This window comes from Pseudovibrio sp. Ad13 (genome assembly GCF_001623225.1).
In the GTDB taxonomy this organism is placed as follows: domain Bacteria; phylum Pseudomonadota; class Alphaproteobacteria; order Rhizobiales; family Stappiaceae; genus Pseudovibrio.
The window spans coordinates 575,182-687,723 of sequence record NZ_LMCC01000002.1; the positions used below are offsets into that span (position 1 = coordinate 575,182).

The following is a 112,542-nucleotide window of genomic DNA, read 5'->3' on the forward strand; positions in this document are numbered from 1 at the left end:
GGAACCCCACATGCCAAAGCGCGGACCGAGAAAGGAGCAGGCTGGAAGGTCAGGGGCTGTGGCTGCCATCATCTGAGGGCGAGCACCAAATGAGACTGGTCGTGCCATCACACGGGACAACCATCCGCCAATGCCAATAGATTGTTGCCGTTCTGTCGCCGCAAGACCGGGATGAGCAGACATAGACTTAGCGGATGAGCCAGCCGCATCAAATCGGCGTTGCAAAGCAGACATGAACAGGAGATTGGCAAGCTTACTCTCTGCGTAGCTGCCAATCCGTGCATATGGGCGGTTTTCCCAATGCAGGTCATCAAAGTTCATTTTTGCAGCTTTGTATGCACCACTGGAAACGGTCACCACGCGTGCATCAGGTGTTGCAACGAGCGTTTCAAACAACAAACCAGTCAAAAGAAAGTGCCCTAGATGGTTGGTTGCGATGTGCATTTCCCAACCTTCTTTGGTGCGTGCCAGCTCTTTCAGGTTCACGACACCTGCATTGCTGAGCAGAATATCCAGTCGGTCATGCTTGCTGCTGAAAACCTGAGCAAACTGGTGAATGCTGTCCCGGTCGGTCAGATCAAGCGGTATCACCTCCAGCGAAGCAGAGCTCACCTTTAGGCGAATCCTTGCCATTGCTGTCTCGCCTTTTTCAACGGACCGGCAAGCAATCACCACATGTGCCCCGCTCTCAGCTAATTCCAATGCAGATTGAAAACTGAGGCCCACATTACCGCCCGTAACCACAGCCGTTTTGCCTGTAAGGTCTTGACTGTTTTTATTATTTGGCTGTTGTTGCAAAGTATCTCTCCTGAGATTGTTAAAATAACAGAACGCCGGTAGTTTATTTGGAGAGCTTACGAGAGTCAATAACCGACCATTGGTCGTTTATGTGGCGTGCCGAAGAGTGATTGAGAATATGAGCGAAAAATCAAAAGCTTATCAGCGTGCGCGGACAGCGGAACATTTTGCTGAACGAGAGAAGATGATCCTCACATCAACGCGCAATTTGATGGATAGAGAAGGTATTGAAAACACGAGCCTTTCCGCAGTTGCACGGGAGGTTGGCCTCGCAAAATCCAGTCTCTATCGATATTATGAAAGCCGGGAGCAAATTCTTGTCGCGCTGCTTCAGGAAGAGGCGGATCTCATGATTGCTGACTTCGAAAAGTCCCTGGCTGAGCCTAAAAGCCAACGAGATCTCAAAGGTATTGCAAAGCTTTGGGCCAAGGTGTGCTTCGCGCATCCGCGCTTGTGTTTGTTGGTCAGCCAGCTTTCGCCAATTCTGGAGCACAATCTCTCAACACAGCGCATTGTAGAAGCGAAGCTGCAGTTCCTGCATCGCCACCGACAGATGGCAGAGATACTGACCGCTGCCCTTCCACACATGAGTGAGGCAGGAGCTCTTGCGGCGGTCCAGTACGTTTTCACAATTGTTGCAGGGCTTTGGCCGATGAAAGCAGACCGCAAAAATTCACTGGCAGTGCTGGAGCATCCTGAACTGGCTCATTTGAAGATGAACTTTGAGGATACGCTGGCCAGCGCTATCGAGCTGTGCCTGCTCGGTATTCTGGCGAAAGAGCAGAACTGGGAGCCGGTGTTAGAATAACAGCGGCTACTGCCGCTGCCTCAACCGTTTCTTTATCTGACGCTTTTCCCAATCACCACCAAATGGATTGATGACCTCGAACACACTCAAACCATGAGCAACAAGGCCGATGCCAAACCCAAAAGCAACCCACAGGAACCAGAGGTAATCCGGTGATGTGAGCAGGTTCAGCACCGCCAGAGCTGTAATCACAACGGCATACTGGATCAGGTTCATGTAAAAGCTTCGTATGTCCCGCACATACTCCATAGCTTCTTGTTCCCTGCCGGAAAGCTCGGGCAAAATTCCATTGGATGCTGAGGGCATGTCCTGTTCCTTCCTGAGATCACCAAAATCCGTGTCCAGAGCAGAAGCAATGCATTTCAGGGTTTCAGGGCTCGCATTCGCGCCGCGCTCGATACGCTGCAGTGTCCGCGTGCTGATACCTGCCATGTGTGCGAGCTGTTCCTGAGAGAGCCCTTTTTCAATGCGTAATTTTCTGACAATCACGGAAAAATTCCTGTTCTTCAACTAGGAGCAATCTGGAAGCTTCTTAATTAAAACACCATGACAAACAGCCGACATGACCACGACACGAGCAGGACATTTAAATCTAACGCCCCGTAAAATAACAAAATATATTCAGAGCATCGTCCGAAGCACTTTCACCAGTGTGGTACATTCTTCAGAGGTTCCGATAGAAATACGCAGCCAGTCGTTGAGCCGCTCTTTCTTGAAGTACCGAACCAGAATGCCGTGATCTCTCAAATCGGCATGTAACCGCTCCGCCGGAACATGCGCGTGAGAGGTGAAAATGAAGTTTGTCGAAGATGGCAGCACCGTAAAGTCGAGCGCCTGAAGGTTCTCGGTGAGCTTCTCTCTATCTGCAACAATCTGGTCGCGCGTCTTCTCAAACCACTCCGTGTCCTCCCAGGCAGCAAGCGCGCCTGCAAGTGAAAGCCTGTCGAGTGGATAGGAGTTGAAGCTGTCCTTGACCCTGTGCAATCCCTCAATCAAATGCGGCTGCCCCACGGCAAACCCAACACGCATTCCTGCAAGGCTGCGGGACTTAGAGAAAGTCTGCACCACAAGCAGGTTGTCATAATCTGGTACAAGCTGAGCCGCGCTTTGCCCACCAAAATCGATGTAAGCCTCATCAACAAGAACCACCACATCCGGGTTTGCCTTGAGGATTGCCTCGATATCCTCCAATGGCATGGCAAGACCGGTTGGCGCATTCGGATTTGCGATGACCACACCACCACAAGTCCCGGCAAAGTCGCTGGGGTTGATACGGAAGTCATCGCCGAGGGGCATCAGCCGATGTTCAATCGAGTAAAGCTTACAATAGGTTGGATAGAACGCGTAGGTGATTTCCGGAAAGAGAATTGGTGCTTTCCCGCTGAAGAAGGCATGAAACGCATGCGCCAACACCTCATCACTGCCATTGCCCGCAAAGATATGGTCAGAGGTCAGCTGAAGAGAGGATGCAATACTCGCTCTCAGGTCAGAAGCTGACGGGTCAGGATACAACCGTAACGCATCGCCTGTGGCCGCAGCAATTGCTTCTAATGCACGCGGAGAAGGCCCCCATGGGTTCTCATTGGTATTCAGTTTGATAAAGGTCTGTTGCTTCGGTTGTTCCCCTGGGATGTAGGGCTCCAGTTTTTGGACAATCGGGCTCCAGAACCTGCTCATATCTCAATCCAATCTCAGCAAACCGCAATCAATCGCGCATCTTTAAACTGGTAGACCCTAAGAGCGCTTGGACAATGCATCATTCAAAACGCACTGCATGCGATAATAGGTTTCCACCTCTTCCTCGGAAAATACCTTCGCGAACTCTTCTATCCGTTTCATCTCGGCCTTGCGAACTTTTTTAATCAGCGCTTTGCCTGATGGTGTCAAACAATAAAACACGGAGCGCTTGTGCCGCGGATTGCTCACCTGTGCCACTTGCTCCTTGTCCAGCAATTCTTTGAGGACCTTGGCCACAAATTGGCGCTTCAGCTGCAGAAAATCAGTGAGTTGCGGCGCTGTTGCCTGCTCCAAAGCAAGCGTAGCTTCCAGCATAGCACGCTGACCGACAGTAAGGTCGGTTCCTTCAAGATCCGCCTCAACCCGATTGCTGATGGTACGGAGCAACGGTCGGGTCATCTGAATGCCAGCATAAAGCATTTCGGGTTTGGATTCTGGTTTTTTAAGCATTTGATTTACATGTTTTAATTCGTTTTATTGTCAATAAAATTGACAAATATCGCGTTCTGACTTACGTCTACCCTACAGATTTTCAGGTAATCTCAAAGGAAAATGAGTACAGATCATGGGTTTTAAAAATCTTGCAGAGCGGCAAATCCTGAAAGCACAAGCAGAAGGGCAGCTGAATAATCTTGAAGGAGAGGGTAAGCCGCTGCCAGCGCGTGCACCTGGTTCTCTTGATACAGCTGCAGGCATGAGGATCATGGCTGATGCCGGGGCTGTACCGCGCGAGATTGAATTGAAGAAAGAGATAGATGCTCAGCGGCTTGTTGTTCAAAAAGCTGAAGGCACGCCAGACTGGAAATCCGAAATGGCAAAACTAGCAGACCTGCAACTCCGGCATGCGATCGAACAGGAAGCCCGAAAAAAGTTCTTCACGTGAGCTGCTTAGCGCATTCCAAATGTATGCGCTAAGCAAAACCTGATGGTTGCCGATATTCTACGTATTAGAAAACCACACTGGCGAGATGGTACAACATCTCCAAGCCGTATCAGCTTGTGAACTCAGAGAACGCTTCAACCACATCCAGATAGACTTGGTGCTTGAACGGGATCACAAGGCCGGCAAGGTTCTCGGCTTTTTCCCAGCGCCACTCACAAAACTCCTGCGCATGCCCGTCAGGTGGAGTCAGGATGTTGATTTCGCTGTCATCACCATCAAAGCCGAATGCAAACCAGCGTTGTGTTTGGCCGCGATACTTAGCCTTGCGCACTTGGCGTTGAATCTCCTCAGGAAAATCGTAGGAGAACCAGTCAGGCGCTTCAGCCAGCAGTGTGATGGACTTCACAGAGGTCTCTTCATAAAGCTCACGTCTCGCAGCTTCCAGCGGGTCTTCCCCTTTGTCCAGGCCACCCTGTGGCATCTGCCAGGCAAACTCTTCAGGAATAGGCTGTTTGTCACCATAGCGTTTGCCGGCCCAGACAAGCCCATCCCTATTGATAAGCATGATGCCAACACAAGGGCGAAAAGGAAGAGCGCTGTAATCGGTCATGTCTGGTCCAATAAAGAGAGTTGAGTACGTAGTCCCGAAAACCGGAGCTATCTTTCGGGACTACGCGCAGAAGAAAGATTGGAGCATGATGCGTGAGTTCATATGAACGCAACAGGCTCTAGCGTGTGGAATTGATAGCAGAGCTGATTGGAACGAGAGAAAGACCGCGCTCCTCCAGCCGCTGTGACCACGCCTCCAAAGCATTTAACGTAACAGGGAAAGCAGTCGCAGTTGCGACGGCAATGCCGCGTTGACGAGCAATTGTTTCCAATTCCAGCAACTGTGTACCAATGGCTTCGGCGCTCAGGTTCTGGTCCAGAACCAGATCAGCCTGCACAAATGGCACTTTCTGCGTCCCGGCAACCTCGCTTGCTCTTGAGCGGGGAGACGAACCGTCATCAACATACATCAGGCCACGATCACGAACCTTGCTGAGGAACTCACTCATACGGGTCTCGTTAGAGGTGAAACGGTCGCCCATGAAATTGACAAGCCCTACATAATTGCTGGTCTGCCCAAGAACCCAGGAGAGGCGCTCCTCGTTCTGCTTCCTGTCCAGATTGGTCAACAGGCTTTGCGGGCCAGCGTCGTTGTCAGGATAATCAAACGGCTCCATTGGAGCTTGAAGAAGCACTTCATGCCCGGAAAGGCGTGCGGATTTCATCCAGCTGTTGATGTCATCACCATATGGAGAAAGCCCCAAAGAGATGTCAGCCGGGAGATCCTCAATGGCCTTGAGCGTCATATCGGAGTTAAGCCCGATACCATTGATTAAAATAGCAATCCGCGCCTGTGTCAGCGCTGCAGGGTTAGGCCGCCGTGCATAGGCATCAAGCGGTCGAATACCCTCAGCAGAGATCTTGGGAAGGGAGCCGAACTTGTTGGGCTCGAGTAGCTGATCAATTGGGTCGGTAGAAAGCGACTCGCTTGAGAAGCCACCATCCAGCCCCTCATAATCAACACGCCGGGCCAAGTCGACGAGCGATGTAGGTCCACTGGCCTGATCCTGCGCGTTTGCGCCTGCCGGACGAGAGGGACGATAGCTGCCATCCTGTCCAAAACCATTGGCATTAAACTGGTCAGACCCAATCTGGGCCAGTTGAGAACCATCCGGTAGATCAACAATCTCGATATCACTGGGAGCAACACCATCAAGAGCGCTGGAAAGCTCGATAGTCGCCATCGGCTCGCCACCGTTGGGGTCATCAACAATGCCGATCCAGATAAAGCCGGTGGTGAAAATAACAGTCATGATGGCGACACCAATCAGGCCGAGCGGCAATCGCCCGATGCTCCGACGCTTGTTCATTCCAAGCGGAGCTGTCAAATCGCTCCTAACCATTGGTGCCCCCACCCTGTCATAAAATTCCGCCGCGCCAAACGAAGGTTTAGCGCGGCGTCCTTAATCACTTTATAGCATATCCCCGAAATGTGGCTACCGGTTTTCGGAGAGGTATATGCCTGAAAACAAATAGATAGAAATCGAGCGCTCCGGATGAAGCGCTCGATACTCTGAATTATTTGGATTCGTTTGCTGCACTGTCTGCACTTGGTGGGAAGGCTGCATCAGTCTTCTCGCCGCGGAGCAGGGATTTTGCCAGGTTCAGCTGCACATCTTTGTCTTTGTCCTGTGGCACATAAGCCTGACTGCCAGAACCCTCGTCGCCTTCTTCAGCCTGAAGGTGACCACGCAGACCTGCTTCGCCTTTGGTTTCAGCACGGCCTTTCAGCTCATCAGGCAGTTCCTGCAAGGAAATGATGTCAGGGCGGATACCCTTAGCCTGAATGGAGTTGCCAGACGGTGTGTAATAACGAGCAGTTGTCAGACGGATCGCACCATTCGCACCAAGTGGAATGATGGTCTGTACAGAACCTTTACCGAAGGAACGTGTGCCCAGAATAGTTGCGCGGCGATGATCCTGCAGAGCACCAGCTACAATCTCGGAAGCTGACGCAGAACCGCCATTTACCAGAACGATCACAGGCGCGCCTTCAGTCAGGTCACCATTGCGAGCGTTATAGCGCTGGGTCTCTTCAGCATTACGGCCACGGGTAGAAACAATTTCACCACGGTTCAGGAACGCATCAGAAACAGCAATCGCCTGATCCAGCAAACCGCCTGGGTTGTTGCGCAGATCCAGCACAAAGCCCTTCAGGTTATCTTCGCCGATTTCAGCAGTCAGCTCATCAACAGCGTTTTCCAGGCCATCAAAGGTCTGTTCGTTAAACTGCGTGATGCGGATGTAACCGATGTCGTCTTCTTTGTTCCAGCGAACAGAGCGAATGCGGATCACATCACGGGTGATGGTGATATCGGTTGGTTCGTTGATACCTTCACGACGCACTGTAATGACGATGTCTGTGTTCACCAGACCGCGCATTTTTTCGACAGCCTCATTCAAGGTAAGGCCCATAACCTGTTCCCCATCAAGATGGGTAATCAGGTCACCTGCCTGTACGCCTGCTTTGTAAGCCGGAGTGTCGTCGATAGGAGCAACAACCTTCACAAGGCCGTCTTCCATGGTCACTTCAATACCAAGGCCACCAAACTCGCCGCGGGTCTGCACCTGCATATCGCGGAAGCTCTTTGGAGGCAGATAGCTGGAGTGCGGATCAAGGCTGGTGAGCATGCCGTTGATAGCGGTCTCGATCAGCTTGGAGTCAGCTGGCTCCTCTACATAATCAGAGCGCACACGTTCAAACACGTCGCCAAACAGATTGAGCTGATTGTAGGTATCAGGAGACGCAGCAGAAGCTGGTTCAGCAAATCTGAATGGTGCCTGAGAATATGTTACGACCGCCGTAGCCCCCATGACTACGCCAACCAACAAAAGCGATGCTTTCCGTATCATCCGCGAACCTTTTCGTTTTCGGCGCGTGACCACCATGGGTTGGGGTCGATTGCAGTGCCGTCTTTCCTGAATTCTACATATAAAACCGGCTGGTCCAAACTAAAATTAAGGTTATTAGCGCTTGCGAGGCGCGTTTCTCCCATTTTAGCGATTGGCTCTCCAGCTAGAATAAACTGCCCTAACTCCACCATGACATCGTCCAGCCCGGACATAAGGACATGGTATCCGCCGCCTGCATTAACAATTACCATCTGCCCGTAAGAGCGGAAATCCCCTGCATACACCACCCAACCATCAGTGGGGGAGGTGACCTGGGCATTCGGGCGTGTCGCAATGGATTGGCCAGTTGTTACGTTGCCAAATCCATCTGCAACCCCAAAGTCTTGCAGGAGCGTTCCAGACACCGGATCAGGCAAAAGCCCAAGGGTATCCGAAAAAGCAACAACCGGTTTCAATCGGCTCGGATCAGCAAACGGATCACCGGAGGCGATCCGGTTTTGCCGCTCAATGTCCGCAAGTCGCGCTGCTTCCGCTGCACGACGGCTGCTTTCCACTTCTCGCTCAAGGGTAGCAAGCAACTCTTTCAAAGAGGTTGCCTTTTCGGCAAGTTCCTTGGCGCGAGCCTTCTCGGCTTCCAGCGCTGCAAGGCTTTCCTGCCGTGCTGCCTTCTTCTTTTCCAAAAGCAATTCAACACGATGACGCTCTTCCGCCATCTGTATTGCACCACTTCGAACCCGGTTACGCTCTGCTTCAATTTTTGCTCGAAGCCGAGACAATTCAGCGAGATCACTCGCCAGCGCTTCCGCTTCAATCCGCACTTCCGGCATGATTGAGTTGAGCAGGATCGCACTGCGTACCGCACCAAGAGCATCCTGAGGACGCACGACCATAGCTGGCGGCGGGCGATGACCGATCCGTTGCAAAGCACTTAAAACTTCAGCTAAAACATCTTTACGTTCATTCAATGACGCCCGGACAGATTGCTCATTTTTTCTGTGTCGGCCCAAACGTGCTTCAGTGGCTTCCAACTGGTTTTCCAGTTTCTTCATGCGCTCACCGGTACGGATCAACTCTCCACTCAGGCTCTCGCCATCACGCTCCAGCGCGCGAATGGATCGCTGAATTTCTTCACGTTTCTCTTTGGAGAGGGAGATATTCTCATTCAGGCTGCGAAGCTCTTTTTCCCGTTCCTTTTTTTGGAGCAGGGCAATTGCCGCCGGATCTTCTGGATCAATCTTGCCATCTTCAATTTTAAAGGAAACGTTCGTCAGTTTTTGCGCAGTACTTTGCAGCGGCAGAACAAGCGCTACCGCAAAAAACAAGGCAAAGCTTGTCACCAATCGGAGGATCAGGTTTCCCCTAAGACGCAACAATTGAACTCCCAAAGTGCAGCGCAGAGCAAAACGCTGACCTTAATACTAAAATATCGACGTAGACCAACCCTGCAAAACAACAGGCACGCAGCCCCAAAGTTAACGCCGAGGATAATGCTCCAGACAGCGTTAAGGAAGTGTCAACCACGTTGAAGGCTTAGCGACTTCCAGTAAAAACATCAATATCTACAGTAGCCATTCGGGCAGGTGAAACCGGAATGGGCAAATACAAAACAGTCTTAGTGGAAGGTTTTGGAATAAGAGCGGCAACCTCCGCACCATTCACGCCCGATGATACGGATGCCCTGTCAGTATGGTGATTGCGCGGTAGATTTGCTCGCCGCACAGGATCCGGACGAGTTGGTGTGGCCATGTCATGGAGCCCAGAGCGAGCTTCAGGTCTGCGCGTTGCAGCAGTGCCTGGCCGTGGCCGTCGGCTCCGCCAATGGCGAGCACCATATCCGAAATACCCTGATCGGCCCAACCGCCAACCTTTTTGGCAAAGGCTTCGCTGGAAAGTGCCTTGCCGTGCTCATCCAGTGCAATCAGGATCGCACCGGAAGGAAGCGCATTGAGCAACAGTTGCGCTTCTTCGTCTTTTCGATCACTCGTACGGGCAGCCCGGCTCTCTGAAAATTCGACCACGGACACAGAAGTAATGCCAACGGAACGGCCAGCTTTGCGGGCTCGGTCCAGATAGCGTTCAAGCATGTCCTTTTCCGCGCCAGCTTTCATTTTGCCGACGCAGGCAATCGTGACTTTCATAAAGTCTCCGGGATTAGATCGTAGTGACCCACAAAAAGATCTCATGCAGATGGAGCAGCACCTGCATCAGCGGCATTTGCCCAGACTCCCTCATTCCCCCAAAGGGGCAGAGAATTGACTGGTGTAATAGTCAGTGCTTCAAAGAAGCACTGATACTATCCGATGAACTGCGTCGGTGCAGAGCTATCCGCAGACCACATTTTTTCTACATTGTAGAAACTGCGGACTTCTGGGCGGAAAATGTGAATGATTGCATCACCGATATCGATGAGCACCCAGTCACAATGCGGCATGCCCTCAACGCGAGCGTTACCGTAGCCAGCATCTTTCAGATCACGGAGCAGGTAGTCGGCAACAGCACCCACATGGCGATGAGAGCGGCCAGAAGCCACAACCATGTGATCAGCCAGAGCAGATTTGCCTGTAAGATCTAGAGATACGATATCCTCAGCCTTGGAATTTTCCAGGCTGTTGAGGATCAGTGCAAGCACGTCCCCCTCATTGGTGGGATCATGCGGTTGAAGAGGAGCGATGGTGTCCGTCCCTTCATGTTGAGTTGTCATGGTCAGCTTAAGAGCCCTCGCCATGGTTAGAGAAAGCAGTACTCTGCCGGTCGAAAAGCCTGAAATGCACAAACTCAAGCCTTCCGTCAAGAAGAATACTCAGGTCCCTATGGCATTTTCAAGACACTACTTGCCGTAAAAAGCGTAAAGTTACCCTGGAGTGTGTCCTCTGTTCCTCAGGAGGGTGGAAGAGGTTTCATCCAGCGGACCACGTAAAATGGTCCAGCACGGGGCTTTGCACTCAGGCAGTTGGTCTGCACTTTTTTCTTTTAATTGAGCAAAGGCATACCTTTGGCAAACTTGAGCGGAAAGAGACGAAAGGGTCGCTTTAGGCCGGTCAACAATTGCCACAGGCACCCCTTCTATAATGCTCTGCCAGTTTTGCCAATGGTGAAAATTGGAGAGATTGTCTGCACCCATAACCCAGACAAAATTCAGATGCGGTCTGCGCAGCTTTAATTGCTCCACCGTACTTGCCGTGTAAGAGGTGCCAAGTACCTTCTCATAGGCCGTCACCTTCATGCGTGGGTGCCGTGCCAAAGCCTGCGCGGCGGCAACACGTTCTTCCAGGGGCGCGAGGTTTCGGTGAGATTTCAGTGGGTTTCCGGGCGTGACCAGCCACCAGATCTGATGCAGGTTCAAGCGCCGCAATGCCGTCTCCGCCACCATAAGATGGCCGGGATGTGGGGGATTAAACGACCCGCCAAACAAACCAATGCGATTGCCCGGTGCAGCATAGGGAAGGCGCATCCAGTCTGGTTGCACAATCCCAAGCTTGCCGTGGTTATCGCGCATTGTGGGGTCGGGGTTCGTCATGGACGTGTTTGGCCGTTCCCGCGAACCACGTATTTGAAGCTGGTCAGCTGTTCCACACCAACAGGTCCGCGTGCATGCATGCGGCCAGTTGCGATGCCAATTTCGGCGCCCATGCCAAACTCACCACCATCCGCAAACTGTGTGGATGCATTGTGAAGAACGATAGCCGAGTCCACTTCTGCAAGGAATTTGCGGGCCGCAATCTGGTCTTCTGTGATGATGCAGTCCGTGTGATTGGAACCGTAGATCCCAATATGCTCAATCGCATCTTCCAGACCGCCAACAATCTTCACAGAGATGATCGCATCTAGATATTCAGTCGACCAGTCGTCATCAGTCGCCTCAGAAGCGGTTGGGCAAAGCATCATAACGTCTTCATCACCGCGTATCTGGCAGCCCTTCTGTTGAAGAGCAGCAAGAATTGGCGGCAAAATGGTTGCTGCCACAGCTTCATCAACCAGTAGCGTCTCGGCAGCACCACAAATGCCCGTCCGGCGCATCTTGGAATTGACGGTGATTTCAATCGCCTTATCCAGATCGGCCTTTTTGTCGATGAAGATATGAACCAGACCTTCCAGATGTGCAAACACAGGCACACGGGCCTCATCCTGAACACGTGCAACAAGGCTCTTGCCACCACGTGGAATGATCACATCAAGATTACCATCCAGACCCTTAAGCATTTCGCCAACAGCAGCGCGGTCTTTCACCGGCACAATCTGAATGGCATCTACTGGCAATCCGGCGTCTGCAAGGCCAGCCTGCAAAGCTTTATAGATAGCAAGGTTGGAGTTGATGGTGTCTGATCCGCCGCGCAGTACAACAGCATTACCAGCCTTCAGGCACAATGCTCCGGCATCCGCAGTCACGTTCGGGCGGCTCTCGTAGATTACGCCAATTACACCAAGAGGCGTGCGGACGCGCGAGATATCCAGACCGTTCGGGCGCTTCCAGTCTGCTATCGTAGAACCGACAGGGTCGTCCAGCTTGGCAATGTCTTCCAGTGCGCAGGCAATGGCTTCAATGCGCTCTTCGTTCAATGTGCCGCGATCAATAAAGGATGCCAGCTGACCATTGGCCTGCATGCTCTCCAGATCAATCGCATTCGCTTTGAGGATCTCAGGGATTGCAGAGCGAACGGCAGCTGCCATCGCTTCCAGGCCTTTGTTCTTCTGGCTTGTGGGGGCAATGGCTAGAGTACGTGCAGCTGCGCGTGCCTTCTTGCCAAGAGTTGCCATCAGGTCGCGAACATCGGTGTTGTCCGCATTTGCCACTTCAGAAGTATTCAGCATCTGCAAAACCCTTAAGTCATCACTGGTTGAACTTGGTCAACCTAAACAGTTTCTATGAATTGTCCAAATCAGATGTAGAGAGCACAAGGTCGTCCGTATGGACCATTTCTGCCCGTCCCGGATAGCCGACAATGGCTTCAATTTCTTTGCTGTTACGCCCGATGATGAGAGAGGCCTCACCGTAATCATAGGCCACAAGACCGCGACCCACATCATGCCCGTCCGCATCTATAATACGCACAGCATCACCACGTGTGAATGTGCCATCCACTTTGGTCACCCCTGCTGGCAGCAGGCTCTTGCCCGCCTTCACAGCTTTCAGCGCACCTGCATCCAGCTGAATGGTGCCATGCGGCTTCAGGTGACCGCTGATCCACGTTTTGCGGGCGCGGGCGGGTGAGGATGGAGCAGGGAACCATGTTGCCCGTGCACCATTTTCAATTGCGTCGAGCGGGTTCATGGTCTTGCCACTGGCAATGATCATGGACGTGCCAGCGCTCTGCGCAATCTTAGCCGCATCAATCTTGGTCTTCATGCCACCAGAGGAGAAGGCCGTTCCCGGCGCACCGGCCATAGCCTCAATCTCCTGTGTCACCTGAGGAACCTCAGGCAGGAAGATGGCATCAGGATCTGTCTGCGGAGCGGCGGTGTAAAGCCCGTCCACATCAGACAGCAGCACAAGAAGATCCGCACTCGCCATAGTCGCCACACGGGCACCCAGACGGTCGTTATCGCCATAGCGGATCTCGGAGGTAGCCACACTGTCATTCTCGTTGATGATCGGCACAGCGCCCATCTTCAGCAGAGTGCCAATCGTCTCGCGCGCATTGAGGTAACGGCGACGCTCTTCCGTGTCGCCGAGCGTCAGCAGAATCTGACCAGCCGTTAAACCACGCGCACCGAGAATTTCAGAATACGCCTGAGCAAGTGCAATCTGGCCCACAGAAGCGGCGGCTTGCGCCTGCTCCAGTTTGAGCGGACCAGCTGGCAGACCAAGCACACCACGACCAAGAGCAATGGAACCGGAAGAGACCACCAGCACTTCTTTCCGAGCTTCGGAAAGAGCCTGAAGGTCATCTGCCAGCGATTCCAGCCACTCACGTTTCAATCGGCCCTTTTCTACCAGAAGGGCAGAGCCGATTTTAACGGTGATGCGCTTATAGTCGCTCAGACTTCGAGCCATTACGGGCGCCACTCCTCAATTCCATCAGAAGGAATGGCATTGGCCTCGTCTTGCTTATCCTTGTCAATTGCACGAATGATCATGCGCTGAGCAGTGTCGATGTTTTCACCACTGGCAGACGAAATGATCAAAGGCTTCTGACCGCAGGCTTCTTCAAGAGACTTAAAGCGCTCTTCGCGCAACTCGTCTGTCAGTGCATCTGCTTTGGAAAGACAAACAATCTCAGCCTTCTCATCCAAACCATGGCCATAAGCTTCCAGCTCACCGCGAATGGTGCGGTAAGAATCTGCCGGGTCTTCTTCTCCAGAGCCATCCACCAGATGCAACAGAACGCGAGTCCGCTCCACGTGGCCAAGGAAACGGTCGCCAAGACCATGACCTTCGTGTGCACCACGAATGAGTCCCGGAATGTCAGCGAGCACAAAGCCGCGATTGTCGAGTTCACACACACCCAGGTTCGGGTGCAGCGTGGTGAACGGATAATCCGCAATTTTCGGGCGTGCTGCTGATACAGCGGAGAGGAAGGTGGATTTGCCAGCGTTTGGCAGGCCCACAAGTCCAGCATCCGCAATCAGCTTCAGCCGCAGCCAGATCCACTTTTCTTCACCTTCAAGACCAGGGTTCGCATGGCGCGGTGCCTGGTTGGTTGAGGATTTGAAGTGTGCGTTACCGAAACCGCCATTACCACCTTTCAGAAGCAACAAGCGCTGACCAATCTCGGTCATGTCCGCCTGAACGGTCTCGTTGTCTTCTTCAAGAATCTGAGTGCCTACAGGAACACGAAGCACAACATCGTCGCCCTTGGCGCCGGTTCTGTTGCGGCCCATGCCATGCATGCCGATTTTTGCTTTGTAGTGCTGGGCGTAGCGATAGTCGATCAGTGTGTTGAGGCCATCAACGCACTCAACCCATACATCGCCACCACGGCCACCATCACCGCCGTCGGGTCCACCTTCGGCAACATAGCGCAATAGGGCTTTATGACGTCCTCCAAAGAACGTCACAGGTGGACGAAAGAGGATCTTTGCCTGATCGAGGAATTTCATTTTATTCTCTTTCGTCCACCTGTGACGTTCTTTGGAGGACGTCATAAAGCCCTATTGCGCTCCCGCCAAGGGCGGAACGGCAAATCTGGCTAATTTTATTGCTTAAGCGTGTTCCCGAAAAGTGTCTAGCGCTTTCCGGAAAAGAATAAGCAACCTGATTTATGGTTTACTGCCCTGAACAGCCAAAAGGCTCACGAACATCAATTCGCAAGCCTTTCAAAATTCAGATGCGCAAGAACAAATCTCTAAAGACAAGTTGCTTTAGAGACTGGGGCGTCAGGCGGCAATCGCCTGCATTGATGTCCATCTGTCCCGGGTCAGCGTAACTGTAGTGTAATCCATTTCAAGATCACCACGTGCGCGGTTCTTCTCTTTAGTCTCGCCAGTCACCTCAAACCCGTTCTTCTGAAGCACATTCAGAGACTTCGGATTAATGGTGAACAGGCCAGTGTTCATCGCAGCCGCATTCAGCCGGTTGAACACGTAGTCGCATACCAGATTGGTTGCTTCACTGGCATAACCTTTACCCCATTGGGATTTTGCCAGCCAGTAACCGAGGTGCGGTGTTGTCGAGACATTGCGGATGCCGATGACGCCGACAAGGCCTTCGCCATTGTCGATCACCCAGTTGATCTCTTCGTTGTGAGATGTCGTGCGGCAATGGTCAAACCACCAGTCACCATCATCCTTTGTATAAGGATGAGGAACGACAGTCAGCATCTTGCTCACATCGAAATCATTCAAAGACGCATTATGAATATCAAAATCACTCTCGCGAAAATCGCGTAGGATCAAGCGCTCGGATTGTAACTCCGGGAACATGACAATCTCTTCTTATTCTTCTTGGAGCGCTTGGCTTGTTGTCGCTGGCGCTCTTTCTCTTAAGTACACGAAGATAGCGTCAAACCCGTCGAGCCATGTGCTCGCAACGCGCCGGTGCTATCCAACCCTTGCTTTTGGTTCCTGAGATCTCGAGTGCCCCCCTGTCACGAGTGCTGGGTACAATCACAACGGGACGAGGGAGCGAAAGGCTGTTGCCGCAACCTTGCTCAAAGACCCTATCCTGCCATCTGCTGAAAGTCGCGGAACGCATAAACAGTCGCGCCAGCCAGATCAGAAGAGCAGGACCCATCTTCAATTGTCCGATAAACACACACAGATCGGAGAATCAAAGGTGATCGACGCCTGCATCTTTATTCACAGGGGAACAAAGTAAGCAGACAACAGCATCTTGGAGGTTTCAAAATCCGAGAGGAACTTAAAAGCTTGGGGGCGGTCACTATCTCGGACCACTCCCTATTGCAAGCGCTTAGAGCATGTTCATGGAATTTTTTTCACATAGTGAGGAATATTTGCGCGAATATCGGCAAAACCCGCAATGCAACCACAAGGTGACCTAACATCGGGTTTTCCCTCAACTTTTATGCGTTTTGTGAAAACATCAGGGAATAAGTTAGGATTTGACTCAGTAAAAACACAGAGAATTTAAAAAAATTGGTTCTACAGGCATCAAATGGAAAGCTGGATCTTTACTTATCAGTCAATATGTGGAATGCCGTCTCTACGTTAAGACTATCGACACCCTGTCTCCTTTTTAGGCGTCAGTGCACTCGATTTCGCCCTGACGCAACCAAAGCCATCTGCATGTCGCAGCGGCACACTAACTAGGAGATATCACGATGGCTAAAGGCACCGTGAAATGGTTCAACAGCACTAAAGGTTTCGGTTTTATTGCACCTGAAGATGGAAGCAAAGACGTATTTGTTCACATCTCTGCAGTAGAGCGCTCCGGTCTGTCTACTCTGGCTGATGGCCAGGACGTAACTTACGAACTGGAAGCTGGTCGTGATGGCCGTCAGAGCGCTGTAAACCTCGAAACCGTATAATTCGAGCTGTTCAGTGAAAAAGAGCGCAGCAATGCGCTCTTTTTTTTGTCTGGATTTTGGCCCAGACATCAATAAACCAACAATGAGATAGCCATCAGGCTTCCATTCAGCCAAAACGCCTCTCTTACAGAATCCCATCCTCCCAAAATCCGGCTCTCAACATCATGCTTCGCCGTGATGTCAGCTGAACGCCCCCACATTCCAGTCCCTTGCAATCTTGTTTCTCCTCACCAAACTCACTAGAGCTTAGTGTAAGATACGGTATCGTACCCACGTGAGAGACGGAAAACCTGCATGGAATCAGAGAAAAAGGTATCGCGCGGCGAAAAGCGGAAAAATGAGCTTTTAGAAATTGCAGCTGATGCGATCATCGAACTTGGCTATGCCAACACCTCGATGGATGAGATCGTCAGACGCGCCCGCGCCTCCAAAACCACAGTCTACAGACACTTCAAAAACAAAGAAGCAATGTTGGCAGAGATTGTCAGCAACTTGTCTGAAGGGCCTGTCCTCTCCATTAAACCCCTCGACTCAAACGAAGATGGCGGCTCCCGTCAGGAGCTTGAAGAGATTCTGTTTGTCTTTGGCAAGGCTGTCTTGACCCTCATCTATGATGACAGAACTCTGGGCCTTTGGCGCATGTTGATAGGTGAGGGCAGTCGCGCTCCTCATATTACCAAATCATTCTTCCAGCTTGGCCCCAAACGGGCAACCTCCAGCATTGCACAGCAGCTCCAACTGGCGAACAGTCTGGGCATCGTCGCCATCGAACACCCTGAAAACACAGCGGCCATCTTCATGGGTATGTTGCGCGAGGACACTCACCTCGCTCTTCTGCTGGGCGTTCAATCCGCACCGACTCTACAGGAAATCTCAGATCATGTTCGCCAATGTGTACATGATTTCATGAAAGCATATGGCGCCTGATCTCAGCCAGCGCCGACCAGCTGAAAACAGTCATGCTTGACGAAAGTGATTTTTATCTGCTAAGTGTACGGTACAGTATCGTACACTTACGGAGGTAGAGATGCTTGATAATAACACTGTGACACATCCCATCGTGACCCGGGCAGCGGCCATGCCAACGCCCCAGCACATCAGCTTAAACAAAATCAAGAAGTCGAAAGACGGCATGGAACTTGAGGTCGATTTCCTCGCAGAGCTCACAGGCGACGGCTTGGTCAAGACCGGCGTGGTCCAGCCCAACGTCCCTGGCTTTGGCGCGTTTGAAGTTCTCTGTGACGAAGGCTCATCCATTGGCGGCACGGATACAGCTCCCGCACCATTGTCTTACCTGGCCGCGGGTATCGGCTTCTGCCTGCTCACGCATGTGCATGGGTTGGCTCAGTCCCGGAAGCTGAACATCTCCTCCATCAAGCTGGAGCAGAAAATGAAGTTCCAGTCCAGAATCCCGGGAATGACCGCTGAAGAAGGCTCGGACATGCTTGGTGTTTCAAAAGGCGTCGAGACAGTCATCATCATCGAATCGCAAGAGGACCCATCTCTGATTGCTTCTTTGGTGGAGGCGAGTGAGAAAGCCTGCATGGCGCTTCAAACCGTCGTAAATGCAGTCCCGGCATCGACCACCATCATCAACAACGGCCAGAAACTCTGAGCCAGAATTGATGTGTAGGGCAGCCTCTCAGGCGAAATCGTTTGAGACGTTGCCCTCCTCTCCATTTCTCCTTCTCAACAATGTCTCCGAGAAGGACGGAGGAAATACAATGACATCCTCTTCCCAACACAACTACTTCCCCACCACCTTTCGCAACCAGCTCATGGCAACAATCGTCTGGGCTCAGGTCTTTGTTCTCTATTGCATTGGCCTGTTGGTTTTCACCGAACAGGACACAAGTCAGATTTTCTGGGCAGATCCGTTCATCAAGATCGTGCCGATTTACGTCTCTACCTGGCTCATCATTTTTACCTCACTGCTTTTGGGCTGGTTTTGCTTTAACAAACTCGGCTGGGCAGGCTTGATAAAGCACACACCCGGTTTGCAGATCGTGAGCGGTGTAAGCACAGCAATCATCATCACATGCATTATCTGGGCGTTTTTCGGGAGTGAACTGCCTGACTTCGTACCGGCAGAAGAAAGCTCACGACCAGGCTATCTCTTTGGCATGGTGGCTGGTTACGGCGAAGAACTCGTCTTCCGCATGTTATTGAGTGCGCTGGTCTTCTTCGGAATGTTCAAACTGCTGGCAGGCGTTGAGTACAGGTATCGCGTGTTCTGGTCTGCTGGCACTGCAATCCTCATCGCAGCACTAGCTTTTGTCTTCCTTCATGAGCTTGGAGAACTGGATAGCATCTTATTGTGGAACTTGATCGCCACACGCATTCTCGTTCCCGGCATTATAATGGGGAGCCTGTTTTTTCTGGTCGGTCCGGGCTTTCTCATCTTCATGCACAGTACCATGCACATCATGATACCGCTGCTATTCGACTGATCCCAAAACTTGTCGCGCGCACCCATCGGCACGCGACAAGCAATTCACCTTCAAACCGTCACCGCCCGCATGGCTTCCCATAAATGCCGGGTGAGCTCCACGTTGATAAGAGTGACTTCTTCTTCTCCGCGAGCGCGACTTTTTTCTGGCTCCGAGCCGATTGTCTGGAAGCCGTTCTTCGCCAGCACATTCAGAGACCCGTCATTTTCTTCAAATGCCCCGGAAGTCACTTTGGTAGAACCTAATTCCTCAAAACAGTAATTGACCACCGCCTCAGTTGCCTCGCTCATATAGCCTTTGCCCCAGAACGGTTGCCCCAGCCAATAACCAATGCGCGGGAAGCCATCTTCTGGGATGCGTATTCCAATGACGCCTGAGAACCCATGTTCGGATTCAATAACCCAGTTCGTCTCTTCGCTTAGCGGTGTCTCCTTGATGTGGTTCAACCACCATTCTCCAACCGCTTTTGTGTAAGGGTGAGGCACCACAGTCAGCATCTTGCTGACTTCGAAGTTGCTGATGTATTCGCAGATCGATTTCAGATCATCCTGCTGAAACTGGCGGAGTGTCAGGCGGTTTGTTTTGAGTTCAGGAAACATCATTAATCCAACTTGTTGCGTTTTGGAGTGCTTGGTCGCTGTGCCGCAAGCACTCGGTAATTCCATGATGGTCGTTAGGCAGGGACATGTCGTGCTGCCCACTGTTCCCGCGTTAAACTGAGAGAAATATTCGGCAGCTTCTCTTCTGGCCGGGAGCGCGGTGTTGAAAAGCCTCTTCCAACCTCCTGAAAACCCAGTTTGGTCAGAACGCGCAGGCTTCCGGGGTTCTCTTCAAGCGCAGAGGTATAAATCGTGGGCAGGCCAAGTGTCTCAAAACCATATGCAGTAACGGCCTGAGCAGCCTCACTCATATAGCCTTTGCCCCACAGATGCTCAGCAAGCCAATACCCAAGAATTGGCTTGCCGCTTTGAAGCTTCATCAGAGTGATCGCGCCGGAAAAGCCAGCTGGCCCCTCAATCACCCAGGCGATTTTCTCTGAGAGTGGAGTGGTCAGGCAGTAGTTGATCCACCATTCTCCGTCTGCCTTGGAATAAGGGTAAGGCACTTCAGAGAGTGTTTTACTAACTGCGAAATTGTCGGTGAACTTGCAAAGTGGCTCCAGATCAGAATGCCTGAACTGGCGCAGTATCAGCCTGTCTGTTTTTAGGTCAGGAAACATTTTGAATACTCACGAATTCACGTCTGAATTAGTCAGCCGAAGAAAGTCATTTCGGGTTATCTGAAGCTGGATCTCATCAAACTCCACATTGCCCCGCGCGCGGCAGGCGTGCTTAGCCTCACCAGTAATCTTGAAACTCATCTTGGTCAGCACCCGCATGGAGGCCGGGTTCTCCTTGAACACTCCGGTCCGCACCACATGCAGCGCACGCGCTTCAAACAGATAATCAAGAACAACACGCAAAGCCTCACTCATCAGCCCTTTGCCCCAATGCTCGCGCCCAAGCCAGTAGCCAACGCTCGCAGCTCCATGCAATTCTTTCGCTTTAAAACCACCACAAAACTGCCCCTCAAACTCAATAGCCCAGGTCACATTCTCAGCTGTGTTGTTGGCAAGCGCCTGCTCAATATAATTCCGCCCATCCGCTTCCAAAAACGGATGCGGTTGACTGCTCAGCGACTTGGAGACCTCAAAATCCCCCAAGTACGCACAAAGCCGCTCTAAATCCTCAGACCGCATCTCCCGCAAGACTAGACGCTCGCTGCGTAGAACGGGGAAGGTGCTTTGGGTTGTCATGTCGCTCAACCTTCCGCTTCTGCTAGGTCCACAAAATCGGCTTTGGGCAATGCAAGCCGGAGATGTGGAACCATGATATCACCGCGTCCTTTAGAGGGGATAGTTTCTTCGCCTACTTTGCTGAAGCCCATCTTCTCCAACAAGTGAGAGGAGGCGGGATTGTCGGCAAACACACCGGCCCCAAAGTTCGTAACAAAGCGCTGCTCAAATCCGAAACGCAGAACTGTACGTAGAGCTTCGCTCATGTAGCCACGCCCCCAATAAGGCTCACCCATCCAATAACCGGTCCAACCAGTACCATCCTCAAACTTTGACCAGATGCAACCGACAAGGCCAGTTCCATCATCAATGGCCCATAACACAACACTGGCAGGATCATTGGTTTTGCCGCGATGGATGTAGAACCTGCCAGTCTCTTCTGTAAACGGATGCGGCATGCCAGAGAGCATGCTCGCAATCGCGTAAGAGTTCGCCAGCTGGACAAGGCGATCCAGATCACCGTCTTCAATCATGCGCAATCGAAGACGGTCTGTTTTCAGTTCTGGAAAAGCCATCCTATCTTATCCCCGCCACGGCAAGCTGTGGTTGCTCAGCAGACTGTGTCAGCTTGAGTTCGAAATTTTGGGTCTCAATTTCGTCGGACTCTCTGGAAGCGCAGGAATGCGTGCAGACAGAGGTTGGAACGAAGCCATTCTTCATAAGAACGCGGAATGACGCAGGATTCTCCAAAAAAACGCACGCATCAACGTTCTCAACGCAACGCTCATTTTGTAGATAGTTTACAACGGCTTGCACGGCTTCACTCATATAACCCCGCCGCCAGTAGTATTTTCCAAGCGCATAGCCCAAAGAAGCAGATTTGCCGATCCGGTGTGCGCCAATGGACCCGATGAAGCCGGTACCATTATCAATCGCCCAAACCACATCCGAATTCAGATCATTAGAATGACTACGAGTGATAAACTCATGCGCCCACTCATTAGTGATCGGATGCGGAAAGCTGGCAGTCATCCGCGCCACATCAAAATCAGAAAACAGGAACCGCAGCCGAGGATAATCATCCGGCTGAAGTGCTCTTAAAATCAAACGGTTGGTTTGTAATTCCGGAAAAATCATTGCGCTGCCTCCTGCGCTCTGGACTGCTGTGCACTGATAAAATCAAGCGGGGATATGAGGAACTCTTCTGTCGGATAATTGCCCGCGAGGCGGGCACGGCTTCGTCCCTCATTCTGTCCGGTATGAACAAACCCAAGTTTTCGGATCAGTGCCTGAGATCCCGCATTGTCGCTAAAGGCATCGGCAAAGACGGAAGGCAGCTCACGTTCCAGCAGCAAGTAACGGAGAACCTCACTAACTGCCTCATACATAATGCCTTTTTTCCAATGTTCTTCTGCAAGCCAAAAGGCGAGTTCAGGTTTTCTGGAAAGGTGGCCAGCACCAACGCCACCAACCACTTCCCCCTGCAGCTCAACGGCCCAGTTCACTCCATGGCCAAGGTCTCTGGGCATAAACCTTTGCAGAAAGACCTCAGCATCCGCTTTGGTATAAGGATACGGAGCACTCGCCAGCATTCGAGTAACATTCTGATTTTGCAGCAGTTTAAGAATGCGAGGCGCATCCGTCTCTCTCCATTCCCGAAGTGTCAGACTGGCTGTTCTCAAACGAGGAAAAGTGGTCATTGTGCTGCTCCCATCATCACATGCGCATCACCATGCAGTGCCTCAAACCGATCCCGCGGCAGATGCATGATGATATTCTCAATGTCTTGTTGCAAAGATTTAGAGTACCGAAGGCAAACACCAGCAGGCTCAAAGCCTAGCTTTTTCAATACCTTCTGAGAGGAATAGTTCGTCGCAAACACACGAGCGGCGAAGGTGTCACATGCAGCGCGCGCAAAGCCCCAATGCAGCGCAGCAACACATGCTTCAGTGATATACCCTTGGCCATGTGCGGCTTCGGAAAGCCTATAGCCAATGGTTGGTAGCTCCGGGAACTCTTTGAGGTCACCGGATTTTTGGACTTCAACGCCGCCTATAAGCTGTCCGTTACAGTCGATGGCAAACGGAAATGAGTCCGTTTCAGCATTTGCAAGGCACGCCTGTTCTATAAAGGCTTCGGCTTCCATCATGATTGGAGGCCACGTTAACCCGGTGAGCCAGCGTGCTATTTCATAGTTAGAAGGTCCGATCTCCCAAAAGCGAGGGAGATCGTCAGATTGGAACGGGCGAAGCCTCAGTCTTTGGGTATCTATAGTTGTAGTCAACATTGTAAAAGGCCTTGTAAATCAAACTCATATTTCTCTAATCGTTCGTTGGAGTAGGTAAGTGAAGGTAAAACGCAGCATGGCCTTAATGACCCGGATTGCAGACAGAGCGACTGCATCAGGATCAGGTAAAAGCCTGCTGGTTTTGTGTGGTTGAGAGTAAGCCGTTACAGCCAAACAACAATCACGCTGCCGAAAGCAGGTTGCTGTCATTGCAACCTGCTGATCTGGCATCACTTAACCAGCAGAGCCCCATCGCGTATTCGCGATCCATTGGCTGCGGGTCAGTGTAAAGCGTGTGGCATCCACCACGGCCATAGCGCCGAGAGAATGCAGCTTTGTCGTTCCGTCCTGCTTAAAGCCGCACTTTGACAGCACGCGGTGCGAGGCAGGATTGCTCACGCGACAAGAAGCGGAGAGCTCCTTAACGCCATTAGAAAACGCGAATTCGATAACAGACTGAACAGCTTCTGTCGCATATCCCTGGTTCCAGAATGGCTCGCCCACCCAATAACCCAGGTGCACAGCACCAAAGTCTTCGGCAAGCGGGTTGAAACCGATAGCGCCAATAATACGGCCAGTGTTCTTCATGCGGATCGCGAACGTCGCCTGAGATGGCAACTGCACATCACACCGTTTCACGAGCGCTTTAGCGTCTTCATACGTGAATGGATGCGGCATGTTCGTCAGTTTCTCAGCGATCCGACGGTTGTTGGCCAAAAACAGGATGTCAGCCAAATCATCCTTGCGCGCTCGGTCGATGACAAGACGCGCGGTGTCCTGCGGCGACCCGGCCGCAATGCAACTGCTTTCTTCTGGGATTTCTTCGTATTCAACTACCATGGTTTTAACTCCGGTCTACTGCCCATCCCACTGGACAAAGAAAAAGGGAAGATGGCGTCCCATCTCCCCTTTTTCTGATCTTTCGATCTGAACCGGATTTTTCCAAATCCGTCGGGGTCTGATGAGACGCCGACGATTTGGATTATCACGTCAGCGTTACTCGGCGGCGAGTGCCACCGGCATCACATTAATAAATGTTCGGCCATTGCGTTTTTCTTCGAATGCAACTTTGCCTTCGACGGTCGCAAAGATGGTGTGATCTTTACCAATGCCAACACCTGCGCCTGGGTGCCACTTAGTGCCACGCTGACGTGCAATGATGTTGCCAGGAATCACGGCTTCGCCACCGAACTTCTTGATACCAAGGCGACGACCAGCTGAGTCGCGACCGTTGCGGGATGAACCGCCAGCTTTTTTATGAGCCATAACGAAGTACTCCTCGTTTAATCTCTAGGACAGAAACTTGCGCGAATTACTTCGCTGCGAGTTCCTTAGCCTGTGCAACCCAGTTATCACGTTCGAAGCGGCCTTTAGTGCCAGTTTCTTCTTCAACGCGGGCGATGTCTTCAGCAGAAAGAGCTGCGATCTGTGCGTAGGTAGAGATACCTGCAGCATTCAGCTTTTTCTCAATTGCTGGGCCAAGACCCTGCAATTTTTTCAGATCGTCGGAGCCTTCAGCAGCTGGTGCAGCGGCAGCTTTCTTAGGAGCAGCGGCTTTTTTAGCTGGCTTAGCGCCACTGGTCAGGATGTCGGTGATTTTCACAGTAGTGAAAGCCTGACGGTGACCATTACGACGACGGGAGTTCTGACGACGACGTTTTTTGAAGATGATGATCTTACGATCACGACCCTGCTCAACAACCTCAGCTACAACAGAAGCGCCTTCAACGGTTGGTGCACCAATGGTGGTTTCAGCATCTGAACCAACCATGAGAACTTCGTCAAAAGTTACTGTTTCACCAGCTTCGGCAGAAACTTTTTCGATCTTCAGAAGATCGTCAGCAGCAACAGTGTACTGTTTACCGCCTGTTTTGATGACTGCGAACATGCGCATGTCCTTCTTATCTAAGCGCACCCTTTGGCGTCGCAGCAAACTGCGAACTTTGTCGACCGTTTCCTTTATGCTCTAGGAACGTCCCGTTTCGGGGAGATCGACCGCAAACTCTGGAAAAAACCAGAAGGCGGTTTCGATGTCTTGCCTCGGACAGCGCGAAAACACGGGTTTCCCCGCAATTTATGAGCTGCTGGAATATACGCAGGCATTCTGGAATGTCAACGCAGAATCTCGCCAATTATATTAGAAATACGAGAGGTGAGATTTATGTCACGAATACTCAACTGTCAAAGAACGCTCCTGTATTGGAGTGATTCGCGCTATGGTTGCGCAGTCAGATTTATACCTACGATCTAATTGTTACGTCCAAATACCTATTACGCTGCGTTTTAAGGTTCATTCTATGATTGTTTTAAGGATCGATAAACCTTCGCCAGCCAACAATAGCGCAAAGAGATTTGTGCATGTTCCATACAAGTGCTTAGGGGAGAAATGAGCGCCGAATATGGAATGTATGTGACAATCTCGCGATCATTATCATCCAATGAATTAAACCGCATACGTGCGGGGGGCATAAAATGCGCATTCCAAAGTTCGCCTGGATATACTCCGTCGTAACTAGAGTTACAGCTCTTGGGTTGTTGCCGATACTTGTGCTGGGTGGGGCGTTGATTTCCCTCTCCCAAATGAACAGCCAGAATGCTGAGTTTCAAAAAAATACGCAGACCTATAACCAGCTGATGCAAAACGCTCAGGCGATTAGTGCAGCAGTAGATCGTATGCGCGCAATTGGTGGGGAGTTTTTGCTTCATCCAAAAGCAGAGGCATCTGACATTGCAGCAGATGCTCGTGAGCGCGTTGTTGTATTGGTAGAAGAAACACGTGAACTGAATGTTTCAGGCATTGAGGACGAACTCTACGATAACCTGGAAGGCTATGCCTACGGGTTTTCAGAGACGTTTGGCGCAGTGGTTGAAGCGACGCTCGAGCGTGGAACCAGCTCAGATGGAGGTCTCATTTCAGTCCTTCAGGGGGCAAGTTCCACAATGCAGCTCGAAATTAATAAGGCACGCCGGAAACTGAACGTCAGCAAAGACACTCATCGTGTCGCTGGTTTGCTAAAAGATCTTCAAGCCATGGAATGGACCATTGGCGTTGACGGGTATGAAATTGAAAAGAGCACCTTCAAAAGCCGCATAGAGCAGTTTGGCATGGTCATTCAAACTGCAAAAATGCCAGAAGAAACATCTCAGGTAGTGAGCGAGCTCTGGGCAACCTACACAGAGACGCTAGAGCAGATTGAAACTCTGAATGCTGACATTCAGGAGGAAATGGTCTTCGCTCTGGAACAACTGGACGAAATGATCCCGGCTGCGCAACAGCTCAACGATTTTGGTGCGGCAGGTGAAGCCGAAGCAACTGCGCTTCATAATGAGGCATCAGCGGCAAGCATGCAGCGCTTCTTGTTGCAAGCTGGCGCCATGGGCATTATCGGCCTGATGATTGCTGGCTATATTGCATGGCGCATCTCTCGGCCCCTGGCGAATCTGCATACGGCCATGGGCGTTCTGGCAAAAGGGGATGTCTCAATCAATATCGAGGGCACCAAAGGCCGGGATGAGTTCGCGAAAATGGCGAAGATCCTGGAAGTCTTCCGTGCCAACGCCATTGAGCGGAATCAGCTGAACGATGAGCGCGATGAAGATAACAAACGTCGTCAGGAACGTGAGCAGAAAGTTGCTCTCCTGGTGCGAGAGTTTGAAAAAGCAGCAACGGCCGCAGGTGATGGCTTTAACTCCGCAATCCAGTCTTTGCATGAAGCCTCCTTCGCTTTGAATGTCACTGTAGAAAGTGTCTCTGATAAAGCTGGCAAAGCAGGTGATGCGGTCAGCCACGCATCAACATCAGTGGCAACAGTGGCATCTGCCAGTGAGGAAATGTCTCTTTCCATTAAGGAAGTCGCGTCTGAAGCGGTGAACTCCAAAGACGTTGCCGATGAAGTCGGTGGGCTTGTCATTAACACGTCCAAGACAATTCAGGAGCTGGCTGAAACTGCATCCCGTATTGGAAAAGTTGTTAGCCTGATCAAGGATATCGCAGACCAGACCAACCTTCTTGCTCTCAACGCCACCATTGAGGCAGCGCGTGCTGGCGAGATGGGCAAAGGCTTTGCGGTTGTGGCTTCTGAGGTGAAACATCTGGCAAACCAGACCACCACGGCAACGGAAGAAATCTCGCAACAGATCCATGCGATCCAGCAGGTGTCTACTGATGCCGTTGGCTCCATCGAAAAAGTGACGAGCATGATGGAGAAGCTATCCACCAGCTCTTCAGCAGTGGCAGCAGCTGTAGAACAGCAGTCTGTAACTGTTGGCGAAATCGCGCGTTCTGTGACCGATGCATCTGATCAGTCCCGTATTGGCGAGTCCGAAATGGGGGAAGTTGCCAGCACTATTGAAAACTCCACCAAAACGGCAGAAGACATCAACAATCAGGCAGACAGCATCTCTGAAGAAGCTGATCAGTTTAACCGCTCGATCAAAGCCTTCCTTGAAAACGTTCAAGCCGCATAACTCTCCAGAAATGGACAGTCATTTCAACGCAGTGGGTTCGCTCACTGCGTTTTTTATTGGCAGGTGACGCGTGAGCTGTGAGTTATCTGCGGCATAGCGGTCGCAGGGCTTGCCGAAGGGAAAGCTTCTTTATATGGTCCTGCAATCCTCACCACGAGGATCAATTAGGAGAGTTGCCGGAGTGGTCGAACGGGGCGGTCTCGAAAACCGTTGAGCACGCAAGTGTTCCGAGGGTTCGAATCCCTCACTCTCCGCCATTTGTTCTTTAGCCTACTTTTTCAATGATCATCGTAAGCCACTTCTCGTGAGGGCTGTAGGGCTTGTTGCTCAGCGTAATGCGGGCGTCTTGAAGCTGTAGGTTCGGGACCTGCTGCAGGATGTTGCTGAAGTGGGCTTCGGTCATCATGGAAAAGCGACGCCCGTCATCGCGGTTTACTTCTCCTTCTCCCAATTTGAAAGAAGCAAACAAGGTGCCGCCATTCTTGAGGGCATTGCAGAGATTGGTGAGTGCGAGAGGAAGTTCAGAATAAGGAACGTGAAGCAATGAGGCATAGGCCCAGATAGCATCGTAAACCTGCTCGCTGTTAAATTCCTGAAATGTGTTTTGCTGGACATCTATACCGGTCAGTTTACTAGCCGATTTCACCATTTCAGCAGATGCATCGAAGGCGTCAACTTCAAAGCCAAGCTGCTTGAAAGCATAGGCATCACGCCCGGACCCGCATCCCGCATCGAGAACTCGCCCACCTGGCGGCACTCTCTTGAGGAACCGTTGGTAGTGCTCCTCCATGTCCAGATGCAGTGTGCGTTCGATAAAGCTCTCTGCATTCTTCTCGTAATAGGCTCGGGTGGTCTCTGATGAGTTCGGCATAAGACCTTCTGCTCTCCCTTAAGTCAGCAATAGTTCAGTCTGGATTTTGAAACAGTTTCTCCGAAATGACCAACACTTTTGCAAAAGAGCATTTGCAATTACCGATCTCAGACTTAATGATCCTACAGGTTCAGGTGGTGCTGTTGCGCTAACCGATATCTGCGCCTGAGAAATACGGAGAATGCATAATGACCGTCGAAGCTGCTGAGCCACAACAAGTGTTGGATATTCCGAAAAAATTGGGACGTAGGCTGCGTCTGGGAATGATCGGCGGCGGTCAGGGTGCATTCATCGGTGCAGTTCACCGCATCGCTTCGCGTTTGGATGATCGCTATGAACTTGTTGCTGGAGCCCTTTCTTCTGATCCAACGCGGGCAAAAGCGTCAGCTGAAGAACTCTATATCTCATCTGATCGTGCCTATACCTCCTTCGAAGAAATGGCAGAAAAAGAACCGCTTCGGGATGATCCGGTCGATGTAGTTGCCATTGTGACGCCTAACCATATGCACTATCCGGCAGCTCGCGCGATGCTCGAGGCCGGTATCCATGTCATCTGCGATAAGCCGATGACAACGACGAGTGAAGAAAGCGAAAAGCTTGTTCAACTGGTTGAGGAAACTGGCAAGCTGTTCCTGTTGACGCATAATTACACCGGCTACCCAATGGTTCGGCAGGCGAAAGCTATGATTGAGGCAGGTGAACTCGGGAAAGTTCGTCTGATTCAAGTGGAGTATCCGCAAGATTGGCTGACTGAGCCGATTGAGCAATCAGGCCAAAAGCAAGCCAGCTGGCGTACTGATCCAAAACGATCCGGAGCAGGCGGCTGTATCGGAGATATCGGCACGCACGCCTACAATCTTGCCTCCTTCGTATCCGGCATGAAAGCAACGGAAGTTTTGGCGGAGCTGACAAGTTTCGTAGAGGGCAGAGCGCTGGATGATGATGTGCAGATGCTGTTGCGCTATGAAAATGGTGCCAAAGGAATGCTGTGGGCGTCTCAGGTTGCTCCGGGTAACGAAAATGGGCTGAGACTGCGCGTTTATGGAGACAAAGGCGGTATTGAGTGGGTGCAAGCTGACCCGAACCATCTGGTTTACTCACCCTATGGGAAGTCAAGCTACCGCATTACACGTGGCGGCCCCGATGCAAGAGAAGCCGCAAATGCAGTCTCTCGCATTCCAGGTGGTCATCCGGAAGGGTATCTGGAAGCCTTCGCAACAATCTATAACGAGTTTGCTGATGTTTTGGCTGCGCGCATTTTAGGCCAGTCAGAACCCGAGTGGAGCAAACTGCTTCCGACTGTATCTGATGGGTTGGATGGGCTGAACTTCATTGAAACAGCCGTGAAAAGCTCTCAGAACGGCGGTGCATGGCAGAAACTATAAGAGAATCTCCCCTCGCCATAGCAAAACGGCGAGGGGAGTTTCTTTAGGCTTGGGAGCCTGCTGGTTTTAGTGGTGCATCCTCTTGTGAGGCCATGCCGCCTGAAACTTCTTCCGTTGCTTCGGCAGTAAGCTCTTCTGGCAATACAAGATTGAGTACAATCGCGATCAGAGCTGCAGGAAGCAAGCCACTCGTCATCAAAATGCGCAGTGTGTCAGGCAGATACTGAACAGCTTTTGGATCCAGCTGCAAGCCAAGGCCGATTGATAACGCAATCGCGAAGATCACCATGTTCCGGCGGTTCCAGTTGACGTCGGAGAGCATGGAGACGCCAGCGGCAACCACCATTCCAAACATAACGATCACACCTCCGCCGAGCACCTCGATGGGAATTGTGCGAATGATCGCTCCAACCTTGGGTATCAGTCCGCACACGATGAGGAACAAGGCACCAATGGTCACCACATGGCGGCTCATCACGCCTGTCATGGCAATCAACCCCACATTCTGGCTGAAGGATGTGTTCGGCAAACCACCAAAAACACCGGCTATGGCGGTGCCAAAACCATCAGCGTAGGTTGCCCCTTGGATCTCCTTGTCAGTCGCCTCACGACCTGCACCACCTTTGGTAATGCCAGAGACATCTCCAACAGTTTCAACTGCACTCACAAACGCCATGAGACAAAAGCCAACAACAGCAGCAAGGCTGAAATCAAAGCCATAGGCAAACGGCATTGGCAGGGCAAAAGATGCAGAGCGACCAACGCTTGCAGCAATCCCATCCACAGTCACCATGCCAACCATCATCGCGTAAAGGTATCCTGCAAGTATGCCAATCACCACGGCAGATACAGCTAGGATCCCGCGGGCATAGAACTTCAAGCCAAGCGTGACGAGAATTACAATGAGCGCAGCAGACCAGTTGAGCATACTTCCATACTCAGGCTTGTTAATGGCAGGCACACCACCCGCAGCATACTGAATGCCCACTTTCACCAGCGCCAGACCGATCATGGTTACGACAAGACCAGTCACCAGCGGTGGTAAGGCAAAGCGAATGCGGCCAATGAACATCCCTAGAATGGCATGGAACAAACCACCAATGAGCACGCCTCCAAACAGAGCAGGCAAAGCTTCAACACCTTTACCTGCAACGAGTGGAATCATGATGGGTATGAAAGCAAAGCTGGTACCCTGCACAATCGGCAAGCGGGCTCCGACTGCTCCCATTCCAATTGTTTGAAAAAGCGTCGCTATTCCGGCAAACAGCATGGACATCTGGATCATGTATGTCATGTCCGGGAAGCCCTGCGCCCCTGCATCAGAGCCAAACCCAAATCCGGCAGCTCCGGCAATAATGATCGCCGGAGTAACGTTTGAGACGAACATGGCAAGCACATGCTGAATGCCAAGTGGAACCGCCTTATGTAAGGCAGGTGTGTAGTTCGGATCACGCAGTTGTTCTGGTGTCCCGATGGAATTGCTGGTCATTTAGTCCCCTCCTACTAATGACGCACAGTGTTATTCCGTTATTAAGTAGGCCTCCTTCAGCCAGTGTTCTTCTAGGTTGTTTCCGTCCCCAATCCGGTCGACAACAGCGAACAGTCCTGACCCGTTGATGGGAGTCAGAACGCCGTGCCATGTGTTCCGTTTGATATTGATGGACTGGGTTGAACTCGCCATAAACGCACGAGGTGATGAAGGCCGTCCACCTTCATCTTCGGCGACTATGACAAGATATTCTGACTGGTTCATCGGAATGAAGCATTGCGAGCCCAATGGATGGCGCTCCAACATCGTCAGCGTGTGCGGCAGGTTGCGAAGCTCTGCCTGAAACAGGCTGACACCAGCGCGGCCACCAATAAACTCAACACCAGCCAGATCAGAAAAACGCTCACATCGGCCTTCGTTGATTAGGATAGGTGATGTCCCGCCGGTCTCAATCAGTTCACCAAACGGCATAAATACCGCAGAGGTGAGCTTCTCAATCCGTATGGTGCGCTCTGTTGTGACCTGATTACCCATATCTGATCACCTTTGAAACGAGCAGAGCTGGGCATGTCGATTGACGTCTTTGTAAAGCAAGTACCGGAAACGGCCTGGACCGCCAGCGTAGCAAGCTTGCGGACAAAAAGCGCGCAGCCACATAAAGTCACCGGCTTCCACTTCAACCCAATCGTTATTCAGCCGATAGACTGCTTTCCCTTCCAAAACATACAAGCCATGTTCCATCACGTGGGTCTCAGCAAACGGAATGCAGCCACCGGGCTCAAAGTTCACGATGTTGACGTGCATGTCGTGGCGCATATCACCGGGGTCTACAAAGCGCGTCGTCGACCAGGCTCCATTGGTATCTGGCATGGGAGCAACAACAGCATTCTTTTCATGGGTAAACAGCGCGTCGGGTCTCGCAATGCCTTCGACAGCCTCATAGCGCTTTCGAACCCAATGGAAAGTGGCAGCTAGAGAGCTATCGTTGCGCACTTCATATTGGGCTCCAGCAGGCAGATAGGCGTAGCCACCTTCGGTAAGCGTGAAAGCCTCATTGCTCATTGTGATCGTAATCTCACCTTGAACAACGAACATCACGCCCTGCGCTTCAGGGTCTGGTTCAGGTTTAAGGGAGCCACCATCTGGCTGAACTTCCATGATGTACTGCGAAAACGTCTCAGCAAACCCAGAGAGTGGTCGGGCAATAATCCAGGCACGCGTCTTTTCCCAGAAAGGCAGATTTGAGGTCACGATGTCCCTCATCACGCCTTTGGGAATAACGGCATACGCATTAGTAAACACTGCCCGGTCTGTCATGACTTGTGTTTGCGGAGGCAAGCCTCCCGAAGGTGCGTAGAAAGAAGAAGGTGATATGCCCTCAGAAGAGGCATCAAAGGTGCGGGGTGGCAGTGTTTGGGTACTCATATGTAAGTTTACTTCCTTGTACGACACTCACGCTATGGCAGTCCGCGTAAGTGCAGCAACCCGAATTAAGTTGAATTCCTTGCCGGGGAGGTGCACTCGTCGAATTAGGGATCGACGAGGCACTGTTCGAAGCACTGGGCAAATGTGCTGGTATCAACCGTGTCCATTAAGCTCGTCAGCTGGCAGGGCCACCAAACTCCTCCCATCTATCAGTTTAGCCTAATAAATGAGTTGGATTATCAAAATTATTTTGAAAGTATTTCGCGGATAGCCGGAAAAAGAAATAGATACATAAACGACTTTTCAATCAAGAATTACTTATTCAGAAGATGAGTAGAGTACTGAGAACTCTTGTCTTTTAGATACGTCTTCAATCGCTCACTGATGAAATTAAGAAAGAGCCGGATTTTAGGATCTTGATAGCGCTTGTGCGGAAATAGACATGCCAAATGCACATCAGCAGGAGGGGTAGCAGTGCAGACGGCGATAAGGTCTCCGCTGAGCAAATGATCGACAACATCAAACAAGGGGGCATTGATGAGGCCGTGATGGCCGAGTGCCCAGTTCACCAACACATCGCCGTCATCAGAGGTGAACGGGCCGCCAACTGTGAAGCTCTGTAAGCCCTCAGGAGTTTGAAGCGTCCATCGGCTTTCAGAGGAACCGGGAAACTGGAGCAGTAGGCAATCATGCTTTCCGTTTTGGAGATCTGCCCCTTGCAGTGGCTCACCACGCTGATCAAGATAGGTAGGGGAGGCGCACAGTACCCGAGGACAGTCCAACAGGTTTTTCAGCCGCATTTCAGAGTTTGGTAACTGTCCCAGAATGAATGCCAGATCCAAACCTTCTCCAGTAATGTTAAGAGGACGGTCCGAGAGCCTGAGGCGAACATGAATTTCAGGATAAGCATCGTGGAATTCAGGAATAAGCGGTGCGATCAAACGCCGCCCTATGCCGAGTGGAGCAGAAACAAAGATTGAGCCGCGTGGAGTGTGTGTCACCTCCTGAACAGCCGCTTCAGCCTCTTCCATTGCTTCCAGCATTTTACGGGCGCCAGGATAAAAAATGCTACCTTGCTCAGTGGGTTGGATGGTGCGGGTGGTGCGGTTAAACAAGCGAATGCCCAGGTGCTTCTCAAGCTCTCCAATACGGGAGGACGCAACTGCAGGAGAAACATGCATGTCCCTTGCCGCAGCAGACATGCTGCCAAGCTCAAACACGCGCACAAACATCCTGACATTGTTGATGTAAGACATTGCTTTAACTTTGAAATCCCCGCTTCTAAACGAAACATACCAGCATCAGTGTAGACTGGATAGGTGTTTTTCATTGTGCCGTGAGTTGGAAATAAAACATAGTTTTACTCCAAGTTGTATTTCAATTTTACTCGTTTAATCCTGTTCTTTCTATGAGTTGCTCTACTTTTGGGTGCTAAAGCTCCTGAGATTCTATGTGGATTGTTTTACCTGCTAGAATTCAGGAACAAATACTATGCATTCACTTGAGGGTGTTACTCGCTCCGATCAATATAGGGCATTGGGTCTCAGTACCTTTGCTTTTACTATCTGTTTTGCAGTTTGGACCATTTTTTCCATCATTGGCGTGCGCATTAAAGGCGAACTGGGGTTGTCCGATACTCAGTTCGGCTTATTGGTTGCCACACCAGTGCTCACCGGTTCTGTGAGCCGCATTTTCCTTGGAGTATGGACAGAGCAGTTCGGTGGACGGATTATGTTCCCACTGCAGATGCTCATTACAGCAGTCTGTGTCTGGTTGCTCACCTCAGTACAAACCTATGAAGTGTTTCTGTTAGCCGCCTTGGGCCTTGGATTGGCCGGCGGCTCTTTTATTATCGGGGTAGCCTATGTCTCCCAGTGGTTTGAAAAAGAGAAACAAGGCACCGCACTTGGCATTTTTGGTGCCGGGAATGTCGGTGCAGCAGTTACCAACTTCGTAGCACCATTTTTGGTCGTAGCAGTTGGCTGGGAAGGCACAGCCCGCGTTTATGCAATTGTTTTGGCAGTCACAGCCGTCCTGTTTTATCTGTTCAGTAAAGATGACCCGTCTCAGCAGGAGCGCAAGAAAGAAGGTAAGCAAGCTGTATCTACAGCAGAGCAGCTCGCTCCGTTGAAGAACCTGCAAGTTTGGCGTTTTGCGACCTACTACTTCTTCGTCTTTGGCGCCTTTGTCGCGCTCGCATCATTCCTACCGCGATACTACACCGGGGCTTACGGATTGGAGCTCACGACGGCTGGCGTTTTCGCTGGCCTTTATTCACTGCCTGGGTCTGTTTTCAGAGCGCTGGGCGGTTGGATGTCAGACAAATGGGGCGCACGCTTTGTCATGTACCTCACATTTATCGTCTCCCTCTTTTGCCTCTTCCTGCTGAGCTATCCCGAAACCTCATATGTTGTCAGCGGTATTGACGGCCCAATCGAGTTTAACTTCGGTCTTGGTGTTGGTGCCTTCGTCTCTGTGACCGTCGTTCTGGGTTTTGTCATGAGCCTTGGTAAAGCGGCGGTCTACAAGCATATCCCGGTTTACTACCCCTATCATGTTGGTGCTGCCGGAGGGCTCGTAGGCATGATCGGCGGCCTTGGTGGCTTCTTCTTGCCAATCGCCTTTGGAGTTCTGCTCGACTGGACTGGCATTTGGACGGCACCCTTCATGCTTCTCTTCATCATTGTTGCGGTCTCAACTGTGTGGATGCACGTCGCCATCCGCAGGATGGAGCGCAAGCGTTATCCAGAATTGCAAGACGAAACAGATCTGTCTGATCTCCCGGACGAGCCGGTTGAAGGTCCGGACGGACCTGCAGGCGTAGAAAAGTATCCGTAACCAGCGAAGCCCTTTCTGGACATTCGGTCTGGGGAGGGCATGTAGCCAAAAGGAATGAATGTATGTCTGATAACAACACTCAAAAAGGGCACACACTAATTGAATGGCGGCCGGATGATCAGGAATTCTGGGAAACCAAAGGAAAGGCGATCGCCTCTCGGAACCTTTGGATCTCTATTCCGGCACTTTTGCTTGCCTTCTCAGTGTGGCTCGTTTGGAGTGTTGTTGTCGCAAGGCTACCCGCCATCGGTTTTGATTATACGACAGACCAGCTCTTCCTGCTGGCTGCTCTGCCAGGCCTTTCTGGCGCGACACTCAGGATCTTTTATTCCTTTATGGTCCCTATCTTTGGTGGCCGCCTTTGGACAACGCTGACCACAGCATCGCTGCTTCTTCCGGCTCTGGGTATCGGGTACGCAGTTCAGGACCCCACCACGCCTTATAGCATCTTCCTTCTGTTAGCCCTGCTTTGCGGTTTCGGGGGCGGTAACTTCGCCTCTTCAATGGCAAATATCGCGTTCTTCTATCCAAAGAAGGAAAAAGGGAACGCGCTTGCGCTCAATGCAGGCCTCGGAAACCTTGGCGTTTCCGTCATGCAGTTTGTGGTGCCGCTTGTCATCACAGCTGGTGTCTTCGGTGCGATCGGTGGCGCTCCTCAAATCCTTGAGGATGGATCCCAACTCTGGATCCAGAATGCTGGCTTTATCTGGGTTCCATTCCTCATCATCGCGACGCTGGCTGCATGGTTTGGCATGAATGATATCGCTGATGCCAAAGCGAGCTTTAAAGAGCAATCCATCATCTTCTCAAGAGCGCACAACTGGATCATGTGCATTCTCTACACGGGAACCTTCGGCAGCTTTATCGGCTATTCCGCAGGCTTCCCGCTGCTCATGAAGACCCAGTTCCCAGAGGTGAACGCACTCACCTTCGCATTCCTTGGCCCTCTCGTTGGTGCACTCTCCCGGGCTGGTACGGGTTGGGTTTCCGACACGTACGGCGGTGGCCGTGTAACCTTCTGGACCTTCCTGTTTATGGCGGTTGCTGTTGGTGGCGTGCTGTTCTTCCTGTCCATCAAAACAGAGCCGGGGGCTTTCTGGGGCTTCTTTGCCTGCTTCATGGCACTGTTCTTCCTGACAGGCGTAGGCAACGCCTCCACATTCCAGATGATCCCGACCATCATGCGCCAACAGGTCGGCCTCTTGATGCCAGAGCTGGATGCAACAGCTCATCTGCGCCAGTCAGAACGTGAAAGCGCAGCCATCATCGCCTTTACCTCTGCAATCGCAGCCTACGGTGCCTTCTTCATCCCCAAAGCCTACGGAACATCCATCGCCTACACAGGTGGTCCGGATGCCGCGCTTTGGGCCTTTGGCATCTTCTACGTGATCTGTCTGGTGATCACGTGGTTCTTCTACACCCGCAAGGGTGCCTCCGTTCCGTGCTAAGCAAATAACGTGAAGGGCATTTCAGATGTCTCTACTACTCGATAAACTGAACTTCTTCGCAAAACAGGACACTGGTACCTTTGCAAACGGGCACGGTGTTACAACCAATGAGAACCGAAACTGGGAAGACAGCTATCGAAAGCGATGGCAATACGACAAAATCGTACGCTCGACCCATGGTGTGAACTGCACTGGTTCCTGTTCCTGGAAGATCTACGTCAAAGGCGGGATTGTCACCTGGGAAACCCAGCAGACGGATTATCCGCGTACGCGCCCGGACCTGCCAAACCATGAGCCACGGGGCTGTTCTCGTGGTGCCAGCTATAGTTGGTACATGTACTCCGCAAACCGGGTGAAGCATCCACTCATACGCTCTCGCCTCCTCAAGCTATGGCGTAACGAGCGGACAGTGAAATCGCCGGTCGCTGCGTGGGCAGCCATTCAGGATGATCCTGCAAAGCGCGCAGATTACCTGAAAGTGCGCGGACACGGCGGTTTTGTGCGAGCCACTTGGGAAGAAGTCAACGAAATCATCGCAGCAGCAAATGCTTACACCGCGAAGAAATGGGGACCTGACCGCGTCGTTGGCTTCTCTCCAATTCCGGCTATGTCCATGATTTCTTACGCAGCAGGTACCCGCTACCTGTCTTTGCTCGGTGGCACATGCATGTCGTTCTACGACTGGTACTGCGATCTGCCTCCTGCCTCACCACAAACATGGGGTGAGCAAACCGATGTGCCTGAATCCGCTGATTGGTACAATGCGGGCTTCCTGATGTTGTGGGGCTCTAACGTTCCACAAACGCGCACACCGGATGCGCACTTCTACACCGAGGTTCGCTACAAAGGCACCAAGTCAGTTGTGGTCTGCCCAGATTACTCGGAAGCGGCCAAGTTCTCAGATCTCTGGCTCCATCCAAAGCAAGGCACTGATGCAGCTCTGGCGATGGCCATGGGTCATGTCATCCTTCGTGAATATCATTTAGACAGGCAGGCAAAATACTTCGAGGACTACTGCCGTAAGTACTCCGACATGCCGCTGCTGGTTCGCCTCGTCAAAAAAGACGGCAAATACATCCCGGAACGCCTCCTGCGTGCTTCCGAATTTGCGGACAAGCTGGGGGAAGAAAACAATCCGGAATGGAAAACCGTTGCCCTGGACCGCAAATCGAAGAAGATAGTGGTTCCGCATGGCTCCATCGGCTTTCGCTGGGGGGAGAAAGGCAAATGGAATCTTGAAGAAAGAGACGGCGCTGGCAAAGACACGGACCTCGCCATGTCTTTCATTGACAAAGCTGATCATGATGAAGTCGCTGACGTGGCTTTCCCATACTTCGGCAATCGCGAGCATGACCACTTTGCGGGAACCAACCATGAAAGCGTGATGGTGCGCAAAGTCCCCGCAAAGAAAGTGAAGCTGGCGGAAGGTGAAGCGCTTGTAGCGTCCGTTTTCGACCTCTTCATTGCCAACTACGGTCTGGATCGCGGATTGGATGATCCAAACTCTGCCAAGTCCTATGATGAGGAACTGCCTTACACGCCTACATGGGCAGAGAAAATCACTGGCGTTCCCAAAGATCATATCATCACAACGGCCCGCGAGTTTGCGACAAACGCTGAGAAGACCAACGGACGTTCCATGGTCATCCTCGGTGCTGGTCTAAACCACTGGTACCACATGGATATGAACTACCGCGGTATTATCAATCTGCTGGTGATGTGCGGCTGCGTTGGTCAATCTGGTGGTGGCTGGAGCCACTATGTGGGGCAGGAAAAACTTCGCCCGCAAACCGGGTGGACAGCACTCGCCTTTGCATTGGATTGGACACGCCCACCACGGCATATGAACTCAACATCCTTCTTCTATGCGCATACAGATCAATGGCGCTATGAAACGCTCAAGGTGGATGAGATCTTATCGCCAACCGCGCCCGATGGGGACTGGGATGCGTCGCTGATCGATTACAACATCCGTGCAGAGCGTATGGGGTGGTTGCCGTCAGCTCCACAACTTGAGACCAACTCGCTTCAGGTTGCTAAGGCGATAGAAGAGAGTGGCAAAGAAGCAAAAGACTATATTGCTCAGGAGCTAAAATCAGGCAGTCTCAAACTGTCCTGTGAAGACCCCGACAACGAGGCCAACTGGCCACGGAATCTGTTTGTCTGGCGCTCCAACCTGCTGGGCTCTTCCGGTAAAGGCCATGAATACTTCCTCCGTCATCTGCTCGGCACTGAGCATGGTGTGCTGGGCAAGGATCTGGGAGAGGAAGGCCGCCAGCGTGCGAAAGAAGCTGTCTGGCATGACAATGCACCGGAAGGCAAACTGGACCTGTTGGTCACGCTGGACTTCCGCATGTCAACGACAGCGGTCTATTCAGACATCGTGCTGCCAACGGCTACATGGTACGAGAAAAACGACCTCAACACCTCGGATATGCACCCCTTCATTCATCCCCTTTCCAGTGCAGCTGATCCTGCTTGGGAAGCCCGCAGTGACTGGGAGATCTTCAAGGGTATTGCCAAGTCCTTCTCTGAGGTCTCACAAGAAGTTCTCGGCAAGGAAAAGGACGTCGTCCTTGTCCCGATCCTGCACGACACAGCTGGTGAAATCGCCCAGCCATTCGACGTAGCGGATTGGAAGAAGGGGGATATTGATCCGCAACCCGGCAAGACAATGCCAAACGTTGTGGTTGTCGAACGAGACTATCCAAACATCTACAAGCGTTTCACGGCTCTTGGCCCGCTGATGAGCAAACTCGGCAACGGTGGCAAAGGCATCAGCTGGAACACCGAGCACGAAGTAGACCTCCTCAAAGGCCTAAATGGTGAGGTATTGGAAGACGGGCCAACCAAAGGCTTGGCTAAGATCGAAACGGATATCGATGCAAGTGAAGTTGTCCTGTCTCTGGCCCCGGAAACCAATGGTGAAGTGGCTGTCAAAGCATGGGCTGCTCTCTCTGAGTTCACTGGCAGAGACCACACCCATCTGGCATTGCCGAAGGAAGAAGAGAAAATCCGCTTCCGCGATATCGTCGCTCAGCCACGTAAGATAATCTCTTCGCCGACATGGTCCGGCATTGAATCTGAGCATGTTTGCTACAACGCAGGCTACACCAACGTGCATGAGCTGATCCCGTGGCGAACGATCTCCGGTCGTCAGCAACTCTATCAGGATCACCTCTGGATGCGTGCGTTTGGCGAAGGCTTCTGCGTGTACAGGCCGCCGATAGACACCAAAGGCGTCAAACCGGTGATCGACGATAAATCTCTCGGCAGAAAGCAATTGGTCCTCAACTTCATCACCCCGCACCAGAAGTGGGGCATCCACTCCACATACACCGACAACCTGTTGATGCTCACGCTCAACCGTGGTGGTCCGGTGGTCTGGATCTCAGAGGTTGATGCGCAAAAAGCTGACATTGAAGACAATGACTGGGTCGAAGTCTTCAACATCAACGGTGCGCTTGTGGCGCGTGCGGTGGTCTCTCAGCGCATGAAGGAAGGCACGATCTACATGTATCACGCTCAGGAAAAGATCGTGAATACACCGGGATCAGAGCTCACCGGACAACGCGGCGGTATCCATAACTCGGTGACCAGAACCGTCACCAAACCAACACACATGATTGGCGGGTACGCGCAGCAATCCTACGGCTTCAACTACTATGGAACGGTTGGCTCCAACCGCGATGAGTTCGTTGTGGTTCACAAACTGGAAAAAGTGAACTGGATGGAAGAACCGCTGGATGACAGTGGTCAGGAGGCAGCAGAATGAAAGTCCGCGCACAAGTCGGAATGGTGCTGAATCTGGATAAATGCATTGGCTGCCACACCTGTTCAGTGACCTGTAAAAACGTTTGGACCAACCGAGAAGGCGTTGAATACGCCTGGTTCAACAACGTGGAAACCAAACCCGGTATTGGTTATCCCAAAGACTGGGAAAACCAAAAGAAATGGAACGGTGGCTGGGTTCGCAAACGCAATGGCAAGATCATTCCCAAGATGGGTGCCAAATGGCGCATTCTGGCGAAGATCTTTGCAAACCCTGACCTGCCAGAAATCGACGACTACTACGAGCCGTTTGATTATGATTACGAGCACCTGCAGGGCGCTCCTGAAAGTGCTCAGTTCCCGACGGCTCGCCCAAAATCAGCGATCACCGGCGAGCGGATCGAAAAAATTGAATGGGGACCAAACTGGGAAGAAATTCTCGGTGGTGAGTTCTCCAAGCGCTCAAAGGATTACAACTTTGAGGGTATTGAGAAGGAAATCTACGGCGAGTTCGAAAACACTTTCATGATGTACCTGCCACGTCTGTGTGAGCACTGCCTCAACCCAACATGTGTTGCTGCATGTCCATCAGGTGCCATCTATAAGCGTGAAGATGACGGAATCGTCCTGATCGATCAGGAAAAATGCCGTGGCTGGCGCATGTGCGTCTCTGGCTGTCCTTACAAGAAGATCTACTTCAACTGGTCCTCTGGCAAATCAGAGAAATGCATCTTCTGCTATCCACGCATCGAGTCAGGGCAGCCTACAGTCTGTTCAGAAACCTGTGTGGGCCGCATCCGTTATCTGGGTGTGATCCTGTACGATGCGGATAAGATCGAAGAAGCAGCCTCTACCAAGGATGAGAAAGACCTCTACGAAGAGCAACTGAAGGTCTTCCTTGATCCGCATGATCCAAAGGTAATCGAACAGGCCCGCAAAGATGGTGTTCCTGAGGATTGGCTCAAGGCTGCCAAGGCATCGCCGATCTATAAGATGGCAATCGACTGGAAAGTGGCTTTCCCACTTCACCCGGAATACCGCACACTGCCAATGGTTTGGTACATTCCACCTCTCTCCCCAATCCAGTCAGCCGCAGAGGCTGGTAAGATCGGTTGGGATGGTGACCTGCCGGATGTCCGGAGCATGCGCATTCCGGTCCGCTACCTCTCCAACCTCCTCACAGCAGGCAAAGACGAGCCTGTTGTCACGGCGTTGGAACGGATGCTCGCCATGCGCTCCTACATGCGCTCCAAGTCAGTTGATGGCGTAGTCAATGAAGCTATCGCTGAACGAGTGGGTCTGACTTCTGAGTTGATTGAAGACATGTACAAGATCATGGCGATAGCCAACTATGAGGATCGCTTCGTCATTCCAACCACTCACCGTGAAGTGTCCGAGGATGCCTACGATGTTCGTGGCTCCTGTGGTTTCTCCTTCGGCAATGGTTGCTCTGGCGGCAGTGATGGAACTGACCTGTTCGGTGGTTCCCGCAAGAAAACTGTCGAAACCCCAACGGATATATTTAAGGAGATGCGCGGATGATCGTCTCCTTAAAAATCCTCTCGCTCTTGCTCAACTACCCGACGCAAGAACTGCTGGATGACCTGCCAGCACTGAAAAAAGCGGTAAACTCAGATCGCTTGCTCTCTGCAAAAGGCCAGAAAATGATCTGCACTCTTTGCGATGATCTGGCTACTAAAGATCTCTATGAGGTGCAGGAAAGATACGTGTTCCTGTTTGATCGGACCCGCTCACATTCACTACACCTGTTTGAGCATGTGCATGGTGAGAGCAGAGACCGCGGTCAAGCTCTCGTCGATCTGCGTGAGATGTACCTGACAAACGGTTTCGCGGTAGAGACCACGGAACTACCTGACTACATCCCATTGTTCCTCGAATATCTGGCGCATCAACCATTTACAGAGGGGCAGGAACTGCTTGGCCAGACTGCGCATATCTTTGAGGCCCTTCGTTTGCGTCTCAAAAAGAAGGGCTCAATCTATGCCAATGTGTTTGGGGCTGTTGCTGAAATCAGCAAAGCGGCACCTTCCAAGGAGCTCCTCTCCAATATTCTTGCAGAGCCCGAAGATGACCCAAATGATCTCGAAGCCATGGATCGCATTTGGCAGGAAGAGGTCGTCAAGTTTGGTGGCAATGCAGGAGAGGGCAGTTGCGGCCCTGATCGCTTAAGAATGCAAATGAGAGCTGCGGACAGACGCCCGCCTGATACCACGACCCAGAACATTCAAGGGGAGAACTAGAAATGTCTGGCTTCTTCAACACGTTGTTCTTTGGAATATATCCATACATCGCCCTCTCGGTTTTGATTGTTGGCACAATCATCCGTTATGATCGTGAGCCTTACAGCTGGCGTGCTGGTTCAAGTCAGCTCCTTCGCCGCAAGCAGTTGGTCTGGGGTTCAGTGCTCTTTCATGTAGGCGTGCTGATCATCTTCTTTGGCCACTTAGTTGGATTGCTGACCCCAATAGTCCTGTTTGATCTGGTGGGCATCAGTCACGGTGCCAAACAGGTTCTTGCTGTCGTCGTCGGCGGTATTGCTGGCCTGATGGCGATTGTTGGTGCAGGGATGCTCATTCATCGTCGCTTGTATGATGCGCGTGTACGAGCGGTCTCCAGCACAATGGACACCTTCATTATATGTCTGCTGGGCTTCCAGTTGCTTCTGGGTCTTGGAACTATACCTGTTTCCCTCATGCATCTGGACGGTGAGGAAATGGTCAAATTCATGAGCTGGGCACAAGGCATCTTCACATTCCGTGGTGATGCAGCAAGCTATGTCGTTGATGCTTCATGGATCTTCAAGTTGCACTTGTTCGTGGGGCTGACGATCTTGCTCATCTTCCCGTTCACACGCCTGGTGCATATGCTCAGCGTTCCGGCAAGATACTTGTGGCGTCCCGGTTACCAGATCGTGCGTGAGCGCAACTCCACCAATCCACGCCATCCTGCTGAGTGAGGTGAAATGGCCAATCTCTACACCAACCCAAATTTGAATGAAGGTGCTCAGGCAGATGCGGATCTGCCGAGCACTAAGGTGCCTCCAAAAAGCAAACCGATCATCACCGATGTGTCGGTCAACGGGGTCCAAATCTCAGAACAAGACATTCTGGCAGAAGCCCAAAACCATCCAGCTGAGAACCCTGGTCAGGCGGTGCAAGCTGCCGCAAGAGCGTTAGTCGTCCGCGAACTGCTGTTGCAGCAAGCTAAGTCTTTGAACATTGAGGCTGCTCCAGAACTGATGGACGACGGAAGTGAGACACCTGAAGATGCCGCGATCAGAGAACTGATTGAGCAGGAGGTCGAGATCCCGACAGCTTCTAAGGATGAGTGCCAGCGCTACTACGAAAACAACAGGACCCGCTTCAGTTCAGAGCCAATCTATGAAGCCAGCCATATCCTGTTTGCAGCTGGGCCTGATCAACACACTGCCCGCAGTATAGCCAAAGCCCGTGCCCACGATGTCATCAAACTACTTCTGGACAAGCCAGAAACCTTTGCTGATCTGGCGCTGGAGTACTCCGCTTGCCCTTCAAAAGAAACGGGCGGAAATCTGGGCCAATTGACCAAGGGAAGCACAGTTTCGGAGTTTGAAAAAGCGCTCCAATCGATGCATGCAGGACAGATGACAGGCGAACCTGTTGAGACCAAGTTCGGCTACCACATCATTTTCCTGAACAGGAAGATTGAGGGAAATACCCTGCCATTCGAGCATGTTGAGGAAACCATCAGAGCATGGTTGGAAGCCGCAAGCTGGTCCAAAGCAGTGTCTCAATACATCACTATCCTGGCAGGGTCTGCTGAGATAAAAGGTATTGATTTACTTGGTTCTGACAGCCCGTTGGTTCAGTAAAATTGTAAGTACTTAGCGACGAGTACCTGCTCTTTTATCGATAAACTTGGATAAGCAGTAAGCTATTGATCTCTGGTATTTTCTCCTTCCTTAAATGTGATTAGGGTTATTTCCGGAGTTCTTCCCGTGATGTTCTCGGGATCCTGTGTTCTGGAGAAAAACAATGTCGAAACTGAACTGGGGCTTTCTCGGAACAAGCTTCATCTCGCTGACAATGGCAGACGCTATACAAGCGGAAGGATCGACGCGGATACATTCCGTGGCAGGTCGGTCAGAAGTGCCTCTGAAAGTCTTCGCAGAAAAGTACGATGTTGAGCATACCTTTGATGACTTCAACGAGCTGATTGAAGACGAAGCCGTTGATATCATTTACATCGCTCTCCCAAACCACATTCACCACGAGTACGTGGTCAAGGCAGCAAATGCGGGGAAAGCAATCCTCTGCGAAAAGTCGCTGTCTATCGACATGGATAAAACCGATCAGGCGCTGAAAGCGGTTGCCGAGAACGGTGTATTCTTCGTGGAAGGGTTAATGTACCTGAACCACCCGTTTGCAGCTGCTATTCGTGATGTGGTTGCTTCTGGTGAGTTGGGTGAGATCCAGTCGATTACAGCTCAGTACTGCGCGTCAATTGCCAGGTTCGTGAACCCACACAGCAAGGGGGCACTTTATAACCTTGGTTGCTATCCGACCTCGCTGATGCATCTTCTGTTACAGACTGCATTCCCGACCCATATCTTTGATAATTATAACATATCGGCTATGGGCCGGCGTGGTGCAGATGGGAACATCTGCGAGTCTGCAGCAACGTTGCGGTTGAATAACGGTGTTGTTTGCCAGCTTCACACGGCGGAAGACTACGGTCTCCATGCTGGTTTCACAATGCTTGGCTCCAAGGCAAGTCTGGTGTTGAATTCCAACCCATGGCTACCGGAAGCTGAGGGGAATATCTTCACGGTCACCCCCTACGAAAAGCCGGGCGACACGCGCACAGTTACGGCAGACGGCAACGCCTTTATTTATCAGGTCAGAGCGATCCGCGAAGCGATCGAAGCTGGCAACAAGGCGCTGGAAAGCCCGGCTCCGAGTGTTGAGGACAGCCGTCAGATCATGCAGATCCTGACCGACTGGGAAGCAGCAACCGTGACTGCCTGAGCGACATGATATTGCAATGTGAGGGGTGCGATTGCACTCCTCTGTGCAGCCTGCGAGGGTTGCCAAAATACTCGCAACTACAACAATTCCCAAATTTTTCTCAGCGATCCGTTGATGCTCGTATTGCCTGCTCCATGAGCAGAAAGCGTCAATTCCTGCATAAAATCAGCTTGCTACGTGGATGCAATTTAGGCAATCAGAGCAATCATTAGGCGCTGTGTGCTATTTTTCAATCCATGGAAAATATTTCAAAATAATATTGATTGAAATTATTTGACCGAAAAGTAAAATTTCATAATGTTGCTTCGATTCGAGTGTTTTATCGTCACTTAGCTCAATCCACAGCTATATAGTGGTCCAATAATATTTATACAGTCGATAAATAGCTGAATACCATAAGAAAAGTACTGTGTGATCTGCATTAATTTACGTGCCGTCACGCAAAAAATACTTCTGAGGCATCTAGTCATTAGCCGTTTTGTCTCGTATACAGCCATTTTTAATGCCTTCGTCCTGCTCAGGACCTTTTCACTTAAAATGCGAGATAGGGCAGATTGCGGCTGCAGTCTGATCTGCAGCCCTGCACAATTATTGATTTCAGGGGGTGTGCATGTTTGCGACACGTTTGAACGGTTTGGTGAGACGTCATGTTCTCGCAGCCGTAGCTGTTTTTGCGGCCATAATCGCGGTTTATTCACCAGCAAAAGTTTTAGCTGCCGAACCTCTCAAGGTCGCAGCGATTTACACCGTTCCTGTTGAGCAGCAATGGGTTGGACGTATCCACCAAGCGCTCAACGCAGCGGCAGAACGCGGTGACATCACCTACGTCTATTCCGAGAACACAGCCAACACCGACTATGAGCGCGTTATGCGTGAGTACGCCGAAGCTGGTCATCAGCTCATTGTTGGCGAGGCGTTTGCAGTAGAACGCGCAGCGCGCAACGTGGCTGCAGAATACCCGGAAACAGCTTTCCTCATGGGCTCGTCCTTCCCGGCAGCTGAGCCAAACTTCGCGGTGTTCGACAACTTCATTCACGAACCATCCTACCTGTCCGGTATGATCGCAGGTGCGAAATCCAAGTCCGGCAAAATCGGCATGATCGGCGGCTTTGCTATTCCGGAAGTGAACCGTCTCATGCACGCATTCATGAATGGTGCTAAGGCAACCAATCCAGAGGTGACTTTCACAGTCAACTTCATCAACTCCTGGTACGATCCGCCAAAAGCGAAAGAAACCGCTTACGCCATGATCGATGCTGGTGCGGATGTTTTGTATGCAGAACGCTTCGGTGTGTCTGATGCGGCTATGGAAAAAGGCATCTTCGCGATTGGCAATGTGATCGACACCGCTGCCGACTATCCAAACACCATCCTCGCCTCTGCCATCTGGCATATGGAGCCAACAATTGACACTGCGATTGCGGCTGTAAAGGCGAATAACTTCAAGGCTGAAGACTACGGCAAGTACTCCTTCATGGGCCATGCTGGTGGTTCGCTGGTGGTTGATGAAACGCTGGTGGATGCGGACCTTCTTGGTAAGGTCAAAGCTGTCGAAGCGAGCATTCTGGATGGCTCCTTTACCGTTGAGATCAACGACGAAGAGCCAAAGTCCTCCAATTAACGCTGATCGGGTCGGGGGGATATCCCGGCCCGTCTTCTCCGCCTGCTACGCGCATAACCTCGTCAGTCCAAGGGTATCCCATGCCAGAAACTGAGAGCGGGCATCCGCTTTTATCTCTTCAAAACATAACCAAGATCTTCGGTGATCTGGTTGCCAACGGAAACGTCAATCTGGACCTGCATGCCGGGGAAATCGTTGCGTTGTTGGGTGAGAACGGAGCGGGGAAAACCACGCTCATGAATATCCTGTTCGGTCATTATGTGGCGGATCAAGGACGTGTCATGGTACGTCACGCCTCTGGTATTCTGGTAGATCTGGAGCCCGGCGCTCCTCAGGCGGCCCTTGAAGCGGGGATAGGTATGGTTCACCAGCACTTCACGCTGGCTGAGAATCTGACTGGCCTTGAGAACATCGTTTTGGGCACTGAGAGCCTGTTCTCACGCCGCTTCAGCTGCTCCAAAGCGCGGGCAAAACTGCAGGAGCTGATGCAGAGCTCCGGCCTAGAAGTTGATCTGGATCTGCGCGTTTCCAAGCTTGCTGTTGGCGAAAGACAGCGCGTCGAAATCCTCAAAGCGCTCTACCGGGACGCCCGCATTCTGGTGCTGGATGAACCCACAGCGGTTCTCACACCTCAGGAATCCGACAGCCTTTTCAAAACCTTGAAGCTGCTCGCCGCCAAAGGCATGGCGATCATCTTCATCTCCCACAAGATGGCTGAAGTGCTGGGCGCGTCTGATCGTGTTGCGGTTCTCAGAGGGGGCCGGATGGTTGCTGACCTGCCGACATCGCAGTGTGATCGCCACCAATTGGCTGAGGTGATGGTCGGGCATTCCGTCCAAACCGCAGAACGCAAACCCGGCTATCCGGAAGACGAAACGCTGGTTTTTGCCGGTGTCAGCGCAGGAGAGGGTCGCGAGCAGATTGAGAACGTCAATCTCGCCCTCCGAAAGGGGGAAATCATCGGCCTTGCAGGTGTCTCTGGCAACGGTCAAAGCACCTTGGCAAAGGTTGTCTCTGGCTTGGAAGAACCAACGGCTGGAACCGTCACTCTTCATGGCAATCCGCTGAAACCAAATGCTGCTGCGGTGATCCGGTCCGGTATTGCCCGCATCCCGGAAGACCGCCATCACGATGGCATCGTTGGTGCCATGTCGGTGGAGGAAAACCTCGTTCTGGAAGAGATCCGCAAGCCTGCCTACCAGCGCTTCGGTCTGCTCCGCTTCAACGAAATTCGCAAGCGTGCCCAAGAGGCTATCAAAGCCTACGACATCCGCTGCTCCGGCCCGCTTGCTGTCTCCCGTCTGCTCTCTGGCGGGAACATCCAGAAAATAGTCCTCGCGAGAACGCTGGACCAGCAACCCGATATCGTCCTTGCTGACAGACCCTCTCGCGGGCTGGATGTGGGTGCAACAGCTGATGTGCACCGCCGCCTTCAGGAAGCTCGGGACAGAGGCGCTGGCGTTCTTCTCATCTCTGAGGATCTGGACGAACTCTTCCAGTTATCCGACAGGATCGCGGTGATCCATCGCGGGCATATCTGCGAGCCAGTGGAGACGGAAAAGCTGGATAAGAAACAGGTTGGCCTGATGATGGCAGGACATTCCGCAAAAGGGGAGCAAGCAGCATGATCCGGTTTGAACCTCGCAGCAATGTTTCTTCCCTCGCAGCGTTTGCCCTACCAATTATCGCAGGAATCACCGCGCTCATCCTAGCGGCGATCCCCATTGCAGCTGCAGGGGGAGAAGTTTTCGCCGCCTACGGGCACATCTTCAAAGGCGCATTCGGCTCCAAGTTTGCATTCTCTGAGCTTTTGGCCCGCGCAACGCCACTCATTTTCACGGGTCTGGCCGTCAGTGTCGCCTTTCGTGCCAAACTCTGGAACATTGGCGCTGAAGGCCAGCTCTATGTGGGCGCACTCGCAGCAGTCGCCATCGGCACCGGCGCAATCTCCGCGCCCGCCTATATTATGATTCCGCTGATTATACTGGCAGGCATGATTGCTGGCGGCACTTTGATGCTGGTGCCAACCCTGCTGAAAACGAAGCTAGGCGCGGATGAAGTGGTCACCACCTTGCTGCTCAACTTCGTCGTGCTGCTGTTTGTGCAGATGATGCTGGAAGGCCCCATGAAAGACCCCATGGGCATGGGCTGGCCGCAGTCAGAACTTATGACCAGCGCCGCCACACTGCCCAAAATGTTCGCCCGCATGCGCATCCATTGGGGCCTCGTGATCGCACTGGTCTCCGCATTAATCATCTACATCATGATGAAGCGCAGCGTCTGGGGTTTTGAAATCCGCGCAACGGGTGAAAACGCCTCCGCCGCAAAGCATGCTGGCATCCCAGTCACCTCCACGTTCATCAAAGTCGGCCTGATCTCCGGAGCATTGGCGGGCCTTGCTGGTGTCAGCGAAGTGGCTGGCCTCAAAGGGTATTTGACTGCCGATATCTCCCCGGGCTTCGGCTACACCGGCGTCGTGGTCGCCATGCTTGCAGGCCTCTCACCCGTTGGTGTGGTTGTGGCTGCTGTCTTCATCGCGGCAGTCTTTGTGGGGGCGGACAGTATGAGCCGCGCCATGGGCGTGTCCAGTTATATTGCTGATCTTGTGGTCGCCATGTCTTTGATCTGCGTATTGGTCTCCAGCCTGTTTGTGCGCTTCAAAATCCGCTTTGTCAGGCCCAAAAAGACACCAATTGTCGCCAAAGGGGAGGCATAAGACATGGAATATATTGATATTCTTCTCTCCGCCAATTTCTGGGCCGCGGCCATCCGCATCGCAACTCCACTCATCTTCGGCGTGTTGGGTGCATTGGTCTGCGAGCGGGCAGGGGTGCTGAACCTCGGTATTGAGGGCATCTTTGTCGTTGGTGCTATGTGTGGTTGGATGGCTGTTTGGCTCGGAGCTGGCCTCTGGGGCGGCATCCTCGTTGCGGCATTGTCGGGGGCATTTTTCGGCTTGCTCCACGGCATCCTCACGGTGCCGCTGGGCCTATCGCAGCACGTCTCCGGCCTTGGCATAACCATGTTTGCAACCTCGGTTAGCTACTTTACCTACCGCACAGCCCTGCCAAAGGTCTCCAGTCCACCTCGTATCGAGGCGTTCCAACCGCTTGATATTCCGGTTCTTTCAGACCTGCCCTTCATCGGTCCAGCCCTCTTCCAGCAAACATCCATGACCTTTCTGGCTCTCGCCATGGTCTTGCTGGTCAGCTACGTGCTCTATCGCACCCCGCTGGGTCTCGCCATCCTGTCCGTGGGGGACAATCCATCCGCTGTTGAAGCGCAGGGCCTCTCGGTCTTTGCGCTACGTATCGGGGCAATCATGGCCGGGTCTGCGTTGATGGCGCTGGGCGGTGCCTTCCTCACCATGTCCGCCTTTGATGCCTTCTTCTTTGGCATGATCAACGGACGCGGCTGGATCTGCATTGCACTGGTGGTGTTTGCAAGTTGGAGACCGGGCAAGGCTTTGCTGGGCGCACTGCTGTTTGGCGCGTTTGATGCCTTCCAGATCCGCCTGCAAAACGAGGTCGGGGCGGTGATCCCATCTCAGGTCTTCCTGATGATCCCATACCTGCTATCCATCGTGGCGCTGGTGCTTGTGGCTCGCAAGGCAGACTACCCGCGCGCCCTGCTACAACCTTATTTCCGTGGTCAGCGTTAAGCTGGAAAAGCAAGAAAGGCACCACTCATGTCTCTGGATCTCCTTGTCCAAAACGCAGTTCTGACCACTGGCGAAGCTAGTGTAGATATCGCGGTGAAAAACGGCACAATCACTGCGATTGAAAAGGGCATCACCGCAGAAGCGGAGCGTATGATTGATGCACAGGGTCAGCTGGTCTCAGCACCATTTGTTGACCCGCACTTCCATATGGATGCCACCCTTTCCCTCGGCCTGCCAAGAATGAACGAGAGCGGCACCCTGCTGGAAGGCATCAGCCTCTGGGGAGAGCTGAAACCTCTACTCACCATTGATGCGGTTGTCGAACGTGCTCTGCGCTACTGCGATCTTGCAGTCTCTCAGGGCTTGTTGGCCATCAGAAGCCACGTAGATGTGTGTGATGATCGTCTGCTCGGCGTGGAAGCCCTGCTGGATGTAAAGCAACGCATTGCGCCTTATATCGATTTGCAGCTGGTCGCCTTTCCGCAGGATGGCTTCTACCGTTCACCAACGGCGGAAAACAACCTGCTCCGCGCACTGGATATGGGCGTGGATGTGGTCGGCGGCATCCCGCACTTTGAGCGCACTATGGAAGACGGTGCCCGCTCCGTGAAGGCCCTCATGGAAATTGCAGCACAACGCGGCCTGCGGGTGGACGTGCACTGCGATGAATCCGATGATCCTCTCTCACGCCACATTGAGGCACTGACTTACGAGACACGGCGCTTGGGCATGCAGGGCAGGGTGACTGGATCACATCTCACCTCCATGCATTCCATGGACAATTACTACGTCTCCAAGTTGCTGCCTTTGATGGCGGAAGCCGATGTCTGTGCCATTGCCAACCCGCTGATCAACATCATGCTTCAGGGCCGTCACGACACCTACCCAAAACGCCGTGGCCAAACCCGCGTGCGCGAAATGCGCGAACTCGGCATCACCGTCGGCTTCGGTCATGACTGTGTGATGGATCCCTGGTACTCGCTGGGCAACGCAGACATGCTGGAAGTCGCCAGCATGGGCCTGCATGTAGGCCAGCTCTCCAGTCGTGATGACCTCCGCTATTGCTATGAGGCCGTCACAACAAACTCTGCAAAGATCATGGGGCTGGAAGGCTATGGCGTTAAAGTCGGTGGCAACGCAGACTTCGTGTTGCTTCAGGCACAAGATGCCATTGAGGCCCTCCGCATGAAAGCAACCCGCCTCGCTGTTGTTCGCCGCGGCAAGGTCATCGCCGAAACCGCCCCGCGCATCGCCAACCTCTCTCTGGATGGTCGCCCAAAAACTGTGAATGCCGCGGATTACTCACCAAGCAGCGATGCCTAAAACGGGAACAACCCCGCAAAACTGCGTTTGCGTTGCTATGTGCGTTCATTTGCGTTGAATGCGTTTTTTCTGAGTTCTTTCGTCCCGCAGCACCCTGTGGGGCGGAGGCAGTCTTGGATTGCTTGCTAACAAGTGAGATTGATACAAAACTCTTTTACTTTTTCGGTTTGAAATGCAGTCTTAGATTGATTAGATAAATTTAGTAATCTCATAAGTAGAAGTTAGCATGATCAACCGACCAACAACTCTCTCAGATTTCATTTTTAAGGTCATATCTGAGCTTCCAAGAACGATTGTGATACTTGGTGTGTTCTTTGGAAGTTTTGGATTGTGGATGGAGTATTCGTCACGAAGCGCTACTTGGGATGCAGCCGAAGTGGAAGTTACTGTTGCTGACGTAGAGACGGAGCTTGGTGAAAATGGGCGGATGTATCGACCGGTCTTTGCATTTGAGGAGAGTGCTCGACAACCTGTGATCTACAGAGGGAACACATGGGTTTCGCCGAAACCTCATGAGGTTGGTGACGTGGTTACCGGATTTTACAACTATGAGACTGGCGAAATTGTTAGTTTGGAAATGATTGAGCGCGCGAGGTATATGGGGCGAATTCTCATAGTTTTTGGAGTAGTTGCAACTCTGTTCGGTGCCTTCTTATTGAGATGGCGTAAAGCTAAAACTCCGTCGAAAACCTTGAAATAGCCCCCTTTCAAAATAAGTTATCCCCCTACACACCAGAGCTGGCTATGATGGACTTCTCTTTTCAAGCAGGAGGGATGAGCGGTGGAACACATTCCGGCTCAGAAGTGGTATCGCACCACGAAACTGGCAGATGACATTACGCTGATTGATGAGCTCTACGTCAAGCAGTTCAACCGCTGCAACATCTGGCATGTGCGCGGACGCCATAAGGACCTGTTGGTGGACAGCGGCATGGGCGTGGTCAGCCTGCGCGAGCATGTGGTGCTCACCGCTGAAAAGTCCGTCATGGCTGTCGCCAGTCACACCCACTTTGACCATATCGGCTGCCACCACGAGTTCCCGCATCGCTTGATCCATATCGCAGAAGCTGACCTGCTGGCCCACCCAACCCGTCAGAACACGCTGGCTGATCCGTACGCAACTGACGATATCTTCGACGCGCTTCCGCCAGAGCCCTACAAGTCCTCCGAATACGCCGTCAAACCAGCCCCTGCCAGCCACCTGCTGGAAGATGGCGAAGTGCTCACCACCGGAGATCGACACTTCGAGGTGATCCATACCCCCGGCCATTCCCCCGGCGGTATCGCCTTATGGGAGAAGGTGACAGAAACCCTGATCGCAGGAGACATCGTCTACGACGGCCCGTTGGCGACAGACTGCTATCACTCCAACATGGCAGACTACATCACCAGCATGAAACGCTTGGTTGATATCCCTGTCCGCACCATCCACGGCGGTCACTTCCCCAGCTTCGACGGCAAACGCCTCCATGAAATCATCCATACCTTCCTGAAGGAGCATGACAAATAACGCTAACTACGTAGTCTTCCTTATAAAATCCAGTCATCTCCTGTGACGCTCAGAACAGCAACCCGCAAAGTGATTGCCTACTCTGGAAGGTGGGAGGGCAGCATGCCCGGGCCGCTGACATCATGGGAGTTGGAAAATGACAGCGATTGGTTTGAACAATTTTGTCTCCGCCGCACACACCATTCCGCAGGATGGCAAGCTCACGGTTGCTGAGGGACAGGTGAAGACCCACTCCAGCACCGCAATCGCTGGCCGGCTCGTCACATGGGTCAAGCAACAGGCCGAAGGCGCTGAGCAAAAGCAAGCAGATCAGGGCGCCTTCCGTCTGGCGCTCACCAACCACTACGGCAAAACGCTGGGCGAGAAAGCCTATCAGGCCGCCTGTCGGGCTTGCGGCCAGAATCCTGGCACAAGCCACAGCCTGACATCCCGGCAAGTGCAGGAAGGCGTCACCTTTGCAGAACATCAGGTGCTGAGAAACGAAAGCTCGGCAGTGCGCATCAAGGCCCTCTCTGAAGATGTGAAGCACAACCCGATCAACAATCTGGTTCAGAACAAGGCCCATCAGACGGTTCCTTCGTTCCAAAGTGAAATTATAGAGACTCCGGAGACAAACACCGAACTTCTCGCTGCCCGCGCGGATGGCAAATACACGGAGCGGAACCCCTTCCACGTAGAACGGGAACTGATGGCCCGCCTCAGTACAGAGATTGCCGGGAAGTATGATCCACTCCTGGCCGAAAATGCCACCTCCAAGGCTTGGGGCAATGAACTGCTGCAGAGTATCTATCGTAATGTGCTGCGAGACCAAAGACCTGTCGAGAAGGGGGAGGCCCTGAGAGTTTCCGAGACACCTCACCCGATGAAGGTCGCCGTTGAGCGCTTTGAAAAGCAGGTCTGGAAATACGCAGAACAAAGCTTCCTGCACTCTCTGCCAAAAAATGCAGAAGTCGCCCTCCATGACCTGTCGCGACAGCTGAACTGGGAGAATTTTCCCGCACTGGCTGAGCAGCACGGCGTCCCTGGCATTGGTTGGGACAGCGAGGCGACAGGCACCTACTTTGCAGCCAACATCCCGCCAATCCGCGATCTCGCGATTGAGCGGCTCATTGAGAAGCGGGAGGATGAGACGTTCCTGAGCTCCGTCACGGTCGAGAGCTTCAACGATATCATTGAGGATGCGTTGAGCGAGCTGAAATCACCGCAACAAAAACACGCCAGCCCACCAGCTGCCGACCACACCAGCAACACCACAAAGCACGTCCGCTGGGTCTAAGCCGACAAGCTCAGCCTGAGGAACTCGTCTCCTCAGGCACCCACGAGATGACATAGCGCGGCAGATCCGGAAACGGTCCTTCACCATGGTCCTCACAGGAGAGCTGCTCAAACCGCCCCGCCTTGCCAAGCGCCTCACACCCGCATTCCCAGTTCGCCAGCCAGATCCCCAAGGCCACCATGGCGTAGTACCGTGAATGCGTCGTCGCACAAAAATCCACCCGCCGTATCCTCGCATTCTCCGCAAGCACGACACCCCGTGTCGGCTGTGCATTGTAGGAGGAGGGCGACCACTGGCAGACCTCATAACATCGCCCAAACTCCCGATAGGGCCGTGCGTTCGTGTTGAGTGGCTTGGCAAAACCAGCATCTGCAAAGAACAAGTCCTGCACATCCAGCCGATGCCGCTGTGCCTTCTGGATGAGGCGGATCGCCAGCGGGGTGTAGCGGGAGCGATACCCAAACCCGCAAACGCAGATGATGTGATCCTTCTCAGGATCAAACCGTGCGCCCAGATGCTTGATGATGCTCTTGTGGTCCGCTCCCGGCCCAATCCAGCAGGTTGCCAGCCCTTGCCGTGTGGCCTCAATCACCACCTTCTGCAAACTGCGACCGACATCCACCACCGCCATCTCATGATACGCACGCGGTGCAATAGCCACCAAAAACTCATGCGTCCCAACTGCAGGCCAAACCACCAGCGGATTGTCGACATACTCAAAGCGAATGGGGTGAGGGCTCAGACAATGCTCTGGCTTGCTAGTCCGCTCTGCCACTGAAAGCACCATTTGGCGATGCTCTTCGCTCATAAGCCGCTTTTGAAAGGACCGGCACGAGACCCGCGTCCGCAGCAACTCAAAGGCATCCAGATGCTCAAGGCTGGTTGGCAGTGGTTCTTCCGGGTGAAAGCCATACCGAACCGTCACCACATCGAAAATCAGATTAAAAAACAACAGCACCGCAAGAATAAGCGGCAAATCCACCAACATAAATGGCCGACACCCAACCAGCGCGCCGATCCCAGCCAACACCAGCAACAGCACCACAACCACCAGATTGGGCAGGTACTGCAGCCAGCTGGTCCACTGCAGCCACATCTTCACCCGCCACCACCACCTGGTTTCAAACCAGGCCTCGTTAGGGGTGCGCGTCTCTTGAGGAGGTGTTTCGTTCATGCACGTGTTCCGCAATCAGACCAGAGGAGGCTCACTGCGAAACATCTTAAGCGAGGCGTGTTCCTGAAACGTAACTATGCATCACGAACAGGATAGGGTATCAGCCAACCGCCTTGGCTGTTTTCGCTGGGCGGTAAAGGAACCGGTTGAATGCGTCCTCCGGCATCATCTGGATCAAGCGACCAATCAGCGCCATCGCTGCAACGCAGAACACAAAGCGCCCAACCAGTGCGCCGGACCAGTGCGCGCCAAACGCCATCATCACCAGCGGATCCTCAATCAACCCATGGCAGATGCCCATGAAAGAAAGCGACAGCACCACATCGCGAGAGGATAACTTGCCTTCCTGCGCTTCTTTGATGATGAGACCACCACCGTAAGAAAGCCCAAGCAAAACACCAACCATGGTGATCGGCGTTGCCGCCTTGCTGATGCCCATGAGGCGCAGCAATGGAGAGAGCAGCCAGCCAATCAGGTCAGTGATCTTCATCAGTTCCAGCAGTTTCAGGAAGATGATCAGCCCCATGATAATCCAGAACATGGTGAAGAGCAGAGATGCACTGGAATAACCCCACTGCAGCCATGTCTCTTCAATCGTTGGGGCGAAAGGCAACCAGTCAAGCTGGATCGGCTGCTGCAGCCAGCCACCCGCAGAGTAGAACAGGTTCAGCACCATGCCATAGGTGATGCCCACCACGAAACGCAGGCTGGAGGAAAACACAAAGCTGATCCCGGCACGGCGGGAAATACTCTGCTCCAGTGGCAATGCATGGGCGATCAGCACCACAGAAAGCAGCACGGTTACATCAGCAACACTCAGCGACACCAGTGGCAAAATCGTCAGCATCACAGCCACGGCAGAATAAGTGCTCACCAGCAGGCCAACAGCAAGCACAAGCCCCGTCGCAGCAGGCAGTCCCATCAGTCCCATCAGCGGTTCAAGCGCAACGCCAAGATAATCAACCAGCCCTAATTCCATCAGAATGCGCACAAGGATCATCACGGGAACCATGGTCTTGACCATAATCCAGAACAGACCGACGGAGTCTTTTGCAATCTTTTGACAAGCGGCGGTGAAGCTTTTCATTTTTTGACAAACCAATGCTGCGCGCGCTTTGTCTTGCTCAAAGCACTGCGAGTGAACGGAGGTTGGGAAAATCAAAAGGGTCGGCCCTTGCTGCATTGCCCAGCAAAACTACTAGGATATTTCAGGTTTTGAGGAAATAGTATTTTACTCAACCCACCCACTTTAAATTCTCAAAGGAACGTTTGTGCGTGGGGGAAGACCTGTGCCGTTTCCGGCTTAGTCTTTCAGACAGACCAATACGAATTGTCTCGCTGTAACTCTTGCTTTTGTCACCTCCGGTTCTGCTTTGCTTAACTAACGAAAGACCTCTTCCTTTTGAGCCTGCCTGTTTTGCATTAGCGTTTTTTGAAAGAGCAAAAGCAGGTGAAAAAAATGGCCGGAAAAACCCTGAAGACCTTTAAGAACCTTTCTGATTTCCGCAGTGGCTTCTCTGATCTCAAACAGAAGATGGACCACAAACACGGCATCCACCTGCTGGACATTACTAAGTTTGACAAGGAGTTGGGCAATTAGACCTTCCTTGAAAAAAGTTATGAGGCAGCCGTTGAGGACTCCCCAAAAGTCTCCAAAATCTCTGAAGCGCATGGAAAGCTGACGCGGCTCAAAAACTCATTGGAGCGCGAAAGCAGCGGTTTTGAAGACCTCGACAAGCTTTACAACAAGCTGGTCGCTCAGCTGAATGAGGCAAGCAAGAAAAACAAAGGCGACGTCAAAAAACTCAGTGAAGACAAAGAGTATGATGAAGCCCAAGCCAACCTCCTAAAGCTTGCCCCCCATTGGAAAAAAGCTAGCAAAAAACGGAATGACTTCCGGAAAGCCGAACGCGAACTCGCCTCCCTCGACAAAAAACTCACGGAAATCAAAGCCGAAGCCTCCAAGAAATGCCCTGTTGAAGTAAAACGGGACTCTAAGAAACTCCTCTTGCTTATCGCAGGCGACAAGGTGGTCGAATACTCTTTGAAACATACAAAGTAGACTTCACCTCAGGCACCACGCCCCGGGTTACTTCAGCACAGGCCGCAAAAATTGGCGGTCATACCGACGGATGCACTGTGTTTCTTCAGCATAGGCAAAGGCCTTCTGGCACTCTTCGTCTTCCATGCTGTCTTTGCGATACTGCTCATAGGCTGCGAGCGATGGAAACGAGAACAAAGCCAACGCCAAATCATTTGCACTTTCATGGGGCAGAAAATACCCGTGATGCTGGCCACCAAACTTCTCAACCAACGGAATCCAAAGCCGGGCATAATGCTCAAACTCAGCAACCTTTGCCGGGTTCAACTCATAATGCACATAACAAGTAATCATAGCCGCACGAGCCCCTTTAAATTTCAGCGATAATAAGAGGACGCAGTCTTATATCAGAGCGGGTATTCCGGCAAGGTTGTGCCTGAAGTTGTAATTTGCTTCTAACGAGATTTTAGCGCCGTCGCCATGTTGTGCCTCTCACTTTTTGTGGTATCCATGCCGTCGATTTTCGGCATGTCAGAAGCTCAGTAACGCTCATTTTGAAGCAACCAAAATTGGCGCATTCAAGAGCACTGGCTTTGTCGTAAACGTGAAGCGATCAAATCATAAGAAGTGTCACCCAAACAACGAAAGCTCTGCTTTATGAAAATGAAATCTGCGCCCCTCGTGCTGGCCTCAATCGCAATGCTCAGCCTTCTGGGCGCTTGTGGCTCAAGCGAACAAAGTAAGCGCGCCTTTATCTCTTTCAAAGCGTACGGGTCATGCTTGAAAGAGATCAAACCAAATGCACCTCAGGGGTTTCGTGCTGATGCTGGCCGTAGCGAAACATTTGAGTTTGATATCTATCGTCCAAAAGCAAAGTTAAGCTCTCGTGAGACAGCAAAAATGCGGGCTTGCTACAATCAGCGCAACAAGTGAGTGAGGATGCATCCAGAGCCCGCATAGGTAAAGTGGCATGGGTGTAACTTGGTGAGAGCATGAAGAAAGACTGCTTTGGGCTCTCACTCACGATTGTCATGCTTGCCTTTAAACTCTGACTTCAATAACTGGCAGATTTGAGTTGCGGCTTAATTCGGAACTCTCCAACAACGCCAAACTGAACAAAACAGCTTGGGTTGGCTGAAATTGATTCAGTTATTCACGGTTTTAGGCGGGCGTGGTCAAGTTCGCGTCGCCTCTCATAAAGTCAAAGCCTTTCAGCTCCTTACTCCATAAAAATGGCCAACAATGACTGCTTCTCATCCCCTATCTGACAGAGTTGTTACTCAGGTGTCATGAGCGCTGTGATGAATAAAACAGGGGCGTTTCTGACTTAGCGTTAGCCTGATCCCATTACAAAAGAAACCAGCAGAATGGGATGGACACTATGACTTCAGTTAGCTTGAGCAATTTTCAGAATATCGCGGTCGATTCAGCGCCTTCTCAAAAGCTGACGGTTGCGGATGGGAATGTGCAAACCCGTCAGGCAAGCACGTCTATACAGGGTCGTTTTGTCTCCTGGCTTGCTCTGCAGGGCAACCTAGATTCTCAAAAAGCAGCTGATCAGGGAGCGTTCCGGACTGCCCTTCAGGACAAGTATGGCGCAACCCTTGGAACACAAGCGTACGATCAGGCCTGCAACGCCTGCGGTTTCTCAGCTGGCCAAAACCACAGCCTGACATCAAGACAGGTCGTAACCGGTGTTCACTATGCAGACGAAAAGTTGAATAGCGATCCACTCGCCGCGTTAATTTCCGATCACGAAGTAACAGCTGCAAAATATGCAGCGTCGAGTTCTAACGGCGCTATACAAGATGAGGAAACTGCAGCGTTTATTTCGCAAGTCGAAGCAAAAGCAGCAGAGCCGGAAAACCATGACGTGGCCTCTGTGCTTCCGGCAAACTTGCTGACTGGAGATTTCTCTGTCCCGGACATTGAGATCAGGCAGGCAGCCGTGGATACACTTGATGTGATCACCGAGTTCATCGCACAAAAGTACACCCCTGAGATTGCAGAGGTCGTGGAAGGCCGAGTTGTAGAAGCAGGATTGTTTGATGAGCTCCTTGCTGAACAGGTCGATCCAAACAACAGCGTTGAACTGCGCGAGACCATCAGTATCTTCATTGATGCGATCTGGGAAGAAGCAAAGAAAGTTCACATCGAGTCTATCCTGTAAATGATCAGGAAAAGCGCCGAACCTTAGTCGTCGGCCTTTGCTAAGCCCGTAAGCGAACCAAGCAAAAAAGAAGCGCCTGCTAGGTGGGCAGGCGCTTACAAACCCCGGGCAAGGGATAGTTTAACGATGACCGCTGCTCTTACTCGGCAGCTTGTTTAACTTCTAAAAGGCCAAAGAGATTGCGCGGATCAGCCGGTTCAGCAATCATCTCCAGCTCCTCAGTTGTTTCGTCCTGCTTCACAAGATCATAGATGTAGCGCAGGCCGGAAAAGTCCTCGATGGCAAAGCCAACAGAGTCGAACAAGGTAATATCGCGCTCGTTGGTGCGGCCCTCAGCAGCTCCTGTAATCACTTCCCAAAGCTCAACAACCGGATAGTCATCATCCAGCTGTTGGATCTCGCCTTCAACGCGGGTTTGCTCCGGGTATTCAACGAAAATCTTGGAGCGCAGCAAAATGTCCTTGTGCAGCTCGGTCTTGCCAGGGCAGTCGCCACCAATCGCGTTGATATGCACACCAGCCCCAACCATGTTGTCGGTCAGGATGGTGGCTTGCTGCTTATCCGCCGTCACCGTGGTGATGATATCCGCACCCGTGATCGCTTCTTCAGAGCTGCGGCAGATGGTGATGGTAAAGCCTTTGCCATCAAGGTTCGCCGCACACTTCTCTGTCGCTTCCGCATCCGTATCAAATAGGCGCAAGTTGGTAATACCCATCACTGCCTTAAACGCCAGCGCCTGAAACTCGGACTGAGCCCCATTGCCGATGATCGCCATGGTTTTGGAATCTGCTCGCGCAAGATGCTTTGCCGCCATAACAGAGGTCGCAGCAGTACGCAGAGCAGTCAAAACAGTCATCTCGGACAGGAAGAACGGGTAGCCCGTGTCCACATCAGCAAGCATGCCAAACGCAGTCACTGTCTGCTTACCTTCCTTGGTGTTCTTCGGATGACCGTTCACATATTTGAAGCTGTACAGCTCCCCGTCGCTGGTCGGCATCAGTTCGATAACGCCAACTTTGGAGTGGCTTGCAACACGAGGTGTTTTGTCAAACAGAGACCAGCGGCGGTAATCTTCCTCCACATACTCGGTCATGCCCTTCAAAACAGTCTCGACACCGTGTTTGTTGACCAAATCCAAAATTTTAGAAACGCTTACGAACTGGACCATATGGGGATACCTATCTTTTATTGTGTTGCTTGAGGTCAGGCGCGGTTTGGATGGTCCAGCACTTGCTTGCCAAACAAGCTGGAAACCAGATCCGCCATCAAAGTCGCTGTCCGGCCACGCACATCCAGGAATGGGTTCAGCTCAACCAGATCAACAGAAGTGACCAGCTGACTGTCGCAGAGCATTTCCATGATCAGATGCGCTTCACGGAAAGTCGCACCGCCTGGAACAGTCGTGCCCACTGCTGGCGCAATGTCCGGGTCCAGAAAGTCCACATCAAAGCTCAGGTGCAGACGACCATTGGCAGCCTTCACGCGCTCCAGAAACTCATTGATCGGCTTGACCACACCGTTCTCATCAATCCGGCGCATGTCATAGGTCTCAATGCCGGTTTTCTGCAGGGCAGCCCGCTCCGCATTATCGACGGACCGCAAGCCCATCATGCAGATATTTTCTGGCTTGATCGCTGTGTTCAGCTCCGGATAATACCCCTCAAAACCGGAGAGACCACAAAAGTAAGCCGCGGGCGTGCCGTGCAGATTGCCGCTGGTCGTTGTGCTGAGATTATGGAAATCAGGATGTGCATCCAGCCAGAGCACAAACTGCTCTTCGCCAGCTTCTGCCGCCGCATGGGCGATACCGCTGACAGTTCCAGCTGCCATCGAATGATCGCCACCAAGGAAGACCGGGAGATGACCTTCACGGACTTCTGCCAAAGCCACGTCATGAAGCTTCTCAGTCCAGCTGATTGTCTCACTCAAATGGTGGACAGCGCCGTTGGAATGAACCCGATCCCGACTTGCCTCTGGTAAAATGTTGCCCCGGTCTATAACGGAGTAGCCCAGTGCTTCCAGGGAGTCTTGCAATCCGGCAGTTCGCAGAGCATCCGGGCCCATCAAGCAGCCCTGAATGTTGGTTCCTGTCTGTACAGGTGCCCCGACGAGCACAACGGTATTCTTCATTCCCACTTCCCGATTAAATCCGATATGGGGTATTATCCTTGTGGAAGTGGCGGTAAAAAGCTGGCATTGTGATCAAATTGGTGGTCGCATTGGCCAGATTGGTAAGTAAGGTTACGCACTTTGGATGATATAGATCAAAAAATCATCGCGACACTACGTAGAAATGCGCGTGCGAGCGTTTCTGATCTAGCCCTTGAGTTGAAGATTTCTCGCTCGACTGTGCGCTCACGTATGGAGCGTTTGAAGTCTGTTGGTGATATTCTCGGCTACACGGTTGTGCTGCGGGGCGATGTCTTTGAACAACCCGTTCGTGGCATTATGATGATCAAGATTGAGGGCAAAGGCACCCAACGCATCGTCGATCACCTCAACAAGATGACCGAGGTCACTGCCTTGCACACAACAAACGGCAAGTGGGACCTGATCATGGAGCTGGGAACCGATACGCTCGTTCACTTCGATGATGTGCTGCGCCGCATCCGTCTGATTGATGGCATTTCTGCCAGCGAGACCAACCTCCTCCTCTCCACCAAACGCACCAACGAAGCCCGCCGCAACGTGTTGCTGGATTGAGGTCTCACCAAAAGCGTATCTCCGAAAAGTGGAAACCGATTTTCGGATAAAGATATGTAAAAACAAAGACCAAAGCAGTTCACGTGTTTCAACTTAAATGCGAACTGCTTTAGGCTTTCAAGTTTATGCCTCTCGTCAACTTGTCGCTCCAGAAAGAAAGTCTCGGATTAGATAATTGGCTTTCATGCACAAACAGAGCGAGACACATTGGCGGCACAGGCAAAGGGGGGCATGCAGTTGACAGACTGCCAAGGGAGCCGGATTGAAGCATTGAGGGAAGGCAGACAATCAGATCTGTACCTTTCAGAAGAACACCTAGACTATCAAAGTCAGAAACGCGTAGCGCGATGTTTCTCTTCAGGCCCTGCTCAGCTAACAGCTGATCAATCCCTGAGCTTCTGATCTCACCATGAGAAACCACTGCATGGTTTGCAGCGCAATATTCTGTTAAAGTTTGAGGCGCAGAACGCACAGAGCTGTCGTAGAAAACAGCCATTTCCATATCGACTAACTTACGTTGAACAATATCTCCACCCTCTTTCAAAAGAGTGGGGAACAACGCCAAGTCAACATTTCGGTTTCGTAGATTTTCGCGAACTTCCAGCCAGGACCCGGTCGAGCGCAGTTCCAGAGTCATGCCGGGTGCGAGTTTCCGAAGTTCATTGAACATCGGCTTGACCAGGAGATCCCGCTCCAATGCATTCGCTGCGATCTTGAGCGTCCCTACATCTTGCTCTGGTAAGTACGAAGCAGGCATGGCGAGAGTGTCGTAATCTCTCAAGATTCGGTGTGCAACCGGTAAGATCTGAAGCATCCGTTCTGTTGGCTCAATGCTATTGCCCACACGGATATAGAGTTGATCAGCCAAAGTCTTTCGAGCACGCTCCAGAGAGTAACTTAGCGAGGATTGCGTCATTCCCAGACGAGTAGCAGCGCGGGTTACGGAGCGGGTCTCATTCAACTCCACCAACTGCCTAAGGGTTGAGCCATCTAATGTAAGGTGATCGAAAATCTTCATAACCTGAATCTAATAGGTGTTATCGCTAGAACTCACAAGGCCGTCTATATCTCGACGTTTACATATGGAGCGTCCGATGAAATTTCTATCGAAACTGACAGCAGTCTGTTTGATCTTATTGTCTTCTGCTGGTCTTGCCGGTGAGTTGGAAAAAAACAACAAAGAACTGGTGCTAAATGCTCTGGCAAAAGTGTTCGACGCACAAAAGACTGAGCTGATTGAGACCTATTATCACCCGCAATACATACAGCACAGCCCAGAGGTTAAGGACGGTGTTGACGGTCTGAGCGAAGCGATCACGCAGATGCGGGAAAATGAAATTACCCCTGCGAGAGAAGTCGTGCGCGTTGTTGCTCAAGACAATCTTGTTGCGACGCAGTCACGCGTCACAATTGGTGAACACACAATGATTGTTGGAGATTTATTTCGTGTCCAGGACGGGAAAATCATAGAACATTGGGATGCGAGCCAGATTGAAACATCGAAATCAAAAACCGCCAATGGCAATTCGATGATTGATGGCGGAGGGAACCCGAATGCAGATGTTTCCGAGGCAGACCTTGCTCGGAATAAAGAAATGGCTACTGATTTCTTTGCTAAAGGCATTGCGGGTGATGTCGCGACTCTCAAAAGTCTTTTTGGTGAAGAGTATATTCAGCATAACCCGCAGGTTCCAAATGGGATTGAGCCAATCCTTGGGTTCTTCAAGAACAGTGACGGTAAACTCAGCAATGTCACCGTGCACCAAACCGTGTCTGAAGGGGACCTCACATTTGCTCTGGTAGAGTATGCGGACTGGGGGAATGCAGTGATCGAGATTGTTCGGCATGATGATGAGGGAAAGATCGTAGAACACTGGGATATCGTGCAGGAAATTCCGAAAGATTTCTCGCATGAAAACGGTATGTTCTAGATCCTGAAATATTTCGGCTATTGAGGGATGAAAAGAAAGAGCCGGAGGCGATGAAACGCTCTCCGGCTCTCAAGTTTACAATTACCTTGGCTTGATGGGAGGCGAGTGCCTTACGCTTCTGCTGGCGTAAGTGCTTGTTGTTGTTGCCTTCTCAGTTTTGCCAAGTGGTAAATGTTGATGAACACGCACATGCCGTTGAGCAAAACAACCGGGTAAGCATCAACTGCAACACCATAAATGGTGAACAGGATACAGCCGACCATATTGATTACACGAAGCCACAGGACGTTGCCCATCAGGAGGGAAGTCATCACAGTGATTGAGGCCAGATAGCCTACAAGTTCCATATTCATTATGCCGCAGCCATTTCTGGTGTTGTTGCATATGCAGTTTCCAGAGCCAGTTCCATCATCTGGTTAAAGCTGGTCTGGCGTTCTTCAGAAGAGGTTTCCTCAGCCGTGATCAGGTGATCGGACACGGTCAGCACGCACAGCGCTTTCACACGGAATTCCGCAGCAATTGCAAACAGAGCCGCAGCTTCCATTTCAATAGCCAGAACGCCCATTTTCTGCATCGCTGGCAGCAGTGCAGGGTTGGAGCCGTAGAACAGGTCACCGGAAAGGATGTTACCAAAGCGTGGCGACAGACCCAGGCCACCAGCAGCATCAGAACATGCCTTCAGCAATTCAAAATCAGGTGCAGCAGCATAGTCATAGCCAGCAAAGCGATCGCGGATCATTGCGGAGTTGGTGCTGGCGCTTGTCGCGACAATCAAATCACGCAGTTTCAGCTCTTCATCAACACCGCCACAGCTACCAACGCGAATGATTTGTTTCACGCCGTAGAAGTTGATCAGCTCATGTGCATAGATAGAGATGGATGGCATGCCCATACCATGTGCCATAACTGAGATTGGCTTACCCTTGTATTCACCAGTAAAACCAAGCACATTACGCACGTTTGTTACTTCGCGTACATTTTCCAGATAGGTTTCTGCAATATACTTTGCGCGAAGCGGATCACCCGGCATGAGGACTGTTTCAGCAAAGTCTCCAGTCTGGGCGTTGATATGCGGTGTCATCAGATTCTCCTATGCAGCTTGCAAGGAGAAGGGTAGAAATATCTCCGTTTCAAAAACAGGACAATTGTCCGTATCTCTGAATTAAATAATGCAAAAATGACAATTAAATCGCTCGCAGAAATTGGACATAAGGAAGTATTAGAATGGGTCAAAACTGGTCCGTTTCTTCTACGCCATATGGAGCCCGGAGATTACCTGCTCCGGCAAGGCCAAAACCTTGAACATCTGTACTGGATAGAGGATGGCTTCTGCACGGTTAGCTATACCGCAGCCAATGGGCGACGCTTCAGTCACGGCAGATTCAATATCGAAGATCGCCTTTACGGTGAGATCGAGTTTTTGACGGGCAAACCAATTCAGTTCGACATCCGCTGCGATGGTCCCGTCAGCGTGCGCGTTATCCCGATTGCAGAGCTGGAAGCCCTGTTAGTGCAACACCCTCATGTGGGCATCTGGCTCAGCCAATGTCTGGCCGACACCTATCAGGGTGTTATGGACAGGGTCACCTCGCACTTCATGTACCCGCTGGCCTACAACATCGCCAAAGACCTGCTCCTCCGTGAGCGCGGCAACAAACCACCAATCCAGTTCGAGCGCGTCTTCCGCGAAGCCGAGCGCTTCGGCTGCTCAGAACGCGTCTACCGCCGCGCCGTCAGTCAACTGATCGAAAACGGCTTGGTCGAAAAACGCGGCCGCGAACTCAAAGTCGCCAACCACACCAAACTCGAACGCTACCTGGCGGAAGAGGAAGAGCGGTAATCACACGGCCCTCGGTGCCTCCGCAACAAACATTAGCCCTCATGGAGGGCGTGATGTCGTGATGCCTTGCGAACCTATCTTTCTCTGAACTTGCCCGAGCACAAGCGGTTAACGCTAACCGCAGCATTTCGGTTGCTTGAGCCAAACAACGACCTCCCACCATTGCTCAGGAATGGCGTCGTGATAGTATGTGCGCGCTGCATTTCCTGATCGTAGGGAGGCAACATGTCTGGCGCATCAAGACGGGACTTTTTCAAAGCTGCTGTGGCAGCAGGTATGGGCGGAGCGGTTGCGACACAAGCCTCCGCAGCAGAATACCCATCAGGGCCATTTTGGAACAACGTTCCTGAACCGGATTTGGCCAACACAGAACTTCCGAGGTTCAAGTTCGAACTGGAGAAGACCAAAGGGCGCGTTGATGGTGGCAGTTTCGGCAAAGAGGCGACTGTCGAGCAGTTCCCCATCTCGACAGGAATTGCCGGAGTCTCCATGCGGTTGGAGCCGGGCGTTGCCCGAGAGCTGCACTGGCACGCGACAGCAGCAGAATGGGCCTTCGTCATGGATGGTCGCTGCCGCACCACGGTTATCAATCCCAATGGCCAGTCTTCGACAGATGACTTTGACCCCGGTGATGTCTGGTATTTTCCAAGAGGTCACGGACACTCAATCCAGTGCATTGGAGATGAGCCCTGCCACTTCATTCTGATCTTCGACAACGGCTATTTCTCTGAGTTCGGCACGTTCAGCATCACCGATTGGCTGGGGCACACTCAGAAGAACATACTGGCAAAAAACCTCGACATGCCGGAAAGCGCGTTTGACAACTTCCCCAAATCGGAAGCCTACTTCGTGCACGGTGTCATCCCGTCAGAACAGCCAACGCTTCCGCATCAGGGCGAGTTCAACCCCACTCCGGAAGCGCACAAATACAGCCTGATGAAGCAGGAACCTAAGGTGACACGCAAGGGTGGACGGATATGGCGTGTCAGTCAGAATGAATTCCCCATTGCGACCACCATCACCGGCATTGTTCTGGAGCTCGATCCGGGGGCGCTGAGAGAACTGCATTGGCACCCCAACGCGGATGAGTGGCAGTATGTGATGGAGGGCAGCATCGACGTGACGATGTTTGGCGCAAAAGGCCGGTATGCCATCGAAACGCTGAATAAAGGCGATGTTGGCTACATCCCACAAGGCTATGGCCATTCTATTGAAAACACAGGTACGAAAAAGGCCCGCATCCTGATTGCCTTTAACACGGGGGAGTATCAGGCCATCGACCTGTCAGAATGGCTCGCCAGCAATCCGAATTACTTGCTGACAGCACACTTCAACCGGCAATCCAAAGCAGTCAGGCAGTTTCCGAAGCGAGATGTTTTCATCGCCACGAAGTAACGATATGCGTATGATCAAAGAGGTGAGGCATTCGGAGTGAATCCGTTTGCTCCCTCGTTGATCTGATGGCAAATTGCCTGAAGGCACCACCAAGCAAACAGGGGAGGGAATGTTTGCAGCACAATCACACATGCGCGTCCCTGCCTGAAACGCTTGCTCAGGTCTGGCATCATTCGGGTGAACTCGGTGTCTCCGGACCAATCTTGCCGGATGGGTGCAGAGATCTGATCGTCACGGAAGTAGAAGGCAAACGCCCGTCGTGGCATGTGTCAGAGCTGTTCGATGAGCCGCACCAGACAGAACGCATAACTGTTAAGCGCATGATCGGCTTTCGCCTGAAGCCGGGCACGCAGGTGAACGAACACGACCTGATCAAAGCGCTGAGCGTGCTGGGCTCCTGGGATGAAACCACCATCTGCAAATTGCTTGCAGACCACACCCGCCTCAACACCAGAGTATCCGAAGCGCTGGGCTGTATCGCGGAGGAGCAATTGTCCATTGCCGCCTCCGCTGGAGCGTTGGGGGTGACGCTCAAAACTTTGCAGCGCACCTTGGCACGCCACACCAGCCGCTCGCCTGTCTACTGGCGCCAGCTCGCCCGCATCCGCAAAACCGCGCGTGCTATTGAAACCGCAGAAGGTTGGGCTGATTTCGCCCTCGACAACGGCTTCTCCGATCAGGCGCATATGACCCGCGAGTTCCAGCGCTGGTTCGGCACCTCGCCCATGCAATTTGCCGCAAACTCCGGCTTCAAACGACAGGCTCAATCCATCGCCTTCGGATAAGCACCAGCCTCAGGCCGGGGCCGTCACTGGCGAGCAAATCTCAATCAGAAAGCCGTTCATGTCCTTCACGTAGGATGTCGTCTGCCCCCATGGCTCGTCGTTGACCTCCTGCACAAGCTCAGCACCGGCTGCCAATGCTTTTGCAAGGTTGCCAGCCACATCGTCAGTCTGGAATGCAATCTCAAAGCACGGATTGCTCGCATCCGCCTGCGATGGATTTTTGCCAAGGTTTTTCATCAACTCGTAGGAGGAGAAGGACAGTGTCGTCTCACCAGTTTTCACTTCGCCATAATCCTCTCCCTCAGTGATCAAACCCGCCTCTACATCAAACGCCTTGCAATAAAAGTCGATGGTCTCACGAGGGCTCTCAACGTACAGAATAACGTATTTCAAATGCATGGATTTCCTCCTGTTTTCATGAGGATGACCCTAGTCAGGCACGGTGCCTACGTATTGAAAAAAAGCGACACTTTCATCGGCAACACCCTGATCAATCTTGAATGCAAAGCAGAAGGAATCTGCTAGTCTCCCTCAGGTTCCTGCCAGCGAGGCTGTCTCATGCGCAATTTCCGCAAAGTTCTGTACGTGCTCATCACCTGCTTCATCAGCATCTACGGCGCCTACTTCGCCTACACATCGTTTTATGAAGGCACGCTGTTCAACGTCATCGCGGGCCTGCTGATTTGCACGGTTGGCATCATAGGCCTCTACGGCACATTTAGCGGCAAAACGCAGGACACAAAGTAAGGAGAGGGATGATGCACGACTTATCAGAATACAAGGCAAAATCAGGAAGTTTCGAGCCAGTCTGGACAATCGAAATCCAGACGCTGGAGGAGGACACTGACCGCATATTAGACGCCGTCATGCAAGTGCACCCGCTCAGCTTTGGGCGCTACCAGCGCAACGCCAGTATTTCGGCGGTTGGCAAGGAAACCGCCCAGCCCGAACCAAACTCAACCACCACAACCCACATTGAGGGCTTTCAGGCTGGCATGACAGAGACCTACCCCATGGTAGAGCTCAAAATCTCCATTGAGCGCGACCCGAAAGTGCTCGAAAAAGTCATGGACGCCATAATCTACGCTCACCACTACGAAGAACCCGTCATCTTCCTGCGCGAAGACTGGGCCAGCCGCGCCGCCTACAACCCCAACAGCACCAACCCAAACCGCTGGTGGAACAACGGCAAAGGCATGCCGGAAAAGGTGGGGTAACTGGGGAAGCCTACTTTGGAACGCATCCACCACACAGAAGTGATTGTTGGAACGACCTCTGGGTAGCGAGAGAATAAATTGTGCGGGAAATGCAGTTCGGACTTGATGCTAAGAGAGATGAGCCTAAGCTTTTTTAGTGAGCCTGACGTCTTCCATATATGGCTGCGGTAACTGTGTGGAGGTTAGAGACCATACAGATTGCCTGACATGGGTGTCAGCTCCTGTTCCGACTTCTTGTCAATGGGTTTGCTCCTTACATTTCAGGGCGGCATAACCCTCATGGGCACCAGAGCCCAGAGAAGCATGAAACAACCAAGTAGCTTAGGAAGGTGCCCACTTTCACTGACTCATAGAACCTTGATGACAGGTTTGCACGGAGCAGTGGAGCACCCAAGCAAGCACTCAATGTGGTCTTCTGCATGAAACACCAATAATTGGAGGTGTTTGAAAATGAGCAAGTACGACGATACCATCAAACTTATTGAAACACGTTGCGGAAACAACAAAGAAGTGGTTATTGCCCTCGCGACAATATCCTTATCTGAGAAGGAAGCCGGTAAACCCCGCCCTTCAACCCGCATGGTTTGCGCCTATTATGAAAGTGGTACGTTTTATGTTTCCACTGACGCAAGAAAAAATAAAACCTTACAGATAGAGCAGAACAACGAAGTTTCTGTTTGCGGTATGGAAGGCTTTTCTTTCCAGGGAACAGCTGAAAATCTCGGCTGGGTGAAAGCTGAAAAGAACTCAGAAATTAGAGCGAAGTTCAAAGATATCTTCAATTGGTTTGATGAAGAAGGCGATGAAGATAACCCCAACTCAATCGTTCTGCGCATTACCCTTTCTGAAGGTACGATCCTTGATGGTGAACAGGCCTACGGCATCGATCTGGTCAATAAGGTCGTCCATTAAAGGCTATCCGTTGGGGAGCACAGAACAAGCTTTGGCTTTGATTTAACAAGCATAGAAAGCAAGCAGAGGCCTGACCTCTGCTGAACTTGCCTGAGAGGCAATGCGCTTCTCAGGCAAGTTCAGTGTATCTCCGAAAAGTGGAAACCGGTTTTCGGATAAAGATACGCAAGCACAACAGCTAAAGCAGTTCAGCTTAAATGCGAACTGCTTTAGCTAAGGTCTGCTTAAAACTGAACCGGCACAGTCTCGCCGGTAGAAATCTTACACTCGCCAACGCCGCCATCTGAAAAGCCAGAGCTTGGGTTGCTCAGAGTAATCTGGCACTGCATGGAGCGAGCAGCGCTGAACAGCACGCCTTTGGCTCTTGAGTTGTACGTGGTGGAAGAGCTGGTGGAGAAGAAATCATCGTCGTCATCGTCATAGAAGAACCCGTCTTCGACGCTCTCGGTCTGCTTTTTCTCTGTCACCAGCTTACCGGTGAAAAACTCGCCGCTGGAAAGAGTAGCCACAGCGGAGGCCGCGCCATCATCGAGGAACTCTTCGGTCACCTGAAAAGTCACGCTCTGGGAGTTCTTGCCGTCTTTGCTGACAACACGTCCCTGTCCGGTTGTGGTGGACTGACAACCCGCCAAAACTGCAACAGCAGCAACGCACACACCGATCTTGAAAATAGTCTTCATTGTAATTCACCAATCCCGAAAAGTTAAATGTCGGTTTTGGCTGTCTGGAAGTCGTTTCAAATAACGCAGTCACCACAGCCAAAAGCCCCTGAACCGGCTGTAGGTCAGGGGCAACTTGGTCGGCAATCACAAAAAGCACAGTGTGAGAAAAATTTCGCTCTCTAAAACTCGACTGGGAACGACCCACCAGTAGAGAGCTTACACTGCCCAACACCACCATCAGAGAAACCATCAGCCGGATTGGAAAGCGTTACAACACAGCGCATGCTCCGCTTTGCGCTGAACAAAACTCCGCGGGCATAAGGGCTGTATGTGGTTGAGAAGGTGGAGACGAAGAACGGCCCGTCGTCAAAGCCGTCAAAATCATCGAAGTCGTCGAAATCATCAAACCCATCATCGAAGTCGCTTTCTCCAATGTTGGTGGTCTGGCTCTTCGCAGTAACGAGCTTACCGGTAAACACCTCGCCATCTGGCAATGTGGCCGTTGTCGCTGCTCCGCCACTGCCAAAGAAGTTCTCGGTCACTTCAAAGTTAACCGCTTTACCGCCCAGACGACCTTGCCCGGGCGTTGTTGTTTGGCAACCCGCCAAACCAGCAATGGCGACCAGGCACAAACCTGTCGTGAAAAAGCGTCTCATTCTGCGTTCCAATCCCGAATTAAAATGCAAACAACTCGGGGCAGAATTACAGAAAAATGTTGCCAAACGTATTCAAACACCGCTTGCAACAAATGCTGAAACACCAGCGAAAATGTACATCGGCAGACTACTTTTTCTTGCCGTGGCGCACAGCTCCACGACGCTTGAAAATGGCTTTACGTTTCTTGATTGTCTGCTGCTTCAGCTTCCGCTCCATATTGGCGATAATAGTGTTAAGGAAGCCAAATTGCACCTCTGCTTCCATAACCCTGCCTTTGCTCAGGAAACTCTCAATCTTGTAAGCTGCCTCACTGGCTGTTTCGTTGTTGTCTATAAAGAGGGCCAGATCGTCATCATCCTGAATAGCACTGCGTTGGCCGAAAAGTTTGTTGACGGTATCAGTCAGCTCCTCAACTTTCGCCAGATAACTCTCAATTTTCGCAGCAGTACGTTGCCCACGTTCAAACGCAATTCGCACGCTCTCCATAGCAATCTGGGCATTCTCAAGAGCATCCCTGGCTTCATCTATCCGAGCGAGATCTTCTGCCTTGCTGAGATAAGCTTCGGCATTCTTGACCATGCTCTCAAATTTAGCGAGCTCCTCGGAGTTCTTAAAGAGGTCCTTGCTTCTGTCATAGGACTTGAGTTCGCGATAGATTTGCTCAATGCCAATCTTAATATCTTCCTTAGCATCAAGATCCGGTGTCTGGTCTTTGCTTTCTTCTTCAACAGCTGGCGCAGGAGCCTGCTGCAACATCTCTTGTAAGATCGATGCGCATTCATTGAACTTGTCGAACTGCTTCTCCGCCTCCTTCCCTTCATCAATTTTCAGATGATCCAGCATGATCTGGATGCAAACCAATGCCCTTGCGTGATGTATCGCAAAGCGCTCAAGAAGCGCTTCATTTCCGTCAAAGCGATACTGCTCGGCATACAGCTTTGACAATAAGGATTGTCTGTCACCGACTTCCAGGATCATTTCAGAGCGCAGATTATCCCGATCGATGCGTGTTGCTTCATAGGCTTCCTCAAAAGCTCTCCGGTCATCCTCAATCTTATCCATCATGGTTTTGGCAAAGTCGACGAGTTGATCTTTGATCGCTTTGCGAAGATTAGTCAGCGTTTCCTGAGAGGTTTTGTAAGAGCTATCAAATGAAGTCAGGTCGATGTTCCAGGCATCAAACTCAGCGCGTTTTTGATGAATTCCGGCAATAATGTTCTCATAGTATGCCGCACCTTCAGACAAACCATTCAACAATGAGCTCAGTATCTGTCGGCTGTTGTCCTGTATCTTCTGCAGGATGATCAGATCTTTCTTTGCTTCAGAAAGAGATGCACGTGCGCTTTCCAGATCATCACCTGCAAGTGCCGTACTGCCTTCTTCATGATGTTGCATTGCGTCAGCATAGGCAGCTTCCAGATCAGTCACATACTCATCAACACAATGCGGTCGTGCTTGACTGAAAATCGTATTGATAGCGGCGTGGGTCTGATCAAATTGCTGCACCAGCTCAGCCTGCTCCGCACTATGAGGATCAAGAGGTGCCTGTTGCTGCGCTGGGTTCGGTGCAGGCTCAGCTTTTCTTTTCATTTTCTTCCGCGGTGTCTGCGTAACGCAGCGTTCCAGATTTGCCAGAGCGACCTTGAGATTGCTCAAAATGGCCCGTGCATCCCTCACTTTACCTTCCGCAATCAGCCCTTCCACCTGAAAGGCGAAATCTTTGGCAATACTGTTGTAGCTCAGGAAGTCGTTTTTATGGTCAGGATCTTGCAGAGCGGTCCCTTGCTCATACACAGCATTGATCCGGTCTTTCGCAGCTTCGGCATCTGCAAGATAACCCTCAACTTTTGCAGCAGTATTCGCGCCGCGCTCATAGGCAATTTCCATGGAATCGAGCGTAATACGAGCATTGTCGAGCGCTTCCTCTGAGGCCTCAAACCTCTTCCGTTCCATAAGGACCGATGCTTGCTCGGCAAAGCCTGCAGCCTTGTCATGCAGGTTGGTGTAGATCAGCCGCTCTTCGTTGTCTCTGAAGACACTGCCCATACTGTCATAATCTTCAAGTTCCACATTGATACGTGCAATTGCCTTTTGCAGCATCTCCCGGGCTTCAGCTTCAGTCGCAGCAGTGTTGACCTGCGGCATCCACTGCAAGCTACGGGTTTCTTTCTCCAGTTTTTTCAAACCATTGCGTGAGTTTCCAATAGCCTGATCAGCTTCCTCAACCCGCTGGCCACCCACGCAGGCCTCTGCGTAATCAATAAGTGCAGTCACTTCACCGCAAAGGGCATCAAAGCGGACCAACTGCTTGCCACCAAACTTCTCGTCAGCCTGCGCGTATCTCTCAAAGTCTTTGCGCGTGTCTGCCAGTGGTTCGAGTGTTCTGCGAAGATCCTCAATTTGCTGAGTTTGAATCTGAAGCATTGATTCCGCTTCAGTTATGTAGTCCCGCATGTCAGCCGCACAGTCACGAATGTCCATGATGCTCTCTTGAGCAAGACGGACACTCTTGGCCAGGAGATCGGTACGCGCGCTTAGGATCGCCGTACGGGCAGATTGATAAGCTGCCTCGAAAGAGGGGAAGTTGACACCGTGGTTTTTTACAATATCCCGTTGACCGTTAAGTCCCTCAACAGCGCTTTCCTGAGCGGTGACTTCACCTGAAAGTCTCTTGAGTTCCTCCTCATCGAAACCTTCCGGTGGAGTGATCTCGATTTCTGAAGTTCCAACAACTGCCTGCAACAACACCTGCTGCATCTGCGAAATGAGCTTTTCAGTTTCCTCCAGCGCGTTCTCACAGTCTATGCCGCGGTTGCTGAGAACTGCATCGTTTGCTTTCTTTGCTGCAGCCGCTGCTTCGCCATAAACCTTATCAAAGGTACTTTGCTGCTGTGGGCTATTATCCAATGTGACGCGCTGACCAGCCAGATCTCGAATTTCTCGCTGAGCGATCGACACCTTCAGCAAAAGCGCGGTACCAGCAGCATCCGCGTATCGCTTCGCGCTGTCCATCGCATCTTTCAGAACAGTGTATCTCTCTTTTGCAACTGAGAGCGTCCTGTCGACCTCTGACACCACATAACCGGAGATCGCTCTGTTCATTTCCGTGAAGTTATCTCGCGTCGCGTCATAAGCCTTATCGACTGCAGACAAGTCCACATTCCAGAGCAAGACAGGCTCGCGCTCTTTGTAGACATCCTCAACGCGCTTTTGTTGCAATGCTGCAGTTTTCTTAAGCTCAACCAGCTCCTCAACCGCATTACCGCGCCCTTTTTGATAGGCGGATTGCATTGTCTTCAGGTATTGGTCCGCCTTGTCGGTGTGCGCTTTGATTGCGCCAAGATCCGTGAAACCGTTCTCATCCTCTTTTCCAACCAGATCTTTAGCCAGCTCAATCTGTTCTTCTCCCAACTCCTTAGCTGCTTCAAAAAGATCCTGACTTTCATCCTCTTCGGTAAAGACAGGTTTGCGTTTTCCGGCAACCCTGATGGACTTGGCAGCCTTTCTGAGACGCTTGAAGAGATTTCCGAGTTCCGCATCGTGCGCTTTTTTGCGGGCAGTCAGCTCATCATCTGGTTCCGCATCGGTTTTTTGAGTGACCTCTTCATTACTCTCAGCCGTTGCATCAAGGGAAACGTCATCAAGCGGGATGTCTTCAAATTCACCCTCCTCAGTGGGATCTCCCTCCACCAATGGGAACTTCCATTGCAAACGCCTGTAGACCTTTTGCGCCCAGTGGTGCTGTTCTGAAGTGAGCTTGTTCTCCGGCATAGGAAACTCCGCAACGTGATGGATTGTTGGTTGTAACTTAGTCTCTGATGTTCTGGATTTGAGGCATAATCGGGCGTTTGGCATGAGATTTGAGCGAACTAGTGAAGATAGAATTGTGACCACTTGCAGATATTGAAATAAAACGAATGGTTACTTGCCGCGCGGCTTGCCTTCTCTGAGTATCTCACCTAGTAAAGCCTCGTAATTTGCGAGCAAGGCTGCCAGATGTCTGAGAAACAACCCATTATCGTTATTGACCGTGAAACCGGCACAGAGTTTGAAGAAACGGTTCTGGGGGAGAAGTGGATCCGTTGGGCCTATCAGGATTCCAGCTCAAGCCTGATCGAAAAGCTGTTGTTCCGCTCCGCTGCGCTCAGCAAGGCCATGGGCTGGTATTATGACAGCCCGCTTTCCAAAGGCAAAATCCAGAGCGCGATTGATGAGCTGAACATCGACACAGCAGAGTTTGCAGACCCGCAGGAGAGCTTTGCGTCTTTTAATGAGTTCTTCATCCGTCACCTGAAAGAAGGCACACGCCCGTTCGATATTGGCGCAAACACCATCGTTAGCCCGGCGGATGGTCGTGTATTGGTCTTCCCTAAGTTGGATGAAGACACCTTTACCCCAGTGAAAGGCCATCCATTCTCCATCCGCAAAATGCTGCCAGATATCGCAGATCGCTTTATCGGTGGTTCACTGGCAATCGTGCGCCTGTGCCCGGCAGATTATCACCGCTATCACTTCCCTTGTGCGGGCGAAATTGTTAACGCAAGAGACTTTCAGGGTGCCTACCACTCTGTAAACCCGATTGCTCTGGGCGCTGGTCCAGATGTGTTCGGCGAAAACAAACGCAGCTACACACTGCTCAAGACCGAAAATGCGGGCACCATGTGCTACGTGGAAGTCGGCGCGTTTGGTGTCGGTAGCATTGTAAACACAAAGACTTCCGGCCACGTCGCTAAGATGGATGAAAAAGGCTACTTCAAGTTTGGTGGCTCAACAGTTGTTGTCTTGTTTGAGCCGGGTGCGGTAAACTTTAGCGAAGATCTTGTCGCCAACAGTGCTGCAGGTAAAGAAACTCTGGTTAAAGTCGGTCAGCCCTTCGCAACGGTTGCCTGAGAAAATCTCCAGATCGCCTAGCATAAGTTGTATTTATCCAGCGTGACTCTTCGTCCAGACTGTCGGCTTCGCTAACAGACTGGACGGGGCTATGCCATCTTCACTTATCACTCAGGACCACATCGATACCTACCAGCGCGAAGGTGTTGTACTGATCAAGGGCCTCTTTAAGGATCATGTAGATCTGATCAGGGCTGGTATTGAGCGGAACATGGCAGAGCCGGGAGAATATGCAGCAGAAAACCTGAAGGAAGGCGAGGGCGGTCGCTTCTTTGATGACTACTGCAACTGGCAGCGTATTCCTGAGTTTGTCGAGGTGGTGAACAACTCACCAGCGGCAGAAGCAGCAGCAGACCTGATGCAATCCCAAACCGTTCAGATGTTCCACGACCACGTACTCGTCAAAGAACCGGGAACCTCCAAAGCAACGCCATGGCATCAGGATGGACCCTACTACTTTGTTGAGGGACAGCAAACCGTCAGCTTCTGGTCGCCAATGGACGCGGTAACCGGCGCCACCTTGCGCAGTGTTGCTGGCTCTCATCTTTGGGAAAAGCCCGTGCTGCCAATTCGCTGGCTGTCCGAGCAGAACTTTTATGGCGACAGCGACGAGTATATGCCAATCCCGGACCCTGATGCAGAAGGAATGCCGATCCGCGAATGGGAGATGGAACCGGGTGATGCAGTCGCGTTCAACTATTACACGCTGCACGGCGCACGCGGTAATACCACTGAACAGCGCCGCCGCGCATTCTCACTGCGTCTGCTGGGCGACGATGCCCGTTATATCGAACGCCCGGGCCGCACATCTCCGCCATTCCCGGGTCATGATATGAAGCCAGGGCAAATCCTGCGAGAAGACTGGTTCCCAATCATCTACAAGCGTTGACGATTAAAGATCAGGAGTGCAGTCAGTTGACCGCACTCCCCAAGCTTTAGCTCCTACCAGCATTCAGAGCGTCCGGCTTGAACTCCAGCACCCAGCACGTTTTCAGATGACCTTTCCGGAAGACGTTTCTGGTTTCGCTGTGATACTGAACCTCACGCAACTCCAGAAAATCTGGCAGCTCATCCTGAGCATGGCTGTTCTTGGCGAGCAGCTCACCCCACTCACGTGCCAGTTTGCTTGGCTTATCGACAATCTCTGCACCCAAGCTGATTTCACCTGTTGGCTTCAGGATCAATTGCGTCCGCGTTTCCGGTTGTAATAAAGCCCGCAAGGAACCTGTCAGCCCCGGAAATTCATCAGGCGTCTCCTGAGCTGTTGCGCTTGCTTCCTGCGTTTCCGGATCTTCAACTGTAACTGTTGTGTAATCTGGTTTGGCAGGTTCTGGAGCCGTCTTCTGCTTGACAGAAATCAGATACTCGCTCTTCTTGCCTCCTTCAGGACGCGTGATGGAAACATCAAACAAAGCGACCCAAGGTTGCTCTGAAATCCATTTCTGGATCTTCTTCAGGCTCCCACCCGATTTTTCAATCCGTGCATGAACGTCATCGCGAACATGCTCCATCAGCTTATCCAGCGCAAAATGAGCCTTGCCAAAACTCATCAGCAGGCCATTACCTTTTGTGCTCAAGAAGGTGTCCAGACGCTCTCTCATAGAAGAAAGCTCGCCGGATTGCTTGGTTTGACTGTCTTTCAATTCATTCAGATTGACAGTCAGCGATGCGAGGTTTTTGGCAGCAGCTTGCGGCAGCGCTCTCATCTTGCCGATTTCTGACATGGTATGAGAGGTCGGCTTGTATTCAACCACCCAGGCTGGCTCAAGCATATCGTTCTCAATCAGGAAGCCTTCAATCTTGTGATAGCGAACCTGCTTCAGAATGAAGTAGTCTGGCAACATGGCCGAGATGTTATCACCCCGTTGCTTAGCCGCTACGAGCGTACTGCTCCAAGCCATCGCCAGATCACTTGGCTTTTTAACGATCGGCAGTTCATCTACGCCATCCTCACCAGTCGGCACCAGTTTCAGGGCCTCCATCATCTCATTGGAGCGCAGGCCATTCAAAACCAGTTGAGGTTTATCGCGCAACTCACTCTTCGTCAGTCCCTGCTGCGGAACCACATCACTGTTGTCGAAGAATGTACTGTTGCCTACTGTTCTCGGAGCAGGATCGTGACGCAGCTCTGTGTTGATGTCGTAATATCCGCCATCTTTCTGAATGGAAACGGAGATCAGCGCCGCCCACGGCTGCTTAGCGATCCATGCCTCAGTCTTCTTGGCGCTGTGATGGTCCGCCAGATGCTGCTCAGTCAACTGCGATGCCACCTCACGTAGGCTGGCCAACGCGTACTGCGCCCGGCCATTCTCATGTGAGAGGCTTTCTGTGCTGGAAAGGATCGCATCTCCAAAGCTCATGGCAGCCAGCAAATCATTGCTGGCATTCAGCGCTTCGCCCAGCTGCTTGGAAGTTGCCATTCGATAAGCAACAACATCTTTCTCGATATCATTCAGATAACGCACATCCTGCTCGGTCACAGCGTGTGCTCTGGCAGTATCGACTGCTTCACTCAAACCCTTGCTAAAAGCATTCTGGCGCAAGAGCGTGTTGACATCGCCAACAACTTCTTTGTTCAGGGCCTTCAAGTTCTGGCTCAGGAACACCAGCAGCTCTTTGTGATTACTGGATAAATCCTCTGGTGCAGCCAGTGCTGCGACCTTCAGGAAGGCAAGGAAGCGAGGATCATGAGCGGCATCTTCAAAGATTTGCTTGGCCAACGCACGTGCATCATTGTCCAGCCCGGTTCTAAACTGCATACGCAGATATGTGTCAGCCTTGTCTTGAGCCATACCCAACAGACCTGTGATCAGTCGTTGCTTTTTTGCAGCTTCCGGTCCTTCATGTGCAGTACCTGTCGGGTCATTGATAAAGGCCGTTTTCTTTTCTTGATACGCTTGGAATTGCTGCTCAAGCTCCGGGCTCACCGCCAAATCCAACTCATGCATAGCCAGCATTGCCGGATGTGGTTTTAACTCTAATGGTTCGCTGCGTGGCTGAGGTGCAGATGGTTGCTCAACAGTCTCCAACTTAGGCTGCCCAACAGCTTGGGACGTGCCGTTGACAGCAGCCGTCTGGCTTCCCTCAGGCTTGGGAGTGTCAACAATAACGTAATCGCTCAGATCAGGATCTGATGTCATGTGATCAAGCGTGTTCGCATGTGCAGTGAGCGGGGATTCTGCTTCGGTTGGAACTGGCTTTGCACTCTGCTGTGAGGACGCCTCGGTATTACTCGCACCGTGCCCCATCAACTTCTCTGGAGGTAATCGGTAGCCTTCATAGCGAAGCTTCTTTGCGGCGCGTGACATTCCATCCGTCGGGTTAGATGGTTCACCCTCCGGTTTATGATGCTTGTGATAAGCGAGTGGGCGCAATTGAGGGTCTTTCGCCCCGGCCTTTGCTGGACGGCTGTGCTTTGTAGATTTTCCGTTCAGCTCATCCAGCTGATCCAGCAAGCGATGCACATTCTTTGGCTCGGCATGGCCCAGCATATGCCCTTTATGAGAACTGGTTGTTTTCTTAGGTGTGGCCCCTTGTTGGTCTGGATTGACCTGAGGCTGCGAAATTTTTGAATGAATTGGAGAACGACCCACGGGACACCTCATAAATTCCCGGTGTTGGCCTCCATTGTTCAGGAGTGCCGGAACACCAACGTGAAAACAGTAAATTCCATTGATTTGTCAGAGTGATCAGGAACCAATGATCACCATGTCTGAGCCGTACTTGGGCAAAGGCACATGGATTACATCGTCTGCGCTCTCTTCAGCAGAAGGCTGCGCGCGCTCCAGTCGTGCGTTTGCATCAAGCAGCAGATCAAACGCTCTACGCATAAGCTCAACGCCACCACCCGTAGAAACCTCAGTCCAGTGAGAAACGCGCTGTCCGGTGATCGACGCGATGATATGTGGCTGAGTGAATGCGTTGCCGTTGCTTTTCAAAAGCATGAGAGCCTGGTCAGCAGAAAGGTCAACCTTGCGCAGACCACTCGTCAGTGCCATCATGATAAAATCCTCATGATGTTGGCACAAAATCAGATGACTGCGCTCATCGACGCAGAAGAAATAGGCACCATTACACGGCTCTGGCAGGTCCAGATCAAAACTGGACGAAAACGCCCGAACCAACTCATCAAATGCAGTCGTCTCAGCCATGGCATACTCCTCACCATGAGTGGAAGAGATCTTGGAATGAAGATCTCAATGCAGTTGAGATTGGCACTTCTACAGAGGAGATACTGTGCTGATCGGAACAGTTACTTTCAGAAAATGTAGAAAAACGGAGGCAGGTCGAGAGCTAAGGTAAAGTATAGGTTGAATTACTTATTTTCATCTATCACCCTCATGGGAACGGTGTATGCTGGCTAAGTTAAGTTCCTACCTTTTCTCCGGTAATCCATACTTCGATGATTTCGTTTAAGCATATGTATTTGCGGGCATTACCGCTCTTCCTCACTGGCAGCGCTGCCTTGTTCACCAACTGGACAGACACTTACGTCTCCAGCTATTTCGGTGCACCCGCTGTTGCCGCAGTCGGCATCTGCGGCATGATGTTTTATGTCCTGTTTTCATTCTCCAACGGCTTTTCCATCGCAATCCAATCCTTCACTGCTGGATTTCTGACCAGTCGAGAAAACAATGAAGTGCTGGACGCGTTTGTGGTCTGCCTGATCTTGGGCGTAAGCTTTGGCCTCTTGCTTACAGCAGCTTCAATCTATTTTCTCGAAGACATACTCAGTTTCATGAATCCGGACGCTAAAGTCAGAGAAGCCTCAAGGCGATACCTGGAATTCCTCCTCTATGCGACGCCGTTTTATTATATGTGCGGTGCCTCCCGTGGCCTCCTTATTGCTGTCGGCAAAGCGTGGACCGTCTCCTACATCGGCATTGGAACGCAAATTGTGAATGCAGTTGCAACTGTCATGCTGGCATTTGGTTGGGCTGGAGCTCCTAAACTGGGAATTTCAGGAGTTGGGTTCGGCACCTTCATCGCATTCGCGCTTGCAGCGGTGTTCTATGTGTCAGCAGCGCTACAAGCGATCTCGCAGCAAAAACTCATGCTTGGAGTACTATCTCTGCCTCTGGTTGCTGAGATTTTGAAGAAGGCATTCCTGTCAGCCTCCCAAAGCACAATCTATGCTCTTGGCATTTTCTCAAGCTATTGGATTGTCGGGCATCTGAGCGTTCTAGCTCTGGCTGTCTATCAGGTTATCACGCAAGCAACACTCATCCCGATTTATATGGCAAATGCCTTGGGAAGCGTGGCGATCAGTCAGGTAGGTCAGGCAGTTGGGGCTAAAAACCTGTCAGGAGCTCAACAAGTTGGCCTGAAGATGATCTCAGGCGCGGCCTACCCAATTGTCATCTACGCTCTGCTCGTCATGGTGCTCTCTGAGGACGTCCTGCTCCTTTTGTTGGGAGAAGCATTGGATGAACCGCAATTCATTATGGTGTTCACTCTCTCCTGCTTAATCTTGCCAATCAACATTGCGGGAGCAGTGATGAATTATGTTCTGCAAGGTGCCCAACTGTTCGGGCGAGCCTGGACAGTCTCAGCAATCACGCAATGGCTTGTATTCTTACCGCTGGCTTATGTATTCGGCGCCTCAATGAGTTACGGATTGGCAGGTGTAATTTTCGCGGACTTTATTTATCGCGTTGGCTTGTTCCTGACACAGTACAGTTTCTGGAAAGGCTATTCGGAACCTGCATTGGCGAGAGCCTCAGCAAAAACATAACAAACCGCAGGCCTCTTTCAGACACCTGCGGTTTATTGGCTGGGCAAGCCGTGGAGGGCTTCGCCTCAAGCCGTTGCCATCTCAGTCTCTGGTTTGTGCAAGCTCACAACAATCGCAACCGCCAAGCCGTTTGCGAAGTAGTAAGTGGCGTCCAGGCCGGTAAAGCCGAAGAGGAAAGGGGCCAACAGGAATAGCGCTCCAACCGCTCCATCAACGGCCAGATGTAAACTGTAAGGCAGCACACGGAGCACACCGAACTGATGATCTGTCAAAAGCGTCAAGATCAACGCTGCTGTGCCTGTGCCAACAGATAGCCAAAGCGCCAATGGGTTGGCTGCTCCAAGACCAAGAATGAAGGGCAAACCGATCAACGCAAAGGCAACGGGATAATCCAGATAAGCATGGATGCTTTTTGTAACGAAACGGAGGGACATGACAGGGTTCCTTTTTGACTGTGTCGGTCTTTCGTTTTGGGCACAGTCAGATTAGGAGAAGCCCCCGTTTTGCTCAATTTCAGGACGTTCAAAGAAATATGCAGATCGTTCAGAATGGATATCAATATGGAACAATTGAGCTGATTTCTCTCAATGAGATGTGCGATACGCTGCTGGTGTTATACCCACTTCCTTCTTGAAAACCCGCGTAAATGCAGATTCAGAAGCATATCCGGCAAGCGCTGCCACTTCAGACACGCTCATCTGATCATCAACCAAGCCCTGCTGAGCAATCTGCATGCGCCAACTGGTCAGGTATTGCATGGGCGTAAGACCCATCTTGCTGGAAAACTGCGTCGCAAACCCTGTTCGCGAAAGACCTGCCTCCCGCGCCAAACCCTCTACGCTCCATTCGTGCGCAGGAGCCTTATGAAAGGCTGCCAGCGCTCTACTCAACTGCGGATCAGCAAACCCGGCAAGCCCGAGGTGCTTTTCACCTTCCTGCTCAATGAAACTGCGCAGTGCCTGAGCAAACAAAACCTCAGTCATCTTTAATGCGATCAGATCACCGCCAAGGCGCGTGCCATGCGTTTCATCTCCGATCAGCCGCAGTGTAGCCTCCATCCAACGCCCAGCAGCTTCACCATAGTTTGATATATGGATGTAATCAGGCAGCTGATCAAAGATGAGATGGCGAGCATCGCGAGCCAGCGAGATGTGACCACAAATTAATTGCGTCTCACGTTCATCCTGCTCCCCGCCGTAAACCAACACACCTTCACCGTTGTAACCGGAAAGTTCCAGAACACGATCCAGCGGCAGGATGACTTCCTCTTCAGAGCGCCCGCAATAGATGTCATGCGCGGCACCATGAGGAACGATCAGTAAGTCACCTTGAGCGAGCAACACTTTCTTGCCGGTCTCCTTCACCCGCACCATGCAATCTCCTCGGTGGGCAAAGTGAAAGCGGGCTACATTCTCAAAGGAAGGCACGGCAACGCCCCACGGCACCGTAAAAGAGGTGCGGAAGTAAAGCGTGCCTTTGACGGAAAGGCGGGTGAGGATGTCACTGAGCGTATCAAGCATCATGCAATTATGGATGAGAGGTGCTTAAACGTCTACTCACCTGAACGATCTGATCGATATTGCGAATGATCTACATTATCTGAAACCGTATTGACGTGTTGTAAGCTTATCTAGTTTCACAAAAGTCAGCGTTACTCGTCTTAGCTTGCGAAGCAAAATGCTTCTGTCTGTTAAACAGAATAAAGAAGAAAAAAATGAAACTAAGACAATATTGCCACATTACAGCGCTGATTATTGTAACTGGGCTGACAGCGATGCCAACAACACCTGCGTATGCTGCATCCGATCACGTACTTGAATTCCGATTTGGTGGCAGGGGGCGTAACCCAGTTGTAGACACCATGCGCAACTATATCTTGGGATGTCTGCCTAACAGAACACGGATTGAAGGTGAGAACCCTGTAGCGGCGGCAGGTCCATGGACTGTTAGAGTTCCTGCGATTCAAGGTCGTGAATATTCGAATGCAGATGTTGAACGTATCCTTATGAGTCAGGGATGTGCTCGCGTTCGTCCAATAAAAGTTGAGGGCGTCAGAGCCTGGGGTCCTTAATTTGTTGCCCGAGGCTCGCAGAGACTTAAAGAGCTTCGGGCACTATCTTATCAAGATCGCACGAAAATCGTTCACGTTTGTCAGAGTAGGGCCGGTGATGACGCTGTCGCCAATTGCCTCAAAGAACCCATGCCCGTCATTGTCAGCAAGTGACAGCCGCGGATTGATCTTCTTGTCCCAGGCTCTTTGTAGGGTAGAGGGATCACAGTAAGCCCCTGCAATCTCCTCAATCCCGTCAACACCGTCTGTATCTCCAGCAAGCGCGTAGACGCCCAGCTGGCCATCTAAAGCAACCGCGAGTGAAAGAAGGAACTCCACATTCCGTCCGCCACGACCATTGCCTTTGATCGTCACAGTCGTCTCACCACCGGAAAGCAACACGCATGGCGCTTTGAATGGCTGCCCATGAGAGGCAACCTGCTTTGCAATCCCGGCCATCACAACACCTACATCCGTGGCCTCGCCCTCAATGCTGTCACCCAATATGTACGCTGGAACACCTTGCTTCTCGGCAATAGATGCAGCTGCTTCCAGCGCCAACTGCGGAGCAGCGATCATATGTGTCTCGATAGGACTGAGGCGTGGATCGCTGTCATCAGGTGTTTCACCGGCGCCGTCTTCCAGAATCTCCAGCGCTCTTTCTGGAAGCTGGATCTTATACCGCTCCACAATCGCCAGAGCATCGGCACAGGTGGTCGGGTCAGCAACCGTTGGACCTGATGCAATGTTAACCGGATCATCACCGGGAACGTCGGAGATCAGCAGGTTGATCACTTTGGCAGGATGGCACGCTGCAGCCAAACGCCCGCCTTTGATCTGCGAGAGATGCCGCCGCACGCAGTTCATTTCGCTGATCGTAGCGCCACACCGCAACAGCTCCTTGTTGATGCACTGCTTGTCTTCCAGCGAAAGCCCCTCAAACGGCAAAGGTAGGAGCGAGGAACCACCACCAGAAATGAGGCAGAGAACTGTGTCATCAGCAGAAAGATCGGAAACAAGCTCCAACATACGCTTGGCTCCAGCCAATCCTGCTTCGTCAGGCACTGGATGCGCTGCTTCAATAATCTCGATGGACTTGCAAGGAACGTTGTAGCCGTAACGTGTGATTACCAGACCACTGAGGTGGCCTTCCCAGTTATCTTCCACGGCCCGTGCCATGGCTGCGGAGGCTTTCCCCGCACCAATAACGATGAGCCGCCCTTTGGGCGTGTCAGGCAAAAACTTCGGGATGCACTTTTCCGGTTGAGCAGACTCAATGGCCGCATGAAACAGGTCTCTCAGAAAACGCTTAGGATCAACTGCCATTGCTGATCACCCCCGATTGCTACCGAAAAGTTTCGGTTATCTTTTTGAATTTCTTCGTATTTTCTAGCTTTAACCCGCAACTATTTCCAGCAAAAACCTATAGGCTCCGCTCTCTGATGGGAAAGCGGAGCCTGTCACTTTTCGAAACTTGATCGAAACCTGAAAAACTACAGAGAGTTATCTCAGTAGGAAGCCGTTTCCAACAGGATCATCATTTTCCCGCCAGAAGGTTGCTTCTCCGCTGTAATGTGCTTTGCCTGCTACCTGTGCGATGATTGCATCATGTGGTCCGCAGTTGGCATCCGCGAAATAAGTGCCTTCAAAGCTTGTTGCAATCAGGCTCTCAAATCGCCGCGTCTGCCCTGTGTTAATCAGCCCCTTCGCGGCTTGTGCAGCCAATCTCGCGGTTACACCGGACCCGGTTGGGCTGCGGTCTACCTGGCTGTCAGCAAACACGCAGATGTTCGCAGTTGGGTCAGCGCTGTAAGCGTCATTGCCATCTGTCAGGATAGTTCCATACAGGAATGCAAGATCAGCATCATCCGGATGCTGAAGCGTCACTGCTGCACGAATAGCATCGCTTACAGCGTTTGCAGCATCAACCAGATCACGTGTTCGGGATTTCTGTACATCCAAGCCAAACGCAGAAGCAGGCGCTAGACCATAAAATGCGCCTCCATAGGAGACATCGACGGTCAGTTCACCCAGGCCTTTCACATCAACCGTCACGTCGCGGGAATGAAGGAATGCTGGCACGGAATCGAAGGAGACTGCACCAGGGACACCGTTGTCGACCTCCACAGAAGCAACAACCAAACCACAAGGGCATTCGATGCGCACTTCAGTGACGGGTGATTTAGCTTCAACCAAGCCATGATCAATTGCGTAACGGCCCAGAGCGATCACGGCATGACCGCACATGGTGCTGTAACCTTCATTATGGATGAAGAGTACACCAAAATGAGCATCTGGATGAGACGTTTCAACGAGGATCGCGCCATACATATCGAAATGACCACGTGGCTCAAACATCAGAAAATGTCGGAGGTGGTCAAGGTTATCACGTGCATAGCGACGCTTTGCCAAAATGGTTTCGCCGGGGATCTCCGGATAGCCGTCGGTCACGATACGAAGCGGCTCGCCACCTGTATGCATGTCAACAACACTTATTTTCTGTTGCTTATCCATGTTCTCCCCCAGAACTAGTCGGAATGCCTTATTTCCGAACTGTTTGTCTTAGCATAGAGCTCCTTCAGCGCATTTCGTTTAATTAGCTGCAATCAATCGGAAAAATGCGCTCAAGCAAAAACGAGCCCCTTCATAACCTGTACGGAGGGGCGGCTCAATATACTGTGAAATATTACTGCTCAAGTGATTTGGAGTTTTTCTTAAGATGCTCGTGGCTCTTGGTGTTTATGGCGGCTTGTTTGCGTTTTCATTTCTAGCTGCCACGTTAGCTCCGGGCTCATCAGAGGCAGTTCTCAGCGGCTTGTTACTAGCGGGGGGCTGGGATCCGATAATCTTGATTGCATCGGCTTCGCTGGGCAATGTCGCCGGCTCAGTGTTCAACTGGTATTGCGGACGTTTTTTGTCTCACTATAAAGATCGATCGTGGTTCCCGGTAAAAGAACATCAATTCAAGCAAGCTGTGCGCTGGTTTAAGCGTTACGGACAAGCCTCAATGTTGCTCGCATGGGTGCCAGTTATTGGCGACCCACTCACACTCATTGCCGGCACTTTGCGCATGAAATTCATAAACTTTCTGGTGCTGGTCGCAATCGGCAAAGTGGCCCGATATCTGTTTGTGTATTACGCAGTCACGTTTTGGCAGGGATAACCCACGGATTAAGCATGGTTTTAAATAATCAATTCTGATTAGAGTAAATGGCCGAACCCTATGGGTTCTATAGATAAAATTAATTTTATATGTGCAATGCAATTTATCATGACTTAGCGGAAATATCGACAATGCAGAAGGGGGGTGATAGAGAAAAACGATCTTTACTCGAACTCACCTTTTGGAAATGCCTTCGTCCACGTCTAACGTCTCCATCGCTTATCGCAAACTGAAGCAAGCAATCCTCGAAAACCGGCTCGGTCCGGGTACGCAGGTGCTTGAGCAGGAAGCGGCTACCCAGCTGGAAATGAGCCGTACGCCAGTGCGTGAGGCCATGCTAATGCTGCAGAAGGACGGGCTCGTGGAAATGCGCCCGCGTCAGGGTATGCGCGTTCTTCCAATCACTGTCGGCGATATCTCGGAGATCTACGAGATCCTTGAAGTTGTTGAAGGGCTTGCCATTCGCAAGCTTGCTGAAAAGCCAATCAGCGAAAAGCAGGCACGTGCACTTGAGGACTCTGTCACCCTGATGGATCTTTCACTTGAACGTGGAGACCTCAGCGTTTGGACATCTGCTGACAAGAAGTTTCACGAGGATGTCGTCAAGTTTAGCGGCAACGTGCATCTGGAAACTGTCTTCCTACAGCTCTGGGACAGATCGCAACGCGCGCGCAACATGCTGCTGAAAGCGCATGGTGCCCCTGTCAACTCCGCTCAGGAGCATTGGGAGCTGTTGAAGTTTATCAAAGAAGGCAAAGCGGCGGAAGCTGTCGAATTTCAGAAAAGCTTGCGTGCTGAGGCAGCAGAGCAAATCTGTAAAATGATCTTTGACGTGATGAGCGGAATGGTTCCGTCAAACTAAAAGCGGGACCGAAGCCCCGCCTTTCCTGAAATCTTAGTCTGCTTCCCAAAGGTGCCCGGGTTTTCCAGTCACATATCCGTTTGCCAGCGCACCTGGCAGCTGTTGTGTTTGCAGACGTGCTACGGCCTCGGCACTTTCAATCTTTCCGTCAACGAGATCACGATAGATCTTGGCAATCGCAATCATATCAATATCATGCGGTGAAAGACGCAAGCGGCCAACGCCTTTTGTCAAAAGCTCGTCGCGGCCAAGCGTGATGGCTTGAACACTGTGAGACAGTGTTTGAATACCATTCGCTGCAAGGAACTTCTGATCATCCAGTGTCGTTACGTCCATGCCATCGAGATCACGGTCGCAGATGAACTGACAGTTATCTTTGTGCAGCTTGTGAGCGCGTGCATGGTAGCAGCGACCAGAGACGGCCAGTGGCAGACGACCAAATGCAAACAGCTCGATGGTAAGATCTGGCAGAGCCTGCGCAATCGCTTCAACAGACTTGATCGGCAGTTCAACGGGCGGGCAGAACGTTTCCATACCCAGGTTTATGAGAACCTTCGCTGTCTGCTCATTGTAGATGTTGAGGAACGGTCCACCAACGAAAGGTTCACCAGAGCGTTTATGAACACTCGCAATATCGTTAGCTTCTACCAGTTCGCAATCTGCTGAAAGGGCATTGATGGACTTACGATCACGCATGGTGACGGGCAGCGCAATCGTTGAGAAGACAACTGTTTTACCTGCATTGGTGAGGCGCTCATAAATCTCAGGCCACACCTTGTCGTTAAACGGCATGCGTTTGCCACAAATAACTTCGCCAATGTAAACGCGCTCAACAGGAGCTTCATCTGCTACACGCGCATAAAAGTCGACGAGTTTTTCGTTGGACCAGTTGAAGAAGTTAGGACCAATGGAAAGTTCGATCTTGCTCATGATTGGTCCTTATCTCCAGATCTTTTTGTAGGCGCCGGTGGTTTCGCGTCCACCTTCTGTCATTGCGCTCAACATGGCTGAAACTTCTTCTTCCGCATTGCCGCCTGCATCCATGGCATCAACAGCTGCACGGAAGGCTTTCACTACCTGTGAAATGTAGGCTTTACCGCGCTGGCGACCTTCAATCTTAACTGCGGTCACACCTGCTTTTTGAAGGCGCGGCAACAAGCTTGCAGCATTCAGGCTAACTGGGTCTTCAAACAGGTAGGAGGTCTCTCCCTCTGCTTTAAAGCGTCCCTTACAAAGCGTTGGGTATCCAGCAGTTTCGCCTTCACCAAAACCATCAATGGTAAAGCCGCCCAGACGGGCATAAAGATTGCTGCCGTCCTCGTCGTAAGAAACATCGCCTGGAGGGGAGCAAACGCCAGTCAGGTTTGGAGACTTGCCTGTAGCGTATGAAGACAAAGCGCAGCGCCCTTCCGTCATCACGCATAGGCCGCCAAACACAAAGACTTCAGTCTCGACCGTGACCTCTTTATTGAGCTTGACGATTTCTTCAACGGACATGACACGTGGAAGAACCACACGCTGCACGCCAAAGGTGTCCTGATAAAAGCTGATGGACTCTGGTGTTGCCGCAGCAGCTTGTACGGAAAGGTGCAGACGCAGGTTCGGATGCTTCTCTTGTGCGTAGTCAAGCACTGCAATATCGGCAGCAATGATCGCATCAGCACCAGACGCAGAAACAGCATCAACCGCGCGCTTCCAGATGTGTGTGTCACCCGCCCGGGCAAACGTGTTCACAGCAACAAGAACGTGCGAACCGTGCTTGTGAGCGAGGCGAACCCCGGCATTCAGTTCCTTTTCAGAGAAATTCAGACCGGGGAAATTACGAGCGTTGGTTTCGTTGCGCAAACCGCAGTAAATGCTGTGTGCGCCCGCTTCTGCGGCGGCTTTAAGAGCAGCTGGTGTACCGGCTGGGCAAACAAGCTCCAGTGACGGATTATTATCGTTGCGCTGTCCAAGCATAAAACACCTTCCAGAAAATAACAGAGTGAACCACTTGGTTCGCGCAGGGCGCCTTCACCCTGCAGCGGCAATCAGGAAGTGGCAGTTGGTGCGTCGAGTAGTCGGCGCAGATGATCTAATGTCTTGTTGGTCGCTCCATCCACGACTTCACGTGGGCGACCATTGAAACCAAGGAACTCAGCAGGAGAGAGGTCGGCTTCTTCCATGGTGTTGCGAAGCGCAAGCACAGCGTCCGTGTCACCTTCGATCACCAGATCGCGGGTAAAGAAAACGGCATCACCATCGTAGGTGCCATCAACCAGCCCTAACAGGACGATGAGTGGTCCAGAAATACGCGCCGCACCATCAGGCGCATCTTTACGCTTGAACATCTCAACCGTTGCATGTTCGCCATTCGGAATCATGCGGAAGACATGCGGGATATCAATCGGGTCGATTATGAAATGCGTGCGTTTGTATGTGTCCAAACGCTCGAAGAGGTCTGGGCGATTATGGGCAAGCCGACGCACAGCTCGGGTCAGAGCAAAGCCAAGCGGAGGAACCGGCAATATGCCGAGAGCTTTTTGCAGGGCAGGAGGAAACAGGCCTCGGTCCGGTTTAAAGAACATACTTTAATCTCCACTGATCAGTATCCTCTCCTATTAATCCTAGCGGAACTCATCATTGATGGAGGTCAAGGACCAGAGCGACAACACCCTTCAAATGTGTGTTAACCCAGCGAACAGATCCCGAGTTTGCCTAGTAATCTGGAATTGGCATGTATTGGCGTACCGAAAAGAAGTTCGAGACACTCTCCAGCTTTCTCAATGTATTGGAAGCAAAGCAGGAGCTTGTGAGAGTAAAGGCGCCGGTCTCAGCTCAGTTTGAAGCGACAGAAATCCATCGTCAGGTGATTGAGCAGGGCGGTCCCGTGCTTCAGTTTGATAATACGATCACATGTTCGGGAACGCACAGCAATATGCCGCTTCTGACCAATGTGTTCGGCACGCGAGAGCGCGTCGCTCTAGGGCTCGGCTGTGCACCAGATGAGCTTCCGGCCCTAGGTGAACTTCTGGCCTATCTTCGCTCGCCGCAACCACCAAAGGGCCTGAAAGGCTTCATCGATGCGCTGCCTGTTGCCAAAGCAGCCTGGGCAGCTCGTCCAAAACGCTTGCGATCATCTCCACTGATAGACATGCCGGTTGATCTGGAACAGTTCCCAGTGCAGATGTGTTGGCCAAACGATGCTGGCCCGCTGATCACATGGGGCATCGTCATCACACGTCCTCCGGGGAAAGATGATCCCTCTCAATACAATCTGGGTATCTATCGTGCGCAGGTCATCGGCAAAGACAAAGCAATCCTGCGCTGGCTCGCCATGCGTGGTGGAGCAGCCCACCATCGCCTCTGGCAAGCGCGTGGCGAGCGTATGCCGGTTGCCGTGGTCATCGGCGCAGATCCTGCAACAATCTTGTCAGCTGTCATACCAACACCCTCCGATGTCAGCGAACTGATGATTTCCGGTGTCTTGTCCGGTGGACGACCAGAGCTGATCCCATGTAAGCACGTTGACCTGCATGTGCCAGCATCCTCTGAGATTGTTCTGGAGGGCTTTGCGGAGCCATTAGAAACAGCTGAGGAAGGCCCATTCGGGGACCATACCGGCTACTACAACGACCCTGATCAGTTCCCAGTTTTCAAAGTATCGGGTATCCGCGCCCGCAAGGATCCAGTCTACATGAGCACCTTCACCGGCAGAGCGCCAGACGAACCTGCAGTCCTGTCCGAAACCATGAACGATGTTTTCTTGCCATTGCTGAAACAACAAATTCCAGAGGTCGTCGATCTATGGCTCCCGCCTGAGGCGTGTTCCTATCGAATTGCAGTTCTCAAGATCAAAAAAAGTTATCCCGGTCAGGCACGCCGCGTGATGATGGGCATGTGGTCGCTGCTGCCTCAATTCACCATGACCAAGCTGATCATCACCGTTGATGAAGACATAGACTGCAGAAGCTGGAGCGATGTGATGTGGGCCGTTGCCACCCGCATGGACCCATCTCGTGATCTCGTTGTTCTGGATCGCACGCCTGTCGACACATTGGATTTTGCATCTGGTTTGGAGGGTCTGGGAGGCAAACTTGGTATTGATGCAACGACCAAAATCGGATCAGAAACGCGCACTGACTGGCCAGAAGTGATGCGTATGCCGGAAGAGCTGACCAAGAAGGTTGAAGATCGCTGGGATGAACTGTTCCCCGGTGGCTTGCCTAAAAAACAAAACCAGGATCAACCAAAGGATGCTATCACCCCTTCAGAGATAAAGAATTCTCCTGAAGGAAGTGAGTAGGCTGCATGACGAAGCGTATCATTGTCGGAGTATCGGGCGCATCCGGAGCTCAACTTGCTCTGAAAACGCTGGAAATCCTGAAAGTGCTGAGTGTCGAAACGCATCTGGTGCATTCAAAAGGAGCCGTTGCTTCTGTCCAACATGAGCTTGGCAAGGATGGTGTTGAGCAGCTCAAAGCACTTGCATCCATCACCTACACACCTGATGAAATGACAGCCGCTATTGCAAGCGGCTCGTTCCACACTGACGGTATGATCATCACGCCATGCTCCATGCGTACACTATCAGGTGTGGCCTATTCGTTCTCGGATAATCTGCTCACACGCGCTGCTGATGTTGTGCTCAAAGAGCGCCGCAAGTTGGTTCTCGTCCCGCGTGAGACACCTTTGCATGAGGGGCATTTGGAGGCGATGCTCAAGGTGACTCGGATGGGTGGAATTATCGCACCGCCGGTGCCTCCATTTTATGCAGATATGCAAAACAAAGCGGATATGCTCAAAGAAATTGCTGCTCGCGGCATTAATACACTAGGAATTGATCCCGGCGTGAACATGACTAAGTGGCAATAGAATTATCCTAGGTTACTTTACTGTAATCTTATGAAAATTCATCTTCCACTTTGCGGCTTAAGTTTACCGGCGATAGCTACCTTTACCTCGGAATTGAATAGGTAATTTCTATTCAATTTTAATAGAAAAATACTAAAGGTGAAGATAATGTCCCTGTGTTTTAAGCGCCCCCTCTGGTTTGGCCTCTTCGTATTTTCGGCTCTTTTCCTAGTGTTAGCGCTAGGTCAGAAAGCGAATGCGACATCTATCACTCTGGATACCACTGATACCGAACTCTGCGAAGTTCAGGTCACAATTGGACCGGAGGCTCCCAACGGACCCATTCATAGATTTACTGATATCGATGCGGATGATCGCTACACCTTCCAGACGAATAAGCTCTGCAATCGCCGCTCTGTAGGTGGTGAGGCATGCCTGGAAGATTACACCGAATGGTCATGTTGTGAAGCGAAAGACGGCGAGGACATCACCTGCAGAGTGCCTTAAATTAGGTCTCCCAGCTCAATTGCACAAAAAACGACCTTCTCTAAGTCGGCGCAATTTGCCAACATAGTTCCTACGACGAGTATTGTATGTCGAGGAATATATGAAAACGATTGGCTTATTAGGAGGAATGAGCTGGGAGAGCACTGCTACTTATTACAGACTGATTAATCAGCAAACACGTTTACGGCTTGGCGGACTCCACTCTGCTGAGTTGGTTTTATGGTCTTTTGATTTTTCTCAGATCGAGTTGCTTCTTGCTCACGGAGAGTGGGAAGAAGCGGGTAACCTGCTAAAACAGGCGGCGCTGAAATTAGAAGGTGCCGGTGCTGATTGCATTGTGATCTGTGCGAACACAATGCACAAAGTCGCCTCCTACATCCAGGATGGTTTGACGATCCCATTCATTCATATTGCTGAAACAACTGCGAATGCCATTCAAAAGGTAAAGCGCAGGAAACCACTTTTGCTTGCAACGCGCTACATTATGGAACAGGATTTTTACATCAGAAGATTGCAGGATACCTACGGATTATCGGTAGTGATCCCTGACAATGGAGGGCAAGCCGTCGTCCATGACATCGCCTATAATGAATTGTGTCGGGGCCAGATTAATGAGGATTCTCGCCGCACACTCTTGCAGATTGTCAGAAAAGCACAGGACCAGGGTGCAGATAGTGTCATTCTGGGGTGCACAGAGCTTGGACTGTTGGTGGGACAGGAGGATATTTCAGCTCCGGTCGTTGATAGCACCACGGAACATGTGCGTGGAATTTTGGATTTTGCATTGAAGAATGAAAGTGAATTTGAAGAGCTAGTCTAATCAGCGGGAATTTGCCCGCTTCAGGAGGGAAAATAATGAAGAAACTATGGGTCTCTGCCGTACTGGCAGCAGGGCTTGCTTTACCTGCGCAAGCGCAGGAGGCGGCGGACAGTATTGCGCCGGAAATGGCAAGCGGAATCTCCGACAAGCAAATGGTAACCGCGCAGAAGTTTATGGTGGTTGCTGCAAACCCTCATGCATCAAAAGCGGGTTTTGATGTTTTGAAAGCTGGCGGAAATGCCATTGATGCAATGGTCGCTGTGCAGCTCATGTTGGGATTGGTTGAACCTCAATCCTCCGGGATCGGCGGTGGTGCCTTCCTCGTTTATTACGACGCAGAAGCGGGCGAGCTGACCACATATGACGGTCGTGAAACAGCGCCTGTATCCGCAACACCAGAATTGTTTCAAAACGAAAACGGCGAACCGCTCAAATTCTATGATGCAGTTGTTGGCGGCCTATCTGTAGGAACGCCAGGCACAGTAAAGCTGCTGTATGATACTCATGCGAAATTGGGCTCTCTGCCATGGGCAGATCTGGTTGCACCTGCCATCAAACTCGCAACAGACGGCTTTGAAGTTTCGCCACGCCTGAACGCTTTGATCACCAATGATCAAGAGCGCCTCTCTCGTTTCGAAACAACGAAAAACTACTTCCTGCCGGGTGGCACTCCTTTGCCAGTTGGGCACCTGCTCAAAAACCCAGAGTATGCAGCGACACTGACTGCAATTTCTCAAAATGGAGCGGACGGTTTCTATTCCGGAGATATTGCAAAGTCCATCGTTGAGACTGTTCAGTCTGCTAAGGGCAATCCGGGTAAACTGGCTCTTGAGGATCTGGCAAACTACCAAATCAAAGAGCGTGCCGCTGTTTGTGCAGAGTACCGCGCCTTTGAAGTTTGTGGCATGGGCCCACCATCCTCTGGCGCTCTGACTGTTGGTCAAATCCTCGGTCAGCTCAACAGCTATGACCTGCCTTCCATGAACTCAGGCGATCCGAATGCATGGCGCTTGATTGGTGATGCATCCCGTCTCGCCTTCTCTGATCGCGGTCGTTACATGGCGGACAGTGATTATGTGCCAATGCCAACCAAAGGCCTTGTTGCGCCTGCTTACCTCAAAGAGCGCGCAGAGTTGCTGAGTGGTGACAAAGCATTGTCAAAAGAGCAGGTGGTGCCGGGGAACCCAACCTGGGATCACGCCTTGTTGCTGGCTGACGATGAGAGCATTGAACTGCCATCAACCAGTCATTTCTCAATCGTAGATGCAAACGGCAATGCTGTTTCCATGACGACCACAATTGAGAACGGCTTTGGCTCACGTTTGATGACAAATGGTTTCCTGCTCAACAACGAGTTGACGGACTTCTCTTTCCGTACGCATCGTGACGGTGTGCCGATTGCGAACCGCGTTGAGCCGGGCAAACGTCCACGTTCATCTATGTCTCCGACAATCGTGATGAAGGACGACAAACCATTCGTTGTTGTTGGGTCTCCGGGCGGCAGCCGCATCATTGGCTATGTTGCAACAACACTGGTTGCGAACCTGGATTGGGGAATGAACATTCAGGAGGCGATTTCTATGCCGCATCTGGTCAATCGCTTTGGTACCTATGACCTCGAGAAGGGCACCGCCGCTGAAAAGCTGCAACCAGCTCTGGATGCTATGGGTTACAAAACCAATATTCGCGACCTCAATTCGGGCCTTCATGGAATTGTGATCACGGCAGATGGCCTGCAAGGTGGCGTAGATCCACGCCGCGAAGGTCTTGCTCTGGGTGAATAAAAACCAGAATTAACGAAGCTGAGGCTCGAGAGATCGGCATAATTGTCTCTTGAGCCTTAGCACCCTGCTAAGCGTGTACCAAAGTACGCTCTTAGGTGTCTTCCTTCCTCTGTGATAGCTAGAAACTCTTGAAATTGGCTGTGCCTGTCGGCTCTGGCCTGTGAGGTGCTAGTGCCTATGACGGAGCTACTCCAACATCCACCCCAAGATACTTGCATGCCATCCGTCGTGCATCGGTGGGTGCTGCTGGCTGCAATGAGTTTCATCCTTGGGCTCGCTTTGTTGGATGAAACAGTCGTCAGTCTGGCTCTGCCAACCATCTCAGAAGAGTTTGGTATGACACTCACTCAAGCCCATTGGGTGGTGAATTCCTATCTGTTGATGTTCGCAGCTTTGGTGGCTCTGGGTGGCAAGCTCGCTGATCTGGTGAACATCAATTACCTCATCCTCTCTGGCATGATCATCTTCGGTCTGGCGTCGCTGGCCTGTGGTTTTGCGCCAAACGGAGGCTTCCTCGTAGGCGCACGTGTCGTGCAGGGGGGTGGCGCTGCAATCATGTTCCCTCTGCCCATTGTTGCTATTTCACGCATATTCCCACCCGAACGCAGAGGTTTTGCATTAGGCGTGTTCGGCTCAATCGCCACTATCTTTCTGTCTTCGGGGCCACTCGTGAGCGGCTACTTCACGAGTTATTTCTCTTGGCGATGGATTTTCTGGATCAACCCACCCTTTGTTCTGATTGTTTGTCTGGTAATTGCATTTGCTCCGTTGAAAGGACGCATTGCTCACGGACAGGATAAAAGTCTTTCGGATTACTCATTTGACTGGCTCGGCATTACCACATTGCTTGTGGGGCTTTTCTTCTTCGTTCTGGCCATCATGCAAGCGCCGGAATGGGGTTGGACATCAAGAGATATCGTCTTGTCATTTGTTGTTGGGGTGTCCGCGCTAGCCATCTTCCTCTGGAATGAACTGCATATAAAAGCGCCGCTCATTCAAGTGCGTTTCTTCAAGAAGCCTTCCTTCGCAGTTGCGGCATTTGTGGTCTTTCAGGCGCAATATTCCAAGATTGCAATGTTCATTTTTGGAGCTTTGTACTTTCAGGATAAACTCGGCTTTGCTCCGTTCTTCGCAGGTTTAGCATTGATGTCGGCAGTCGTGATGAATGCAGCAACGGCGGGCTTGAGTGGTGTTTGCGTCGATAAGTTTGGGTTCGTACGCCGGCCATGTGGGGGCTGCTGGTGCTGTCCAGTTCCACTCTGTGGCTAACAGCCTTTATCTCACAGGATAACTATTGGTTGCTGCTCCCCGCGCTTCTCGCATGGGGAGCGGCAATGCCATTGTTGTTTCTGCCATCAATGAAGTCATCAGTGGACTCAGTTGAGCTAACGAAGAAGGGACAGGCGAGTGGTGTGATGATCACATCTCAAATGTTGGGTGGCACAATAGGAATGTCCATCTCTAGTTCGATCTTCCTTTTCACTGAAAGCTATGAGTACGTATTCGGCGCCGCAGCAGCTGTCACTCTGCTGTGCTACCTGCTGTCCTTCATGTACTTTGGAAAAGGCACTGGTGCCTTCAACAGTGAAAAACAGAGCTGATGCAATCACCAGCTCTGATCATAGTGTTATCCCGCTTGAGAATAGACCCGCTTACCATCCACATAAGTCGCTGCAATCGCACGATCATCGCCAAGGATCATCTGAATAAACAGCTGCTCAATCACATTATTGGCGTAAGCCATACGGTGGCGGATCAGTGGTGTTGAGAGCGGGTCAATAATAGCGAAATCCGCTTCCATACCCACTTTGATGTTACCGATCTGGTTTTCCTGATAAAGCGCTTTGGCTGAACCAACCGTCGCCAGATAATAGGCCTGTACCGGGTGCAATGAGTAGCCCTGCAACTGGGCAACCTCATAGGCCGTCCGCATTGTGGTCAGCATGGAGAAGCTGGAGCCACCACCCACATCTGTTGCCAGCCCTACAGTGATTGGCTCATGTGTAAAATGAGAACCGCGCACATCAAACAAGCCAGAACCAATAAAAGTGTTTGAGGTTGGACAATGTGCAATTGATGTCCCGGTTTCATGAATAAGCGCTTTTTCACGGTCATTCAGATAAATCCCATGCCCAAGCACACAGCCCTTTCCCAGCAAGCCAAAGTGCTCGTAAACGCCAACGTAATCAGGATGCTCAGGATATAGCTCTCCCACCCATTCCAGTTCCTGACGGTTCTCAGAAGTATGGGTCTGTAGCAAAGCTTCAGGATGCTCTTTCCAGAGAGCTCCGGTCGCTTCCATCTGCTCAGGAGTAGACGTTGGTGCAAAGCGGGGAGTTATGGAGTAGAGCGCACGACCCTGCCCATGCCATTTCTCCAACAATGCTTTGGATTGATCATAACCTGTCTGCGCCGTATCACGCAGGTTTTCTGGCGCGTTGCAGTCCATCATGACTTTACCGGCAGCGATGCGCATGTTGTATCGCGCAGCCTGCTCAAACAGCGCATCCACGGACTCAGGATGAATGGTGCAGTAAACGGAAGCACTGGTGATGCCGTTTGAAAAGCTTTGCTGCAAATAAACGTCGGCAGCACGGCGCGCGTAGTCAATGGCGCCAAATTTGGCTTCAGCTGGGAAGGTATAAGTGTTGAGCCACTCGATCAGCTGAGCGCCGTAGGAAGCAATAACCTCTGTCTGCGGATAATGAACATGGCAATCCACAAAGCCCGGTAGAATGAATTTGCCGCTGTGATCATGAACAACAGCATCACTTGGCAGCGTCTTAATCAGCTCTGCCGCGTCGCCAACTGCGGTAATCCTACCGTTTTCTGTAACAACCAGCCCATCAGACCAGTCTGTCAGTGCCTCTGCCGGATTATCGCAGAACGGATCGCCGCTAAATTGGAATACATGGCCGCGAAGCGCTGTAATCGTCCGAACAGTGTCTTGCATCAGATCTTCCCCGGGAATTGAACCAAACAGCCATATCTAGCGTAAATCCCGGTAGGGATCGAGGGTAAATACGTAATTACCCGGGAGAGATCTGAGAACAACGTGATGCGTGTAAGAGATCAGTCCTCTTCTACTGCTGCCTCATTGAGTTCAACGTCAATCATCAGATCAGCCGCAATACCTTCCAATGCTTCAGAGACTTCTGCCGGCGACAGATGTGGCGGAATAATAATGCGAGCATTTGCGCGGAACATAAGATCACCACTCATGGAACCCGGTTCAACCAGTGACTCCAGAGTTTCGATGCTCACATGAAGATCTGCCAGCACGCTGGAGACACGACTGATCATGCCGGGTTGATCTTGTCCCAGAATATGAAGAAGCGCATGAGCACCTGCTGGCGCATCACCCGTGTTGTGAACGTGAATGCCAATGGTAAGCCCCACAGACTCAAGCTTGGTCAGAGTTGCTGAAAGGTCTGCTGCCTGTGCTTTTTCAACATGCACACGAACAATCCCCGCAAACTGGCCTCCCAGACGCGAGAGGGAACTGTCGATCCAGTTCGCTTTGTGATCAGCAACCACCTTGGAGATTTCACCAACCAGACCTGGGCGGTCATCGGCAACAACGGTGAGGACAAGCTCTTTTTTCATAACGCATTCTCCACAAAAGCGACCCCTGTGATAGGCTAGGGCCCTGCCTATAATAGCAATGCCAGATGTAGGTGTAAGTCAAACACTTCGATCAAGTTACCCGTATTTTTGCACCTAAGAAAACCTCTGGTATCGACCAATTGCGCAAATTATCATCTTGCTATCTCCAGGGTCGCCAACTAGCTTGCTCCTCGTAAAACTATGGACGGCGTCCCGTGACGGACTGAAATGGATTTCGGGGGCGGTCGACCCACATCGGGGGCCAGAATCGAAGCTGTCTGACGAAATAATGTGTGAAGCTGCGGACTTATAGTGCGCGGTTGATGTTCTATTTCGTTGGTCCATCTATTGTCTTTGCGACGTCTCCTTAAATGACAGCGATAAACCCCTGTTGCCAGTGGCAATGGAAGGCACCGCTGCATGTTGGAGATAGAACATGTCTTATTTTTTGAAGCCCGCGCTCCTCGCAGGAGTGATGGGGCTTTCCTCGTCTGCTGCCTTTGCACATGCGGGACATTTGGGTGAGCTTGCTGGCCACAGCCATTGGATTGGCGTAGCCGCAGTCACCGGCGCTGCAATCATCGCTGGTTTGGCTGCCAAAGCAAAAAAACGATCCTCTTCCTCTGAGGAGAACTCGCCTGAAAATGCTGAGAGCGATGGTGCTCTCTCCCCAGATGGTACAGAAGCAGAGCCAGCATAATGACAATAAAAACAGAAGAAAAACTCGGCGTCATGATCTGCGGACATGGCAGTCGAAACAAAGGTGCAGTCGCCGAATTTGCCCGCCTTGCAAAAGGTATGCGTGAGAGATTTCCGGATCTTCCAGTGGACTATGGATACCTTGAGTTCGCAAATCCAGTGATCCATTCAGGTCTGGACAATCTGCGCGAGCAGGGGTGCACCCGCATTCTTGCAGTTCCAGGCATGCTGTTTGCTGCTGGACACGCTAAAAACGATATTCCATCTGTGCTCAACACCTATCAGGCCAAACATCCTGAAGTGTCCATCGAATATGGCCGCGAACTGGCCGTCGATACACGCATGGTACAGGCTGCAGGCGCACGCATTCAGGAAGCCATCGATGCAGCTGGTCCTGATGTAAAGCCGGAAGAAACCCTGCTTATGGTAGTTGGCCGTGGTGCATCAGATCCGGATGCAAATTCCAACGTTGCCAAAATCACCCGCATGTTGTGGGAAGGTTTCGGCTTTGGTTGGGCGGAAACATGCTATTCTGGCGTAACCTTCCCGCTCGTTGAACCGGGGCTGGAGCATGCTGTTAAGCTTGGTTACAAGCGTATCGTTGTGTTCCCATACTTCCTGTTCACTGGCGTTCTTGTACAGCGTATTTACAACTTCACCGATGAAGTTGCCGCACGCCACCCAGATATTGAGTTTATCAAAGCAGGCTATCTGAACGATCACCCGAAGGTCATCGACACCATGCAGGAGCGTGTGACGGAGATTGTTCAGGGTTCAAACAACATGAACTGCCAGCTCTGTAAGTACAGAGAACAGGTTCTTGGGTTTGAGGCTGAGATCGGTTTGCCACAGGAGAGCCATCACCACCACGTGGAAGGCTTGGGTGATGAAGCTGAATGCAAGCTGTGTGATGTGACGTGTACTGGAGAGTGCGACAGCAAGGGCGCGGATGCTCACGATCATGCGCATAGTCACTCCCATGACCACAGCCACGGGCATGGACACCACCATCATCACGGTGATGACCACGGACATGATCACCATCATCATCCGTATCCCCATGCAGATCACCCGCTTGGGCCAAAATCCATGTTGAAGGATGATGCCTGAGAATGGGCCAGAACGTGAATCCAGAAGTTCTGGCGCCCTACGATTACATTAAGGATCCTGCCGAAATCTATCGGCAGTCCTTTTCAATCGTACGGACAGAGGCTGACTTAAAGTGCCTGCCAGATAACTTGAGGCCTGTTGCAGTCCGCCTGATCCATTCCTGTGGGATGACTGACATACCGCAGGATTTGGCATATTCTGAGGATGTAGTTGCCAAAGCAAACGAGGCTCTGCGAAACGGTGCTCCGGTGCTGACGGATGTCGAGATGGTTGCACATGGTATCATCCGCAAATACCTGCCAGCAGACAATCAAGTCATCTGCACTTTGAACCAGCCAGACGTGCCCGAGCTTGCAAAACAGCTCGGCACAACAAGGTCGGCTGCGGCTGTTGAGCATTGGAGATCGCATCTGGAAGGTGCTGTTATCGCCATTGGCAATGCCCCAACGGCGCTATTTCATCTTCTTGAGATAGTGGCAAATGGTGCCCCAAAGCCAGCAGCTATTCTCGGCTTCCCCGTTGGGTTCGTGGGAGCCGCAGAATCCAAGCAAGCGCTGGCGACAAGTTCACTTAGCATACCGTTTCTAACACTTCAGGGACGCAGAGGTGGCTCTGCAATTGCAGCTGCGGCAGTCAATGCAATGGCAGCAGGCTTGCCTGAAGAAAAGGTGCAGGAGACATCAAAATGAGCAGTCAAACAGCACCTTGGCTCACAATCATCGGCATTGGTGAGGATGGCTTTAACGGCCTGTCTGAAACAGCCAAATCAGCGCTGAAAGCTGCCTCTCTCATCTATGGTGGAGCACGGCATCTGGAACTTTTGCAAGATGGTGCAAGCAACATCAGTTGTGAGATGAAAGCATGGCCATCTCCACTTTCTAAAGGCATTGAAGAACTTGCGGTAAACCGTGGTCAAAACACAGTGGTGTTGGCGACGGGTGATCCGCAATGGTTTGGTATCGGAGCAACACTTCATCGTCAGTTCAGTGCTGAGGAAATCGAGGTCATCCCGCATCTCTCAGCATTCGCTTTGGCTACAAGCCGCTTAGGCTGGCCTCTGCAAAATGTCGAAACCCTCAGCTTGCATGGCCGCCCTCTGGATACCCTGCGCGGTTTCCTCTATCCCGGCGCCCGCATCATCGCACTCACGTCTAATGGTGCAGCCCCAGGTGAGATTGCAGATCTACTCGCTGATGAAGGGTATGGCGCGAGTACCCTAACGATACTTGAGCATCTCGGTGGCCCGCAGGAAAAAGTAATAAGCCGCGAGGCTGAAGAGTATTCTGATCAAGCTGCCGAGCTGAACACGATTGCGATTGAAGCCAAACCAATTCCAAACACGCCTGTCTTGTCACGCACGCCCGGTCTGCCGGATTCTGCGTTCCGTCATGATGGAAAAATGACCAAACAGGAAGTACGGGCTGTTACGCTTGCCAAGCTTGCACCTATTCCGGGGCAGCTCCTGTGGGACATTGGCGCTGGCAGTGGATCCATCGGTATCGAATGGCTGCGGGCTGCAAAGGACACCAAGGCTCTTGCCATTGAGCCGTTGGAAAAACGGCATGTGTTCATTCGTGGAAATGCAGCAGCTCTCGGGACTCCTACGCTTCAGCTGATTGAAGGCAAAGCCCCCGAGGCACTTGATAACTTGCCGCAGCCAAATGCGATTTTTGTCGGAGGTGGCCTCACATCAGCGGGTATACTCAAAACATGCTTTGAAGCGCTGCCATCAGGAGGTCGCTTGGTTGCCAATGCTGTTACTCTGGAAGGAGAGCAAGTGCTGGCAGAGGGCTGGAAGAAGTACGGTGGAGATCTAAGCCGTATAGCAATCTCAAGAGCCGATCCCATTGGCGGTCTCACGGGTTGGCGTCCATTGATGCCGGTAACACAATGGAGCTTGGTAAAGTCATGACTGGTACGCTCTATGGCGTTGGTCTTGGACCAGGAGATCCTGAGCTTTTAACGCTAAAAGCTCACCGGCTCATTTGTTCTGCAAAAACTATCGCATACCCAGCGGCAGTTGGAGTGCCCAGTTTTGCTCGGCAAATTGCAGCATCGTATATTCAAGAGGGAACAACAGAAGTCCCGATTGAAATGCCGATGAAGGTCGAACGGTTCCCCGCGAAGGAAATCTACGATCAGGCAGCAGAAACGATCTCAGAGAAATTGAAAGCCGGAGAAGATGTTGTCGTTCTGTGTGAGGGCGATCCATTTCTCTATGGCTCGTTCATGTACCTCTACGAGCGTTTGCGCGGTAACTTTGCCTGCGAAATCGTGCCGGGCGTATCATCAGTCAATGCCTGTGCTGCTGCGCTCGGCAGGCCCCTCGCTGCGCGCAATGAAGTGCTGACAATCATTCCCGGTCCGCTGGAAGATGAGCAACTTCAACACCGCATTGAGCAGTCCGACGCTTTCGTTATCATGAAGGTCGGGCGTCATCTACCGCGCGTCAAGGCTCTGCTTGAAAAACTGGGATTACTTGGTGCAGCAGGATACGTCGAACGGGCGACCCTGCCGGAAATGGTCGTGGCCCGTCTGGCTGACTATCCAAATGAAACTGCGCCGTATTTTTCAATGATAATTGTATATAAGGGAGAAGAGGCATGGACGTTGCACCCGCAATCGTTGTGATCAGCCCGGTCGCTCTGAAAACCGCTCAGAAGCTCTCCACTGTACTGGATGAAAGCCTCATTCACGGCTTTGCAAGAAACGGTTCAAAGCCGAATGTAGATTATCATCTGTCCTTCTCTGAACCGATGGATCATCTGCGGTCCTTGTTTCAGTCAGGAACACCAATCATCGGTATTTGTGCCGCGGGAATTCTCATCCGCGCGCTCGCGCCTGTCTTGGCAGAAAAGCGAAATGAACCACCTGTCATTGCAGTGTCAGAAGATGGATCAAGCGTCGTTCCGCTGCTTGGCGGCCATCGCGGTGCCAACGCCTTAGCTCATGAAATTGCAGAGGTCCTGCAAGGTCATGCTGCGATCACGACCGCAGGCGACACTGTCTTTGGTGTTGCGCTTGATGATCCACCAGAAGGTTGGACGCTCGCCAATCCATTAGATGCCAAGTCTGTTATGGCACATATGCTGGCAGGCGACACCGTAAAGCTCTCCGGTCAGGCAGACTGGTTGGAGGCGGCGACTCTTCCTGTTGCGGATGATGCCGAACTGGAAATTGTTGCAACCGAGCGACCTCATGATGGACACAGCGGAAAGCTCGTGTTCCACCCTCAAACTCACGTGGTCGGTCTTGGCTGTTCCCGAGGGTGCTCTCTTGAGGAGCTGGATGAGCTTCTCCAAAGAGGCTTGGAACAGGCAAACGTCTCAATGGGAGCCGTAGCAGCTTTCGCGAGTATCGACCTTAAGGCTGATGAAGTGGCAATGAACAAGCTCGCTGCCCGCTACAACAAGCCCTTCCGCCTGTTCACAGCTGGTGAGCTCAACGAACACAAAGATCGCCTGCAAAATCCCTCTGATGTTGTCTTTGCCGAGGTTGGCTGCCATGGCGTGAGTGAAGGCTCTGCATTGGCTGGTGTTGGTACATCCGGTGAACTCGTGCTGGAAAAGCAGAAAACCGCAAACGCCACAGTTGCTATTGCCAGAGCGCCGGTTCCGGTGAAACACGAGAAACTCGGCAGAGCCAGAGGTCGCCTGCATGTCATCGGCATTGGGCCGGGACAGGAGGCATGGCGTACGCCAGAAGCCTCCAGTTGGTTGGCAGAGGCAGATGAAGTCGTCGGCTACGGCCTCTATCTCGACCTCGTCTCATCCCTGATCAGAGGCAAGCAACGCCATGCGTTCCCATTGGGAGCAGAAGAAGAGCGTGTCCGTTTCGCACTCGAAAGAGCTGGACAAGGCCACAACGTTGCGCTGGTCTGTTCAGGAGACTCTGGTGTTTATGCCATGGGAGCCCTGGTCTTCGAACTACTAGACCGCGCACAGGATAAGGGTGGCGTTAGCGATGCAGCTCGCCGCGTTGAAGTTGCATCTGCACCGGGCATCTCCGCAATGATCGCTCTCAGCAACCGCATCGGAGCGCCGCTGGGACATGACTTCTGTGCCATTTCTCTGTCAGACCTTCTCACTCCATGGGAAACAATTCAGCAGCGCCTGGAAGGTGCAGCAATCGGTGACTTCGTGATTGGGTTCTATAACCCAGTCTCCAAGCGCCGCCGCACGCAATTGGCTTGGGCACGGGAGAAGCTGCTGGAACATCGTCCTGAAAATACGCCGGTTATTCTCGGTGCGAACATCGGGCGAGAGAATGAGGTCATCACCACCACAACGCTGAAGGATCTGCAAGTCGATGATGTCGACATGCTAACCACGGTCATTGTGGGATGTAGCCAAACCCGCTTGGGAGGCAACGGCCAGTCCTTGCATTTTGTCTACACACCGCGTGGTTATGCCAAAAAAATCGATGCACCAGAGAAAGAAACGGAGACAGCAGCGTGACGGTTCATTTCATTGGAGCAGGGCCGGGTGATCCCGAACTGATTACGGTACGCGGGCTAAAGCTCATCGAAAAATGCAAAGTCTGCCTCTACGCAGGCTCGTTGGTACCGCCTGCTATTGTCGAGGCCGCACCAGAAGATGCATTGGTCATGGATACAGCTTCCATGACCCTTGATGAAATCATCGACGAAATTGCAAAGGCTCACGAAAAAGATCTGGATGTGGCACGGGTCCACTCCGGCGATCCATCCATTTATGGTGCCACTGCGGAACAGATGCGCAGATTGGATGATCTGGGCATTGAGTACGATGTAACTCCGGGTGTACCTGCATTCGCTGCGGCGGCTGCGGCCTTGAAAACCGAGTTGACGATCCCTGAAATCGCACAGAGCATCATCGTCACCAGAACCTCGATGAAGTCCTCAGGCATGCCTGAGGGGGAGGATCTGGAAACGCTGGGCCGCTCTGGCGCGACATTGGCAATCCATCTCAGTGTCAGAAATCTGGGAGAGATCTATCGGAAGCTGGCTCCGCTCTATGGTGAAGATTGTCCGGTGATCATCGCCTACCGCGTGGGTTGGCCGGATGAGGCATTCATTCATGGCACATTGGCTGATATTCGTGAAAAAGCAAAAGCCTCAAAGATCACAAGAACGGCTCTTATCTTCGTTGGGCCAGCCTTGAAGGCAGGGAAAGAGTTTCGAGACAGTGCGCTCTATGATGCCAACCACGTTCACGTTCTTCGTCCAAAGAAGAAAGCAAAAGTGACTGCGTAGCCAATCAGATTAGGAAGAAGCGGACCACCATTCTTCGCTTCTTTCTGCCACCACATGCGCGAAAGACCCCATGACACGCCCATTGATGTGGCCCAGAGGGTCCAGATCGTGATGCTCCGCATCCTGAGCATCAAAAAGCGGTGGAGCTTCTGATTTAACCGTCAGCGTCGAATAGTGGAACTCATGCGCACCCAGTGGCTTCATCCAAGGGAAGCCAGCAGACCTTGCGGCCTCTGTTGCTTTCAGTTTCCGATAGCCTAAATGCAGCTTTCTCTTCGCAAAGCTGGTTTCAATCGGCAGCAGACCAAGCATCTCGTGGGACTGCCCACTTTTATCTGTCAGCGCTTCACCAAGTACCATGTAGCCGCCACACTCACCATAAATGAGCTTGTTTGCAGCTGCAGCAGATTTTATTCCGCGCTTAAAGATGTCTGCTTGAGACAACTGCCCCGCATGAAGTTCCGGATATCCGCCGCTCAGGAAGATTGCGTCAGCATCAGCAGACGGCCCTTCGTTTGCCAACGGAGAGAAGAAGGAAAGTGTAACGCCTTGCTTCTGCCAGTCACTAAGCAGATGCTCATAGCTGAATGCAAAGGCAATATCCTTAGCAATTGCGATATGTTGCCCAAGCGGGGGTAAATGAGAAATACCCGTCAGCTCTTTGTTTTCCCGGGCAGGAATAGCAAGCATTTTCGCAAGGCGCATCAAGGCTGGCACATCCACACTTTCAGCAGCCACCTCACCAGCTGCATTTAGGAACTCTTCCAAATCCTCACGCTCACTGGCTTGCACAAGCCCTAAATGGCGCTCAAGCAACTCTAATCTCTTTGAGCGATAAAACGCGCCTAAGACAATGACATCCAAAGGCTCTAGCGCACGCCGCAAAATGCGCTCATGACGCGGAGACCCGACCCGGTTGAGAATGACGCCATTGATGTGGCAGTGCGGATGGTATGTAAGAAACCCATGGACAAGGGCAGCGACCGATTGAGCCTGAGACTTGCAATCAACCACCAGAATAACCGGCAGACCCAAATGAACCGCAAGCTCTGCAACAGATCCAGAACCATCAGCAGCACCGTCAAAAAGCCCCATAGCTCCTTCAACAACCACAACGTCAGTGTGTTTTTCCTGCTCCGTGGCATTGAGTGAAAGTTGTGCCAATGACATCGCCCAAGCGTCATAGTTCAGGCATGGCCGCCCGGAAGCCGCACTATGGAAAGCCGGGTCAATGTAATCTGGTCCCGATTTGCCGGAGGCAATACGAAGCCCGGTATCACGAAGAGCACGCAGCAGCGCCAATGTAATCGTTGTTTTGCCAGACCCGGAAGACGGTGCTGCAATAACGAAACCCTTCGCAATGGTCATAGGGCAGGCTCTTCTTTCAATTGAGAGGTTTGCGAGGTACGCGCAAGAGCTGGCTCAATCCAGTTCAGTTGCTCACGCAAATTCACCACATCACCAACGACAACAATCGCAGGTGGCTTAAGGCCGCTACTTTCAATATCCTCAGCGCAAGAAGCAAGCGTTGTTTCCAGAACTTGTTGGTTCTGCTGTGTGGCATTGCAGATGACAGCAACAGGTTCAGCTGCACGTCGACCACCACTCATAAGCTTCTGAGTAATGAGAGAAATATGCTTCATCGCCATATACATCACGATCACAGGTGATCCTTTGGCAAGAGCATCCCAGTCAAGCTCATCAGGCGCAACCCCATTCTGGTCATGACCTGTGAGGAACGTAACTGCTTGATTAATCCCTCGGTGAGTAGATGGAATTCCAGCATATGCCAGCCCGCCAACGCCAGCTGTGATACCTGGAATGATACGGAAGGGAACGCCAGCATCCACCAGTGCAAGAGCTTCCTCCCCACCGCGGCCAAATACAAACGGATCTCCACCTTTGAGGCGCATGACACGCTTGCCGGATTTTGCGAGCTCCACCAGCTTGATCGAAATACTGGACTGCTTGGGGGACGGTTTGCCACCGCGCTTGCCAGCATAAATGATTTCAGCACCTTCAGCTGCGAATTGAAGAATGCGTTCATCCACCAATGCGTCATAGACAATAACATCTGCTTGCCGCAAGCCATTCAAGGCATGCAGGCTCAGCAGACCAGGGTCTCCGGGGCCGGCACCAGCAAGCCAAACCCATCCAGCTTCAAGCACCGGAAATTCAAAGTGAGGGAGGGAGATATCAAACAAGTGGTTCTCATCATTTATGTGATTTTGCGTAGCAATTTAGTTGGAAACCAATTGGAAGTCCAAAGCCTTCTGCTTGGTATATCCCGCTAAATCTGTATAGTCGCCGGATGGCTGAAACTGGGCAAAAAAAACTGAGAACAGGCTGGACAACAGGCGCCTGTGCAACCGCTGCGGCAAAGGCAGCGTATACAGCTTTGTTGTCTGGAGATTTTCCGGATCCGATCAGCATCACCTTGCCTCGTGGTGATACGCCATCCTTCGCACTCGCCTTCGAAAAACTGACTGAAAATTCTGCATCAGCTGCCATCATCAAGGATGCTGGTGATGACCCTGATGTAACCCACGGAGCGCTTATTCAGGCCAGAGTGACCTTCAACCCAAAGGTTACCGGAATTCGCTTTCTCGCTGGTCCTGGCGTTGGAACGGTCACGAAACCCGGGCTGCCGATCCCGGTTGGTGAGCCTGCCATTAATCCCGTGCCTCGCCAAATGATAACCCGTGAGCTGCAACAAGTGGCAGATGAGTACGGCGTAACTCTTGCTGTAGATGTTGAGATATCCATCCAAAACGGCGAAGAGCTGGCTCAAAAGACCATGAACCCGCGGCTTGGTATAATCGGCGGCCTCTCTGTCCTCGGCACAACAGGTATTGTTCGGCCATTTTCGTGTGCTGCCTGGATAGCATCTATTCATCGTGGTGTAGACGTTGCGCGTGCCACTGGCTTGGCCCACGTTGCAGCTGCAACAGGAGCAACCTCAGAAGATGTGTTGCGTGCCCACTACCCTGATTTATCCGAACAGGCTTATCTTGATATGGGAGACTTCGCGGGTGGCCTGCTCAAGTATCTGCGCGCGCACCCTGTTCGGAAACTAACCATCTCTGGCGGAATTGCCAAGCTGACGAAGCTTGCTCAAGGGGCTATGGACCTGCATTCGGCTCGCTCTGCGGTCGATTTTGATGCTCTGGCAGATGTGCTGGCTCATGCCGGAGCTTCGAAAGAACTCCTCGCGGAAACAAGAGAGGCAAATTTAGTCTCTTATGTTGTTCAAAGAGCTGCTGCCGAAAATATTCATATGGGAGAGGTCGTTGCGCAGGGAGCACAACGTGCGGCCTTAAGCATTCTTCGTGGAGCTGCTGTAAGCGTTGAGATTATCGTGGTGGATCGGCAAGGTAAGGTATTGGGTCATGTCCCGGCTGAAGAGCCTGCAAAACTGGAGCAGTTTTGATGCCAGAGAAGCCCAAAATCCTTGTGCTCGCAGGTACACGAGAAGCTAGAAAGCTGATTGCTGCACTGGCTGTGAATGCCGAATTCAAAGTCATTGCTTCACTCGCTGGAGTAACCAATAACCCAGCAGACCTTGCGGTGATGACACGTACCGGAGGCTTTGGTGGTGTCGATGGCCTCTCGAACTACCTGCGAACTCAGGGCATCGCTGCCGTCATCGACGCAACCCACCCGTATGCTGCTCAAATATCCTGTAATGCGGCCAAAGCAACAAGGCGCCTCGCGATTCCGTTGCTCCGGTTTGAAAGAGCCGCTTGGGAGCAAACCAATGATGATATTTGGTATTCTGCAGATAACGTAGAAGCAGCATTGAACCTAATTCCACCCAGAGCGAAGGTCTTTTTTGCTGCCAGTGCCAAGATTGCTGCTCCGCTGAAACAACGCCCGGATCTTACATTTGTAATCCGTACCTTAAATCGCCCGAGTGGGAGTGAAGTGCTTCAAAACGCGGAGTACATTGAAGGAATGCCAAATGAGAGCTGGTCCGAAGAATCCGAGCTTTTCAAGGTGCTGCAAGTAAACTGGCTCATCAGCAAAAACAGCGGCGGATCAGCATCCTACGGCAAAATCAGAGCCGCTCGTGAGCTACAGATGCCAGTTGCAATGCTCAAGCGCCCAAAGCGATCCGACGGTATTTTGTGTGCGTCGATTGATGAGGTCTTGAAGACCTTAAAGGCTTGCGTGAAAAATACGCAACACTGCCAAGCTAATCTTTAGGTTTCTGGTAAGGCGCCGTTGTCATCCGCTCGATAATCCCATCTTTAGCGATGAGCCAGTGATAGAGCGCGCCCAAAATGTGCAGCGTGATCAACCATGCAAACACAACACCAACAGTTGCGTGGAAATCCAGAACGCTTTCTGAAACTGGACGATTTTGCGAAACGATACTCGGCAGATCAAACAAGCCAAAAAATGGCATTGGTGCTCCGTAAAGGGAGAGGCCCACCCAGCCTAATATCGGATTTACGATCAGCACGAGATAGAGCAACCCGTGTACTGAACGTGAGACGATCCGCAGAGCTGGTGAAAGAGAGGCTGGC

At 51.8% G+C, this 112,542-nt stretch carries 112 protein-coding genes, 1 tRNA gene and 2 pseudogenes (2 of these 115 cut by a window edge); 59 read left to right on the forward strand and 56 right to left on the reverse strand.

Going from position 1 to position 112,542, the window contains the following annotated elements; genetic code table 11:
* Positions 1-798, reverse strand: partial view of an oxidoreductase gene (locus PsAD13_RS03495; protein WP_063317266.1) — the 5' portion only. Its footprint begins 117 nt before the window's first position; only the first 798 of its 915 coding nucleotides appear in the window; its start codon is at positions 796-798; the stop codon falls past the left edge of the window.
* A gap of 118 nt (positions 799-916) precedes the next feature.
* Here PsAD13_RS03495 and PsAD13_RS03500 point away from each other — a divergent pair, with 118 nt between their 5' ends.
* Complete coding sequence (locus PsAD13_RS03500; RefSeq protein ID WP_063317267.1) at positions 917-1,606, forward strand: TetR family transcriptional regulator; 690 nt, start codon at positions 917-919, stop codon at positions 1,604-1,606.
* Between the two features lie 6 nt (positions 1,607-1,612).
* On the opposite strand, the gene PsAD13_RS03505 is transcribed toward PsAD13_RS03500, so the two are convergent.
* The 3 genes from PsAD13_RS03505 to PsAD13_RS03515 form a co-directional block, all read right to left on the reverse strand.
* Positions 1,613-2,095, reverse strand: a complete 483-nt coding sequence (locus PsAD13_RS03505) for a helix-turn-helix domain-containing protein (protein WP_063317268.1) — start codon at positions 2,093-2,095, stop codon at positions 1,613-1,615.
* 132 nt (positions 2,096-2,227) lie between these two features.
* Positions 2,228-3,283: a histidinol-phosphate transaminase gene (gene hisC, locus PsAD13_RS03510; RefSeq protein ID WP_063317269.1), complete on the reverse strand. Its 1,056-nt coding sequence runs from the start codon at positions 3,281-3,283 to the stop codon at positions 2,228-2,230.
* A gap of 57 nt (positions 3,284-3,340) precedes the next feature.
* Positions 3,341-3,793, reverse strand: a complete 453-nt coding sequence (locus tag PsAD13_RS03515; protein ID WP_063286528.1) for a MarR family transcriptional regulator — start codon at positions 3,791-3,793, stop codon at positions 3,341-3,343.
* A gap of 115 nt (positions 3,794-3,908) precedes the next feature.
* Between PsAD13_RS03515 and PsAD13_RS03520 the strand changes: the two genes are divergently transcribed.
* Entirely contained in the window at positions 3,909-4,226 is a 318-nt protein-coding gene (locus PsAD13_RS03520; protein ID WP_063286529.1) for a DUF1992 domain-containing protein, read from the forward strand.
* Between the two features lie 109 nt (positions 4,227-4,335).
* On the opposite strand, the gene PsAD13_RS03525 is transcribed toward PsAD13_RS03520, so the two are convergent.
* The 11 genes from PsAD13_RS03525 to PsAD13_RS03575 form a co-directional block, all read right to left on the reverse strand.
* Entirely contained in the window at positions 4,336-4,836 is a 501-nt protein-coding gene (locus PsAD13_RS03525; protein WP_063286530.1) for an RNA pyrophosphohydrolase, read from the reverse strand.
* A 118-nt stretch (positions 4,837-4,954) separates the two neighbouring features.
* Positions 4,955-6,178: a divergent polysaccharide deacetylase family protein gene (locus PsAD13_RS03530; protein ID WP_208980847.1), complete on the reverse strand. Its 1,224-nt coding sequence runs from the start codon at positions 6,176-6,178 to the stop codon at positions 4,955-4,957.
* Between the two features lie 175 nt (positions 6,179-6,353).
* Positions 6,354-7,688: a S41 family peptidase gene (locus tag PsAD13_RS03535; protein WP_057462750.1), complete on the reverse strand. Its 1,335-nt coding sequence runs from the start codon at positions 7,686-7,688 to the stop codon at positions 6,354-6,356.
* Complete coding sequence (locus tag PsAD13_RS03540; RefSeq protein ID WP_208986395.1) at positions 7,685-9,061, reverse strand: peptidoglycan DD-metalloendopeptidase family protein; 1,377 nt, start codon at positions 9,059-9,061, stop codon at positions 7,685-7,687. Before PsAD13_RS03540 ends, PsAD13_RS03535 begins: the two co-directional genes overlap by 4 nt.
* A gap of 282 nt (positions 9,062-9,343) precedes the next feature.
* Positions 9,344-9,826 carry a 23S rRNA (pseudouridine(1915)-N(3))-methyltransferase RlmH gene (gene rlmH / locus PsAD13_RS03545; RefSeq protein ID WP_057461558.1) on the reverse strand — a complete coding sequence of 161 codons (483 nt, stop codon included), beginning with the start codon at positions 9,824-9,826 and terminating at the stop codon, positions 9,344-9,346.
* A gap of 155 nt (positions 9,827-9,981) precedes the next feature.
* The gene (gene rsfS, locus PsAD13_RS03550; protein ID WP_244271711.1) at positions 9,982-10,389 is read right to left on the reverse strand and encodes a ribosome silencing factor; all 408 of its coding nucleotides are present in this window, start codon (positions 10,387-10,389) and stop codon (positions 9,982-9,984) included.
* A gap of 150 nt (positions 10,390-10,539) precedes the next feature.
* The gene (locus tag PsAD13_RS03555; RefSeq protein ID WP_153040841.1) at positions 10,540-11,184 is read right to left on the reverse strand and encodes a nicotinate-nucleotide adenylyltransferase; all 645 of its coding nucleotides are present in this window, start codon (positions 11,182-11,184) and stop codon (positions 10,540-10,542) included.
* A 17-nt stretch (positions 11,185-11,201) separates the two neighbouring features.
* Positions 11,202-12,497 carry a glutamate-5-semialdehyde dehydrogenase gene (locus PsAD13_RS03560; RefSeq protein ID WP_063317271.1) on the reverse strand — a complete coding sequence of 432 codons (1,296 nt, stop codon included), beginning with the start codon at positions 12,495-12,497 and terminating at the stop codon, positions 11,202-11,204.
* A 52-nt stretch (positions 12,498-12,549) separates the two neighbouring features.
* On the reverse strand, positions 12,550-13,680 hold the full coding sequence (proB, locus tag PsAD13_RS03565; protein WP_063317272.1) for a glutamate 5-kinase: 1,131 nt from the start codon (positions 13,678-13,680) through the stop codon (positions 12,550-12,552).
* Positions 13,680-14,726, reverse strand: a complete 1,047-nt coding sequence (obgE, locus tag PsAD13_RS03570) for a GTPase ObgE (RefSeq protein ID WP_063317273.1) — start codon at positions 14,724-14,726, stop codon at positions 13,680-13,682. The genes proB and obgE overlap by 1 nt, the downstream gene beginning before the upstream one ends.
* Positions 14,727-15,002: 276 nt before the next feature.
* A complete protein-coding gene (locus PsAD13_RS03575; protein WP_063317274.1) occupies positions 15,003-15,548 on the reverse strand; it encodes a GNAT family protein in 546 nt (181 codons plus the stop codon).
* A gap of 857 nt (positions 15,549-16,405) precedes the next feature.
* Here PsAD13_RS03575 and PsAD13_RS03580 point away from each other — a divergent pair.
* The 4 genes from PsAD13_RS03580 to PsAD13_RS03595 all read left to right on the forward strand — a co-directional run bounded on the left by PsAD13_RS03580 (position 16,406) and on the right by PsAD13_RS03595 (position 19,062).
* On the forward strand, positions 16,406-16,612 hold the full coding sequence (locus PsAD13_RS03580; RefSeq protein WP_057461563.1) for a cold-shock protein: 207 nt from the start codon (positions 16,406-16,408) through the stop codon (positions 16,610-16,612).
* Between the two features lie 294 nt (positions 16,613-16,906).
* The gene (locus tag PsAD13_RS03585; RefSeq protein ID WP_063317275.1) at positions 16,907-17,539 is read left to right on the forward strand and encodes a TetR/AcrR family transcriptional regulator; all 633 of its coding nucleotides are present in this window, start codon (positions 16,907-16,909) and stop codon (positions 17,537-17,539) included.
* Positions 17,540-17,639: 100 nt separating this feature from the next.
* A complete protein-coding gene (locus PsAD13_RS03590) occupies positions 17,640-18,227 on the forward strand; it encodes an OsmC family protein (protein WP_063286536.1) in 588 nt (195 codons plus the stop codon).
* A gap of 109 nt (positions 18,228-18,336) precedes the next feature.
* Positions 18,337-19,062, forward strand: coding sequence for a hypothetical protein (locus PsAD13_RS03595; protein ID WP_057461566.1), 726 nt, complete (start codon positions 18,337-18,339; stop codon positions 19,060-19,062).
* A 50-nt stretch (positions 19,063-19,112) separates the two neighbouring features.
* On the opposite strand, the gene PsAD13_RS03600 is transcribed toward PsAD13_RS03595, so the two are convergent.
* The 10 genes from PsAD13_RS03600 to rplU form a co-directional block, all read right to left on the reverse strand.
* A complete protein-coding gene (locus tag PsAD13_RS03600; RefSeq protein ID WP_208986396.1) occupies positions 19,113-19,727 on the reverse strand; it encodes a GNAT family N-acetyltransferase in 615 nt (204 codons plus the stop codon).
* 8 nt (positions 19,728-19,735) lie between these two features.
* Positions 19,736-20,281 carry a GNAT family N-acetyltransferase gene (locus tag PsAD13_RS03605; RefSeq protein WP_063299447.1) on the reverse strand — a complete coding sequence of 182 codons (546 nt, stop codon included), beginning with the start codon at positions 20,279-20,281 and terminating at the stop codon, positions 19,736-19,738.
* Between the two features lie 9 nt (positions 20,282-20,290).
* The gene (locus PsAD13_RS03610; protein ID WP_063317276.1) at positions 20,291-20,857 is read right to left on the reverse strand and encodes a GNAT family N-acetyltransferase; all 567 of its coding nucleotides are present in this window, start codon (positions 20,855-20,857) and stop codon (positions 20,291-20,293) included.
* A 5-nt stretch (positions 20,858-20,862) separates the two neighbouring features.
* A complete protein-coding gene (locus tag PsAD13_RS03615) occupies positions 20,863-21,411 on the reverse strand; it encodes a GNAT family protein (protein ID WP_063317277.1) in 549 nt (182 codons plus the stop codon).
* Between the two features lies 1 nt (position 21,412).
* On the reverse strand, positions 21,413-21,973 hold the full coding sequence (locus tag PsAD13_RS03620; protein WP_063317278.1) for a GNAT family N-acetyltransferase: 561 nt from the start codon (positions 21,971-21,973) through the stop codon (positions 21,413-21,415).
* On the reverse strand, positions 21,970-22,536 hold the full coding sequence (locus tag PsAD13_RS03625; RefSeq protein ID WP_063317279.1) for a GNAT family N-acetyltransferase: 567 nt from the start codon (positions 22,534-22,536) through the stop codon (positions 21,970-21,972). The genes PsAD13_RS03620 and PsAD13_RS03625 overlap by 4 nt, the downstream gene beginning before the upstream one ends.
* Complete coding sequence (locus PsAD13_RS03630; protein WP_084404627.1) at positions 22,533-23,123, reverse strand: GNAT family N-acetyltransferase; 591 nt, start codon at positions 23,121-23,123, stop codon at positions 22,533-22,535. Before PsAD13_RS03630 ends, PsAD13_RS03625 begins: the two co-directional genes overlap by 4 nt.
* A gap of 234 nt (positions 23,124-23,357) precedes the next feature.
* Entirely contained in the window at positions 23,358-23,963 is a 606-nt protein-coding gene (locus PsAD13_RS03635) for a GNAT family N-acetyltransferase (protein WP_063317281.1), read from the reverse strand.
* A gap of 156 nt (positions 23,964-24,119) precedes the next feature.
* Positions 24,120-24,389 carry a 50S ribosomal protein L27 gene (gene rpmA, locus PsAD13_RS03640; protein ID WP_057461576.1) on the reverse strand — a complete coding sequence of 90 codons (270 nt, stop codon included), beginning with the start codon at positions 24,387-24,389 and terminating at the stop codon, positions 24,120-24,122.
* A 46-nt stretch (positions 24,390-24,435) separates the two neighbouring features.
* On the reverse strand, positions 24,436-25,011 hold the full coding sequence (gene rplU / locus PsAD13_RS03645; protein ID WP_057461735.1) for a 50S ribosomal protein L21: 576 nt from the start codon (positions 25,009-25,011) through the stop codon (positions 24,436-24,438).
* Positions 25,012-25,595: 584 nt separating this feature from the next.
* Between rplU and PsAD13_RS03650 the strand changes: the two genes are divergently transcribed.
* Together PsAD13_RS03650 and PsAD13_RS03655 are read left to right on the forward strand one after the other, a co-directional pair.
* Positions 25,596-27,590, forward strand: coding sequence for a HAMP domain-containing methyl-accepting chemotaxis protein (locus tag PsAD13_RS03650; RefSeq protein WP_208981647.1), 1,995 nt, complete (start codon positions 25,596-25,598; stop codon positions 27,588-27,590).
* 167 nt (positions 27,591-27,757) lie between these two features.
* A tRNA-Ser gene (locus PsAD13_RS03655) sits at positions 27,758-27,847 on the forward strand.
* An 8-nt stretch (positions 27,848-27,855) separates the two neighbouring features.
* Here PsAD13_RS03655 and PsAD13_RS03660 read toward each other — a convergent pair.
* Entirely contained in the window at positions 27,856-28,461 is a 606-nt protein-coding gene (locus PsAD13_RS03660) for a class I SAM-dependent methyltransferase (protein ID WP_208986397.1), read from the reverse strand.
* Between the two features lie 188 nt (positions 28,462-28,649).
* Between PsAD13_RS03660 and PsAD13_RS03665 the strand changes: the two genes are divergently transcribed.
* Complete coding sequence (locus PsAD13_RS03665) at positions 28,650-29,846, forward strand: Gfo/Idh/MocA family oxidoreductase (RefSeq protein ID WP_063306125.1); 1,197 nt, start codon at positions 28,650-28,652, stop codon at positions 29,844-29,846.
* A 43-nt stretch (positions 29,847-29,889) separates the two neighbouring features.
* Here PsAD13_RS03665 and PsAD13_RS03670 read toward each other — a convergent pair whose 3' ends face one another.
* From PsAD13_RS03670 to PsAD13_RS03685, 4 genes are all read right to left on the reverse strand, one after another.
* Positions 29,890-31,335: a nucleobase:cation symporter-2 family protein gene (locus tag PsAD13_RS03670; protein ID WP_063306126.1), complete on the reverse strand. Its 1,446-nt coding sequence runs from the start codon at positions 31,333-31,335 to the stop codon at positions 29,890-29,892.
* A 30-nt stretch (positions 31,336-31,365) separates the two neighbouring features.
* A complete protein-coding gene (locus tag PsAD13_RS03675) occupies positions 31,366-31,869 on the reverse strand; it encodes an ureidoglycolate lyase (RefSeq protein WP_063304326.1) in 504 nt (167 codons plus the stop codon).
* A 6-nt stretch (positions 31,870-31,875) separates the two neighbouring features.
* Positions 31,876-32,709 carry a bifunctional allantoicase/(S)-ureidoglycine aminohydrolase gene (locus PsAD13_RS03680; protein WP_193757837.1) on the reverse strand — a complete coding sequence of 278 codons (834 nt, stop codon included), beginning with the start codon at positions 32,707-32,709 and terminating at the stop codon, positions 31,876-31,878.
* 365 nt (positions 32,710-33,074) lie between these two features.
* Positions 33,075-34,016, reverse strand: a complete 942-nt coding sequence (locus PsAD13_RS03685) for a LysR family transcriptional regulator (RefSeq protein ID WP_063306128.1) — start codon at positions 34,014-34,016, stop codon at positions 33,075-33,077.
* A 235-nt stretch (positions 34,017-34,251) separates the two neighbouring features.
* Here PsAD13_RS03685 and PsAD13_RS03690 point away from each other — a divergent pair.
* The 16 genes and pseudogenes from PsAD13_RS03690 to PsAD13_RS03765 form a co-directional block, all read left to right on the forward strand.
* Positions 34,252-35,493, forward strand: a pseudogene (locus tag PsAD13_RS03690) (nitrate/nitrite transporter); the annotation flags it as partial.
* 200 nt (positions 35,494-35,693) lie between these two features.
* Positions 35,694-37,046, forward strand: a pseudogene (locus PsAD13_RS03695) (NarK family nitrate/nitrite MFS transporter); the annotation flags it as partial.
* Between the two features lie 25 nt (positions 37,047-37,071).
* On the forward strand, positions 37,072-40,821 hold the full coding sequence (locus tag PsAD13_RS03700) for a nitrate reductase subunit alpha (RefSeq protein ID WP_063317284.1): 3,750 nt from the start codon (positions 37,072-37,074) through the stop codon (positions 40,819-40,821).
* Positions 40,818-42,359, forward strand: a complete 1,542-nt coding sequence (narH, locus tag PsAD13_RS03705) for a nitrate reductase subunit beta (RefSeq protein WP_057461585.1) — start codon at positions 40,818-40,820, stop codon at positions 42,357-42,359. Before PsAD13_RS03700 ends, narH begins: the two co-directional genes overlap by 4 nt.
* Positions 42,356-43,078 carry a nitrate reductase molybdenum cofactor assembly chaperone gene (narJ, locus tag PsAD13_RS03710; RefSeq protein ID WP_063317285.1) on the forward strand — a complete coding sequence of 241 codons (723 nt, stop codon included), beginning with the start codon at positions 42,356-42,358 and terminating at the stop codon, positions 43,076-43,078. Before narH ends, narJ begins: the two co-directional genes overlap by 4 nt.
* A 2-nt stretch (positions 43,079-43,080) precedes the next feature.
* The gene (gene narI, locus PsAD13_RS03715) at positions 43,081-43,794 is read left to right on the forward strand and encodes a respiratory nitrate reductase subunit gamma (RefSeq protein ID WP_063304333.1); all 714 of its coding nucleotides are present in this window, start codon (positions 43,081-43,083) and stop codon (positions 43,792-43,794) included.
* A gap of 6 nt (positions 43,795-43,800) precedes the next feature.
* Positions 43,801-44,688: a peptidylprolyl isomerase gene (locus tag PsAD13_RS03720; RefSeq protein WP_063317286.1), complete on the forward strand. Its 888-nt coding sequence runs from the start codon at positions 43,801-43,803 to the stop codon at positions 44,686-44,688.
* A 163-nt stretch (positions 44,689-44,851) separates the two neighbouring features.
* Entirely contained in the window at positions 44,852-45,844 is a 993-nt protein-coding gene (locus PsAD13_RS03725; RefSeq protein WP_084404628.1) for a Gfo/Idh/MocA family oxidoreductase, read from the forward strand.
* A 610-nt stretch (positions 45,845-46,454) separates the two neighbouring features.
* Positions 46,455-47,465: a BMP family protein gene (locus PsAD13_RS03730; RefSeq protein WP_063294186.1), complete on the forward strand. Its 1,011-nt coding sequence runs from the start codon at positions 46,455-46,457 to the stop codon at positions 47,463-47,465.
* 80 nt (positions 47,466-47,545) lie between these two features.
* Positions 47,546-49,093, forward strand: a complete 1,548-nt coding sequence (locus PsAD13_RS03735) for an ABC transporter ATP-binding protein (RefSeq protein WP_063317287.1) — start codon at positions 47,546-47,548, stop codon at positions 49,091-49,093.
* On the forward strand, positions 49,090-50,181 hold the full coding sequence (locus tag PsAD13_RS03740) for an ABC transporter permease (protein ID WP_063317288.1): 1,092 nt from the start codon (positions 49,090-49,092) through the stop codon (positions 50,179-50,181). Before PsAD13_RS03735 ends, PsAD13_RS03740 begins: the two co-directional genes overlap by 4 nt.
* Before the next feature lie 3 nt (positions 50,182-50,184).
* Entirely contained in the window at positions 50,185-51,126 is a 942-nt protein-coding gene (locus PsAD13_RS03745; protein ID WP_063317289.1) for an ABC transporter permease, read from the forward strand.
* Between the two features lie 27 nt (positions 51,127-51,153).
* Complete coding sequence (locus PsAD13_RS03750) at positions 51,154-52,449, forward strand: amidohydrolase family protein (RefSeq protein WP_063317290.1); 1,296 nt, start codon at positions 51,154-51,156, stop codon at positions 52,447-52,449.
* A gap of 226 nt (positions 52,450-52,675) precedes the next feature.
* The gene (locus tag PsAD13_RS03755) at positions 52,676-53,149 is read left to right on the forward strand and encodes a DUF3592 domain-containing protein (protein ID WP_063317291.1); all 474 of its coding nucleotides are present in this window, start codon (positions 52,676-52,678) and stop codon (positions 53,147-53,149) included.
* Positions 53,150-53,230: 81 nt separating this feature from the next.
* Positions 53,231-53,959 carry an MBL fold metallo-hydrolase gene (locus PsAD13_RS03760; protein WP_063317292.1) on the forward strand — a complete coding sequence of 243 codons (729 nt, stop codon included), beginning with the start codon at positions 53,231-53,233 and terminating at the stop codon, positions 53,957-53,959.
* A gap of 136 nt (positions 53,960-54,095) precedes the next feature.
* Positions 54,096-55,235 (forward strand): hypothetical protein, encoded by a 1,140-nt coding sequence (locus PsAD13_RS03765; RefSeq protein WP_208986398.1) that lies wholly within the window; start codon positions 54,096-54,098, stop codon positions 55,233-55,235.
* A gap of 10 nt (positions 55,236-55,245) precedes the next feature.
* Here PsAD13_RS03765 and PsAD13_RS03770 read toward each other — a convergent pair whose 3' ends face one another.
* Complete coding sequence (locus PsAD13_RS03770) at positions 55,246-56,409, reverse strand: nitroreductase family protein (protein ID WP_063317293.1); 1,164 nt, start codon at positions 56,407-56,409, stop codon at positions 55,246-55,248.
* Between the two features lie 100 nt (positions 56,410-56,509).
* The gene (locus PsAD13_RS03775) at positions 56,510-57,496 is read right to left on the reverse strand and encodes a nucleoside recognition protein (protein ID WP_208980852.1); all 987 of its coding nucleotides are present in this window, start codon (positions 57,494-57,496) and stop codon (positions 56,510-56,512) included.
* Positions 57,497-57,868: 372 nt separating this feature from the next.
* Here PsAD13_RS03775 and PsAD13_RS28015 point away from each other — a divergent pair, with 372 nt between their 5' ends.
* Together PsAD13_RS28015 and PsAD13_RS28020 are read left to right on the forward strand one after the other, a co-directional pair.
* Positions 57,869-58,009, forward strand: a complete 141-nt coding sequence (locus PsAD13_RS28015; protein ID WP_208986399.1) for a hypothetical protein — start codon at positions 57,869-57,871, stop codon at positions 58,007-58,009.
* 99 nt (positions 58,010-58,108) lie between these two features.
* On the forward strand, positions 58,109-58,471 hold the full coding sequence (locus PsAD13_RS28020) for a hypothetical protein (protein ID WP_208986400.1): 363 nt from the start codon (positions 58,109-58,111) through the stop codon (positions 58,469-58,471).
* A 27-nt stretch (positions 58,472-58,498) separates the two neighbouring features.
* On the opposite strand, the gene PsAD13_RS03785 is transcribed toward PsAD13_RS28020, so the two are convergent.
* The gene (locus PsAD13_RS03785; RefSeq protein ID WP_063306137.1) at positions 58,499-58,804 is read right to left on the reverse strand and encodes an NIPSNAP family protein; all 306 of its coding nucleotides are present in this window, start codon (positions 58,802-58,804) and stop codon (positions 58,499-58,501) included.
* A 303-nt stretch (positions 58,805-59,107) separates the two neighbouring features.
* Between PsAD13_RS03785 and PsAD13_RS03790 the strand changes: the two genes are divergently transcribed.
* Together PsAD13_RS03790 and PsAD13_RS03795 are read left to right on the forward strand one after the other, a co-directional pair.
* Complete coding sequence (locus PsAD13_RS03790; protein WP_063286563.1) at positions 59,108-59,383, forward strand: hypothetical protein; 276 nt, start codon at positions 59,108-59,110, stop codon at positions 59,381-59,383.
* A 448-nt stretch (positions 59,384-59,831) separates the two neighbouring features.
* The gene (locus tag PsAD13_RS03795; RefSeq protein ID WP_063317388.1) at positions 59,832-60,620 is read left to right on the forward strand and encodes a hypothetical protein; all 789 of its coding nucleotides are present in this window, start codon (positions 59,832-59,834) and stop codon (positions 60,618-60,620) included.
* A 139-nt stretch (positions 60,621-60,759) separates the two neighbouring features.
* Here the strand turns inward: PsAD13_RS03795 and PsAD13_RS03800 are convergent, their stop codons facing one another.
* Both PsAD13_RS03800 and rocF read right to left on the reverse strand, forming a co-directional pair.
* Entirely contained in the window at positions 60,760-61,788 is a 1,029-nt protein-coding gene (locus tag PsAD13_RS03800; protein WP_063317294.1) for an ornithine cyclodeaminase, read from the reverse strand.
* 35 nt (positions 61,789-61,823) lie between these two features.
* On the reverse strand, positions 61,824-62,750 hold the full coding sequence (gene rocF, locus PsAD13_RS03805) for an arginase (RefSeq protein ID WP_063317295.1): 927 nt from the start codon (positions 62,748-62,750) through the stop codon (positions 61,824-61,826).
* A gap of 120 nt (positions 62,751-62,870) precedes the next feature.
* Between rocF and PsAD13_RS03810 the strand changes: the two genes are divergently transcribed.
* The gene (locus PsAD13_RS03810; protein WP_063297758.1) at positions 62,871-63,323 is read left to right on the forward strand and encodes an Lrp/AsnC family transcriptional regulator; all 453 of its coding nucleotides are present in this window, start codon (positions 62,871-62,873) and stop codon (positions 63,321-63,323) included.
* Between the two features lie 109 nt (positions 63,324-63,432).
* On the opposite strand, the gene PsAD13_RS03815 is transcribed toward PsAD13_RS03810, so the two are convergent.
* A complete protein-coding gene (locus PsAD13_RS03815; RefSeq protein ID WP_063317296.1) occupies positions 63,433-64,341 on the reverse strand; it encodes a LysR family transcriptional regulator in 909 nt (302 codons plus the stop codon).
* A 76-nt stretch (positions 64,342-64,417) separates the two neighbouring features.
* On the opposite strand from PsAD13_RS03815, the gene PsAD13_RS03820 reads away from it, so the two are divergent.
* Positions 64,418-65,254, forward strand: coding sequence for a nuclear transport factor 2 family protein (locus PsAD13_RS03820; RefSeq protein ID WP_063297760.1), 837 nt, complete (start codon positions 64,418-64,420; stop codon positions 65,252-65,254).
* Positions 65,255-65,364: 110 nt separating this feature from the next.
* On the opposite strand, the gene PsAD13_RS03825 is transcribed toward PsAD13_RS03820, so the two are convergent.
* A complete protein-coding gene (locus PsAD13_RS03825; protein WP_063297761.1) occupies positions 65,365-65,607 on the reverse strand; it encodes a YgjV family protein in 243 nt (80 codons plus the stop codon).
* The gene (gene deoD / locus PsAD13_RS03830; RefSeq protein ID WP_084404319.1) at positions 65,607-66,335 is read right to left on the reverse strand and encodes a purine-nucleoside phosphorylase; all 729 of its coding nucleotides are present in this window, start codon (positions 66,333-66,335) and stop codon (positions 65,607-65,609) included. The genes PsAD13_RS03825 and deoD overlap by 1 nt, the downstream gene beginning before the upstream one ends.
* Before the next feature lie 96 nt (positions 66,336-66,431).
* Between deoD and PsAD13_RS03835 the strand changes: the two genes are divergently transcribed.
* From PsAD13_RS03835 to PsAD13_RS03845, 3 genes are all read left to right on the forward strand, one after another.
* A complete protein-coding gene (locus tag PsAD13_RS03835; RefSeq protein ID WP_082826958.1) occupies positions 66,432-67,094 on the forward strand; it encodes a Crp/Fnr family transcriptional regulator in 663 nt (220 codons plus the stop codon).
* Between the two features lie 225 nt (positions 67,095-67,319).
* On the forward strand, positions 67,320-68,489 hold the full coding sequence (locus tag PsAD13_RS03840) for a cupin domain-containing protein (protein WP_063317297.1): 1,170 nt from the start codon (positions 67,320-67,322) through the stop codon (positions 68,487-68,489).
* A 113-nt stretch (positions 68,490-68,602) separates the two neighbouring features.
* The gene (locus tag PsAD13_RS03845) at positions 68,603-69,274 is read left to right on the forward strand and encodes a helix-turn-helix domain-containing protein (protein ID WP_063317298.1); all 672 of its coding nucleotides are present in this window, start codon (positions 68,603-68,605) and stop codon (positions 69,272-69,274) included.
* A 9-nt stretch (positions 69,275-69,283) separates the two neighbouring features.
* Here PsAD13_RS03845 and PsAD13_RS03850 read toward each other — a convergent pair whose 3' ends face one another.
* Positions 69,284-69,673, reverse strand: coding sequence for a VOC family protein (locus PsAD13_RS03850; RefSeq protein WP_063317299.1), 390 nt, complete (start codon positions 69,671-69,673; stop codon positions 69,284-69,286).
* Between the two features lie 159 nt (positions 69,674-69,832).
* Here PsAD13_RS03850 and PsAD13_RS03855 point away from each other — a divergent pair, with 159 nt between their 5' ends.
* The 3 genes from PsAD13_RS03855 to PsAD13_RS03865 all read left to right on the forward strand — a co-directional run bounded on the left by PsAD13_RS03855 (position 69,833) and on the right by PsAD13_RS03865 (position 71,403).
* The gene (locus tag PsAD13_RS03855) at positions 69,833-70,021 is read left to right on the forward strand and encodes a hypothetical protein (protein ID WP_063317300.1); all 189 of its coding nucleotides are present in this window, start codon (positions 69,833-69,835) and stop codon (positions 70,019-70,021) included.
* 11 nt (positions 70,022-70,032) lie between these two features.
* Entirely contained in the window at positions 70,033-70,491 is a 459-nt protein-coding gene (locus PsAD13_RS03860; RefSeq protein WP_208986401.1) for a hypothetical protein, read from the forward strand.
* Positions 70,492-70,941: 450 nt separating this feature from the next.
* Positions 70,942-71,403: a pyridoxamine 5'-phosphate oxidase family protein gene (locus PsAD13_RS03865; protein WP_063304355.1), complete on the forward strand. Its 462-nt coding sequence runs from the start codon at positions 70,942-70,944 to the stop codon at positions 71,401-71,403.
* A gap of 224 nt (positions 71,404-71,627) precedes the next feature.
* On the opposite strand, the gene PsAD13_RS03870 is transcribed toward PsAD13_RS03865, so the two are convergent.
* From PsAD13_RS03870 to PsAD13_RS03880, 3 genes are all read right to left on the reverse strand, one after another.
* Entirely contained in the window at positions 71,628-72,083 is a 456-nt protein-coding gene (locus PsAD13_RS03870; RefSeq protein WP_063317301.1) for a hypothetical protein, read from the reverse strand.
* 161 nt (positions 72,084-72,244) lie between these two features.
* Positions 72,245-72,721 carry a hypothetical protein gene (locus PsAD13_RS03875; RefSeq protein WP_063286588.1) on the reverse strand — a complete coding sequence of 159 codons (477 nt, stop codon included), beginning with the start codon at positions 72,719-72,721 and terminating at the stop codon, positions 72,245-72,247.
* A gap of 127 nt (positions 72,722-72,848) precedes the next feature.
* A complete protein-coding gene (locus tag PsAD13_RS03880; RefSeq protein ID WP_063317302.1) occupies positions 72,849-76,493 on the reverse strand; it encodes a hypothetical protein in 3,645 nt (1,214 codons plus the stop codon).
* A gap of 225 nt (positions 76,494-76,718) precedes the next feature.
* On the opposite strand from PsAD13_RS03880, the gene asd reads away from it, so the two are divergent.
* Both asd and PsAD13_RS03890 read left to right on the forward strand, forming a co-directional pair.
* Entirely contained in the window at positions 76,719-77,612 is an 894-nt protein-coding gene (gene asd, locus PsAD13_RS03885; protein ID WP_063294170.1) for an archaetidylserine decarboxylase, read from the forward strand.
* Between the two features lie 91 nt (positions 77,613-77,703).
* Complete coding sequence (locus PsAD13_RS03890) at positions 77,704-78,501, forward strand: phytanoyl-CoA dioxygenase family protein (RefSeq protein ID WP_057461629.1); 798 nt, start codon at positions 77,704-77,706, stop codon at positions 78,499-78,501.
* 46 nt (positions 78,502-78,547) lie between these two features.
* Here PsAD13_RS03890 and PsAD13_RS03895 read toward each other — a convergent pair whose 3' ends face one another.
* Complete coding sequence (locus PsAD13_RS03895) at positions 78,548-81,205, reverse strand: hypothetical protein (protein ID WP_063294168.1); 2,658 nt, start codon at positions 81,203-81,205, stop codon at positions 78,548-78,550.
* A 96-nt stretch (positions 81,206-81,301) separates the two neighbouring features.
* Positions 81,302-81,763, reverse strand: a complete 462-nt coding sequence (locus tag PsAD13_RS03900) for a hypothetical protein (protein WP_063286593.1) — start codon at positions 81,761-81,763, stop codon at positions 81,302-81,304.
* A 251-nt stretch (positions 81,764-82,014) separates the two neighbouring features.
* Here PsAD13_RS03900 and PsAD13_RS03905 point away from each other — a divergent pair, with 251 nt between their 5' ends.
* The gene (locus PsAD13_RS03905; RefSeq protein WP_063317303.1) at positions 82,015-83,346 is read left to right on the forward strand and encodes an MATE family efflux transporter; all 1,332 of its coding nucleotides are present in this window, start codon (positions 82,015-82,017) and stop codon (positions 83,344-83,346) included.
* Positions 83,347-83,411: 65 nt separating this feature from the next.
* On the opposite strand, the gene PsAD13_RS03910 is transcribed toward PsAD13_RS03905, so the two are convergent.
* Both PsAD13_RS03910 and PsAD13_RS03915 read right to left on the reverse strand, forming a co-directional pair.
* Positions 83,412-83,780, reverse strand: coding sequence for a hypothetical protein (locus tag PsAD13_RS03910; RefSeq protein WP_063317304.1), 369 nt, complete (start codon positions 83,778-83,780; stop codon positions 83,412-83,414).
* A gap of 150 nt (positions 83,781-83,930) precedes the next feature.
* Positions 83,931-84,866 (reverse strand): AraC family transcriptional regulator, encoded by a 936-nt coding sequence (locus PsAD13_RS03915; RefSeq protein WP_063317389.1) that lies wholly within the window; start codon positions 84,864-84,866, stop codon positions 83,931-83,933.
* A 194-nt stretch (positions 84,867-85,060) separates the two neighbouring features.
* Between PsAD13_RS03915 and PsAD13_RS27535 the strand changes: the two genes are divergently transcribed.
* Positions 85,061-85,417, forward strand: coding sequence for a hypothetical protein (locus tag PsAD13_RS27535; RefSeq protein ID WP_153040837.1), 357 nt, complete (start codon positions 85,061-85,063; stop codon positions 85,415-85,417).
* Between the two features lie 42 nt (positions 85,418-85,459).
* On the opposite strand, the gene PsAD13_RS03920 is transcribed toward PsAD13_RS27535, so the two are convergent.
* Positions 85,460-86,722: a glycerate kinase gene (locus tag PsAD13_RS03920; protein ID WP_063317305.1), complete on the reverse strand. Its 1,263-nt coding sequence runs from the start codon at positions 86,720-86,722 to the stop codon at positions 85,460-85,462.
* A gap of 177 nt (positions 86,723-86,899) precedes the next feature.
* Positions 86,900-87,910, reverse strand: a complete 1,011-nt coding sequence (locus PsAD13_RS03925) for a proline racemase family protein (protein ID WP_063317306.1) — start codon at positions 87,908-87,910, stop codon at positions 86,900-86,902.
* Positions 87,911-88,115: 205 nt separating this feature from the next.
* Between PsAD13_RS03925 and PsAD13_RS03930 the strand changes: the two genes are divergently transcribed.
* A complete protein-coding gene (locus PsAD13_RS03930; RefSeq protein ID WP_063317307.1) occupies positions 88,116-88,559 on the forward strand; it encodes a YqaA family protein in 444 nt (147 codons plus the stop codon).
* Positions 88,560-88,746: 187 nt separating this feature from the next.
* Complete coding sequence (locus PsAD13_RS03935) at positions 88,747-89,421, forward strand: GntR family transcriptional regulator (RefSeq protein WP_057461644.1); 675 nt, start codon at positions 88,747-88,749, stop codon at positions 89,419-89,421.
* A gap of 33 nt (positions 89,422-89,454) precedes the next feature.
* Here the strand turns inward: PsAD13_RS03935 and PsAD13_RS03940 are convergent, their stop codons facing one another.
* From PsAD13_RS03940 to PsAD13_RS03950, 3 genes are all read right to left on the reverse strand, one after another.
* Positions 89,455-90,351: a U32 family peptidase gene (locus PsAD13_RS03940; protein WP_063317308.1), complete on the reverse strand. Its 897-nt coding sequence runs from the start codon at positions 90,349-90,351 to the stop codon at positions 89,455-89,457.
* A 9-nt stretch (positions 90,352-90,360) separates the two neighbouring features.
* The gene (locus PsAD13_RS03945; protein WP_057461646.1) at positions 90,361-91,380 is read right to left on the reverse strand and encodes a peptidase U32 family protein; all 1,020 of its coding nucleotides are present in this window, start codon (positions 91,378-91,380) and stop codon (positions 90,361-90,363) included.
* A gap of 71 nt (positions 91,381-91,451) precedes the next feature.
* Positions 91,452-91,988 (reverse strand): SCP2 sterol-binding domain-containing protein, encoded by a 537-nt coding sequence (locus PsAD13_RS03950; protein WP_057461648.1) that lies wholly within the window; start codon positions 91,986-91,988, stop codon positions 91,452-91,454.
* A gap of 149 nt (positions 91,989-92,137) precedes the next feature.
* Here PsAD13_RS03950 and PsAD13_RS03955 point away from each other — a divergent pair, with 149 nt between their 5' ends.
* The 7 genes from PsAD13_RS03955 to PsAD13_RS28025 all read left to right on the forward strand — a co-directional run bounded on the left by PsAD13_RS03955 (position 92,138) and on the right by PsAD13_RS28025 (position 98,966).
* Positions 92,138-93,706, forward strand: a complete 1,569-nt coding sequence (locus PsAD13_RS03955) for a UbiD family decarboxylase (RefSeq protein ID WP_063317309.1) — start codon at positions 92,138-92,140, stop codon at positions 93,704-93,706.
* 5 nt (positions 93,707-93,711) lie between these two features.
* Positions 93,712-94,275 carry a UbiX family flavin prenyltransferase gene (locus tag PsAD13_RS03960; RefSeq protein WP_063317310.1) on the forward strand — a complete coding sequence of 188 codons (564 nt, stop codon included), beginning with the start codon at positions 93,712-93,714 and terminating at the stop codon, positions 94,273-94,275.
* Positions 94,276-94,422: 147 nt separating this feature from the next.
* Positions 94,423-94,761 (forward strand): hypothetical protein, encoded by a 339-nt coding sequence (locus PsAD13_RS03965; protein WP_057461653.1) that lies wholly within the window; start codon positions 94,423-94,425, stop codon positions 94,759-94,761.
* A gap of 100 nt (positions 94,762-94,861) precedes the next feature.
* Positions 94,862-95,581, forward strand: a complete 720-nt coding sequence (locus PsAD13_RS03970; protein ID WP_057461654.1) for an aspartate/glutamate racemase family protein — start codon at positions 94,862-94,864, stop codon at positions 95,579-95,581.
* A gap of 35 nt (positions 95,582-95,616) precedes the next feature.
* A complete protein-coding gene (gene ggt, locus PsAD13_RS03975; protein WP_063317311.1) occupies positions 95,617-97,365 on the forward strand; it encodes a gamma-glutamyltransferase in 1,749 nt (582 codons plus the stop codon).
* A 216-nt stretch (positions 97,366-97,581) separates the two neighbouring features.
* On the forward strand, positions 97,582-98,634 hold the full coding sequence (locus PsAD13_RS03980; protein WP_208986403.1) for an MFS transporter: 1,053 nt from the start codon (positions 97,582-97,584) through the stop codon (positions 98,632-98,634).
* Entirely contained in the window at positions 98,592-98,966 is a 375-nt protein-coding gene (locus PsAD13_RS28025) for an MFS transporter (protein ID WP_244275093.1), read from the forward strand. The genes PsAD13_RS03980 and PsAD13_RS28025 overlap by 43 nt, the downstream gene beginning before the upstream one ends.
* A gap of 26 nt (positions 98,967-98,992) precedes the next feature.
* Here PsAD13_RS28025 and guaD read toward each other — a convergent pair whose 3' ends face one another.
* A complete protein-coding gene (guaD, locus tag PsAD13_RS03985; protein WP_063317312.1) occupies positions 98,993-100,318 on the reverse strand; it encodes a guanine deaminase in 1,326 nt (441 codons plus the stop codon).
* A 119-nt stretch (positions 100,319-100,437) separates the two neighbouring features.
* On the reverse strand, positions 100,438-100,971 hold the full coding sequence (locus PsAD13_RS03990) for an ACT domain-containing protein (protein ID WP_063317313.1): 534 nt from the start codon (positions 100,969-100,971) through the stop codon (positions 100,438-100,440).
* 436 nt (positions 100,972-101,407) lie between these two features.
* Here PsAD13_RS03990 and PsAD13_RS03995 point away from each other — a divergent pair, with 436 nt between their 5' ends.
* From PsAD13_RS03995 to cobM, 7 genes are read left to right on the forward strand one after another with little or no spacing between them, the layout of a single operon-like run.
* Positions 101,408-101,671, forward strand: coding sequence for a DUF6732 family protein (locus PsAD13_RS03995; RefSeq protein WP_063286606.1), 264 nt, complete (start codon positions 101,408-101,410; stop codon positions 101,669-101,671).
* The gene (locus PsAD13_RS04000) at positions 101,671-102,780 is read left to right on the forward strand and encodes a sirohydrochlorin chelatase (RefSeq protein ID WP_063317314.1); all 1,110 of its coding nucleotides are present in this window, start codon (positions 101,671-101,673) and stop codon (positions 102,778-102,780) included. The genes PsAD13_RS03995 and PsAD13_RS04000 overlap by 1 nt, the downstream gene beginning before the upstream one ends.
* 2 nt (positions 102,781-102,782) lie before the next feature.
* Entirely contained in the window at positions 102,783-103,469 is a 687-nt protein-coding gene (locus tag PsAD13_RS04005) for a precorrin-8X methylmutase (protein ID WP_063317315.1), read from the forward strand.
* Positions 103,466-104,692: a bifunctional cobalt-precorrin-7 (C(5))-methyltransferase/cobalt-precorrin-6B (C(15))-methyltransferase gene (locus PsAD13_RS04010; protein WP_063294157.1), complete on the forward strand. Its 1,227-nt coding sequence runs from the start codon at positions 103,466-103,468 to the stop codon at positions 104,690-104,692. Before PsAD13_RS04005 ends, PsAD13_RS04010 begins: the two co-directional genes overlap by 4 nt.
* Complete coding sequence (cobI, locus tag PsAD13_RS04015) at positions 104,689-105,411, forward strand: precorrin-2 C(20)-methyltransferase (protein ID WP_208986405.1); 723 nt, start codon at positions 104,689-104,691, stop codon at positions 105,409-105,411. The genes PsAD13_RS04010 and cobI overlap by 4 nt, the downstream gene beginning before the upstream one ends.
* On the forward strand, positions 105,384-107,237 hold the full coding sequence (gene cobJ / locus PsAD13_RS04020; protein WP_063317317.1) for a precorrin-3B C(17)-methyltransferase: 1,854 nt from the start codon (positions 105,384-105,386) through the stop codon (positions 107,235-107,237). Before cobI ends, cobJ begins: the two co-directional genes overlap by 28 nt.
* On the forward strand, positions 107,234-108,013 hold the full coding sequence (gene cobM, locus PsAD13_RS04025; protein ID WP_063317318.1) for a precorrin-4 C(11)-methyltransferase: 780 nt from the start codon (positions 107,234-107,236) through the stop codon (positions 108,011-108,013). The genes cobJ and cobM overlap by 4 nt, the downstream gene beginning before the upstream one ends.
* Positions 108,014-108,022: 9 nt before the next feature.
* Here cobM and PsAD13_RS04030 read toward each other — a convergent pair whose 3' ends face one another.
* Positions 108,023-109,381, reverse strand: coding sequence for a cobyrinate a,c-diamide synthase (locus PsAD13_RS04030; RefSeq protein WP_063317319.1), 1,359 nt, complete (start codon positions 109,379-109,381; stop codon positions 108,023-108,025).
* Positions 109,378-110,217 (reverse strand): uroporphyrinogen-III C-methyltransferase, encoded by an 840-nt coding sequence (gene cobA / locus PsAD13_RS04035; RefSeq protein ID WP_063317320.1) that lies wholly within the window; start codon positions 110,215-110,217, stop codon positions 109,378-109,380. The genes PsAD13_RS04030 and cobA overlap by 4 nt, the downstream gene beginning before the upstream one ends.
* Before the next feature lie 107 nt (positions 110,218-110,324).
* On the opposite strand from cobA, the gene PsAD13_RS04040 reads away from it, so the two are divergent.
* Positions 110,325-111,443 (forward strand): cobalt-precorrin-5B (C(1))-methyltransferase, encoded by a 1,119-nt coding sequence (locus PsAD13_RS04040; RefSeq protein ID WP_063317321.1) that lies wholly within the window; start codon positions 110,325-110,327, stop codon positions 111,441-111,443.
* Entirely contained in the window at positions 111,443-112,219 is a 777-nt protein-coding gene (locus PsAD13_RS04045; RefSeq protein ID WP_063317322.1) for a precorrin-6A/cobalt-precorrin-6A reductase, read from the forward strand. The genes PsAD13_RS04040 and PsAD13_RS04045 overlap by 1 nt, the downstream gene beginning before the upstream one ends.
* Here the strand turns inward: PsAD13_RS04045 and PsAD13_RS04050 are convergent.
* On the reverse strand, positions 112,209-112,542 hold the 3' portion of the coding sequence (locus tag PsAD13_RS04050; protein WP_057461680.1) for a cytochrome b/b6 domain-containing protein. The gene runs 224 nt beyond the window's last position; 334 of the gene's 558 nt are visible here — the last part of the coding sequence; its start codon lies beyond the right edge, outside the window — the gene reads right to left on this strand; its stop codon occupies positions 112,209-112,211. The genes PsAD13_RS04045 and PsAD13_RS04050 overlap by 11 nt on opposite strands.

Coding starts and splice junctions, on each gene's coding strand:
- narH (WP_057461585.1), top strand. CDS start 40,818: ATGAAAGTCCGCGCACAAGTCGGAATGGTGCTGAATCTGGATAAATGC.
- PsAD13_RS03615 (WP_063317277.1), bottom strand. CDS start 21,411: ATGGCTTTTCCAGAACTGAAAACAGACCGTCTTCGATTGCGCATGATT.
- PsAD13_RS03725 (WP_084404628.1), top strand. CDS start 44,852: ATGTCGAAACTGAACTGGGGCTTTCTCGGAACAAGCTTCATCTCGCTG.
- PsAD13_RS03965 (WP_057461653.1), top strand. CDS start 94,423: ATGTCCCTGTGTTTTAAGCGCCCCCTCTGGTTTGGCCTCTTCGTATTT.
- PsAD13_RS03670 (WP_063306126.1), bottom strand. CDS start 31,335: ATGACCAGCAATTCCATCGGGACACCAGAACAACTGCGTGATCCGAAC.
- PsAD13_RS03755 (WP_063317291.1), top strand. CDS start 52,676: ATGATCAACCGACCAACAACTCTCTCAGATTTCATTTTTAAGGTCATA.
- narI (WP_063304333.1), top strand. CDS start 43,081: ATGTCTGGCTTCTTCAACACGTTGTTCTTTGGAATATATCCATACATC.
- PsAD13_RS28015 (WP_208986399.1), top strand. CDS start 57,869: ATGGCCGGAAAAACCCTGAAGACCTTTAAGAACCTTTCTGATTTCCGC.
- PsAD13_RS03625 (WP_063317279.1), bottom strand. CDS start 22,536: ATGACCACTTTTCCTCGTTTGAGAACAGCCAGTCTGACACTTCGGGAA.
- PsAD13_RS03925 (WP_063317306.1), bottom strand. CDS start 87,910: ATGGATAAGCAACAGAAAATAAGTGTTGTTGACATGCATACAGGTGGC.
- PsAD13_RS03820 (WP_063297760.1), top strand. CDS start 64,418: ATGAAATTTCTATCGAAACTGACAGCAGTCTGTTTGATCTTATTGTCT.
- PsAD13_RS03890 (WP_057461629.1), top strand. CDS start 77,704: ATGCCATCTTCACTTATCACTCAGGACCACATCGATACCTACCAGCGC.
- ggt (WP_063317311.1), top strand. CDS start 95,617: ATGAAGAAACTATGGGTCTCTGCCGTACTGGCAGCAGGGCTTGCTTTA.
- PsAD13_RS04010 (WP_063294157.1), top strand. CDS start 103,466: ATGAGCAGTCAAACAGCACCTTGGCTCACAATCATCGGCATTGGTGAG.
- PsAD13_RS03825 (WP_063297761.1), bottom strand. CDS start 65,607: ATGAATATGGAACTTGTAGGCTATCTGGCCTCAATCACTGTGATGACT.
- PsAD13_RS03875 (WP_063286588.1), bottom strand. CDS start 72,721: ATGAGACGCTTTTTCACGACAGGTTTGTGCCTGGTCGCCATTGCTGGT.
- PsAD13_RS03700 (WP_063317284.1), top strand. CDS start 37,072: ATGTCTCTACTACTCGATAAACTGAACTTCTTCGCAAAACAGGACACT.
- PsAD13_RS03585 (WP_063317275.1), top strand. CDS start 16,907: ATGGAATCAGAGAAAAAGGTATCGCGCGGCGAAAAGCGGAAAAATGAG.
- PsAD13_RS03945 (WP_057461646.1), bottom strand. CDS start 91,380: ATGCTTGGACAGCGCAACGATAATAATCCGTCACTGGAGCTTGTTTGC.
- PsAD13_RS03920 (WP_063317305.1), bottom strand. CDS start 86,722: ATGGCAGTTGATCCTAAGCGTTTTCTGAGAGACCTGTTTCATGCGGCC.
- PsAD13_RS03935 (WP_057461644.1), top strand. CDS start 88,747: ATGCCTTCGTCCACGTCTAACGTCTCCATCGCTTATCGCAAACTGAAG.
- rlmH (WP_057461558.1), bottom strand. CDS start 9,826: ATGAAAGTCACGATTGCCTGCGTCGGCAAAATGAAAGCTGGCGCGGAA.
- PsAD13_RS03555 (WP_153040841.1), bottom strand. CDS start 11,184: ATGCGCGATAACCACGGCAAGCTTGGGATTGTGCAACCAGACTGGATG.
- PsAD13_RS03775 (WP_208980852.1), bottom strand. CDS start 57,496: ATGAAAAGCTTCACCGCCGCTTGTCAAAAGATTGCAAAAGACTCCGTC.
- PsAD13_RS03605 (WP_063299447.1), bottom strand. CDS start 20,281: ATGTTTCCTGACCTAAAAACAGACAGGCTGATACTGCGCCAGTTCAGG.
- PsAD13_RS03765 (WP_208986398.1), top strand. CDS start 54,096: ATGACAGCGATTGGTTTGAACAATTTTGTCTCCGCCGCACACACCATT.
- PsAD13_RS03915 (WP_063317389.1), bottom strand. CDS start 84,866: ATGCTTGATACGCTCAGTGACATCCTCACCCGCCTTTCCGTCAAAGGC.
- obgE (WP_063317273.1), bottom strand. CDS start 14,726: ATGAAATTCCTCGATCAGGCAAAGATCCTCTTTCGTCCACCTGTGACG.
- rsfS (WP_244271711.1), bottom strand. CDS start 10,389: ATGACAACTCAACATGAAGGGACGGACACCATCGCTCCTCTTCAACCG.
- PsAD13_RS03770 (WP_063317293.1), bottom strand. CDS start 56,409: ATGAACGAAACACCTCCTCAAGAGACGCGCACCCCTAACGAGGCCTGG.
- cobI (WP_208986405.1), top strand. CDS start 104,689: ATGACTGGTACGCTCTATGGCGTTGGTCTTGGACCAGGAGATCCTGAG.
- PsAD13_RS03795 (WP_063317388.1), top strand. CDS start 59,832: ATGACTTCAGTTAGCTTGAGCAATTTTCAGAATATCGCGGTCGATTCA.
- PsAD13_RS03580 (WP_057461563.1), top strand. CDS start 16,406: ATGGCTAAAGGCACCGTGAAATGGTTCAACAGCACTAAAGGTTTCGGT.
- PsAD13_RS03930 (WP_063317307.1), top strand. CDS start 88,116: ATGCTCGTGGCTCTTGGTGTTTATGGCGGCTTGTTTGCGTTTTCATTT.
- PsAD13_RS04045 (WP_063317322.1), top strand. CDS start 111,443: ATGCCAGAGAAGCCCAAAATCCTTGTGCTCGCAGGTACACGAGAAGCT.
- cobJ (WP_063317317.1), top strand. CDS start 105,384: ATGGACGTTGCACCCGCAATCGTTGTGATCAGCCCGGTCGCTCTGAAA.
- PsAD13_RS03995 (WP_063286606.1), top strand. CDS start 101,408: ATGTCTTATTTTTTGAAGCCCGCGCTCCTCGCAGGAGTGATGGGGCTT.
- rocF (WP_063317295.1), bottom strand. CDS start 62,750: ATGAAGAATACCGTTGTGCTCGTCGGGGCACCTGTACAGACAGGAACC.
- PsAD13_RS03900 (WP_063286593.1), bottom strand. CDS start 81,763: ATGGCTGAGACGACTGCATTTGATGAGTTGGTTCGGGCGTTTTCGTCC.
- PsAD13_RS03720 (WP_063317286.1), top strand. CDS start 43,801: ATGGCCAATCTCTACACCAACCCAAATTTGAATGAAGGTGCTCAGGCA.
- PsAD13_RS03665 (WP_063306125.1), top strand. CDS start 28,650: ATGACCGTCGAAGCTGCTGAGCCACAACAAGTGTTGGATATTCCGAAA.
- PsAD13_RS03840 (WP_063317297.1), top strand. CDS start 67,320: ATGTCTGGCGCATCAAGACGGGACTTTTTCAAAGCTGCTGTGGCAGCA.
- PsAD13_RS03530 (WP_208980847.1), bottom strand. CDS start 6,178: ATGGTTAGGAGCGATTTGACAGCTCCGCTTGGAATGAACAAGCGTCGG.
- PsAD13_RS03575 (WP_063317274.1), bottom strand. CDS start 15,548: ATGTTCCCGGAGTTACAATCCGAGCGCTTGATCCTACGCGATTTTCGC.
- PsAD13_RS03635 (WP_063317281.1), bottom strand. CDS start 23,963: ATGGTAGTTGAATACGAAGAAATCCCAGAAGAAAGCAGTTGCATTGCG.
- PsAD13_RS03600 (WP_208986396.1), bottom strand. CDS start 19,727: ATGGAATTACCGAGTGCTTGCGGCACAGCGACCAAGCACTCCAAAACG.
- asd (WP_063294170.1), top strand. CDS start 76,719: ATGTCTGAGAAACAACCCATTATCGTTATTGACCGTGAAACCGGCACA.
- PsAD13_RS03880 (WP_063317302.1), bottom strand. CDS start 76,493: ATGCCGGAGAACAAGCTCACTTCAGAACAGCACCACTGGGCGCAAAAG.
- PsAD13_RS28025 (WP_244275093.1), top strand. CDS start 98,592: ATGTGGGGGCTGCTGGTGCTGTCCAGTTCCACTCTGTGGCTAACAGCC.
- PsAD13_RS03500 (WP_063317267.1), top strand. CDS start 917: ATGAGCGAAAAATCAAAAGCTTATCAGCGTGCGCGGACAGCGGAACAT.
- PsAD13_RS03520 (WP_063286529.1), top strand. CDS start 3,909: ATGGGTTTTAAAAATCTTGCAGAGCGGCAAATCCTGAAAGCACAAGCA.
- PsAD13_RS03860 (WP_208986401.1), top strand. CDS start 70,033: ATGCACGACTTATCAGAATACAAGGCAAAATCAGGAAGTTTCGAGCCA.
- PsAD13_RS03800 (WP_063317294.1), bottom strand. CDS start 61,788: ATGGTCCAGTTCGTAAGCGTTTCTAAAATTTTGGATTTGGTCAACAAA.
- PsAD13_RS03850 (WP_063317299.1), bottom strand. CDS start 69,673: ATGCATTTGAAATACGTTATTCTGTACGTTGAGAGCCCTCGTGAGACC.
- PsAD13_RS03865 (WP_063304355.1), top strand. CDS start 70,942: ATGAGCAAGTACGACGATACCATCAAACTTATTGAAACACGTTGCGGA.
- PsAD13_RS03595 (WP_057461566.1), top strand. CDS start 18,337: ATGACATCCTCTTCCCAACACAACTACTTCCCCACCACCTTTCGCAAC.
- PsAD13_RS03785 (WP_063306137.1), bottom strand. CDS start 58,804: ATGATTACTTGTTATGTGCATTATGAGTTGAACCCGGCAAAGGTTGCT.
- PsAD13_RS03750 (WP_063317290.1), top strand. CDS start 51,154: ATGTCTCTGGATCTCCTTGTCCAAAACGCAGTTCTGACCACTGGCGAA.
- proB (WP_063317272.1), bottom strand. CDS start 13,680: ATGGCTCGAAGTCTGAGCGACTATAAGCGCATCACCGTTAAAATCGGC.
- PsAD13_RS03950 (WP_057461648.1), bottom strand. CDS start 91,988: ATGTTCTTTAAACCGGACCGAGGCCTGTTTCCTCCTGCCCTGCAAAAA.
- PsAD13_RS03620 (WP_063317278.1), bottom strand. CDS start 21,973: ATGATTTTTCCGGAATTACAAACCAACCGTTTGATTTTAAGAGCACTT.
- PsAD13_RS03870 (WP_063317301.1), bottom strand. CDS start 72,083: ATGAAGACTATTTTCAAGATCGGTGTGTGCGTTGCTGCTGTTGCAGTT.
- deoD (WP_084404319.1), bottom strand. CDS start 66,335: ATGACACCGCATATCAACGCCCAGACTGGAGACTTTGCTGAAACAGTC.
- hisC (WP_063317269.1), bottom strand. CDS start 3,283: ATGAGCAGGTTCTGGAGCCCGATTGTCCAAAAACTGGAGCCCTACATC.
- PsAD13_RS03560 (WP_063317271.1), bottom strand. CDS start 12,497: ATGCTGAATACTTCTGAAGTGGCAAATGCGGACAACACCGATGTTCGC.
- PsAD13_RS03660 (WP_208986397.1), bottom strand. CDS start 28,461: ATGCCGAACTCATCAGAGACCACCCGAGCCTATTACGAGAAGAATGCA.
- PsAD13_RS03970 (WP_057461654.1), top strand. CDS start 94,862: ATGAAAACGATTGGCTTATTAGGAGGAATGAGCTGGGAGAGCACTGCT.
- PsAD13_RS03790 (WP_063286563.1), top strand. CDS start 59,108: ATGAAAATGAAATCTGCGCCCCTCGTGCTGGCCTCAATCGCAATGCTC.
- PsAD13_RS03745 (WP_063317289.1), top strand. CDS start 50,185: ATGGAATATATTGATATTCTTCTCTCCGCCAATTTCTGGGCCGCGGCC.
- PsAD13_RS03735 (WP_063317287.1), top strand. CDS start 47,546: ATGCCAGAAACTGAGAGCGGGCATCCGCTTTTATCTCTTCAAAACATA.
- PsAD13_RS03525 (WP_063286530.1), bottom strand. CDS start 4,836: ATGACCGATTACAGCGCTCTTCCTTTTCGCCCTTGTGTTGGCATCATG.
- PsAD13_RS03535 (WP_057462750.1), bottom strand. CDS start 7,688: ATGATACGGAAAGCATCGCTTTTGTTGGTTGGCGTAGTCATGGGGGCT.
- PsAD13_RS03855 (WP_063317300.1), top strand. CDS start 69,833: ATGCGCAATTTCCGCAAAGTTCTGTACGTGCTCATCACCTGCTTCATC.
- PsAD13_RS03990 (WP_063317313.1), bottom strand. CDS start 100,971: ATGAAAAAAGAGCTTGTCCTCACCGTTGTTGCCGATGACCGCCCAGGT.
- PsAD13_RS03650 (WP_208981647.1), top strand. CDS start 25,596: ATGCGCATTCCAAAGTTCGCCTGGATATACTCCGTCGTAACTAGAGTT.
- PsAD13_RS03835 (WP_082826958.1), top strand. CDS start 66,432: ATGACAATTAAATCGCTCGCAGAAATTGGACATAAGGAAGTATTAGAA.
- PsAD13_RS03910 (WP_063317304.1), bottom strand. CDS start 83,780: ATGTCCCTCCGTTTCGTTACAAAAAGCATCCATGCTTATCTGGATTAT.
- PsAD13_RS04030 (WP_063317319.1), bottom strand. CDS start 109,381: ATGACCATTGCGAAGGGTTTCGTTATTGCAGCACCGTCTTCCGGGTCT.
- PsAD13_RS03940 (WP_063317308.1), bottom strand. CDS start 90,351: ATGAGCAAGATCGAACTTTCCATTGGTCCTAACTTCTTCAACTGGTCC.
- narJ (WP_063317285.1), top strand. CDS start 42,356: ATGATCGTCTCCTTAAAAATCCTCTCGCTCTTGCTCAACTACCCGACG.
- PsAD13_RS03675 (WP_063304326.1), bottom strand. CDS start 31,869: ATGGGTAATCAGGTCACAACAGAGCGCACCATACGGATTGAGAAGCTC.
- PsAD13_RS04000 (WP_063317314.1), top strand. CDS start 101,671: ATGACAATAAAAACAGAAGAAAAACTCGGCGTCATGATCTGCGGACAT.
- PsAD13_RS03610 (WP_063317276.1), bottom strand. CDS start 20,857: ATGACAACCCAAAGCACCTTCCCCGTTCTACGCAGCGAGCGTCTAGTC.
- rplU (WP_057461735.1), bottom strand. CDS start 25,011: ATGTTCGCAGTCATCAAAACAGGCGGTAAACAGTACACTGTTGCTGCT.
- PsAD13_RS03590 (WP_063286536.1), top strand. CDS start 17,640: ATGCTTGATAATAACACTGTGACACATCCCATCGTGACCCGGGCAGCG.
- PsAD13_RS03630 (WP_084404627.1), bottom strand. CDS start 23,123: ATGTTGACTACAACTATAGATACCCAAAGACTGAGGCTTCGCCCGTTC.
- PsAD13_RS03955 (WP_063317309.1), top strand. CDS start 92,138: ATGTATTGGCGTACCGAAAAGAAGTTCGAGACACTCTCCAGCTTTCTC.
- PsAD13_RS03960 (WP_063317310.1), top strand. CDS start 93,712: ATGACGAAGCGTATCATTGTCGGAGTATCGGGCGCATCCGGAGCTCAA.
- PsAD13_RS03905 (WP_063317303.1), top strand. CDS start 82,015: ATGATTTCGTTTAAGCATATGTATTTGCGGGCATTACCGCTCTTCCTC.
- PsAD13_RS27535 (WP_153040837.1), top strand. CDS start 85,061: ATGAAACTAAGACAATATTGCCACATTACAGCGCTGATTATTGTAACT.
- PsAD13_RS04005 (WP_063317315.1), top strand. CDS start 102,783: ATGGGCCAGAACGTGAATCCAGAAGTTCTGGCGCCCTACGATTACATT.
- PsAD13_RS03730 (WP_063294186.1), top strand. CDS start 46,455: ATGTTTGCGACACGTTTGAACGGTTTGGTGAGACGTCATGTTCTCGCA.
- rpmA (WP_057461576.1), bottom strand. CDS start 24,389: ATGGCTCATAAAAAAGCTGGCGGTTCATCCCGCAACGGTCGCGACTCA.
- PsAD13_RS03515 (WP_063286528.1), bottom strand. CDS start 3,793: ATGCTTAAAAAACCAGAATCCAAACCCGAAATGCTTTATGCTGGCATT.
- PsAD13_RS04040 (WP_063317321.1), top strand. CDS start 110,325: ATGGCTGAAACTGGGCAAAAAAAACTGAGAACAGGCTGGACAACAGGC.
- PsAD13_RS03980 (WP_208986403.1), top strand. CDS start 97,582: ATGCCATCCGTCGTGCATCGGTGGGTGCTGCTGGCTGCAATGAGTTTC.
- PsAD13_RS03815 (WP_063317296.1), bottom strand. CDS start 64,341: ATGAAGATTTTCGATCACCTTACATTAGATGGCTCAACCCTTAGGCAG.
- PsAD13_RS03685 (WP_063306128.1), bottom strand. CDS start 34,016: ATGTCTTACATCAACAATGTCAGGATGTTTGTGCGCGTGTTTGAGCTT.
- PsAD13_RS03740 (WP_063317288.1), top strand. CDS start 49,090: ATGATCCGGTTTGAACCTCGCAGCAATGTTTCTTCCCTCGCAGCGTTT.
- guaD (WP_063317312.1), bottom strand. CDS start 100,318: ATGCAAGACACTGTTCGGACGATTACAGCGCTTCGCGGCCATGTATTC.